Source organism: Bacillus sp. FSL R7-0685, from assembly GCF_038002425.1.
GTDB classification, from domain to species: Bacteria; Bacillota; Bacilli; order Bacillales; family Bacillaceae; genus Bacillus; species Bacillus subtilis.
In genome coordinates this window covers 1,208,657-1,320,874 of sequence record NZ_JBBOCN010000001.1, presented here as the reverse complement: position 1 = coordinate 1,320,874, position 112,218 = coordinate 1,208,657, and the positions used below count along the sequence as shown (strand labels likewise).

Sequence of the window (112,218 nt, the reverse complement as noted above, 5' to 3'; positions counted from 1 at the left end):
TAGCATCCAGCACATTTTGATTGATGCGGATGATAATGTCATTTCCTTTTGTTCCGCCATATACTGCAGTTGCTTTGACGCCTTCAGCAATATCAGCAGACGCTCGGACACCTTCGGTTAGACGGTACATCAATACCGTTTTCGCATTTTTCTTCGCTTCACGCAGCAGCAATAAAGACGGGTCATCAATGCTGAGGCCCACTTTTTTGTTTAGGTCTTCAACGCTGGAAATGGAGACGAACGTTTTCGCTTCGCCCCAGCTTGATGCGACCGGAAGTGCGACTGTTCCCCGTTCACTGAGTGATACCCGCTCCTGTGCCGTCGTTTTAAAGTTAAAATAAATGCCTGCACGTTCTTTTTCTTTGCCTGTTGTAAATGTTCCGCCATTCATGATGACATAACCTCCTTGGTTAGAAATGTTTGAATCAATTGGTTGGCTTCTGATTTCGTCATACGTGGTTGATCCACGCCAAATAAAGCCCCCTGAAGAATATCCGGCTTAACGCCGAACAGTTCCTTCGCGTGCTTAATCAAATCCGCTGTATCAAATAGAGCTTCCCGGCTCTTTGTATGTACAGCCTTCTTCTGTTGTTTGTCCTTTGACACCGTTTATTTCACCCCGCTGTTCATGTCGATATCCTGTAAGACAGGCTGTTCTGTTTTGTGATAATAATATCGGCTGCTCCACCTGATCACCATGGCCGCCTCGCCCCTGTCCCCTACCCTTGTCTCGATTTGGGAGATGCGAACCATATCCCCCGTCTTCTCGCCGGATTCACTCAGCAGCGGAATCATATTTCTCGCTTCTCTGATGGCATCCGCGAGCCTGTCCGCTTCATCCAGCGCCTGAACGGAGTCCAGATGAAACAGTTTTACATTGAGACTGTAGTTTTTTTTAAATGTGGAGACCGTATCTGTTTCCTCGAAAACAGATGGTGGCGGGACATATAACGACGGCACCTGAAAGTGATCAGGAAGCTCGCGTTCATAAATGGGAACAGACCACCGGCTGTACAAAAACGCCATGATCGATCCTGTTTCACTGTTCATCCTGCTCCTCCTTTACAGCTTCTTCAGCCACTGGCGCAGTTTGCTTTCCAGCGATTTTTCAAACAGCTGTTCATATAAAAGCAGTGCATGATCCCAGTAACCCGTGCCCGGTATCCATTTTCTCTTGAGCGCCATTCCCGTTGAAGCCGCTGGATCATAAATAAACCGTGAGCCTTGAAAACGCCCCGGCACCCATCTCACATCTTGTTTTGACGTCCAATGGCCGTCATTAAGAAATGAGGCGTAATCAAGCTGTGTCCCCACCTCAAGCGAAAGCCCGCCGCTTTGCACAATCCAGAGATTGTCCTCTGCGCCTTTCTCAAAGGAACTGAGCAGTTTTTCTGTATCAATCGTTTGTGTGCTGATGAGTTCAGATTGGACGATCTTCAGAAAATCTTGCCCGCACTCCTCAAGCCACCGGGACGCCTGTCTGGAAAAACCGCCTGAAGCCGCTTCTTTTAATGCCGTGTTCAGCTGTTTCAATCCCGCTATTTTCATAGGCTTTCATCCCTGACTGCGACGACCTCCCAATGATGATGCCTGATCCTTTTCGGCAGCTTTAATATATATTTATGATTCTCCCAAATGATTTTATCGTTCACGCGGATGTCCGCTGACAACGGAAAATGGACGAGAAAGCTATGATATACAGTTTGATCCGGCTCCTCCTGAATCAGCTGCTGCGTTTTTTCGGTAAAATAACAAGGGACATCTTGTTCATCGGGTGTATCCGGATATGAAATCACCGGCTGCAGCCTGTCTGCCGGAATCCCAAATCGGCCTGCAGACGGCGCTTGCGCTGCTTCATGATAAATGTCGCAACGGTGAATGAGCATCTGCCTGTAGCTCATAAAGATCTCACCTTCAGTCTGGAGGATTCAGGGACGTAGCCCGGCGTGATAAACTCCTCGAGCAAATGATATACCTCTGGCCGCTGAATGCCGCCTTCTCCGGAAACCGTGTAGGAATAATCCCCCATTTTCTCAGACTGATAGCTTGATGAGGCAGATTCATCGCTGTTGACAAGCGCAAAATACTGGGCAAGCTTTACTAAAGCCAACTTCACCTTGCCGGGCAGCGGATCATACAAGCTGTCTTCAAAGCGGTGGCCCGTGATGAGAGCCGCTTCCGCTTCCGCCTCGATGATATCCTGCGCCAGCAGCTCTTCCGGCCTGTTTTTCACCCGATCATAGACCGAATAGGAGGCTACGTCAGTCGGTTCAATGAGCATGAGCTGACCACCTCGTTTCTATTATTCTTTTACGTTAATTAATTTCGCGCAGGCATCCTCTTCCTCGAACTTGCTGTCCAGCTTGGCCGTTAAGACAATAATGAATTTACGGGAGCGGATGTCTTTGTCGACTTCAATTCGGATATTGCGGGAGAAGCCGAGAATGATATTTTTCGGATGTGTGAGAATGATATCAGAAGCGTCATATTGCGCGTCTCCCTCACCGACTGTGTACGGCTGAATATTGGATACTCCTTTGACCGGTACGCCGAATGCTGTTGACAAGCCGCCCTGAACAGCCTGGTCCCCAAGGTTTGTCTGGCGGTCTGCCACGCGGTCCTTCCATTCAACTTCTAAGCCGTGAGACGTATAGAATCTGAATTCCTGAGGGATGCGCAAATATTTCGGCGGAACTGCCTTTAAGCCTTTCTTGAATGTCGCTCTGGACAATTCTTCACCGTTCATGTCAACGATATGGGAAACCGCCTGTTTACGGATGCCGTCCAGCTGTGCCAGATACGGATCAGCTGATGCTGTATCACCGTTAACGATCAGCTCTTCAATATCAACTGCTGCGCGCTCTGCTAAAATTTGCATGATTGTCTGCTGCAGGCCGTCTTTTTCAATATTGTTTTCAAGTGTGTCATACGTAATGTTGATTTCCGCAATGACTTCCTTCGTGTTCAGCTGGACAGTGCTTGTCGTTGGAACTGTCAGCTCGTCGTTTGACAGTGCTTTTCCTTCTTGCGCAGCCCGCAGAATACGCTGGCCGAAGCCGATTTTCTCAAATTTTTGCGAGTCATTTTCCATTTGAATCACGCGGGATTCACTGAAAATGGTCGGCGTGTTTTGCACCATGCGGATAAAAGCCGATGCTTGCGCAGGGTTCATAAGCCCGCCGCTTTTTAAAGCAGAAAGCGACATTTCCGCTTTCCGAATGATCTCTTGATTTCTCAATTGATTTCCTCCTCCTTGACTGGTTTTACAGCAGTCCGCTCCAGATTGATTTTTTGACTTGCTCTGTATTGCCGCCCGTATCGTCCGCTGTCTGCTTAGACGCGCCCCGCGCTTTTTCCAAAGCCTCGATGCGTTCGATCAGCGGGGCAAGCATGTCTTCAACGAGCTTTTTCAGACGCTCGTCATCACCCGTCTGCTCCGGCTTTTCCTCCGTGTCTGTGTTTTTTTCAATCCGCTCAAGCCGTTTGAGCAGAGGGTAAAGCGCATGCTCGAATGATTCTCTCATGTCTTCTTTTCTCATTTCTTCAGTCTCCTTCACTGTTTTGTCAGCAAGCATTTGCTTGAATACACTAAAGAACCCTGCTTTTTCGACCGGTTCTTCTTCATACACATCTGCAGTGCCCGCCATGCTGTAGCCGGTGATGATTCCAGCCTTGATCTGTTCCCACACCTCGTCAGACGCTCTTGTCACGAGCACCCATGAGCCCTTTGTAATCCGCTTTGACCCGATCATAAAATCATCGGGCGCCACATAGGACTCGACCACGACGCCGGTTCCGCCCTCAAAGCTGTGATTGATATCAATCTCCCGTGCCTCCGCGAGAAAACCGTGCGCCGCTTTTTCAATTTCCTCGGCGGTCATAAAATCGCCGTGTGCATCAGGAACATCAGGCTCATACACGATTCCGTACACGAGCTTTTGTTCATCCTGCTCACTTTTTGTAAACAGCCGAACCTTTTTTTCAAATGACGGAGGTTTGGCTGACTTCGTAAAGAAAAATTCTGTCTGGTTAGCCGCCTTGTCCACATAACTGACAAAGCTGATTTTGGCATTTCTTAATTCTCGCGCCACCTGCTTGATTCACCTCCCTTCAGGACGTTTTGATATCTTCGATGCTTTCTTTCAACTCCTGCATGAGCGCAGTCAGGTTTGTCTTTTCCGCATCCTGTCCTGCAGGCCGTTTATAAATGTCCTCAGGCCACTCCTCAAGTGTTTTGCCAAGCACCCGTCCGGCAAGGTCGCGTAAATCATTCGGCGAGACCGCTCCTGCTGTAATAAAAGGACCGAGCACCTTCGCAATCTCAAGCGGATCACGAAAGTCCGGTCCTTTTAATGTCAGCCTGACGTCATGGATATTCAGCTCCGGCAAAAGCAGCGTGTTCAGTTTATTCACGAGCGTTTTTCGCTCCGGCTGAAAAACCTGCTCCTCCGTAATTTTTCTAGCAGTATCAGCTGTCGCCCGGTTGTATTCCTGGGCCTCGCCTGTATACAGCGGCGGGAGACGGAACGCGGAACGCAGCTTATTTCTGCTTTTTTCATCGTATTCAAGAAACAAGGCGTCGTTTTGGAGAATTTCCGCCAAGGATTTGATTTCCACGGAAACCGGCGTAATATCCTCGCCTCCGTGGAGATCCTTTTCTTTTGCGATTCCTTCCGCTTCGATCAGGAGAAATTTATGGGCGTTTTCCACGCCTTCAAGATCATTCATGTATTCCTGCAGCTCCCGGTAAGAAGCTTCAGACAGCATCCCGTTTTCCACTGTAATCGCAGCGGGGACGTGACGCCCCTGCTTAAAATACATAAAATTGAGCTCTTCTGCTTTTCGGGCCCCGTATAAATTGACAATATTGCCGATCCAGCGGGGTACACCGTATACGCCGCTTCCGATTTTGAGGTGAATGGCTTCATTTGCTTGATACTTCTCTGCCAATGTGTTTACATATTCACCTGTGCGCATATCCATTTTTCGCGGATCGCCGTATTCTTTAAAAAATACTTTCTTTCCATTGATCATCTGCACATATTTTCGGAAGCGTTTTTGCCTTTTGATCCTTTTCATTTTCCCGTTTTCTTCATATACAAATGAAACCTCTACAGGCTCGCCTGCTCCGCATACACGCATATATTTCACATCTAAATATTCGATGCCGGCAGGTTTTCCCGCCCCGTCGCGAAGCACTTCCATAAATCCGTTGCCTGTTTTTTCTCTGTCTTCGATGGCATAGCCTAAAATCATTTCAGCTGATTCATCAAAGTGAAGACATTTATAAAAGGCTTCGAGTCTGGCCCAGTCTTTTTCCGCTCTTTTCTTTTTTGCCTGATCGACATCACTTGCGTTGACATCAAATGTGTACTCAACATCGAATCCAAAGCCTGTAATATTCACTCTGTACGCATCAATGCATTGCTGAAGAATAGTCGAGTATTCGGCAATGGTTTTGAGCTCGATGATATTGTAGGGCGGAGCGATAATGTCCTCTCCGTACAGCTCAGAAAAGTCATCTTCATAGATTTGCTTTGTCTGAGGAGCCGCGGCATTGGCTTTAAATACAGTTGCTCTGACTGTTTGATTGTGCATGATTTATGACCTCCTCCTTTCTCGGTTCGGCCGGATTCGTTTGTGTGCTGTCTCTTTCATATCAGCAACCTCATAATCATCTAGCGCATACCAAATGGCAGAAAGCGTATGCGGGTCAATCGTGAATTCATCCTCAATCAGAGCTCCGTTTTTATCTTTGGCATACGTAAGTGTCTTGAGCTCATAGATGACATTTTCACAGCGGTCCGAACAGAAGATTTTTTTGAACCGTTTTACCTTTTTGGTATATTGAAGCCTGGAGCCGGGAAACTTTCTGGCTCCAACCATCCGAAAGCCCTGCTGGCGGAAATATTGGATGCTTTTCGGCTCAGCCGAGTCGGCTTTGATCAATTCCTGTGTCTCAATAAACTCACGCAGCTCCTCAGCCGTCCTATCATCTGTCATTTTATTTTGATAATACTCCCAATAAATGTAGAGGTATTTTTTTTCAGGATCTACAGCAAGCCGGACGACGGCATTATAGGATTCCTCGAATCCAAAATCCATACCTGTACGAAAGATTGGCTTGCTGATGGCTGCGATACATTTTTTTACTTGATCATGCGGGAGTACCTCGAACTGCGGCAGCACCCTGATCCCGTTGACGCCGAATCTTCCTTTGCGGGCAATCCGGTACAGGTCGGGATCATATTCTTTGAGCCCGTCAAGCTGTTTCACATAGCTTTCTGGGAGAAAAAGATTGTCGTTAGCGGTGGAATGATGGTAATACGTATCTCCCTTCACAATTGTCCGCTTTTCGTAAAGTTCGCTGTCATCCAGCACAAACCGTTTATTGCGTTCGTCCCGAAAAAAATGCCTGTACGTCCAATTGGAGGTGCCGACGGGATTGGTGGTACAGATCATATGAAGCTTCAGCTCAGGATGGCGAAGACGTCCGATTAATTCCTTGAACCCCTCATACTTCACCTCTGAGCACTCTTCAATCCATATTAATGAAATATTATGAACCGATTTTAATTTTGCCGGATTGTCCATTCCTTTGAACATGATCCGGCTGCCATTGTGAAATCGCAGCTGCAGCGGGGAAGAAAGAGATGCCACAGCCTTTGTGAGACCGAGCTCTTCGATCACCTCTTGAAACAAGGCGAAGGTCGAATCCCGATGGGTATCGAACACCTCCCGGATCACAAGGGCCGTCCGTTTTTCCTTCAGCAGCTTTAGCACGATTTTCAATGCGGTATGATAGCTTTTGGATGAGCCGTAGCCGCCGACGAGAAATTGGTACGTCTGCTCCCAATTGAACACGTAATCTTCGAAATGAGGGTTGATTTCTTTTACAATCATGACTTGCCCTCTTTTCGTTTGATCATAATTTCAATCGGCTCTTGGCTGTCATCTGTTTTCTCCGCTTTTTGTTTGGCAAGCTTCAACTTCTCATTTTCAATTTTTTGTTTAAATTGATCTGGAAACAAATCAAAATATAAGGATAGCTTCTCAAGCGCCTTCATTTTATCTGCAAGCTTGATGGCAATGCCTTCTTTCCCAAGCTTTGCTTCCGTTACAATGGTGCCATCAACGAGCCCGGAGTCTTTGACATCGACAAAGCTGATTTCCTTCATAATCGGATTATCATCTTCATCAAACAGCGGACCCGATTTCCCGACAGCCTGGACCTCTTTTTTTCCGAAGGTCACATAGTCCGTAATATCCGCAAACGCGATCTTGATATAAACCTGCAGCACATCCATCGCTTCAATAAACATCTCATTGACCATTTCTTTTTTAATGCGTCTAATTTCAGCAGCGACCTTTTCGTTTTTTAAGAGCCGGCTGCCCGTCACATGAGCGCTGTCCGGAGAATAGCCCGCTTTGATTGCTGACTGTGTGGCATTGAAGCTTTTGACGTAATACAGGCAAAACAGCCGCTGGCGTTCATTTAATTCATCGTTGTTTATAGGGCGCTGTTTTTGTTCGTTTTTGGACGCAGAAAACAGCGCCTCTTTCCATTTGTCTTGTTTTTTCCAGATGCCGATTGTTTTCGGGGAAACACCGATTGTGTCCGCAATCGCCCGATTTGTGATCTTTCCTTGATGTTGTTGATAGATTGCTAATGCTTGTTCGCGCTGTTGTGTTTTCATGCTACGGCATCACCGCCACCTCCAGCATGGTTGTTTATTCATAAAAGCGGCTGATCATGCCAGCCGCTTATGTGTCATGCTCTATTCACTTATAGGTGGCAAACGTATGACAAGCTTTCAGGCAAGTGATCGATTCATGTCTTCCTGCTGTCTTTGCATCTTTAAACTCGCCCGTTTAATCGTCGTTTGCACTGTCGATTTTTTCACGCCGAGAAGATCGGCGATCCGTTCATAAGAAAAACATTCTACCTTATGCAGCAAAAACATTTCCTTTTCTCTGTCCGTTAACAGGGCTAATGCTTCTCGAATTCTATCTCTGTCTTCTTCTGATACCTGTCCGTCCGGCTCAAACATCATAGCGCTGGAAAATGATTCGATGATTCTCGGGTCCTTGATCATCAGCCGCTGGTAAGCATCACGCCGGTCAATCGCCCGTCTGATGCCGGGCTGCCTTCCTTTTTCAAGCCATTCTGTTACATATTCAAGATCAGTAATCATATTTCTAATGATTTTTTTATCCTTCAGCTCTTCAGCTGAGAGCACGGATTCATCTGCCTCAGCGAGCGGTTTATATTGGTTTCTTGTTTGTTTGAGCGTTCGTTTATATTCAAATAGTAAGTCTTGCATTCTATGATCCTCCTCATTTTTGGCAAATAAAAAACGGACACCAATCAACGCACAAATGCTGTGCAGTTGATCAGTGTCCGCAGGCTTTCCGTCTTGGACGTATTCTGTTTTCGCTTTAATTTAATTTGTAGCCGATTTCAAATTCCACTCGGGCAAGGTCGCCCTTTCTTGTTTCGACGAGCGTTTTTCCATGCTCGGGCGCTTCTGTGATCCATGCTTCTTGCTTGATGCCATCCACAATAATGACACGGATTTTCCCGTCCTCCAGCTGGCTCTTAAGCGTGACGGAATCGATATGCAGCAGTTTTTTAGGATGAATCATGTTTTATTTCCTCCCCTTTTCGGTGCAGCGCTTGCTTCAGCTTTTTCTAATAGCTGAATGATACGCTCCTTTGAATGAACAGAATTCCCCTTCAGAAAATCAAGCGCTGCTTTAGACGCTTCCAGCAATTCAGGCGCAGCGGCCATCAAAGCGGCATTGCTTTTTTGCGAATAAGAGCTAAGGTCAAATACAGCGGCAATCAGCCGTCCGTTTGAATATGGGAATCTTTCTTTTTCTTCTTCACTGTAAGCTGAATAAATATAGATCGGTTTCGTATCCCCGCACGGGACAGCACGCCACGGCGCAGGGCTTTTCTCTGTCTGTTTTGTTTTTTCCAACACTTTCACTTCCCGTCGTCCTTATACCATTGTTCAATGTTTTTTTCTGTTCGCTTTGCCCGAAACAGCAAAGTGATTAGAGCAGTCAGCTGTTTAATCATAGATATTCAGCCTCGCTTTTCCCGCTGTCAGCATTTGCTCCAGCTTTTGAATGACAGGCGTTAAGTCAGTGCCGGACCGGCAGTTCGGACATGGATGAAAAACGACTCCAATACCGGTATGTTCCACAATGACTTTCTTTGTTTGACAAAGCTTGCACATTATCTGACGCCCTCCAATCTATGGTTAAGCTCGTAGGCTGCTCCTTTGATAATCACTAGATAGTCACTGCACATCTCATAGATTCTCGTGCCGAGCGCTTCATCAACCCGTACAAGTGCTTCAATTGTCAGCTCGCTAGAAAGCAAAATCGGTTTATGATTTAAGTAGCGATAATTGAGTACCGAATACATTTGCTCTAATTGCCAATCTGTAGCGCGGGGTTTGCCGTTAACCGGTTTAAACAGATCATCAATGAACAGCACATCCGCCTGCTTCATCCGGTTCAGCTTCGCTTCTAATAGGGCAAAATCATTTTTCAGATCAGTAAAGCCTTCCACGAACGGAAAATAAATGACAGGCACATAGCATGTTCTCATTAATTCGTTGGCAGCGGCAGTCAAAAGGTGTGTTTTCCCTGATCCAGGCTGTCCTAAAAGGGCAATGCTGTTTTTTCGGCAATCCTTGATTTGTTCATAATCGGCAACATACTCTTTTGTACACTCAAATGCGTCTTTTATAGCCTGCGGCTTTCCCTCCGTGCGGAATTCCTTGAAGCCGAGCTGTCTGAAAGCGTGGGTAATCTCACTTGCACCCAGCAGCCGCTTCACTTTTCGTTCTGCCATGCAGCTGCACATCGTCCAGACTTCCAGGCCATTCTGTCTGACGAGATAACCTCCCTGATCCTTGCAGCGCAGGCAATCATACCTGCTTGCGTCTGATTCGGCCGGTTTGTCCGCCAGTAATGGACGTCTCCCTCTTCTCAGCTCGTCCAAAATCTGTTCGATTGTTCGTTTTGTCATGTTTTTTCATCCTCTCATGCTGAATTGCGGCATTCTTTTTGGCTTGCTGCGCGAAAAATCGATCTTCAATGAATTTCGAGCAGTAGCGAAAAGCCTTGATTGTTTCAGAAGCGGCGGTCCGCCGGTTTTCAAAAGCCTGAAAGCATTCTTCAAGCCATTTGATTGTTTGCGTGACAGGAACGCCGATGGCAACAATGCGGGCGATGGCTTGATAATCTCTTGAGGAAGGATACACGGTGCGTCCTTCTTGAGCCGACCGTAATTGTGTAAACCGCTTCGCAATGTGATCCACTGCATCATCAGCAGCAGTATATTTGTTTGTTTTATCTATATCTGTACGGTCGTTTGTGTCCGGTGTCTGCGGCGAAAATGGCCGTTCTTTTAGACTCCCGTGTACAGTATTGTCCGATCTGAAGCTGAATTTTTTGGAATGCTTGACCGAAATCATCAGTCCGTATGGCGCACGGACGGCCTTTATGTAATCATGGTTTTCGAGAAGCTCCAGCCATCTTCTGACGGTTTTTTCACTTACGCCGAAGACTGCCGCCATTTCTCTCGCTTTTAACGGCTTATGGCCGAGTACGATGCCCCAGCTTACGCCGTCTTTTTCGATTTCTCTTGTTGTTGAGCTGATAAACCAGAGAAACAGCCATAACGCCGGGCCAATTTTGTCATAATGTTCTGAATTCAATAACCCTGAATACGTCGGAAAAGGATAGCTTTTATCGTTTTTCATTGTACGCCGCTTCTCCTTTTAACATCATGTATGCTTGAAACTGTTCCTGCGTTTCAAAGTGAAACACCGGAAGGCCGCATGCGGTAAACGAAATGGTGCCGCCGGATTGTCCGAGATGGCGCTGATCTATGGGATTTTCACTAAAAACAATTTGGATTGGATACATGTGATCACTCTCCTGATTTGTTTTTGATACATTTCGTATCAACTGTTACCAAGTATAAACGATACGAACTGTATCATCAAGTAATTTTTGATACTTTTTTTATCATAACTTTATTTTGATACATATTGTATCTATAATCATAAGTAACGTAGGGAGTTTAAAAAAGAGAGGTCATAGTATGATAGGCGGCAGATTGAAGAGTCTCAGAGGGAAAAGGACACAGGAAGAAATCGCATCACACATCGGTGTGTCACGGGCACGATATTCCCACTATGAAAATGGGCGAAGCGAACCTGATTACGACACACTCCAAAAGCTGGCTGATTACTTTCAAGTAACGACTGATTACTTATTAACGGGAAAAGACAAAAAATCCGATGACGATATGTTCTCAGATCCCGACCTGCAGCTTGCATACCGCGATATGCAGGATTTTTCCCCAGAAAGCAAACAGCAGGCCATCGAATTTATCAACTATTTAAAAGAAAAAGAGAAAAACCGCAAACCGAAAAATAAATAAATCGTTCTCTGTTCTCTAAAACATATAAAAAGTAGACCGATATAAAGAAAAAAGTGTTTATTTTTAAAAGAAAAGGGAAAGATTTCTACACTACTTTCCAGTCCTATACGGGCTTTTCTTTCTCGCTAAAAACAGAACAAACGTTCGAAAGGGAGTATTCAATTGGGCGATTACTTATCACATCTGGAGGAATACGTTAAAAATTTATACGGCCGGCTGGGCATCACATCCCCTCATCACATTGACATGCTGAAAATCGCAAAGGATCTGGATATTTGGGTGCATTTTGAGGATATGGGGAGCATGATGGTGAAATACGACGGCATGTACAGTATCGTATTGAACCAAAAAAAGTCACGGGAAGAGCAATGGGAGGATTTTGGCCATGAACTGTGCCATGTGTTAAAGCATGCAGGCAATCATTTTCAGATGAACAAGCTCTTCAGAGAGCTTCAAGAATTCCAGGCAAATCAATTTATGTACCACTTCTGTGTGCCAACCTTTATGCTGTTGCAGATGGAACTGCCGCAATGGAGAAGCCAGGCACTCGCCACAATTGCGGCGGTATTCCGGGTAACAAAGGAATTTGCTGATAAAAGGCTTGACATGTTTGAACGGCGTAAAACAGGTATTCAATTTCAGAAGCGGCTCGCTTATTTATTATCTCACAAGCGGCCACATGCGTACGAGGAAGGCGATCAGCAGCACTTGCAGGTCGCTGAGGAAAAAGCGTTATATCATATTGGCAAAAACATCTGATCAAATACGGGCTAAGGATATATTCCTCAGCCCAGAAGAGAACCTAACATTTCGACATTGGGGGAACTGTATTATGCAGCCACATGGGCGCCGGTTTAAGATGAGGCGCAGATGCGAACGCAATCGGAGCCGGGATATACCTGAATTCACCCCGGCCGTCAAAGGCTTCCCCATGTGCCCATCTTCCTTGTGAGCTTTCATCCCCCCTGGAAAAGTTAAACAGGTCATAGGAGACTTCCTGCTTTTCGAGCTCACGCGGAAACGTCGTCGGGACGACAATATCCCGTTCTCTCTCCTCCAGCTCTTTAATGGCCGCGTACCACATATTTTGATGATAGGTATCCCTTGCAATCAAAAATGACAACATATCTCTTACCCCTGGATCATCGGTCATGGCATAAAGCCGTGTCACCTGAAGGCGTCCTTGGGCCTCCGCATTTAAGTTAGCGCGAAAATCGGCCAGCAGGTTTCCGCTTGAGATAATGTATTTTGCATTCCACGGATAGCCCTCACTATCTGATGCCATCGCCCCCAATCCGGACACAATCGCGTGCTGAGGATTCATCCCTGACATGACTGCTGCAATAGCGGGATTGCTTTTATAAGCATCCTCCTGTACATCCGCGGGTGCATTGTCCAGAAGTCTGGAAATCATCGTTGCCAGCATTTCTACGTGCCCAATCTCTTCGGTCCCCACATCATATAACAAATCTTTATACTTAGCATCCGCCCTGCAGTTAAACCCTTGAAACAAATACTGCATCATGACGCTAATTTCACCGAATTGGCCGCCGAGCACCTCTTGAAGTTTTTTCGCATAAACCGGATCGGGATGAGCTGGCTTTGCTTGATATTGAAGCTCTTTTATATGATAAAACATGAATCATTCCTCCCCACACTTTCGCACAACCCCAGCGTATGAAGGAATAGGCCAACCGTGCAGGTCCCGTCTAGTTTTATTTATAAAAGCCAAGCTTGACGGCTTCCACATATCGATCAAACAAATCGTTTTGTATGTAGCTTTTATCACGGCACCCAAAATTGCGGAATAGCGCATTTCGCTGTGCCGTGCTTACCTCCAATTGCAGTCCCATTTCTCTTTTCGTCCGATTGACAATATTGTTTGGGTGTACACCTGCCAGGCGGTCTTTCTCATTAGTGAGCTCGGCGCTAAAACCCGCTTCATTCAGACGCTCACAAATGAGCTTGGCTTTTTTACGATCCGCCCCCCCGACCAATGTATGCGGGATTTTCGGATCATAATACCCGTGAAACGCTAATGCGTAATGGTGGTCATTCACTTTTTCTAAAGCCAGCGGCTCATCAAAACGAATGCTGGTGAGATGCAAGGAACGGTTGTTTCGCTGCTTTAGACCCTCAAACAAATAGATGGAACATCGATCCGAAAATGCCCGCACCAGTTCACTGACGCCAGGCTCAATTCTGCCGCCGTGAGGACCGAGGACGATAAGCTCACTTCCGTTTTTCTCCTCATAAATAATCCGGTACTCCGACTCAGAAGCAGAAAGGGCCGCAAAGCTGTCATACATATCTTCCATTTTGAACGCCCCCTTTACCAGTCAGCACCAGTTTACTCTACTCATCTATGAATGAAAACCTTTTTTATAGTATGATTTGATAGAATACGCAGAGGAGGTATATGATGGGGTTTATTGATGGATTACTCGGCAATGCGTCAACACTGTCAACGGCTGCTGTGAAAGAAGAGCTTGCCCATATTTTGCTGGAGGGTGAGAATGTTGAAGCCGCGTTTAAGCTGGTTCGCGATTTGATTGTCTTTACTGACAAGCGGCTTATCCTTGTAGATAAACAGGGAATCACAGGCAAGAAAACGGAATTTCAATCGATTCCGTACAAAAGCATTTCCAGATTCAGCGTGGAAACGGCCGGCCGCTTTGACCTCGATTCAGAACTGAAAATTTGGATTTCCGGCGCAGAACTTCCTGCCGTCTCAAAGCAGTTTAAAAAAGATGAGAGCATTTATGATATTCAAAAGGTGCTTGCCGCAGTTTGTATGTAAGATAAAAAGACGGAAGCTTCACAGCTTCCGTCTTTTTATTTACAGCTTTTCCTCCATTTTCGCTTTCGTTTTCGGACCGTAAATCCCATCAGCCGTTAAACCGCTGACAGACTGAAAACGTTTCACTGCATTTGCTGTTTTCGGGCCATAAACGCCGTCAACGCCGTGATTTTTCGCTCCTTTATCAGGATAAAAATAAAGAGCGGCTAAAGCGGTCTGCACCTGCTTTACTTTTGTCCCTTTCGTCAGCGGGCTTGTCACTTTGATCACGCCGGATGGGAGCGGATATGAGGATGCGGCATGGCTTTTAGAAGCAGATGCCGTCTGAGGCAGTTTGATCACTTGTCCGACTTTAATGTAATTCGGGTCAGTGATATGATTGATGCTTTGCAGCGTTTTCACACTGACTCCGTGTGATGCGGCAATCCCTGACAATGTGTCGCCTTTTTTCACATGATATTCAGACGCTGAAGAAGAGACTGCAGCTTTTTTAGCTGATACGCCCCCGTTTAATTCCTTTTCAATTGCCGCCTTCACTTGATCCCAGCGCCCCTCTGATAAAATGCGGTGCGGGCAATACTTTCCGTTCCAGTCCTGGTGCTTTCTCACCCGATCGATGCCCCAGCCGCGCTCCTTCAAAAGCTGTGCTACAAATGAAATCGCCAAGGCTTCAGCTGCCTCATACTTCGGGCCTCCCGATTTGCTGTAGCAAATCTCAACACCGATTGATTTGCGGTTTCCCGGACCGTTTGTGCCGTCACCTGTGTGCCAGGCGTTTCGGTTAAGCGGCAGACCTTGAATCACCTCTTGATCATCGACCGCAAAATGAAAGCTTGTCGAGCTTGTGTTCCCGATCATATAGCTGATTTCATTGGCCGCTGATGCATCGTTTGCCGTGTTGTGAATGGTAATGTATTCAGCGGACATTGCATTAGGACACTTCAACGCGTATTTCGCCTCAGAAACCAAATTTTTCTTTACTGGAATGCTCACCTATCATCTCTCCTTTTCTTTTTTCATAAATAGGTGGCATTCGTAGGACGAAAAGCTCATATCATCTATCACCGTAATATGGATAAATGTGTTAAACTGAAGTTCACGGAGGGTCTGAATATGTATACATATTTAATGCTGACAATGAGAACGGAGAAATTTAATCAGGAGCATGTGGCTGGGCACTATGAATTTCTGGATCGTTTACAAGCAGAAAAACGTTTAAAAATGTTTGGGCCATTCAGCGACGCCACAGGCGGAGCGTATGTCATCGAAGCAGATTCACTGGAAGAGGCAGCGGAAATCGGCCATGCGGATCCGCTGGTGGCAAGTGGATCTTCTGAGCTGACGATAAAAGAATGGAAGCTGAAGAAATAAAAAAGACCCCTAAGGGTCTTTTTTATGCATCATGTTTGATTGCGTGCCGCAATATGAAATGTTTTCCCTTCTGTGTTTGCTGTTTCACCTGCATGAACCATCACCTGAGTAAAGCTGAACCCGATCGCAACGAGCAACAAACCTGACATCCATTTAGATTTCATATAAACAATCTCCTCTCTGGATTTGTTTTTGTGCGTGCACCATTTTCTCATAAAATGAAAGTGCTTTTTCGGGCTGTCCGTTTTCTATATAGAATTGGGCAGCATCATGCGCCAGCTCTTCAATATAAGGATACAGCATATGTTCTTCAAGAAATTGAAAGGTGTGTGAGACCGATTCTGTGTCAATGTTTTTTCCGTATAACGCATGTAAAAATTGAAAAAGCTCCACAAATAATTCATCACTGTATTGACGGGCGATTTCCAATCCTTCACGATACTTTTTTTGCGCTTCGGCGTCATTTTTTTGTTTATACAGAACTTGTGTTAAAGAGTAGATAGAATGCGGAAGATTATCGAACTTTTCCGACTTGCAAATAGAAACAGATTTCTCAAAGTATTCGGCTGCCTTTTGCAGTTCACCCATTTTCTCATAGCAGTTTCCGAGATTATATAGGGCAGAACTGATCAAGCGGGGATTGCCTTCTTTCTTTGCAAGATCTAAAGCCAGTTCTAAGTGGGGCAATGCTCTTTCTGGATACTGCATATCATCATAATTACCTGCAATAACGAATTCACATTGGATTCTGCGGACGGTGTACGTTTCATACATTTGGTATGTTTCTAATGCCTGAACGGCGTAGCTCATCGAAACATAGGTTTGTTTTAAATTGTAAAAAATCTCAGCCATTTTAAAAGCAAACTCTGCTTTCTCAATATCATCCGAGACGAGGGCAAGATTCTTTTCTGCCCGTTTATAATACATCATGGCACTGACAAACATCTTCTGCTTAAATTCATACATTCCTCGAAAAAAGTTAAAGTAATATTCGAGAAGCCCTGTCAGCTTGTACTGATTCCCTTCGATGTCTTCTAACAATTCTGAAAACTCTAGCTGCGACGTGTCCTCTTCAAAAGGCTTAATGTAATCCAGCATGACACGGTGCCTGAACTCCATTAAAGAATAATACAGCAGCAAATCTTGGTCTTCTTCCATATCCTCAATTTCTCTTTCTACTTCGAGCTTGACCCGTTCGGCTTCAGCGACGTGGAACTGCCGGATATGAGTATACCATTCATTAATTTTAAGCCCGACATAAGAGGACGGAATCGTCTGCTTCATCCTCAATTAATCCCCCCTTTTTGAATTACCCGAGATATGTCATATTTTATCATATTTGCAAGAAAAAGAAGAACGCAAAATAACCGCAATTGTCGAATTTCGGCTAACCGCAACAAAAAAGCACGGGTTTTTCAAACACCCGTGCTTTCTTTTAGTGAAAACCGACTTTGTTTCTTTCCATCCAGCTTCCCCGCTGGCTTTTTCTTTGCTCTCCTGTCATGTCTTTCACCATGGTTTCAATATGGTGATTCCCTTCTTGGTGCCATTGAAGGGCTGAAGATACATATAATTCTCCCAGCTGTGCAAAGGAAAAGCCTTCTGTAAGTTTTGCGGCGTTTTTTATTTCTCCTTCACTCAAAAAGATGCCAAAGCCTCTCATTTTCATATATTCCAGCCGCAGCTCTTCATCCGGAAGCCCGATTTCATAGGCACGGTCAAATCGCCCTGCACGATTCATCAAACCTGGATCGATCTCTTCGGGATAGTTTGTCGTACCGATGAGAAATAGCCCCTCTTTTGATGTCGCGCCGTCCAGCGTATTGAGAAAAAAGGACCGCACATCTTCCGGCATCGAATCTATATCCTCGATGACCAGAACTGCAGGAGCGAGGCGTCTCGCTGCCTGAAAGACTTCTTCTATTGTCTCGCTCGACGTAAATTCAGTAATTTGCCAATAAGCAACAGGTGCATCGATACTGCCTGCGATCGACTTCACTAACGTCGTCTTTCCGTTTCCAGGAGGTCCATATAACAGAATGCCGCGCTTATAAGGGATGTCATATGTTTGATAAAACGATTTATCACTATGAAAAAACTGATCAATTGATCTGTATATCTCTTTTTTCAATAGCGGATTCATGATGACATGACTCCGCTGAACCTCTCTGACAATAGCTTCCTGCTCTCTTGAAGTCCCTCCATCTCCATCCGTAAACACGGTCACTTTCCGCTTGCTTTTTTCCCAAAGACGCGGTCTGACTCCCTCCAGAAATGCACGCATCTTTTCATCGTTAACCGCAAACAGACAATCAAAACTCATAATGCTCCCATCTTGAAAATATGGAATTCTGGCAAAAGCAACTCCCTTTTCGGGATACGCGTATACACTGTTTCTTATAGACTTATGGACGGTATAATCCGGTTCTTTCTCATCTTCATCGTAAGCAAAGGTTTTCTTTTCAAGCTTTTCAAATATATATGCCACATGCTCAGGCTCCAATGAACCGCTGCGGACATCTTCTACAAGAAGCTCCCAGTATTCCGTATTTGGATCATCACTGGCATAGAGTTCATAGAATACACCGTATTGATCATAAAGCATTTCTTCAATCCGTGTGATAAGGTAACCGAAAGTGCCGTAGCCCGCCGCAGCTCTTTCATTCTCTTTTTCTTCGTACTGATAAATGAAAGGTATGTTAGTCATGTTTATACTCCATTTCATGTTTTGTGAACGTTATATATACGATTGACATAGCATTTTGTTTCATCCCACAGCATATTACTTGTGAATTCATAACCGTTGATATAGGATTTCATTGCACCATTTATTTTTACATATGGAGGAGATCATAATGAGCCAATCCAATCAAATTGTCAGCCATTTTTTATCCCATCGAAACGTGACCAATGAGCTTGCCGAAAAAATCAGCAAAGACCACTACAGCTACAAACCGGCAGAAACATCAATGTCAGCAGAAGAGCTGGTCAAACACATTCTTACGTCTTTCCACTTGTTCGCAAATGTCATTAAGGAAGGCAATGCCTCACCATTTCAAAACAAGCAGGAAGAAACAGAAACAGACCTCAATGTTCTGGCAAAAACATATACAGAAAAAACGGCCGCTATCCTTGAACAGCTGACTGAAGAGCAGCTGGACAGAGAAATTGATCTGACATCCGCTTTCGGCAGAAAAGTCACAGGCCGCGCGCTGCTTCAGCTTGCAATGGAGCATGAAATTCACCATAAAGGCAACCTGTTCGTGTATGTGCGGGAAATGGGCCACACTGAGCTTCCTTTCTATCAGCAGCGCATGTAGCGTAAACAAGAAAAAAGATACCTGTTAAGAGGTATCTTTTTTTTTGTGCCTTTAGTACTTCTCGATTTCGTCCAGACACTCATTATAGGGCAAATGAATAGAGATATTGAGCATACCAAAATTTCAAGCAGCTAACGTGCAAAAATTCAAAAAATTTAATTGATTAACGCGTCCTAATCATATATAATCTGATAAAAATAGTCGGGTTTTCAGGAGGCCTTTATCATGAGTGTAAGCATCATATTGATGGGTTTGTTTGTCGGAGCCTTAGTCGGATTGACGGGAGTGGGTGGAGCGGCCTTATTAACTCCCCTTTTAATTGTGCTTGGAATTAATCCTTCCATCGCGGTCGGTACAGATCTTGTATATAACTCGATCACAAAGCTGTTTGGCGTTGCCTCCCATTGGCGGCAGAAAACGATTAACTTTAAATTGGTAAAATACTTAGCCATCGGCAGTATTCCGAGTGCTTCGCTAGCCATTGGCATATTGCATTTGTTCCCCGCCTTTCACCAGCATCAGGAAGAAATTATTAAGCATGCTCTAGGATATGTGTTAACGCTGGTTGCCATTTCAATCATCGTTCGTTTGTTTTTGGATAGAAAACTTCGCCCCAACCGCTGGCAGCTGATGCCGCTTGAAAATAAGAGGGCGCTGACAATTCTTATTGGTGTGGTGTTTGGGTTTATCGTCGGATTAACATCAATCGGTTCCGGCTCATTATTTGCAATCGCCATGATTTACTTATTTAACATGAAAGCGTCACAGATTGTCGGAACCGATATCGCGCATGCATTTCTTCTTGTTACGGCAGCAGGCATTTTGAACGCAAGCTTCGGAAGCGTGGATTACATGCTGGCAGCTAATCTGCTCATTGGTTCAATTCCCGGCGTACTGATCGGGAGCCATCTTTCGCCTCGATTCTCCCCGCGTCCACTGCAATTTATTATGGCGTCCATTATTTTAGTCAGCGGTTTAAAATTGATTTAATGAAGAAGGCTATCCGCTTGAAGGATAGCCTTTTCTTATTATAACGTCACACCCGATTTAAAAATGGCGAGTTCTTTGAAATCATTTTTTTCATGGTTCACAAGCTGGCCGCTTGCCACCTCAATCATATAGTGGATAAACTCACGCAGCACATATTCCTCATGAACATCATCCTCTGCTAAAAGGCCTGCGTTAAAATCAATCCAATGCGGCTTCGCCTCATACAGCTCGGTGTTTGTCGCTACTTTCACCGTCGGGACAAAGGTGCCAAACGGCGTGCCTCTTCCCGTTGTAAAGAGGACAATTTGGCAGCCGGCAGCCGCCAATGCGGAGGAGGCGATCAAATCATTGCCCGGTGCGCTCAAAAGAGTCAGCCCTTTTGTCTTGAGTACTTCACCGTATTTCAAGACATCCGTGACAGGAGAAATCCCCGCTTTTTGCGTACAGCCCAGCGATTTATCCTCAAGTGTAGAAATGCCGCCCGCTTTGTTGCCCGGTGAAGGATTTTCGTACACCGGCTGATCATGTTTAATAAAGTATTGTTTGAAATCATTGATTAAATCGACTATCTTATGAAACACTTCTTCATTGGCAGCCCGCTGCATCAGGATGGTTTCTGCGCCGAACATTTCCGGTACTTCCGTCAGCACAGTACTCCCTCCCTGTGCAATGAGATAATCTGAAAAACGTCCAAGCAGCGGGTTTGCGGTTATGCCGGAAAAACCGTCCGAACCTCCGCATTTCAGCCCGATCTTCAGTTCAGACAGCGGAATGTCTTCTCTCTTATCTCCTTTGGCCGCTTCATGAATTTCCTTCAGCAAAGCAACGCCTGCCTCCATTTCGTCGGTCACCGACTGGGATTCCAGAAACTTCACCCGCTTCAAGTTCACATCTTGCAGTGCTTCCTTCATTCTTGCCAGCTCATTGTTTTCACAGCCAAGCCCTAACACCAAGACGCCGCCGGCATTTGGATGGCGAATGGCATTCAGCAGGATCTGCTTCGTATTTTCATGATCGTCGCCAAGCTGCGAGCATCCGTATTGATGCTTTAACACCAGTACGTTATCAAATGGAGCAATATCCCCTGTTTCTCTGACAAAACGCTGCAGCATTTTTTCTGCTATTCCATTGACACAGCCGACAGTTGGGACAATCCACAATTCATTCCGTACACCCGCATCTCCGTTTTCTCTTCTAAAACCTTTAAACGTCCGGTTCTCATTAGAATACGGATTTTCATCAAATCTCGGTGTATAGCTGTATAATTGGATATCAGACAGGTTTGTTTTCGTATTATGGACATGAATATGCTCTCCGATCGAGATATCTTGTGATGCATGACCGATTGGAAACCCGTACTTGACGATGCTGTCGTTTTCTTTGATAGACTGCAATGCAATCTTATGGCCTCTTTTTATATCATCCTTTACTTCAATCGACACGCCGTCCGCATGCAGCCTCTCTCCCTTTTGGATATCCCGCAGAGCAAGAAGGACATTATCTTGCTTATGAATCTTTATAAACGACTTCAACGTACCTCTCCCCCTTGTATGCAGTATTGTTCAAGAGCCCGCTGCATGCCCAGCTCATGAATAAGATTCAAGTAAACAGCGACTCTATCAGTCAGCTTCGGTATCTCATTGAGATCTGCCCCCCACAGCCGCTGTTCGCCTAACACTCTTGATGCAATCCGAAGCATGTCGCCATCCTCCTGACACCAAACCTCTTTGAAAAATTGAAAAACTGCCGGATCATCCTGCAATGTCTCGTTATCATGATAAAAATACAGAAGAGCGCTGAAAGAAAACACCAAGCGTTCAGGAAGCTGTCCCTTTTGTTCAGCATATTCCTTAAGAGTCGGCAGGTTTCTCGTTTTGAATTTGGAAACGGAATTCAATGCAATGCTTTCCAGGTAATGCTTAATATACGGGTTTTTAAAACGGTTCAGCACATCGTCAGCATACTGAGAAAGACCTTCCATTTTTAAAACAGGAAGAATTTCGTCGTCAATCAGCTCTCTTATAAATCGCCCAACTTCCGGATGCTCGACAGCATCTTTAACAGTTTTTAAGCCGTATAATAAAGCCACTGGCGTCATTGCTGTATGAGCGCCATTTAAAATTCTTACTTTTTTAGTCCGGTATGGGGTGAGGTCGCTGACGATCTTTGTATGGAGCCCTGCAGCCGCAAAGGGAAGTTCTTTTCCAATCCAATCAGGCCCCTCGATAACCCATAAATAATATTGCTCTCCCACAACTATCAAATCATCCTGATAGCCAAGATCTGCCGTGATCTCCTCGATGCTGTCGACGGGAAAACCCGGAACAATCCGGTCTACTAAACTATTACAAAACGTATTGGCCTCATGAATCCACTGTGTAAATCCTTCCTCAAGCTTCCACAGACCTGCATAATGAAGAACCGTTTCCTTCAGCTTTTCACCGTTCTTCTCGATCAGTTCACATGGGAGTAGGACACACCCTTTTGTCTGATCTCCTTTAAAAGCCTGATAGCGGAAGTAGAGAAATGCAGTTAATTTCCCAGGGAATGTTCTTTGCGGCCTATCCTCTAAACGATCTTTTTCATCACATACAATCCCGGCCTCAGTGGTGTTGGAGATGATAAACCGAAGCCTTTCGCTTGATGCCAATTCTTTGTATGCTTCATAATCAGAAAACAGGTCAATTCCCCGGCTGATTGAGTTGATAATCATATGCTCGTTTACCGCTTCTCCATCTTTCATTCCTTGTAAAAAAAGCGTATATAATCCATCTTGCTCATTTAATCGTTTGATTTTTTCTGAACCCCTTGGCTGAACAACCGCCACACTCCCATTAAAATCAGTGTGTTGATTCAATTGATCAATCTGCCAATCGATAAATCCCCGAAGAAAGTTTCCTTCTCCGAATTGGAGAATTTTTTCTGGATACTGAGTATAGTGATCGTACACATTTTTATTCAGCTTCTGCACCCTTATTGCCTCCCTCTTTTTATGCACACGTTAACATTTTTCTGTGTAAAGAATGCCCGCTGAAAAACGGGACATCACGTCGTCAATCGTCTGACTGAATCACGCACCATAAATTCTGTGTTTTCCAAGATTTTTTCTGCTTTTGTTTCGGGCTTGCTGATCAGAGACAAGAGTTTTTGCGCGCCAAGCACGCTGATTTTCTCCACTGGGCGCTTTACTGTTGAAAGCCTTGGCGTGATGTACTGTGAAAAACCAATATCATCAAACCCGATCACCGAAATATCATCAGGGACGCGCAGGCCCTTTGCGAATATCGCATTCATCGCTCCGATTGCCATGTCATCATTCGAACAAAAAACAGCGGTTGGAGGATTCGGCAGTGCCAGCAGCCGCTCCATCGCTTGAAAGCCGCTTTCCATATCGTACTGTCCTTTGACACTGTATTCATGCTTGATCGGAATATGATGTTGAATCAGTGCAGATAAGTAGCCTTCCTTTCGCTGCTGGGAGGATTTAAAGCCTTCGATCCCCTCGATGATGGCGATGTCTTGATGTCCGGACTGAATGAAGTATTCTACAGCTTCTTGAGAGCCTTCCTTGTCATTAGACAAAATATTCGTGATGGTGCGATCATCAATATCACGATTCAGCACGACAAGCGGAATGTTTTTTTCGCGAATATGGTAAATAAAAGAATTATCAATGTCACTTTGGCTCATTAAAATGATGCCGTCATATCTCATCGGTGTAACGGAGTCATAGTTTTTCAGATCATCAATGCCGCGCACATACAGATTGTAATCCTCACTTATGGCTTGATTGACGCCTTTGATTGTGTCTGCAAAGAAGCTGTGTGAGGTTCCGTTTGTAATGCTTGTAAAGAAAAGCCCGATCGTATGCGACTTTTGCATCGCCAAACTTTTCGCATTTACATTTGGTGTATAGTTGAGCTGCTCTGCTAGCTCTAATATTTTTTTCTTCGTATGTTCTTTGATGTAAGGGCTGTTGTTGAGTGCTCTGGAAACGGTTGTGTGGGATACGTTTGCGAGTTTTGCGATATCTTTTATGGTTACCATCTAATTCCCTTCCTTATCATACCGGCTGCGATTATTTACTGTATATTGTATCATCAAATATACCGCCTCTCCCACTATATTTCCAGATTAATAAGACACAGGATTCTTAGCTTCTGTTCCCGCTGGCTTGCCGATGATTGGACGGACAAAACGAATCACAGCAAGTGAAGCGAAGACAGCCAGCCCACCGGCAAGCAAAAATGCTCCAGAAAACGTGCCTGTTTGGTCAACAATAAATCCGGTTAAAGCCGGGCCGATAATTCCTGCCGTGTTGGCGAGGAAATGCATGAAGCCGCCAACAGAACCGACATTGTTTTGATCAACCACATCTTGAATGACAGCCCAATAGATAGCACCGGTCAAATAAAGAAAGAACACTGACAGAGCGACAAGAGTGACAGCCCCCGCAGTCGTTGCCACAAGCCCGGCAAAACCAATCAGGACAGCTGATGAAAACAAACACGTGACAAGCACAACCTTGCGCGAGAACAGCACACCTTTTCGGGCCGTTTTTTTGTACACATAGTCAGAAACAAATCCCCCTGCAGCCAGCCCGATAAAGCCTAAAATCCACGGTATGACCGTGATGACACTCATCGATTCAACACTTAATCCCCGCTCGTCGACAAGATAGCTCGGAAACCACGTCAAAAAGAAGAAGAGGATGTAGTTGTAAGCGAAAAAAGCGAACGCCGTGAACAGGACCGTTTTTTGCTTTAGGTAAAAGGTGAGCGGAATTTTTTCTCCGGGAGACGTTTCTGCTTTTATTGCCGGTGCTTCCTTCATCGTCTCTTGCGGCTTTTCTTTGACAAACTTGAACCAGAGCACTGCCCATATCAATCCAATAATCATAATGAGAACGAAGGATACCTTCCAGCTGAACGCCACTGCGATCATGCCGACTATCGGGCCGGAAATGGCTCCCCCGAGCGGCGTGCCGCTGTTGGTTACACCGATAACAGACGCCCGCTGGGTCGGCGGGAACCAGTTGTTCACCATCTTGTTGATGGTCGCCGAAAGCGGGCCTTCTCCCATTCCGAAGAGAATGCGTATAATCAGCAGGCTGACAAAGCCAAAAGCGAGGGCGACTGCTCCGCTAAACAGCGACCAAACAACCATCGCGACAAACAAGGTCAGCTTTGCCCCATAGCGGTCGGATGCCACGCCCCCAAGAAAGTTAAAAATCGCATAACCAATCGAAAAACTGCTGAAAATCAAGCCCATTTGCGTGGCAGACAATGTGAGATCATCCTGAATAAAAGGAGCTGCAATGGAAAGCGCCGAGCGATCCAGGTAATTAATCACCCCTGCCAGGAACAAAAAAAGGATAACGGGAAGCTTATCTTTTGAAAACATCTCAACCTCACCCCTATGTTGGTTCAGTTTCTGTTGCATCGCTTTCGTTACACACCTGAATAAGCCATAAATCCTCCATCGACAGGAACGGTGATCCCAGTGACAAAACCGGAATAGGATTCATCCGCCAGCCAAAGAAGCGTACCGAGCAAATCCTCGGGTTTTCCGAAGCGCTTCATCGGTGTTCCCGCAATAATTTTGTGAGATCGGCTGGTGAATGTTCCGTCTTGGTTGATCAGCAGATCATGATTTTGTTTTGTCAGAAAGAAGCCTGGGGCAATCGCATTGACCCGCAGCCCGGTTTCGGCAAAATGAACAGCCATCCACATCGTAAAATTATTGATCGATGCTTTGGCGGCACTGTATGCCGGAACCTTCGTCATAGGTGAATAAGCACTCATCGAAGAAAGATTGATAATCGCCGGTGAATCGGCTTTCAGCAGCTCTTTTCCAAACACTTGCGAGGCCAGAAACGCACCGGTGAAATTGGTGGAGAATACAGTTAGAAAGCCCCTCTCATCCATATCAAAAAAGGATTGGCCTTCTCCCGCTTCTTCATATGTCTCCACATCGGTTATCGCGGCAGGATGATTGCCGCCAGCCCCGTTAATTAACAGATCAACAGCGCCAAATTGGCCAAGGATGTCTTCCTTTGCCCGCTCCAGTGACATCCTGTCCAGCACATCCGCAGCAACAGCGCACGCTGTGCCGCCAGCCGCCGTTATCTCCTTCACGACCGCTTGGCCTTTTTCAGCCGTCCGATTCAATATCGCCACCTTCATGCCATGACGGGCTAGCTCCCGTGCCATCGCAGAGCAAAGCACGCCGCTGCCGCCAGTGATGACAGCCGTTTTACCAGCCAGGTTCTCATGCAGCGGGATCATACGTCCACCTCTTTTTTTGCCATTGCTTCATAGGCGTCCCACAGCCCGTTCAAATACATGATGCCAAGTGCCCGATCGTATAAGCCATATCCCGGGCGGCATTGCTCGCCCCAAAGATGGCGCCCATGATCCGGTCTGACATATCCTTCGTAATCCTGCTTATGCAGTTCTTCCATCACGCCTTGAATGTTGATTGAACCATCCTTTGTTAAATGAGATGTTTCAATAAAATCGCCATTCTCATAAATTTTCACATTGCGAATATGTGAAAATGGAGCGATGCCGGCATACGTTTTAGCGATCTCCACCATGTCGTTAGCGGGATTGGCTCCCATTGAACCTGTACAAAGGGTGATACAATTAGACGGTGAATCTGATATCGCCCGCAGTTTCTTATAGCTTGCCTCTCCTGTGATAATGCGCGGCAGTCCGAAAATCGGCCACGGCGGGTCATCCGGATGAATGGCCATTTGAACACCATAGGCCTCAGCAACAGGAAGAATTTCCTGCAAAAAGAATGATAAATTGTCCCATAGCTTTTCTTCATCGACCGTTCTGTAGGCAGCAAAAAGCTCTTTGATCCGAGCCAATTTTTCGGGCTCCCACCCCGGCAGTGTCATGTCAGATGCTTCCTCCACCGTCCGAATCAGCTCTTGAGGATCAAGGCTTTCCACCTTGGCCTTTTCAAAAAACAGAGCGGTCGATCCATCTTCTAGCGGCCGGAACATGTCCGTGCGTGTCCAGTCAAAAACCGGCATAAAATTATAGCAAATCACTTTCACGCCAAATCCGGCAAGGTTGCGGATCGTTTGCTTGTAGTTTTCAATATACCGGCTGCGTTCTTCGTTCCCAAGTTTAATCGCTTCGTGAACATTCACGCTTTCTACAACTTCAGCATGAAAACCATAGGATTGAATATATTCGGTCTCGGCTCTGATTTCTTCTTTTTCCCACACGTCGCCGACAGGCTTTTGATGGAGAGCCCAAACGATGCCTTTGACTCCGGGAATTTGCTTCACGTGTTCAAGTGTGACTGTATCGTTGCCTCGTCCATACCATCGGAATGTCATATTCATGCTCGCACCTCCGGATTCAGTCATTTAATCAAACGTGATGACGGCTTTCCGCACCTGATCTGGATGCTCCTTAATAAACTGAAATGCATGATGAACGTCATCAACTGAAAATGTATGGGTCACCAGTCCGTTATGCACTAACCGGCCTCCATTCAAAAGCTCTACCACTTTTGGAAACTGATTGGTCTGCAATCGCGATCCGGTTATCGTGACTTCTTTTTTTGTAATTGGCAGCTGTGAAATCTGAGCCGCTCTTTCATCAAATCCAAGCACAACCACATGTCCCGCCGGTGACACAGCCTCAATTGAAAGTGCAAAAGTCTCCGGCAGGCAAACAGCATCAATGACCACGTTTGCTCCTTCATTCCCAGTCCATTCAAGGACCCGCTCGGCAACATGTTCTGCTTGGACATTTACAACAGCATCGGCGCCGTTTTCTTTCGCAAATAACAGCCGCTCGTTGTTCAAGTCAGTCATCATGACAGCAGCGCCCGCCAGCTTTGCCATTTTTAACACACAGATCCCGATGGGCCCCGCTCCCTGGATCAGGACGGTATCACCTTTTTCCACCTGGCCTCTCCACACTGCCTGGGCGCCTATCGTATAAGGCTCGGCCATGACTGCTTCCTCCCAAGGCAAGTCCTTTGAGACCGAGTGAAGCTGCCTTTCCGGAAGCACAATATATTCCCGCATGCCTCCGTCCTCATGTACGCCAAATACAGAAAGCTTGGCGCAAACATTCGGCCGCCCTTTGCGGCAGGCATAGCACGATCCGCAATAAGAAATCGGCTCAATCACGACATGATCACCGGGTTTTAGGCTCTGTACATTCGCACCAACTGCCTCCACTTGTCCCGTTACCTCGTGTCCGATAACTCTCGGGAGGGTAGCAAGCGGATTCGTTCCATGATAAATGTGCATGTCTGAACCGCAAATGCCGACTCGCTTGACTTTCACGAGCACTTCATCATCCTTTGAAAGAACTGGCTTCTTCACCTCCGCTGTCACCAGATCATACGCTTTTCGCACTTGAACCGCTTTCATTTTACTCACCTGCTTTTTAAGAATTCATACACGCTCCGGGCGATAGAAATTCCGTTTTTCTTATTTCTTTCTTCATGCAGCTGCTCGATCTCGCCGGGCACATACACTCTTTCGAATCCAACAGCCGGCGGTGATTGCTGCAGTTCATCAATCATGGCATCCATCTGCTCTAAAAACGTATCCCAGTCAGTAAAAAAGGCTGGATTGATCGCGCAAACGTAATGCCCCAGCTTTCTTTTTTGATCAAGGCCGCTGTACATTTTGGCAATATGAGGGCCAAAAGCCGCGCCCGCCAGCAATCCTGAAAACACATCCACCACAATCGATAGTCCATAGCCTTTCGGGCCCCCGAATGTTGAAAGTGAGACGACCTTGTCAGGATCAGTTACTGCTTCTCCGTTTTCATCGACTCCCCATCCTTCAGGAATTTCTTTGCCCTCTTCACGGGCCTGCAGAATCTTCCCAAAAGCCACTTTGGATGTCGCCATATCTAGGATAAACGGTTTTTTATGCTTAGCCGGAACACCGTAAGCAATCGGATTTGTTCCTAAAAAAGGAGTCCTCCCCCCAAACGGGACAACGATACTGTCTGTATGCGTCATTGCTATTCCGATCAGCTTTTCGTCAGCCGCTTTTTGCACAAAATAGCTTAGCGCTCCGCAATGGCTGCTGTTTACGGCCGTGACCATGCCGACTCCTTTTTTCTTCGCCATGTCAATTGCATGGTCCATCGCCATGTCGCAATTCACATGACCGAAACCATCGTCTCCGTCAAGCACCCCGGTCACAGGCCCCGTTTCTTTAAAAACAGGCTGTGCCCCAGGATTGATCCCTCCCGCTAAAAGCCTGTTCACATAGTGTTCTGTGCGCAGCACGCCATGCGAATGTACATTGCGCAAATCAGCGTGTACGAGAACATCTGCTACTTTTTCAGCATCTCGTTCATTCAAACCGGCACTGGCCAGCTTTTGCCGAACGAGTTCCTTTGCTTCTTTAGCTGCAATTGTTATCGTTTTCAAGCAAGTGCCTCCTTCCTTTTCAGTTTTTTGGGCACTCTCCTAGCGAACCCCCTACAAACACATTTTATTTACAAATTATTTTAAATATTCTCTATATTATATTGTCAGATCTTTTGCTGAAGATCCTGAACGATCTGAGCATGCTGCTGGTCTGTGAGTTTATAAAGAAAGCCGATAATGATCATCGCTAATGCCAAAGCAATGGCCGGATACAGAAGCAGAAGCGCTTTGATGCCAATCAGCGCCTGTGCTGTCTGGACTGCATTCGGGACATAGCCGATAATCCCCAAACCGATCCCCGAGAGAAAGCCAGACAAAGATTGAGCAAGCTTTCTTGAGAAATTGAAAAGTGAATATGTCGTTGCTTCCTTCCGTTCACCGGATTTCCATTCGCCATAGTCGATAATATCGGAGACAAGTGCCCACGTGATGCCATTTGGGATACTGATTCCGATAAAGGCGATACTGGCGAGAATTGTAAACACATAAACGTTAGATGGAAGCATAAAGTTGATCAGATCCGCGGCCACACTGATGCCGAAGCCGATCATTGCCGTTCGTTTCTTTCCAAACATCTTGACGAGCTTTGGTAGGAATACGACGCCCAAAAAGGAAGAACCAATAATGATGAAGTTCATATAAGCCATTAATTCAACATTGCCCAAGTTATATTGTGCGAAATAGACGAGCATGGCGGATTTAATGTTGTATGCGGAAATTGAAAAAATCGTCATCAGGACAAGGGTTAACAGCGGTTTATTTGTAATAAATGTTTTGACGACAGATGAGAGTGTTAATTTTTCTTTTGGTGCTTCCGATATGACAATGCGCTCTTTGCAGTTGCGATAGCAAATATAAAACCAAATCACACCGAGCGCGGCGAACAAGCCCATGACCACCGGGTAGCCGACCTTCGGATTATCAAACTTGACGAGCAGCGGCATCACGGCCACACTTGTGATAAACAAGGCGCCAAGTGATCCGATTTGGCGGAACGTCGAAATGGAGGTCCGGTCCTCAGAATTTTGAGTCATCGCTGCCCCTAATGAGCCGTACGGAATATTCACAAACGAATAGCCGATGCCCCAAATCATATAGGATGCATATGCATATATCAGTTTTCCGGTCGTTGATACATTGGGAGACAGAAAAATAAGAACAGTAAGCACCGCAAGCACGATGCTGCCGATTAATAGATAAGGCCTGAATTTCCCCCGTTTGCCGATGTTTTTGCGATAATCGATTGATGAGCCGACAATTGGATCTGTTATCGCTGCAAACAGCTTACTTACTAAAAAAATGCCGCCGGCCATCGCAGCGGGGATTCCCGCTACATCAGTGAAATACTTCAATAAATAAATCTGGCCGAGATCAAACATAAAACCGTTGCCAAAATCACCAAAGCCATAGGACATTTTCTCTTTCAATGAAAGCCTTTTTTCCGTTTCGACCGACACAACCTTATTTGCCAGTTCAGTTCGCATGTTCCACCTCTGTGTCTTAAGAATTTTCGGATAGTGATCCGCTCAGCGATACTGAGCGGACACTTTGTTACACGTTTGCTTTCTCTTCTTGAAATTGAAAGTAGTGTTTCGCATTGTCATAGCAAATCCCCTGAACGATGCTTCCCAGAAGCTCCATATCGCGCGGCACTTCGCCGTTTTCCACCCATTCTCCAATCAAATTGCAGACGATCCGCCTGAAATATTCGTGGCGCGTATACGAAAGAAAGCTTCTGGAATCGGTGAGCATGCCGATAAAACGGCTGAAAAGGCCAACATTTGATAACGCTTTCATTTGGTCGAGCATTCCGTCTTTAGTATCGTTAAACCACCAGGCTGTGCCGAATTGTATTTTTCCCGGGGTAATACCGTCCTGAAAACTGTTGATCATGCTGGCGATGACATAGTTATCATTTGGATTCAGTGAATATAAAATCGTTTTCGGCAGCTGGTTCTTCATCTCAACTGAGTTCAGCAGCTTGTATAAAGGCTTAGCAATTTCTTCATCGTTCATTGAATCATACCCTGTATCAGGTCCGAGCCTTTTCATCATTTTTGTATTCGTGTTTCTTAAAGCGTTGATATGAAACTGCATCGCCCAATCGAGCTCCGCATACAAACCGCAAAGAAACTGAAGCGTATATGTCTTAAATTTCTTCTCATCTTCATAAGAAACCTCTGTTCCTTGTAATCTGTCAGAAAAAATCCGTCCAGCTTCTTCTTTTGTTGTTTCGGCAAATACCATTGAATCTATCGCGTGATCAGAAACTCTGCCGCCGGCTGAGTGGAAGAATCGCACTCGTTTTTCCAACGCCTTTAAAAACGCATCATAGGTTGCAATGGATATGGCGGCGGCATCTTCAAGCGCCTGCACCCACTCAGGAAAGCCTTCACGATTGATCTCAAGCCCTTTATCCGGCCGAAATCCAGGCAGCACGCTGACAGGAAAGTCTTTGTCTTCTCTTAATAATAGATGGTATTCAAGAGAATCAACAGGGTCATCTGTGGTGCACACAACCTTTACATTTGATTTCACGATTAAATCCCTTGCCCCGAAGCCTTCCCCTTTGAGCAGTTCATTTGTCCGTTTCCATATAGCCGGCCCGGACTTCTCGTTTAAAATCTCGTAAATGCCAAAAAAACGCTGCAATTCTAAGTGAGTCCAGTTGTAGAGCGGGTTGCCAATCGCCATCGGCACGGTTTTCGCCCAAGCCATAAATTTCTCCTCATCAGGCGCATCTCCGGTAATGTATGTCTCCTCAATTCCATTGGCTCTCATGATGCGCCATTTATAATGGTCACCATACAGCCAGGCTTCCGTGATGTTTTGAAATGTCTTATTTTCATAGATTTCTTTCGGACTTAAGTGGCAGTGGTAATCAATAATTGGCATGTCTTTCGCATAATTGTGATAGAGGCTGACAGCGGTTTCATTTTTCAATAAAAAGTTTTCGCCCATGAAGGGATCCATGTCCTCACCGTCTTTCATTCTATTTCAAAATGTTAACGTTAACATTTTGATTTGTTTTTATTTTACCTTTATATTCCTCTGGGTTCAATCTCTTTTTTGAAAATAAAATGTTAACGTTGGCATATAAACAAAAAGGACATTGCCAGAAAGCACTCGGTAAGGAACGCTTTTGGCAATGTCAGATTCATTAAAAGGATTAGTAAGCCAGGCTGAAAAGTCCTTTAATGTGTGTTAAGTAGCGTACGTTACTTGCTTCTTTCATCAAGGAAGCAGGAAGACCTTTAAGCGGTGTAGAATTAGCACCAATGATGGCAACCGCGTCTTTGCGTCCAAGGCTTGCAAGTGTACCAGAGTTTACTGGCTTGAATGTTTCAAGCGTTTTGCCTTCTAGGTAAGCGAATAGGTTGTAACCGATCAGCTCACCCATTTGCCATGCGATTTGTGCAGTTGGCGGGTATGGACGGCCGTCTGGACCGAAGTAAACTGCGCTGTCTCCAGCAACGAATACATCTTCATGAGATGTAGATTGCAGGAAGTCATTTACAGTCGCGCGTCCGCGGTTCACTTCTAGGCCTGATTCACCGACTAATGGGTTACCTTGTACGCCGCCAGTCCAAACAAATGTGTTGGCAACAACTTTAGATCCGTCTTTCAGATCGATTACGTTTCCTTCTACATTTGTAACAGGAAGACCTGTTAAGAACTCAACGCCGCGTTTTTCAAGGCTTGCAGTCGCACGCTCGATAAGATCATCCGGAAGAACAGGAAGGATCTTCGGACCTGCTTCAACAAGTTTCAATTTGATTTCTTTATGGTCTACGCCGTATTTTTTCGCAAGGTTCGGCATGATGTCAGCAAGCTCACCAACAAGCTCAACACCTGTTAAGCCGCCTCCGCCGATAAGGATTGTTGCATCTGCTTCGTTTTTCGTTTTAGAGTACTCGCGCACACGATCTTCAACATGTTGGAAGACTTTGTTCGCATCGGCAGCAGATTTCAATACCATGCTGTTTTCTTCAAGACCTGGGATGCCGAAGTAAGCCGTTACAGAACCAAGACCTACAACAAGCGCATCGTAAGTTAATGTAGAACCGTCAGCAAGCGCAACTTCTTTTTTATCAACAGAGAAAGAGCTTACTTCCGCAATTTTAAGATCAATGTCTTTGCCTTTGAAAAGTTTTTCTAATGGCATTGCAACCGCTTTTTCAGACACGTTGCCTGCAGCAAGGCGGTGTAATTCCGTAATGATTTGGTGAGTTGGGTATTTGTTTACCACTGTCACGCGTGCTTGTTCTTTTGTGTAATGTTTGCGAACTGTTAGAGCAGAAAGAACTCCGCCATAACCAGCGCCTAGAATGACAATATGTTTTGACATCGTATATCCTCCGTCCTTTATATCAATTTGAATCTGAGATTATTTTTGGTTTTCGCGTTCGTTCATGACTTCAAGGTAGCTGTTAGCAAAACGGAACAGCTTTTGAGCTTGAGGATCTTTCAGCATGCGAAGAAGGCCGAAAAGTCCAATTGTTTCGTTGCTTGCTTCCGCGCGGTCTTTTGCTTCGATCGCAGTCGCAGCTACTTCTTTCGCTGTTTCTTTTACAGGCTCGAGAATTTCAGTGATCGCACCGACTGTGTCGCTCTTTAACACTTCGTCAGTCGCTACAGACTGAGCGAAATCATAAGACTTCGTTAAAATATTCACTAACTCAGTCAGCTTCGGAAGCTGGTCAACTAAAACAGTCAATGATTCTTGAACTTCTGGCTTTAATAGCTGATCAATAAGATCTTGCTGGCTTTGGCTGACAGACGCATTTGTTTGATCGATTGTTTCTGGCATATCCAATTCTCCTTTACTATAAGCAGTTTGCTGATTTTTTTGGAAAGGGTAGTGCCTCTCCCTGTCTCACGCTTTTAAGGCATAAGAATAAGGATTGTGAATTCGTGCACAATCATTTACAAAAATAAATGTTTACTACCCAGTTTTTCATCTTGCCATATTCAGTATTATTTTTATCTAAAAATAAACAATTGAATAAGTCAAAATCCTTTACTCTCTCTGAAAATAGCAAACACAAAAAACTCCAATTCGATTACCTTCTATATGATAACACTTTTTGAACAAAATTTGAACGTGAATTGCTTCGATTATGAAATTAATTTATATGGAGCTCATGTCATAACGTTTCTGCGGCACTAGTTATTGACAATCCAACAATTTCTCCCCTTCACTTTACCCATATTTCCAATAGAGGCTCTCTTTTTCCTGTGATCGGATCATTCGCCGGCAACGCCGCCTGCTTAATCTGTTTGACCGCTTCCTCCCGCTCATTGGGCTTCCCCGTCTTCATATCATACTGAACGCCTCCGGGATAGGCGCCAAGGACAGTAAAATCGGGGCTTGAGCTGAGCTTTTTATGTCCGACTCCGGCTGGAATCACGACTGCGTCGCCTGATTTGAAAGGGATGGCAGCCCCTTTTTCTCCCCCAAACTGAATCACAGCCTCTCCCCTAAGGGCAATCAGGACTTCATGCGTATTGCTGTGATAATGATGGTATGGAAAAACACTCCCCGACCAGCTGTTTGACCAGCCATGCCGGATGACGATCCGCTCTGCCAGTCCGGTGTCCTTAAGCGCGTTTTGATACACCACGAGCGGAAAATCAGGGTGATTCGGAATCCTGCCGTCATCCGGAAAGAAGTATGTCTGTGTCTCTTTTTCCATCAATTTCACCTCCCTTTTTTGTCTTCCACACATAGCAGTTCGCCAAACATGATGTTTTTCTCATGATTCCATTGATCTGCATGATACCGAATAGTATAGTATAAAAAAATAATGCCAGAATGAGGGATATCATGAAAGCTATCGTTATCGGAATATTGGCTTCACTCTTTTTCGCCGTTACCTTTATATTAAACAGAGCGATGGAGTTATCAGGAGGCAGCTGGCTTTGGAGCTCTTCGCTGCGCTTTATTTTTATGGTGCCGTTTTTATGTTTGATTGTCATCATGAGAGGGACATTCACGCCTCTTTTACTAGAGATGAGGAAAAAGCCGTTTTATTGGATCAAATGGAGCTTCGTCGGTTTCGTGCTTTTTTACGCGCCGATTACATTTGCGGCTGCATACGGTCCGGGGTGGCTCATAGCCGGAACCTGGCAAATTACAATTGTAGCCGGGGTGCTCTTATCTCCTTTGTTTTATGTCAAACAAGATATGCCGGGCGGTCCGCAGCTCGTTCGCCAAAAGATTCCCCTGGTTTCACTTGGCACTTCTGTGATCATCCTGATTGGAGCGGCTCTGATTCAGCTTCAGCATGCAGAATCGCTTTCTGGGAGGATGCTGCTTTTCAGTGTGCTGCCGGTTGTCATTGCGGCTTTTGCCTATCCGTTAGGAAACAGGAGAATGCTCGAAGAATACGGAGGCCGGCTTGATACATTTCAGCGCGTGCTTGGAATGACATTGGCAAGCCTTCCATTCTGGCTTATATTAGCAGCTTACGGCTGGTGGTCAGATGGCCTTCCAACAGCAAGTCAAACCGTTCAATCCTTTATCGTTGCCATCAGCTCAGGCATCATTGCGACGGTTTTATTTTTCTGGGCCACTGATATGGTAAGAGACAATCCGCAAAAACTCGCAGCTGTTGAAGCCACTCAATCCGGTGAAGTGATTTTCGCGCTGCTTGGTGAAATTGTTCTGCTGTCAGGCGTTTTCCCATCTCTATTATCATTTGCCGGTTTGTTCATTATAATAGCGGGGATGATGTTACATACCTTCGCTTCACAGCCGAGAAAACCGAAAAAGAAAGCACAGTCAAATCTGACTGCGTAGCATCTGCAGGAGAATGGGTGAAAGCCTGTTCTCCTTTATTTGTGCTACCAAAAGGAATCTGTTTCACGTTATAGTTAAATATAATGTCAGCCTACTTATATTGAAAGGTGATTATTGTAATGGAAGCAAACGATCAAACACAAAACATACCAGCCATCTCCTTCAGATCAGTCCGAAAAAGCTATAAACAAGATGGACAAACCTATGATGTGCTGCAGGATGTCACCGGAGACATTCAACAGGGTGCAATCGTAGCCGTTTTAGGTCCTTCCGGCTCAGGCAAAAGCACCCTCCTTTCTATGTGTAATTTAATGAGAACGCCTGACAGCGGCGAAGTCAACATATATGGAAAGGAAGTCAGAGAATGGAATGTCAATGAGCTGAGGCGAACGGCAGCCCTCGCGTTTCAATCGGCTCCCGTGCTCGACGGGACAGTGCGTGACAATTTAAGTCTTGTACAAAGGCTGCATCAATCCCAGCTGTACTCTCCTGAAAAGCTGGCTTCTCTTGCAGGGCTGCCGCCAGAGCTGTTAGACAGAAGCGCCAGAGACTTATCGGGCGGGCAGCGGCAAAGACTGTCACTGGCCAGAACGCTCTCAAATCCTTCCTCCATTCTATTGTTGGACGAAATCACGTCGGCCTTGGACCCGGTTTCTGCTCTTGAGATTGAAGAACTGATCAAACGTCAGCATCAAGAGAAAAAATGGACAGTCATGTGGGTCACTCATAATATGGAGCAGGCAAAACGAGTAGCCGATACCATTTGGTTTATGGCAGATGGCCGGCTGCTTGAAATCGCCGAAACCGAAACATTTTTCTCCGCTCCGCAGCATGAAGCAGCGAAAGAATTTTTGAAGGGAGGCACTCGGTAATGGATTACCTTTCTCTCTCTTTAACGATGATCTTTGTTTTGATCGCCTTGTTTTTATCAAAATCCTTTAAAGCCGGTGTAGAAAAAGACATGATCATCGCCACCATCCGGGCCGCGGTGCAGCTGCTTATCATCGGTTATGTTTTGTCGCTGATTTTTCGCGGAGACCACCCTGTTTTTATCCTGCTGATGGTGCTGTTAATGCTCGCGGTGGCGGCGCAAAATGTCATCAAGCGAAAGAAAAATACAATCGGTTCGTTTTGGAGGGTGTTTGCCGCGTTAGCAATCGTAGAAATGGTGACGCAGGGAATTCTGCTGTCTCTTCATATCATTCCGCTTACGGCACGATATGTCATTCCGATCAGCGGGATGGTCATCGGAAATTCGATGGTGCTCTCAAGTTTGTTTCTAAACCGGCTCAACTCAGAAGTCGGCGTTCGCAAAGAAGAAATTCAATTAATATTGTCACTTGGCGGCACACCGAAGCAATCCATACAGCGCATTCTTACTTCAGCGATGAAAATGAGTATGATCCCGACGCTCGAAAGCCAGAAAACACTGGGTCTTGTTCAGCTTCCCGGCATGATGACAGGCCAGATTCTAGCCGGCGCGGACCCGATTCAGGCAGTACGCTTTCAACTCTTAATCGTGTTTACAACGATGGCCTCAGCCGCGCTGACTTGTGTAATCTTAAGCGTGCTGACATACCCATCATTATTCACCGTTCATCAGCAGCTGAAGCAGAATGAATGACAGACAAAAGCCGCTTTCCGAGGGAAAAGCGGCTTTTTGTACTTGTTATTCCTTTTCTTCATAATACTTGGCCAGCTCAACAATCATCGCACCCATCCGCTCAATCTCTGGCGCAAGCAGTCTCGTAATGCCCTCTTCCCGCAGTGCTTCAGCAGTCACTTTTCCGACAGCAGCTGCGATGGCGCGTTCTTCGAATACCTTCTTCACTTCATTGATATAACCTCGCCCCTTGGCAAAATCAAACAGGGAACGAACCTGAATGGCCGTTGTAAAACAAACGGCATCGACCTCATCGTTCATCAGCTCTCGGCATAACCGCTCCACCGTTTCCTCCTCCGGCGGGATGTGCTGATAAGGCAGAATCGGCAGGACAGACGCGCCTTTTTCTTCAAGAAATGCCATGAGAGCCGGCGCTTTTTCGCCATGAAGCTGCACCATGACTGTTTTTCCTGAAAAGTCGTGAGGCTCCAAGGAACGGATTAAGCCTCTTGTTGTCCCGTCTTCATCCGAAGCTTCCGGTGTGATTCCAAGCTTTTTCAGCGCAGACAGCGTTTTGTATCCCCGGCATGCCGCTTTCGCTTGGCGAATGGCCTGCAGAAACTCATCTTTCAGTCCAATTTTCTCTGCCATATCGACAAGAGTCTCCAACCCGATGCCTGTCGTGAAAATGACCCAGTCAGCTTTTTCTTCCGCAAACGTCCGCAAATCCGGCTCCACCTGCTTCTCTGCTAAGTAAACTGTACCTTGGAGAGGCCGGATGACAGGTATTCCGCCCTGTTTTTCAATGATTGTACTAATTTCTTCCGTTTTTCGTGAGCCACCGATTGCCACGCGTTTTCCAAGTAACCCTTTTCCCATACCCGTTTCCTCTCCTCTTTGCATAGGCTTTTTATGTATATAAGCTTAATAAAGCTATTTTGGCGCAAACCAAGGGAGAAATCAAGATAAACCCAACCTCCTAAAATCCATTGAATACGCCGGAAGCTTGCTGTAAGATAAACAGCAGACACGTCTTGTAACGGAGGATCGACATGGAAACCAAAAAAGAAGAATATGAAACAAAAGGCTACGATACATCGATTGTTTACGAATTCAATGAATATCCGGATGCCCGCAGCGGGCGCTGCGACAACTGTGATTACACACTGTTCAAAAGCTCTGTAAAAGGCGGAAAATTTCTTAGAGAATGCCGGAGATGCGGGATGAAAAAAAATATTTAAACAGAAAACCGAAATCAAATTGATTTCGGTTTTTATGTTTTTACTGCGGGACAGCGGATTTTTTCATAAACGCTTCAATCTCAGCTGCCGCACGCTCCGCTCCGCCAGCTTCTTTTACATCCTTTTGCATATTCTTGACGCGGCTGAGCAGCTCTTGATCACTGGATACAGCCTGAACCGCTTCCTGCAGGCTGGAAACAGTCACTTCCTCTTTCGGCAAATAAACGCCAAGGCCTAATTCATCAACCCGATTTGCAGTGAGCTCCTGCTCATACATTTGCGGAATGACGACAAGCGGCACACCTGCGTTCATCGCTTCCATCGTACTGTTCATCCCGCCATGAGAGATGAACAAATCAGCTTTCTCTAACACCTCAAGCTGCGGCACACTTTGGCGAATGGTAAAGTTAGCAGGAATATCCTCCAAGCTTTCTGGATCAATCGTTTTCCCAACCGACATGATCACTTGCCATGAAGAATCCCGAAATGCCTTGATGCACATCTTGTAAAATTCCGGCCATGCGTTAAACGCCGTACCCAAAGAAATCAGCATAAGCGGGCGATCATCCTTGTCAATCAACAGGCTTTCTTTTTCCTTCCGTTCTCCGAGAGAGGGGCCGACAAAACAGAAACGGTCATCGAACGTCTCATGCTGAATCTGAAAAGACTTCGGCATAAAGACAATATTTAATGCTTCCGGCACAGCTAACTGTTCAAATGAAACAGCCGGCAACTTCTCTTGCTCCAAGTAGGCTTTAAATTCAGCCTCTGCTTCTCTTATTTTTTTCAGCATGTCTTCATTTCCTAACTGAAAGGATTCATTTTGGGCATATGACGAACAGAGCTTAATGACCGGAACATTAAGCTTTTCAGCAAACAATTTACCAGCCAGCGCAACAAAGTCATAGATGATCAGATCAGGCTGATCATCCTTATATAACTCCTCAAGCTGCGGCAGAATGCTGAGTGATTCTTTCAAAAGGCTGAGGGGCGCGTCATTCTTTTCCATCATCTCCCTGATTTGCTTAGGATCAATATTCAAGGATGTATGATAGATCAATGCTTCTCCACCGGCTTGCTGAACAGCGGGCGCAAACTCCTCAGTCGTCGCGTACGTGACACGGTGCCCTTTCTCACAAAGCTTCTCTACTAAAGCAAGCGTAGGATTGACATGTCCGTACGCCGGGATATTGATCATCGAAATATGGTACTTTTTCATGAATCTCCAGTCTCCTTATCTATTACATTTTCACACGGAAGCTCTTTAATCCGTATATCACACTGTTTTCAATCGGAGTGATACTGACGCACTCCATATGAGGAAAAGCAGAAATCAAAGACGTTAACGCGATATTTGCTTCAAGACGGGCAAGCGGGGCCCCAAGGCAAAAATGGATGCCGTGGCCAAACGCAATATGCGGATTGGGATGGCGGCGGATATCAAACATGTGCGGTCTGTCAAACTTTGCTTCATCACGATTTGCCGATGCCACAAACGCCAAAACCATATCACCTTCTTTAATCAGGTGCCCCCCGATCTCCGTATCCCGCTTGGCAATGCGCCTCAAAACCGGGGCCGGCGCTCTGAAACGCAAGGCTTCCTCCACTGCCTGAGGCATCAGTTCAGGATGGCTGCGCAGTTCCTCGTAAACGCCTGGCGTTTCTAATATGCTGTACATCGCATTTGAAATCAGGTTTGTAGTGGTTTCATTTCCGGCCACCAGCAGCAGCGTGCAAAACGGAATCAGCTCTTCACCGGACAGCTTCTCGCCTGTTTCTTCCGCTTCCACTAAAATAGAAATAATATCCTGTGCCGATTTGTTTCGCTTTTCTTCTATGATGCCGGCAAAAAACGCAGCCAGTTCTTCCTCACACTTATCTCGTTCTTCCAAAAAGGCTTTTTCAGCTTCTTCACTTTTATCCTTCGGTGTACTGACCAGAAGATCAGACCATGCTTTAAACTGATCCATATGCGCTGAAGGCACTCCAAGCAGCTCAGATATCACAATAACCGGAAGCGGGTATGAAAAATCGTGAACAAGGTCAAACTCACTGCGCCCCTGAAATTTTTGAATCAGTTCATCTGTGATTTCTTGAATTCTCGATTCCCATTGCTTCATCACGCGCGGAGTGAAGGCTTTATTCACGACTGAACGGATTTTTGTATGCTTCGGCGGGTCCATGTTAATGATGGAATTTCCAATAGAGCTTGTCTGCTGCGGCATGTAACTGGAAAACAGCTCTTTATCCCCAACAACTTTTTTGACATCATCATAAAGAAAAACGCTCCACACTTGGTTTTCTTCATCGAAGGAAACAGGCGCATCCTTTCTCATCGATTCGTACCATGGAAACGGATGATACGCATCCTGTTTGTTTTTCCCATTGAGCAGCGCTCGCTGCAAGGCTTGCCGGCGGTTTAACACATTCATGTACGGTCACTCCCCTTGAAAGAATTCAGCAATTAATGTTCCACTTCACCTCCCGCTTTCGAAAAAGAGAGGGACTACCACAAATAATTAAATTGATAACAGCAGGCAGGCGATCACGATGTTCGATGCAGGCATCATATATTCCCCCTCGAATTTCGTTCATCTTACCATAATCTTTCAATTTTTTTCTATTCTGCACTGCTGTTTTGGCTCACAACGTGACCTTAGGCATAAGCACGCAAATCCAATATGGATTCAATTGCACCGCTCCGCTCAAAAAACGTCTCTGTTTTCAACCAAATGCACTAACTCCAAAAATGACTTTCCCATTATGTAAAATAAGCTGATTCTATGATTAAATAGAAGGTAAAAGGTGAAGGAGAGAACAACGTGGCAGCACAGACTGATTACAAAAAACAAGTTGTCGGCATCCTACTTTCACTTGCATTCGTACTGTTTGTGTTCTCTTTTTCTGAGAGACATGAAAAACCGCTTGTTGAGGGAAAAAAACAGGAAAACTGGCATACTGTCGTCGACAAAGCCTCCGTCAAAATTTATGGCAGCCGATTAGTTGAAGAAAACAAATTAAAGCAAAAACTCGGCCATAAACAAGCCGATTCTATTTTGACCCTTCTGAAACTCGCCAACGAAAAACACATTACATTATAAAAAAGAAAGAGCCCACAGGCTCTTTCTTTTTTAGTCAAATATCGTTTTCTTGTCCGGATGGCGCAAAAAGTCAAACAGCATGCTAAGCTGTGAGGGTGTGTTTCGTTTAGGAGAAAGCGGCGGGAGTCTGTCTTCCGGAAAAAAAGCGGCATGATTCGTCTCGATCCCTGTTTCCCCCTGCCCGTCCGTCATGCTGCATGCGATGAAGATTTTATAATAGTGATAAGGCTGAGGGGGATGAGAGTGTTTATGGCTGTCTAGCACGGCCAGCAATCGAGACGGCTCTGTATCGTACCCCGACTCTTCTTTGATTTCCTTGACAACGTTTTCAGCCGGCGATAAACCAATCTCGCAAAATCCGCCCGGCAGCGACCACAGCTCATCATGCTTCTCCCGGACAAGCAAAATCTGATTCTCTCTGAATACAGCGCCGCGAACATCCGCTTTCGGTGTTGGATAGCCCTTCTCGCCTTGCCATAAATCAGTGATAACTTCAATGTCCTTCTCCGAGTAATCCGCCATCATTTCCGCGCTAAGCTTCATTAGCTCTTCGTACCTCTCCCTGTCGTACACATCCTTGGAAAAAGCAAGCCCCGCTTGGGCGATCGCCCGAATCCGCTGTGCCCGTTCCAGCCATTTGGTTTGCACTTTTATCACTCATCCTTTCAAGTCAAGTTTCGCTATAAAAAATGCACGTTTTCCACAGATGAAAAACGTGCAACTGTAAATTAGCTTCTAATCTAACTTCACCAAGTAATCAATATCGTCCTTTACTCTCTCTTCTGTATTACTGCTATTTGTATCAGCTAAAAACGGATTATATACCAGTGTGTAATGTTTCTGTTCTCCTTTAGGGATGACATAACTGAGTACACCTGTAACCTTTTTCCCCGATACTAGTGTTCCTCCCATAAGGATTCTGCCCTTCTCTTCTATAGAAAAAACAGGCCGCACTGATTGATCATTCTTATCTCTTAAATCAAACCCGATAAAATTGTAGCTTATTGAATCTTCCCCTATATTTTCCATCGTAACTTCTATAATAAGCCGTTCCTCATCATCTTTTATTGTTTTTGTCTCCTCATTTACAGCTCCGCCAACATTCATATATTCACCTTTTTGCACTCTATCAACTTTATTCACTGTAAAATTCGTATGTCCTGCTTTAAATGTTTCTCCTATTTTATGTATTTGATCATCTTTTTTGGTCTTCGGCTCACCGCCTTTTTTCAATTCCTTATCAAGTTCCTTTTCAAGCTCTTCTTGCGATTTTTTCTCTTTCGGTTTTTCCTTCTCTGACGCATCGCTCGATTGGCTGCACGCAGAAAGCGCTAACCCGATCGTCAAGACAAATAATAGTAATAAGACTTTTTTCATGATTGTTCCCCCATCTAAAGTAATCGATTTCTATTATAATCAGATTTTTCCTTTTCTTAACAGGTAAGAAAGTAACGATTATTTCTATCTCATTCATCACAATCTTACTTCTTCCTAGTATTTGAATATTTTTTACTAGTCCATTAGACCTTTTCATCAAAAAACCCGAGCTGGCTGAAGCCGCTCAGGTGGGAGGTCAATCTCGCTTATTCATTCCTCTTTTCTCTCGAGGTTCCTGATGATGTTTTTGGTGTTCCGGAGGCTGCGTCGTGCGTTCCAGCTCCTTTGTATCTTGTCCCATTCCTTTTAAAAAGGAAAAGAGCAGTGTAATTGATTTGTTGATTTCCGGGTCTTTTAGCGAGCGGATAATATCAAAATAACCTGTCTTTTCTTCACTGTTTTTCTGCTCTACAGCGCTTGCCACACCCGCATTCACTTTCAAAATGAGAGGCTCCAGCTGCTTCACGTCCAGCATGCCGAGTGTTCCAAACAGAAGAAGCAGATTTTTCAGCGTATTGGCTGTTTCCTCTGTATCTGCCTTTTTCACCAGGATATCAAGAACTTTATCCCCTTGGCCAAAAAGGCCGCGGAGCAACGGCAGGACCCCGCGCTCGTTCATATGGCCCAGCATATGCAATGTTTCGAGAATCGCTTCTTTGTGATCAACTAGAGCATCTTCAATTTCCCGCAAATCACGCTTTCGCTGATCCTCCTCGGTTACCTCGATTTTCTGGATTTGTTTAATCGCTTTAGCCATTATGGCCCATCCCCCTTTTCACGGCGTCGCCAGGGAAAATATAATCCTTCCGCGCCCATTTCTTTTGAACCTGCACACCGATTTGCGGCTGCGGATTGCCGTTGCGGTGGTTGATCTTAGGCAGCGGGCTGATTCCGTCGTGCTTCAAAATTTCCATCTTGGCCGATGTTTCTTTGTAAGCAGGCGTATCGGTATCCTTATCGGCATGGCTGCCTGTTAACAGGTTGATCGCCGCTTCCCCTGAATCGTTCATTGGCAGATATACTTCCTTCCCTTTGACTCGATCAGTAATCAGGCACTTCACTTTGACATTTCCGAAAGGCGATGTGAGTCTGACGAGGGTTCCGTCCTGAATCCCTCGTTCTGCCGCAAGCTCAGGAGAAATTTCTAAGAACACTTCCGGTGTTTTCTCCGAAATCCCTTTTGATTTGTAAGTCAGGTTCCCTTCGTGGAAGTGCTCCAAGAGCCGCCCATTGTTGACATGGATATCATATTCCTCACCGAATTCCTTAGGCTCTGTCCACTGGACAGGGTAGAGAATGGCCTTGCCGTCTGGGAAAGGGAAGCGCTCTGTAAAGAGTAAAGGCGAATCCTTTCCATCAGCGTTTACAGGCCATTGCAGGGAATTATAGCCCTCAAGACGTTCATAGGTGACACCGGCATAAATCGGCGACAGCTTGGCTGCTTCCTCCATAATGTCTGCAGGATGCTCATAGAGCCAGCCGGCGCCAAGCTTATTGGCAACCTCCATAATAATCTGCCAATCCGGCTTTGATTCACCCAGCGGTTCAAATACCTGATACAAACGCTGAATCCGGCGTTCTGTGTTTGTAAACGTTCCTTCTTTTTCAAGGCTCGGGCTCGCAGGAAGAACCACATCAGCAAACTCCGCTGTACGTGAAAGGAAAATGTCCTGCACCACAAAGAAATCAAGCTTTTCATATGCAGCGTGTACATGATTGATATTGGAGTCGACAAGGCCCATTTCTTCACCTTTTACATACATCGCTTTCAACTGTCCGGAATGGATTTTTTCAATCATTTCGTGGTTGGTCATACCCGGCTCCTTCGGCAGCGGTACGCCCCATGCCCGCTCGTATTTTTGGCGGACTTGTTCGTCCGTCACTTTTTCATAGCCCGGTAGTCTGTCAGGCATACTCCCAAAGTCACTTGCTCCCTGCACGTTGTTATGGCCGCGCAATGGGTAAGAACCTGCTCCCGGTTTTCCGTAGTTCCCTGTCACAAGCAGCAGATTAGAGATCGCCGTGCTCGTGTCGCTTCCTCCAATATGCTGTGTCACGCCCATCGCCCACAATGCGCACACACTGTCAGCTTGCCCGATCATCTCTGCCATTTGGATAAGGGTTTCTTGATCAATCCCGGTTTTCTCCTCAGCATATTCAAGTGTGTACGGCGCGAGGCTTTTTACATATTCATGCCGTCCGTTCACTCTTTCTCTCAAAAATCGTTCATCGGCCTTGCCGTTTTCTATTAAATATTTGGCGATCGCATTCAGCCAGACGATATCCGATCCGGCACGCGGCTGGACAAATAAATCGGAGCGTTCTGCCATTTCGTGTTTTCTGATATCCGCGACGATCACTTTCTGCCCTCTTAGCTTATGAGCCCGTTTAATGCGAGTGGATAAGACTGGATGCGACTCAGACGTGTTCGAACCGATAATCAAAACAAGGTCCGCTTGCGCGATATCTGTAATTGATCCTGAATCACCGCCATAGCCGACTGTCCGGAACAGGCCGGCAGTCGCAGGAGATTGGCAATAGCGGGAGCAGTTGTCCACATTATTTGTGCCAATGACCCCTCTGGCCAGCTTTTGCATAAGATAGGATTCTTCATTTGTACATTTAGAAGATGTAATAAAAGCGAGAGAATCCGGACCAAACGCCTCTTTTAATTCCGTGAACTTGCTGGCGACCAGCGATAACGCCTCCTCCCACTCTGCTTCACGGAAATGGTCACCTTCACGGATCAGCGGCTTTGTCAGGCGTTCTTCGCTGTTAACGAAATCCCAGCCGAACTTGCCTTTCACACAAGTAGAAATGCCGTTGGCTGGCGCTTCCTCCTGCGGCTCTACTTTCAGAATGTCTCTGCCCTTTGTCCAGACATCAAAGCTGCAGCCGACGCCGCAATACGTGCAGACGGTTTTCGTTTTTTTGATTCGTTCATCGCGCATGGCCGATTCCATATCAGAAATCGCGAGAATCGAGCCGTAGCCTGTCTCTACGCCTTTCGTGATCTCAATCATCGGTCGCAGCGTTTCGTTATTGATGCCTGTTAAATATCCGGCTTCCCCTTCCATTCCTTTTTCCATCATCGCGTTGCACGGACAGACCGTTGAACAATGGCCGCATGACACACATGACGACTCATTGATCGGCACGTCGTTATCCCAAATGACGCGCGGGCGTTTCCGCTCCCAGTCAATGGTCAGCGTTTCAGTTACCTGAACGTCCTGGCATGCCTCAACACAGCGTCCGCACAAAATACATTGATCTGGATCATAACGATAAAACGGATGGGATTCATCCTTATGGTATGGCTTGTGATCAAACGGAATGCTTTGGTGATTGATTTTCATTTCCTTCACCGTATTATGTATTTCGCATCCCCCATTGTTGTAATCGCAAACTGTACAATAAAGCTCATGATTATATAAAATCTTGTCCATCCCGATGACCTGCGCTTTTTTCACGTCAGGTGAGAGCGTATCAATGATATCCCCATCCTTTAATTCAGCGGAGCACGACCTCTTCAGCTCACCATTGATGCTGACGATGCACGTATCACATGTCTCAATCGGCCCTAAGCTTGGATGATAGCAAACTTGCGGCACTTCAATCGAGCTGTTATTCAAAAGCTGCAGCACCGTCTGTTCCTCGGACGCTTCCATTTCAACGCCGTTTATTGTGATTTTTTTCTTGCCAGGCATCTCCATTCCCCTTTCTTGCTTTATATACCGAATTACCTATTTCAGTTCCCTTACAACAACTCAATAAAACATACAAAGCGCACTCACATGTTTTATTGCACTAACACCGGGAAACGGAATGGTAGATCAATTAGGAGGGATTAACATGAAAAAGACAATGTCTGCTATAACCGCGGCAGCAGCAGTAACAAGCTGTTTTACCGGCTTTGGGGCTGCGTCCTTTTCAGCACCGGCAAAGGCCGCAGCTCAAACAAACACACTCTCAGAAAACACGAATCAATCAGCCGCCGAGCTCGTCAAAAACCTCTATAACACCGCCTATAAAGGGGAAATGCCTCAGCAGGCGCAAGGCCTTACCATTAACAAAAGCACAAAAGGGGATGTCCACGCTGCGTTTGGGGAACCGGAAAGACCAGTCGGGGGAGACAATCGATTTGATTTATATCACTGGAATATGGGACAGCCGGGCTACGGATTTTCCTATCATAAAGACATGACAATTTCAGAAATCCGCTACTTTGGAACCGGTGTGGAACGTCAGCTGAATTTAGGCGGAGTTACGCCGGAAGTGCTGCAGAAGCAATTAGGACCAGCAAATCGGGTGTTAACCGTCCCGTTTACCGATGAAATCGATTATGTATATGATACAGGCCGCTATGAACTCCATTTTGTAATAGACACGGATCAGACAGCCGACCATGTAAACCTAAAAGCAAAATAAACACCCTACGCGGCTATTCAGCCGCTTTTTTAGTGGACAAATAAAAGCTATATTCCTTACAATACAGGGAGATGAAAAAGAGACGGGGTATCAATTCGCAATGAAGCGAAATCGTTGGATATATGCAGTTTTCACCGTACTGATCATTGGGCTGGGGCTTGGATCCAGAGCATTCTCCAGTGTTCTTCCTGATACTCTCAATACTTATCTGGGAGACTCGTTGTGGGCCGCCATGATCTTTACGGGATGCGGATTTCTATTTCGGAAGCTGAAGACAATGATAACGGGCATTATCAGTCTTTCTTTCTGTTTTGTCATTGAATTCAGCCAGCTCTATCATGCCGAATGGATCGACCAGATTAGGGATACTTCTCTTGGCGGGCTTGTACTGGGGTACGGTTTTTTATGGAGCGATATCGAAGCATATACAATCGGAATTGCCGCCTGTGCCGCCATAGAACTGCTGGTTTTGGGAATCAAAAAGCGCCGCTGTATGTGACGCTTTTTTCATGTAGAAAACAGCCCGCATTGAGAAAGAATGGTCTTCGCATCCAAACGTGTGGCCTCGCTTATCGTGATATGATGTTGATTCATAAATGACTGAACGGCATGATAGCCAACTGCATAACCCGCAAAAGCCGATAAATCTGCAGGCTTAAAGCCTTGGTCGTTAGCAAATGGATCACCAAAACATATAACGGCTGACTTCCGAAAATCCTTTCACATCCAGCACCTCATTAATCACATCAATGGAATATTGCAAGTCTTCATGATCAAAACGAGTTACCCAAGGGCCCAATCGTTCCGTACCAAACAGCTCTCTGGCGAATGATTCCGCCAATCCTTCAATCACAAGATAATCCCCGACACTTACAGAGCCATGATGAAAATCTATATACGAAAACCGCACATTATGATGAAACTCATGAGCAATAATGGAAGGAATCCTTGGCAGGTTATAACTGTTCGGATTAATCCATACATGAATAAAGCCCGGTATCCCGCCAAACCCGCAGTAGCCTTTTTGCAGCTGAAGCTTATTTGGATCAGCGATATAAAGGCCGAATTTGATCTCCTTTGCATTCACCCGCAGCTGTTCGCGCTCAGCAAAAAATATGCATTGCCGAAGTGCAGATTCAGCTGTCTCTGAAACATGTGATTCTTTCAGTATTTGTAGTGCTTTCTGGCCGCTTTCAGCATCACGGACATCCAAATAGCCCAGCATTTTCGCAGCCATGATCACATCATAGCCGTTTGGCTCCTTCGCTTTCAGCGGAACTTGGATGGCGGTCCACATCTTTTCAAACGGCCTCATCATCGTATACCGAAATACATCTTCTCTTTTCTGTTCTTCCATTGAAAACAGCTTTTCGTATTGCTCAAAGGTCTTTTCCATTACTAGATTCATCCTGATTCCCTCCTTGTCAAAAACATACGATATGCCGCAGCGTAAGGGTCAACAAGAGAAATTAAGCCATTTTTCACTGTAAAATCATACAAACCCGCCGATAGGTAAGGCATAGGAGGTGGAACCATGGATATTCCTGCTTTATCGGTTGCGATGCATCAAGCATCCCTTGCCCAGAATGTAAATATTGCTTTAACGAAAAAAATGCTGGACACCGCCCAGCAAAATGCCGATCAAACCTTAAAGATGATTCAACATCCAACTCTCGGACAAACCATTGATGTAAAAGCATAACCTCATACCAGAGGCGGCCAAGAACTCCATCCTCCCGGCCGCCTTTATTGTTCACAAAAAAGCATGCATGTTTTGATTGTTCCTCCATATGATTTATTGTTTGCCATATTAAGGAGGTCATAAATTGAAAAGACTGTTTATGAAGGCTTCATTGGTGTTATTCGCAGTAGTATTTGTTTTTGCCGTCAAAGGTGCACCCGCCAAGGCGGAAACCCATGCCTACGATGGAAAAAGCCCTTATTACAATGATTGTGCGTCCAGCGGCTCTACAAAAAAATCCTCAAACTTAGTGAATGCCAGCAATCAAGTCATCGGAGTAGTCGAGCTTAAATTCAGCAGTACATGTAAAACGGCTTGGGCAAAAATCACGATGAATAATACATTGACGTCTGGCTATGAAGCAAATGCGGAGATTACCCGGAACACAGACGGAAAAAGATATAATTGTGATTCTGCAGGCGGCAATGGAAAAGCGGTGGCCGGCCAAAAGTCTTGCTATACACCGATGGTATATGATTTAGATCCAAGGACTTCTTACGCTTTCGGCAAGTATTCAGGACCAAACTTAAATGTTTGGGCCACCACAGGCTCTTATTAAATAGAAAAAAGGCTGTCCGTACGGACAGCCTTTTCTAATTTATTTCGCTTCTCTTTGTTTTTTAACCTCTTCAAGCTGAGAAACTGTCACCAATTGATAGCCTTGATCGGTGAGCTTTTTTATAATTTCATCGGCCGCATCAGCAGAGGTGCGGTAAATATCGTGAATCAAAATGGTTCTTCCATCTCCCGCCTGATTCATGACACGGTCAACAATTGTTTTTTTGTTACGGTCTTTCCAATCTTCCGGGTCAACATCCCATAACGCAACATCCATTTTCATTTGACTCCGCAGTTCATCATTAATGCCGCCGTATGGGGGTCTTACAAGCGTCGGACGATATCCGCTTATTTTTTCAATGATGTCTTGCGTATCATTGATCTGCTTTAACGCTTCTTTCACTGAAAGCCTTGTGAGAAGCGGATGGCTCCATGAATGGTTCCCAACCTCATTTCCTTCTTTCAGCATTCTTATTAGCGTTTCCGGATAATATTGAACTCTGCTCCCCAAAACAAAAAACGTGGCATGACCCTTATATTTCTTCAAGGAGTCTAGAATCTGATTTGTTGTCGCAGGATTCGGGCCGTCGTCGAAAGTAAGCGCAATGACTTTTTGATTTGGATCAACTGTTTCCTCTTTGGGTAAAGAAATCACTTCATGCTTCGGCTTTTGTTCTTTGATTTTATTTTTATTTTTTGCTTTATCAATATATTGTTCTTTCAGAATGTCTTTCAAAAGACTTTTCTTAATGGCAATCGATTGCTCTCCAAGATAGCCTGCTGCAACCTGATATGTGTCAAAGTAAAGTTCGATATAATCCTCCTTGATGGCAAAGCGGCTGAAATTTTCTTTTTTCGGAGCCGTCCCTTCCTTTAACAGTGCATCGTCCGCGGCAATGTCCTTATTCTTTTTCAGCTCGTGATAAGCGATTAACGAAAGCTTATGTAAGTAGTCAGCGTCCTCTTTGAAAATATCATCAATGGAAAGAAACGCTTGTTTACTAAAATCATAGTTAAACGTTTTTTTCACGGTTTGCCCGTGTGCCCCGCCGATGTATTTATATTCATTAAATACAATCGCCACTGTCTGTTTGGCATAATGGACAATTTTATAATCAACATTTAATTCGTTGCGTTTTGTCGTATGCTCTTGGTCAACGTCCTTTGTTTCCTTTTGAAATTGACGAACCTCTTTTTCTGCGAATCTTTTTAATGCCGAATCCATTTTTTCATTTTTGAAAACAGGATAGTTTACCGCGTAATTAAAAGTTTTCCCGTCATTCACAAGCGTTGCGATCTCAACATTCCCATATTGAGAATCAGTTCTTACTTTATTCATGACCGTTTCTTTTTTCAATGAATGATTATGGAAAAAGCCGATAAGGCCCACCACACATACAACTGCTATTAATACATGAAACCATTTGATTCTTTTTGCCAACAACAAAAACTCCTTCTTTCGTAGCCATTTCGATTTACTCTTCATCAGTTGGAACTGTATCTATTTAGAAATGTTTTTGTAACATTGTAGTAACATTTATTTCACATTTGTAATACTATGAGATTTAGAAGTTCATGTCAATCCTTTTTAAGGAATTTCATCATAAAAAAAACCGAATTTCATGAATGTACATACACCCAACTTAAGCATCAGGAATATGGTAAAAGGAATAAAAAAAGCTAGGGAGGTTTTCCTCTTGGATTACCCTTTGAATGAACAGTCATTTGAACAAATTACCCCTTATGATGAAAGACAGCCTTATTATTATCCGCGTCCGAGACCGCCATTTTATCCGCCTTATTATTATCCAAGACCGTATTATCCGTTCTACCCGTTTTATCCGCGCCCGCCTTATTACTACCCGCGCCCGCGACCGCCTTACTACCCTTGGTACGGTTACGGCGGAGGTTATGGCGGAGGATATGGGGGAGGTTACGGTTACTAGTCGCCACATATCAAAATGGGGGCAGTCCAGCTCCCCATTTTTTTGTTTTAAAAATGACAATATCATGACAAATATGGGAAATAATTGTGATTCTGTCCCCCTCTTGTTACGATAACAAAAGCATGCAGTTTTGGGGGAGGCGTCTATTTTTGGAGAATACAAGAGATTCTGCAGCCATATCTGAAACAAAATACATAAAAGCTTCGAACCGGGTAACCATTTACGATTTTATCAAACTTGCAAAGCCGGGCATTATCATATCAAACTCGATAGCAGCCTTCGGCGGGTTTTGGATCGCGTTTGCAAGCGCAGAAAAAACGTTAACCGGCTTGGCTTTTTTGATGACAATGGTAACAGCAATGTTGGGAACCGCGTTTGTGATGGCTTCCGGCACTGTCTATAACAACTATTTTGATCGGCATATGGACGCAAAAATGGCACGCACTCGCAGCAGGGCCTCGGTCACAGGGAAAATGCCGCCAGCCATGATCTTAACATATGGCTCTGTTTTAGGAATCGCAGGTCTTGCCATGCTTTATTCCCTCAATCCATTAACGGCCTTTCTCGGACTGGCCGCCTTTATTTTTTATGCGATCATCTATACGGTATGGGTGAAACGAACGTCTGTGTGGAGCACATTTGTCGGGAGCTTCCCAGGAGCTGCGCCGCCATTGATGGGGTATTGTGCCGTAACCGGTGACTTCAGTATGACAGCAGTGCTGTTGTACACGATTATGTTTCTGTGGCAGCCGCCGCATTTTTGGGCGATTGGGATAAGACGCAAAGAGGAATATCGCGCTGCTGGCGTTCCGCTCTTGCCAGTAGTCAAAGGCAATCATGTAACAAAAATAAAAATGATGCAATATATTGCCGTCCTGGTGCCGGTCACGCTATTATTTCCTTTCTCTCTCGGCACCGGCCATATAAGCCCATTTTATTTCTTAGCCGCCTTGGTTCTCGGAGGCATATGGATCAAAAAAAGCATCAAAGGATTCAAAACAGACGATGACGTGAAGTGGGCAAAGGATATGTTTGTCTACTCGCTTATTTATTTTTGCTTGCTGTTCTTCATCATGATGATCGATTCATTTATGATGTTTCTGATCAGATGATGCAAAAAGAGCCACACATTAATGTGACTCTTTTTTGTTTGGAAAAACAGCATCTAATAGAAATGTCATGGCAAAAAACACAACCATGCAAATCAAAAATCGTATAATCTCACTCAAAATCCAGCTATCAGCTATGCGCATACCATCGGTTTCTCGGAGTGTTGCGCATATTGAAAAAATCATGAGTATGTTTTTTAGGGTTTCTTTGTTCATAAAATACCATCGCTTTCTCGATAGGATGACTTAAAGGCAATGAAATAAGTCATCAAGATATAAAATGTGTCGCATCGTTGCATGTTTTGATTGAAAGAAATCATTGTTTTTTTGCCAGCCAATTGTAAAGCTCAGGCAAACAGATGAAAACCGTTTCTGTGAAAAAGCAGATCTAATCGAATGCTTCTATACTCTCTCCACAAATAAAAAATGCTAAGAAATACATTTGTTTCTCTAATCTATAAACCCGCACTCTTTTTCCATCATCAGGTATTATAAGCCAAAAACAAACAAAAAAATAGACTTGCGTTTGAGTTGTATGGAAGTGAAATTGCAAGAATAACCCATACGGTGGTAATATATTGTTTGATTTTCCCATATTCATAGATTTGGAGGTCATACAAAAGTGAAGGGAATATTTTTAGTTGTTCAGCTTGGATTTTCTATTATGGTATTTCTGTTTTTAGCTGCTGTTAATTGGTATCAAGGAAGCGAGCTTGTTTCAGATCGATTTGATTGGAACTATACTGCTAAACTCTCAAAACTGCTTAATGGAATTGATGCCGTCAGCAGCCCCAAACAAATTTCACAGCTTGATTTTTTCATCTACTCCGCTAAACACTACCCTGTTATGAGTGCGTTAATGATCATCTCCTTCTTATATGTTCTGGCCGCTCTTTTTTTACTTATATACTCAGTCAAATGCAATAAGCAAGAGATTCATTTGGACTGCTGACCCGGTAAAATTCGTTTTTATAGCCCCTTAACTCTTCAAGATGTTCCTGTGTTTAGTGAGGCAGACCTTAACCTAGGTTTTCGGAACTTCTCGCTCCATTTTACGTATACCTTAATAGGAGGGATCAAACGATGAAAGAATATGAATTCGTAAGAGTTGAGCTGAGCACGATGAGAAGAAGGCCTAAAGAAGACTACCAGCAAATCATCCATGATTATGCGAAAAAAGGCTGGAGATTCGTTCAGATTTTTGCTCCCAGTATAGATGGGTATGGGGCAGCTGCTTATTTTGAAATCATATTTGAAAGGGATGCGGAAAAAGCTTAATCGATATGACTAAGCTTTTTCGTTCCCCTATATCTGCATCTATACAATTTCTGCAAATGCGGCATCACATGATCTGGCTAAATCTTGTGGCGCCAACTTTAGCTGCATACCGATTTTCCCTGCACTGACAATAATAAAATCAAGCGTTTCTGCAGATGCATCAATATAGGTCGGGAACAATTTTTTCATGCCAATTGGCGAGCAGCCGCCGCGAAGATAGCCAGTTACCGCTAATAGCTCCTTCATTGCAATCATTTCTATTTTCTTTTCCCCTGTCACCTTTGCTGCCTTTTTTACATCTAACGCTTCTGCAACGGGTACAACAAAGACATAATAATGATTTGTTCCTGCTGCTGCAACCAACGTTTTATATACATATTTCAAAGGATAACCGATTTTTTCCGCCACAGAGATGCCATCTACCGGCTGGCCGTCTGTTTTATACCCTAATACCTCATAAGAGATGTTCTGCTGTTCTATCAGACGAACCGCATTTGTTTTTGCTATTTTTTTCGCCATTGTTTTCACCCGCTATCAAAATGATGTATGTCTAACTTCTTGCAGTAATATGTAAATTCTATCATCCTAACCTGCATTTTCAAGGTTACTAGCATTGAATCAACGAAAGGACAAATTGATTTCCTTGGACGCCTATAGCCCATTATTAGTCTACATGGAACAAAACAGGAATGAACAAATAACTCCCACATACAATTTGTATGAATGGAAAATAAAGGAGTGGTTGCTTTGTATCATTACTTTTATGGCCCTGCGTTAATTCCTTACTTTTCACATACTCATAACCCTCAAAGAAGTCCAGATTTTTCAGAAAGACAGCGAAGAAGAGAAATCACATTGACTGTAGATGGCTTTGTCCCCCCATCTTCCACCGAAGATCTTGGAGACGGCTTTTATTCTTACGCATGGACGAACCAACAGGTCATCAATCCAGGTGAATACTTAGTTTGTCATCTTGAAGGAAGAGATATCAACGTGATAAATGGTGGGTTCACTCCGCGCGATACTGCTCCATTGTATGCGGTAGCAAGCTTTCCAAGACGAAGAAACCAATGGGTCATTATCATTCATAATCCCGTTCAAACCCAAAGAGCCATATCACTTTATTTGATTGCGAAAAGGTAGCACAACATGTTATCAGAAACCCTGCATTCAGGAACAGAAAAACGGGTAGGGACACATTAACATCGGTATTTTCCTACCCGTTTTTGGTCTGGGCAAACTCTCACCTGTCACTCTTTCAATCCCCCTCAATTTTTTCATCTTTCTCTACTACCAAGGTATCAGAGAAAATTGTTATATGTTATCATTATTCCCAGTAAAAAGAAAAGAGGATTAGATATATGGTTCTCCTTGAAACGAATCGATTACGATTACAAACGATTGATATTCCCCTTCTTGACGCCGCGTCTAAACAAGATCATCAGGCTATCAAAGACTTAGGTTATGGAACAAATGGTGAATGGCCAAATTCTGATTTTTTTGAAGCGATACCTTATTTCCGCGAGATTTTAGTCAAAAACAATGGAACAAAAGGATTTGATTCATGGATTATTGTAAAGAAGGACAGTCATGAAATTGTTGGAGGAACTGGATTTTTAGGTGACCCAGACGAAAATGGCATGATTGAAATCGGTTTTGCAACAAATAAAAGTCATCGCCGCAAAGGTTATTGTGTGGAAGCCGCCCAAAAACTAATAAACTGGGCATTAAGCCAAGAAACAGTAAACCGGATCACCGCAAGATGCGAACATGATAATCTAGGCTCACAAAAAACCTTGGAGAAGTTAGGGTTTATATTGGATCATAAATCAGCGGATTATAAACATTGGATATATGTTACAAAGTAGAGTCCTTAATTACAAAAGCAGGCACTGCGCCTGCTTTTGTTTGGATTATTTACCTCTGTGCTTCTTTTTCGCTTTTTGCTTTTTGAGCATATACCTTTGCTCTTTTACATGTTCTCGTTGTTCTTTCATTATTTGTTTTTTCTTTTGCTTTCTTGCTTCAAGCTCTAGCTTTATCGCCTCTTGAGCTTTAGAAGTTACTCCGGCGTTTTTCAACTCTTTTGAAACCTGGCGCTGCAATCTTTTTGGATTGATCTTTTTTTGACGTCTGCCTTGTAAACGAACTCCTTCCTGCTCAGCTTGGGCCAACATATTCAGGAGTTGGTTATGAACAAACTCTAATACTTCAGAATCCCTCGGCTCTTTGCCAAAAAGATGACGAAAGGCTCTTAGCTTTCCATTGTCCACAACTTCAACAACGCCTATCCAAAACTGACCATCGTAGTAAATCGTTAATTTCATAACGATTCCCTCCTCATAAAAGATATTAAAGAATGATGGACATCCCGAGGAGGGGAAGGTTACTGACATTCTCAATCATGCATCCGGACTACCAACCGAATCGTGTTTTTTCATTCTTTACCATATACAGAAAAGAGTGTAACATTTCTTCTCCAACTATTAAACTCTTATTTTATTTAGATCATTGCTGCAGAATAGGCGTCTTCACTCGCAAATTTATTTCTCAAGCCCTGCCATGTTACAGATGGGAGACGATACATTCTGCATATCCTTCGAGTTTAAATTCTCCAAGACCGTAAGGCAGCAACATATGATCTCCTTTTTTGAAAGGATAGACATACTCACCAGAGATCATACGGCCCTCCCCTTCAATCACACTGATAAGAAGGAATGGTTTTTGCTGCTTTAAGCTTGCTGATCCTGATAAGTTCCATTTCCCCACCGAAAAGTAAGCGCATTCAACCAATGTCGTTGTAAGCAAATCCCCAATTTGTTCATGGTGAACTGTATGCCGTTCTGGAATAGACGGGACCTCTATCACTTCGATGCTCTTTTTCAGATGAAGCTCGCGCAGCTTGCCTTCTGCATCTTTTCGGTCATAATCATATAATCTGTAGGTTGTGTCTGAGTTCTGCTGCGTCTCCAAAGCAAGAATTCCTTTTCCAATCGCATGAACAGTACCGCTTGGCACATAGAAAAAATCCCCCGGCTTTACCTTTACACGGCGCAAGAGCTCATCCCATTCTCCACGCTCTATCATGGTAGTTAGTTCTTCCTTTGTTGTTGCATTGTGGCCATAAATAATCTCGGCATCTTTTTGGCAATCAATAATGTACCAGCATTCTGTTTTTCCAAGCTCACCGTTTTCATGTATGTTGGCATATTCATCATTCGGATGCACCTGAACAGATAAGTCCTGGTCAGCATCTAATATTTTTGTAAGCAGAGGGAAACGGTCCCCTTCAAGCTGTCCGAATAAATGTCTGTGATGTTCCCATAATTCGCTGAGCGTGAACCCCTTATACATTCCGTTTTGAACAACGCTTTGACCATTTTGATGCGCGGCAAAAGCCCAGCACTCCCCTGTTCGTTGTGACGGAATGGTATAGCCAAAATCAGCTAAAGCGGTCCCGCCCCAAATTCTTTCTTTGAAAACAGGCTTGAAAAATAACGGTTCAGTCGTCATGAAAATCCCCCGCTTTATTCGATTTCTTCTAGCAGCTTGTAGGCTTCTTCTGTTGTTTGCACAGAGAGCAGCCGCTCCCTATAATTGTCATCCATTAGCTTACGAGATAGCATCTGCAGTATTTTGAGATGCTGGTTTCCCCCGCTCTCTTTCGGTACAGCAATCATAAAGATTAATTTAGCTTCTGATCCATCCAGGCTATTCCAATCAACGCCTGATCGTTTGATCCCAAAGGCAACACTCGGCTCCCTGACCGCCTCAGACTTTCCGTGCGGAATCGCGATATTCATGCCAATCGCCGTTGTTCCCTGTTGTTCACGATTCAAAATGGCTTGTTTAAACCCGCTCTCTGAAAGCAGCGCACCTCTTCGTGACAATTTCTGAATCAATTCATCTATGATGTCATCCCTCGTTTCCCCCGATAAATTTGGTTCAATTAATTCCGGGCTGATAATGTCTGTCAGTTTTTTAAATTCCGACATCTCAGCTTTTTGGCTTTGAATTGGCTGCTTTATTTCATTTGATGCCGCAGCTTCACTTGGCGCGGAGGGCGGTGCAGTTTCACTGAGCACAGGAGACGCCGTAATATCCTTTTTTAGTACATTGACGAACAGAGCAGTGACAAGAGATCCTGCAATCACAGCAATAAAAAACATCAAGACATGATCAACTGCGCCAAGCACTGCAACGATAGGTCCGCCGTGCGCCACTCTGTCTCCCACATTGCCAATCATCGCTATCACAGAACCTGTCATTGAGCCTGCCATAATACTTGGAATGACGCGCAGAGGGTCCTGCGCCGCAAATGGAATCGCTCCTTCAGTAATGCCGAAGAGTCCCATCGTAAATGCCGCTTTCCCCATTTCTCTTTGAGATGCCTCGAATTTTCTTTTTCCTAAAAACGTCGCAATGCCAAGGCCAATCGGGGGGATACAAATGGCGACAGCAATTGGTCCCATAATTTCATAATTTCCTTCTCCAATCATTGCCGATCCAAACAGAAACGCCACCTTATTTACGGGACCGCCCATATCAAATGAGATCATCGCCCCTAAAATCAATGCCAGAAGGATCGAGCTCGACCCTTTCATCCCCGCCAGCCAAACTGTTAAAGAGGCGAAAATTTGAGCTACAGGCGCGCCGATCAAAAACACAAACGCTAAACCTACAATCAGTGATGCAAACACTGGAATAATAATAATTGGCATAATCGGCTGGATGGCTTTTGGAACTTTTAATTTCTTTATCCAAAGTGCAGCATATCCGGCCAAAAACCCGGCAATAATCCCCCCGAGGAATCCGGCGCCGCTTGCGCTGTCATAAAAACTGCCAGTCGCCGCAATATAACCGCCGATCATCCCTGGCACAAGCCCCGGTTTATCAGCGATGCTATAGGCGATATAGCCGGCTAAAATCGGAATCATAAATGAAAATGAAGCACTGCCGATCTGTTCAATCGTTTTCCAGAAGGAATCATCCGGAATAACTAAGCCTTTAGGTGTTTTCTCCCCTCCAAGCGTTAATGCAACCGCTATCAATAATCCGCCGACAACAATGAAAGGAACCATAAATGAAACGCCGTTCATTAAATGACGGTAAATTGGATTTTGTTTCTTCTCCTGATGATTGACGGATTCCGATTTTAAAGCGGAACGATAGACCGGTATATCCCCGTTAAGAGCTTTTTGAATCAATTCTTCCGGTTTGCGGATGCCGTCCTGTACCCCCACAGACAGCAGTTTTTTGCCTATAAACCGGTCTTTGTTTACCGAGCGGTCTGCAGCAATAATGATTGCGTCCGCTTCGCGAATTTCCTCTTCGGTTAGCTTATTTTCGACACCAATTCCCCCCTGGGTCTCAACTTTGATGCTAACGCCCAGTCTGTCAGCAGCTTTTTGCAGATTTTCCGCTGCCATATACGTATGGGCGATTCCATTCGGACAAGATGTAATCGCTAACAGTTTCATAGGAAACCTCCTTTAAAGTGTGAATAATAAGATCTTGTCTCAACTGTATACCGAAATCAGCTCATTAAAATCGTTTTTTTTACCATAGGTTCCGGTAATAAAGGCATTTTTCCCTATAACAAAAAAAGCAAGGAATAATCCCTGCTTTAATAATCCAAATGAGATAAAAATGTCATGACATTGGCTTCTTTCGTCAGCTTCTGGACGAAGGCCGGCTGCTCGCTAAGATATGAAAGCTCGCTAAACAGCTGCTTTGTCATGGTTTGATCCTCGTGTTTGACAGCCAGCATAAAAACGAGCGAAACTTTTTCATTTCCCCATTCAAGCGGCTCCTTTAATGTGGCAATCGCGATTGCTGATTGTTTAATAAATTTAGCGTTTGCATGAGGAATGGCAATGCCTGACCCAATATTTGTCGCCGACATTTTTTCCCTCATCACCGCATGAACCGCATAGTCCTTATCAACATAGTCTTTCTCAAACAAAGCTGTCGCCAGCTGTTCGATTAACTTGTAGCGATGCTCCGCCTCCTGCTGCAAAAAAACCAAAAAAGGAGTCGTATTGTTCAGCATCTGAAACGTTTTTTGTTTTTGGCGGTGTGATTCGCCCAGCTGACGTATAAACGCACTTAATTTCTTCTCTTCGCCAGGCTCTAAAAGCGGGGACACAACAATATGGGGAACCGTTATATTCTCCAGCGCAATGGTGGATATGACAACATCAATATCCTTATGCTTTTTGATATAATCCTTTAAATCGGCCTTTGCAATACAGGCCATTACAGCGATTTGATGACATTTCCGTTCAATTTTTGTCCGCAGCAATTGTGACATCCCAATCCCCATGTGGCAGACGATAATCGCCTTTTTATGTGTCTCGCTGCTGCACTGCATCCGTTCGATCGCTGCCTGAAAATGCAATGTCAAATATGCTGCCTCTTCCTCAGGAATATGAAGATCAAAAGTTTGATTGATATCTTCCAAAACATCAATGATGAGGTGGAACAAATAAGGGTACATCTTTTTGATGTCATTGAGCATAGGATTTGCTACAGAAAGATCGTAGCTCAGCCGTTGCAGCACAGTATTGAGATGAATGTTCAAACCATTGATCAAATCCTGATCCTTATGAAAATCCATCATTTTCAGCTCTGAAACACGATTGATTAAATGCCCTACAACCTTAGGAAGCACAGCATTTTCAAAGTTCTCTTCTGTCTGCAATGGATAACGAACTTTACCGCCCAATATATGTAATGTTAAGTACACGGCTTCTTCTTCAGGGAAGCGGATTGCAAAAACCGGTTCAAGCCGCTGTAAACAAGCAAATGTCCATTGATATTCTTTCTTCTTTTTTACTGCCGCCATTTCTTTTGGGGACAATGAAATCGGCTGCTTCATTTTGATGCGGCGGACCATTAACAATGTATGCAGCAGCAAGCTTTCAAACGTTTCGTCTGTGAAATAGAGGGAATGCTTTTTTTGCAATGATTTGATTTCTTTCGTCACAAAGTCTACTTCATAATGTAAAAACTTACTTTTAATAAATTGGCTGGTAAACGCTGTATTGTGGATCAAATCAGATATTCTTGCCAATGCCTTTCTTTTATTTCTTTCGTTCCCTTCAACCTTTAATCCAAGCCGCTGCCTAGAAACCAGTGTGAGATCAAAACGCTTCAGCCACTCTTCTACTGCGTATAAATCCTTTTTAATGGAAGATCGATTGACAAAATGCCGAGCGGCAATGTCTTTTGCGGAAACAGGCTTTGGATTCATTAATAAGTCATAAGCAATGTGCAGCATTCTTTCTTCATCGCTCCGCTGCCTAGAAGAAAAATGTTCAGTATGTAATTGTTGGCTTAGCCAGGTCCTTTCCTGTTCTTCTATATGTAAATAAACGCCCAACCCTGGTTTTCGAATAAGCTGTGCATGAGAATGCTCATTGAGATAATCCTCGATCACTTTCAAATCATTCCGGATTGTTTTTTCAGAACACTGTACCCTATCTGCGAAATCTTGCACAACTAAATAGTCATCAGGTTCAGATAACAACAGATACAAAATCTCTTTTTGTCTTGTATTTATGTATTCCATCTGTTTTTCTATCCTTCCTGTCAGTGTCTACTTGAGCAAATTGATAGTATAAGTATACTATATAAGAAACCGTTTACATTATAAAATAAAATCATAGAGACAAAAGTTTCGTTTTTTACCGAAGCTTCCGGAAAAAAGGGATTTTTATACTCTTTGAGTTTGCTATGTAATGTATATTCAGCAGAAATTCATAAAAATACTCCAATTCTTCACCTATTTAGAACGAAGATTTTCTAATGTATGAGTACGAAAGTAAGAACATGATGAAGAAAAGTGATTTGGTATCTTCGGAGATAAAGTGCAGGTAACAAAATTCCCACATGCTCAACAAACTAATACCCATCAAATGTGTGCTATTAACATTTTAAGGATGGCCATTCTCTCTCAGCAATTTTCCATCATAAATACAAACTCTGTGCAGGGCACACAATATTCTTAGCTCAAATCAATTGATCGTTCACATATTATTAACATTTATTTACAAGGAAAATAATTACTTTTATTGAATTGTTATAGTGCAAGACAAAAAACTTTAAAGGAGTGTTTCAAAATGAATTTCAAAAAAACGGTTGTTTCTGCTTTATCGATTTCTGCGTTAGCTCTGTCGGTCAGCGGGGTAGCTTCAGCTCATGAAATAAACTCCACACCTACTGAAGTAAAGAACATTTCTATTTCACCTACACATGTTATCAAGATTCAAGACTATAATTTACCTCTAAAAGTTGGAGAAACCTATTCTGTTAAAAATAATTCAGCTACTCGTTATTGGACTGATAACCAAAAAGTTGCTGAAGTCGATCAAAATGGTTTAGTGACGGCTAAATCAAAAGGAAAAGCCACGATTACTTTGTTTAAAGGTACTGCAGTATTCGGAAAAGTATATGTAACGGTTTATTAATCTTTATCCGCCAGATTTTCTGGATGCAAAACATGCATGAATAAAATAAGGTCCCCCTCTAAAAAGAGAAGGGACCTTATTTTCGCTTCAAGTTTAGATTTAGTTTTGGGAATACATCATACATTGGTGTATATTGTGTTTCAGTAGCTTAGCCCCGAATAAATCCACCTTCTGAATGAATAATTTGTCCAGTTATCCATTCAGCCTCATCACTTGCAAGAAAAGCAATCATTCGTGCTGCATCATCTGGTGTGCCAATACGCCCCATTGGAAATTTAGGTGAAAGAAAATTTCTTATTTCATCTGTCATCCATGTAGAATCTGTTGGACCTGGGTTTACGGCGTTAACAGTGATGCCCAATGGTGCAAGTTCTTGTGATAACGACCTAGTAAATGCAGAAATAGCTCCTTTAGTTGCTGCATACGCTAACTCCCCAGGCAAAGGACCTAAATCCTGCCCTGATGTCATATTGATGATTCTTCCTGATATTAAATTAGACTTTTTAAACCGACGGGCGAATTCAACACAAAGAAGAAAATTTGATCTCATATTAACCGCATAATGATCATCAAGTGATTTAGCATCTAACGATACATAATTATCACTTGCGGAATGAGCTGCATTATTAATAAGTATGGAAGGATATCCCAATTTATCTGAAATTTTTTCATGTATTGTGAATGCAGCATGTGCATCTGATAAATCAATTTTCATTGCCTCACAGCGCACACCCATACGTAAAATTTCTTGTTGAAATTCTTCTATCCAAGCCACATCAGAGTTCCAGTGAGTAAAGAAGATATGTATACCCTGTGAGGCTAACTTACGACAAATAGCCGTACCAATATCCCCTTGACTGCTTGCTCCTGTAATTAGTGCAATTTTTTCTTGAGAATGACTCATTATTTTAACCTCCAATTTATACGGAGTATCTCCATTATGATGGTAACAAGCTATCCAAAGAATATAATCCATTAAATCAAACAGAGCTGACTTTGAATACATTTCAAAATCAGCTCAAAAAAACATTTTCGTCTCAAAAAATATTAAATAGAAAAAAATAAGAGTTGGACAATAATTTACTACTTAATCACAAGTGGCTGATTCTAAGTCATTGAATGTCTCTTTTTAAAGAGCCTTTCAATCATTCACATTGCTTTTCATTAACCATTCTACTTCCGTTAATTCTTGTTTTTGAACGTCTATTGTGTGTTTTTTCGTGAAATGGGTTTTCACAGCTTCTTCGTTTTCCCAAATCTCCCAAAGCATTATTTTACGTTCTGATGGCTCAAGCGGATAAGCATGGAATGTAATACAACCCTCTTCTTTGTTTGTTTCTTCCTCAAGTTTTTTGAATTCCTTCATTATTTCATTAAGGTCTTTATCACTGATGATTTTTAAACATGCCGTTATGTAATGCATCGAAATTTCCCCTCCCATCATTTTATGGCTTTTCATTATAACATTTTGTTGAAAAATAAAAACAACCCCCGACATTAAGGCAGCGATTTAAGGGGTAATAGTAGAGTAATGAATGCGATTGACGGTACTATATTTGGTGTTAAAGACTTAGTCGTGGGGGTATGGGAACCGACGAAGAACTGATTCAAAGACTAGCTAAAAGCAAAATGAGTAACAAGAAGATTTCCAGTTCATCATCATTTAAAAATAAAGCACTACAGAAAGAGCTGTTAATAGTACTCTTAATTTACAGTTAGATAGAAAAATGGTTAAATTGTGATAAGAACAAGCCTTTATACTCCTATAAAGGAAATGAAGATTTAAGAAGAGAAATAGCCAAGGGAGAAGATACAATTACTGTTTTAACAATTGCTAAAATTTATTGAAAAGGTATCTTTATATTAACTGGCTAGCCAACGAGATGATATCATGATAGATACAAACTTATCTGAACCTGTATTTCATTTTCTAGGAGGTATATTTCATCAAGATATAGAAACTCCAGAGTCAGCACTGGACGAATACTTAGAAGAGATTCCAAAAGAAGAGCAAAAAACTGATATAGTAGCATTAAAAGATTTTACAGTGATTATTTGGATGAAGACAAGAATGATTTTATAGATGAAGCTGCTGACGGAGTGGACATTCTTAGTTACGGAGTATCTCCATTAGTATGGCTCGAACAAGTTATTCAAATAATAGAAAAGAATATTGAAACCTTATAATCCATTAAACCTAGCATAAAAATAGGGCTGATTTTGAATTCACTTCTTAATCAGCAAAAAAATTTTCGTCCTCAATTCGTCCCTATGTAGACACAAAGCTAACAAATATAACTAAATAAAAAACCCTTGTTACGCAAGGGTTTAAGCTATGATTTCGACTGGTCTCAAACCAGGGGCCTCTCCCCCTGTCACAAGGTAGCGATTATATTCTAACATTAAGCTGGCTTGCACATGCCCGCTTAACCCCGAGTAACGCTGCTACCACTATACACTTATGGTCTGCTGGATAAGGGAAACATCATTTCATATACCATTAGACATATTACGGATTGCTCAATTTTTATATAACTGTTGGAAACGGTTTTTCCGTCTGCGATAATTAAATAAGAGGTGAAATCAATGAATGGTATAGAGTTTTTAGAGTCCGTGTCTCAACTGGGACAAATAATTTTATTATTCTCCGGCTATGCCCTTTACTGGAGATTAGGTAAAACAAAAAAAGAACGAAAACTTACAAAATACGAAACTTTTCTTAGATTCTTTGTAATGTTCGGGATATTTGCATGGGCACTTTCGTTTCTTGCTTTGCACTTGTGGTAACAATCTTCTGTCGATATTTGACTTATTATGTCTAATTTGTTTAATTCTAAATAAAACTCCCTTTTTCTTGAAAAAATGTATGTTACTATTGAATTGCTTTACCATTTCAAAAAAGGGGGAGTTCACACATGTTGAAAAGATTGTTTTTTCTGGCGTCGATTTTCTTTCTTGCTATTGCCACAATTGCACCAGCAGCTTCAGCAACACAATTGAATCCGGAGGACGGTTTAGATGGCTTAACTGAAGAACAAATTGAAAAATCTGTTGCAGAAGTTGAGTACATCTTTACTAAAATTTTAGTTTTTGACAAAGAGACGGGATATACAGTCAATGAGGACGAGCTTGAAAAAGCTCCTTATCCTCCAGCTCAAAAAGAGGGCATGATTGCTTTCGCTAATTATATGAATAAGGAATATAATTATACCGATGTCAAAATCAATAGTGTTCAAGGATGTTTAGAAGATGCACTTAACTTAAGTAAAGGTGCTTTAAATCAAGTTCAAAAAGCCATTCAAAACGGAGATTGGTTGACTGTTGTAGGATTTCTAGGAACTATAGGTTTAGCAGTTTCCCCACCAGCAGTATTTGCATTCTTCCTACTCTGTGGTGCTCCAGTGGCAAAAATTGCTCCACAAGAAAATTGATAAATGAATTTTAAACCCCTTCTACAACAGAAGGGGTTTAATTTTTTATAATTTCGCTTCAAGTTTCGCTTTAGTCTTAGGTCCATAAATACCGTTAGCTTTTAAGCATTCATCAGTTGGAACCGTTTAACCGCGTTTGCGATTTTTGATCCGTAGAATATGAGATTCAATTAAACACCACCATTGCATATATAAAAAAAGATAAAACGGTCGTAGAACATCTTTATACAGAAAGTGTAAATGACAAAAGTTCCATGGAAACAGAAAATTTTAAAAACCTTATGTTTGTTTGGAGAGAAAAGTTCGCCAACAACTCGCGAATTTGATAAACCTGCTTTATTAAAGCAAAGTAAAAAACCCTTGCTGCACAAGGGTTTAAGCTATAATTCCGACTGGGCTCGAACCAGCGATCGCTACCCTGTCAAGGACGAGACACGTATTCTGATTAATATTTATCAATCCTAAATAATTGCCTAAACCCTTGTCACATAAGGGTTCATAGTATTTAGTTTCCTGATTAATATTTGTTGTTACTAAGTGGTTTTTAAAGTTTTTGTGACTCCAATGTGACTCTAAGGTGTTCAAAATACACAGTGAGGCTATAGGTTGTAGATAGATTCACTGGATAATAACACCTTTTCTTTTTTTGTACGGTTTAATAATAAAAAGGGCACTTAAGCTAAATGCCAATCAGTTTTCGGTTCCATTTTTTGATAGATTTCGGTTTTTATTGAACCTTTTATTACAGACAAAACACTTATCCCAGAAATACAAGAGGTAAAAGAGGCCTGAAATGCTGTATATGCTTTTGCTACTACTGCTGCAACAGCTGCTCCTCCAGTTGAAATTGCTCCTGGCATCTCGGTTGCTAGTACTTTAAGAGCAACACCTGTAGCGATGTTCACACAATTTTGCAGTAATTTTCTTGCTTCTTGATCAATTGTGTCTGGATAGCGAACTCGTAAATACACTTTATAAGTACTTGTTCTTTTATAGATACATGGATAGCTAACATTTTTATTGCACATTCTAAATGGATTTGTTGTAGTTGGGCAAGGTACTCTCACACTTTTTGTGCATGTGCTCGCCTTTAACTCAGGAATATTCCCAGCGGAGAAAATTTCCTTTAAAATTTCTCCCCTATAGTCCCTATCATCTAGAAGCAAAAAATTTGTAAAAATAAAACCGTCTTCTTGTGGAGCTAAAATTAAGCTTTGATCACTATTGTAATAAACTGCATCTTGATAATGAATTCCTTGGAATGGCATAATAATTTTTACCCCCCTTGTTTAAGTAGAACATTCCTAAAAAGATTATTCAATTATTTTTCCAATAATTACCTAAAAACTCAAAAAAGAATCTTTAGTAATGCTTTCATTGGTTAATTTGACCTAGATACTGTTATACTTTTATTATTTGTCTTGACTTTTCTTTTGATTTTTTGCTTGATTGGTTGAGACTGTGGACAACGGCTGGGCAAGTTGTCTGCCTGAATTTGCTTGTAAAAAAATAAACAAACTCAGGCAGGCGACTGAAACTTGATTGTATATCCACTTGTGGTATCCGTGTGTTCACCCTATTTGCCGTTGGTTATTCCCCAAACAAGCCTACTGTGTCAAGTGTCCCTAACAGGTTCAACCAACCCAAAATTGGGTTCGTATACTTATGGCTTGTCCTGCATCGTCAGAAACGATACACCCATCCTTCGTCAGCACTTAATGGCAGCTTTCGCCTTTCAGATGCATGTGTAAATAGGGAAACACAGAAGGCATCCTATCCTCATTTATTGCGTCGGCTGAGTCACTACCCTGTCAAGTTTTACGTGTGTTAGCGCATTCCACGGCAGTCTGATCCTTAAAAAAGGCATCACTAAAGACAACACCTTAATTCAGGAGCATAGACTGACTTTATTTAATTGTAAGGAGTCGCATTGCACGCCCCCCTTGATTAAATTGTTGAGTTTAAATACAATGGAAAGGTATCAACCCTTTTACGATTAGGAGAGTGTGCCCGCACTCCCTAATCACCCAAACCAAGCTACAAACTGGATACATATAGCCGGTACAGCTACAAATAATACTCCAAAAGCCACTTTACAGAACCAATCGTTATGTATCTCAGTTTTATTCATCAGCGTCAGCTTCCTCTACGTCATACTCACCAATCCTACATAAATTATCGCTAACTCTAGGGATAACTATTTGTCCTCCGCCCATTTCAAACAACACATGTATATGATTAATTGCCATTTGCAACATTGACTCTAAATTGTCTCTTGCATCCTCTTTACTTTCACCATCTATATTGAAGGAAACAGGAATAGTGATTTCAGTATGTATGTTGAAGCGCTTTGTAGGCGCTCCATTATTACTTGTTTCAATGAAATTAACTTCTTCTGATTTGTTATTCAGGATGAAATGGTGAAAGTGATTAGCTATATCCTCAAAGCGTTCCTCGTTAGTGATTGTCCCTAAGCTCGTTACGTTAGTTCCTACAGTGTGTCGGTTAATTTGCATTGTCAGTATCCCCTTTAGTATGTTTTGTTTTTGTCTAACAACTGAAAGCCTTCTAATGTAATTAGCTCTCGATTATCAATAAGTGCATCCCATAAGGTTGTGTGAAGCAGTTTATCAACTACTGCATTAGTCAGAGTGACAAGACTTTTGTATTGAATATCTTCGGCCAAGAAATCTGAATGAAGCCTATCGTACAGCCCATCCCCTCTTTTTAAGACTTGATATAGATGAACTTGACCATCTTCACCAGCTATTGCGAACTGCTTATAAAAGAGTATTGCGGGTAAATTACCTAAGTCTTTTCTGTGGATGATTATGTGTTTCAATATTATCACCTATTGTTAATCTCTATTTGTTTAACTACTTGTGTTAATAATATATCATCATTTGTTTAACGTCAATCGTTAAATCGTCATTATTTTTTGCGTTGGTTTGTGGTATTATTATTTGGAGGTGAATACTTTTGATCAAATTTAAATTAGATAAACTATTAGAAAAACACGATAAATCAATGTATTGGCTTTCTAGAAAAACAGAAATAAGACCAAATACTATTAGTAAATGGGTTAATAATGAGCAACTGAGCGAAGAAGAAAAAGTAAAATCTATAAATGTTGAAGCGTTAGACAGAATTTGCAAAGTGTTAAATTGCAAACTGGAAGATGTTATTGAATTTGTCGAGGATGATCCTAAAGACTCTTAAGCAAAAGTATTGCTTTTATTTTTTAATTCGTTAAACAAAACCATTGAAATATTCGATTGTCGGAATTTCCGACAATCAAAAGTATTGCAATAGCTTTACACTGTACGGAGAGGTGAACGGGATGGAGAACAATATGCTTCAAGCAATATTGGATGAAATAAAGAAAATTGATAACAAAATTGATGGTGTGTCATCTGAATTAAAGTCATTTAAAAAAGAGATGAATGAATTTAGAGAAGAAACAAAGAAGGAATTCAATCAGATTAACGTTAAATTAGACAGACTTGAGGAAAACCAACCTCAAGATATTACAGCTCATCTTAAACAGCTGTAGAATGTAGATAAGAAGACTGGTGTGAAAAGGACGATTACAATGAAATTTCTAGGTTTAGGACTAATTCTAGCAATAATTGAAGGAGTTATTGGATACTTTTTCAGAGGAAGTGTATCTTATGAAACAGTATTTGGTACAGTATCAATCATTTTAATAGGTATATCCGTTCTAATTTCAGGTTTAGCAGTAAGTGGAGACCGTCAGCGAGCAAATCATCATTCTGAAACAAAAGAACACAGACAGTTTAGAATCAAAAATACTTTAAACCTCATGATCACAGCAATACCCTCTATTGTTGTTCTTATTTTCTTACTCAGCACAAAATAAAAAATCTTAATAAACGAGTGTTTGAACTTGATGAAAGATTGAACAACTGAGTAAAATTGTGAGAAGTATGTTCGAATAATCTACTCTGACCGAGCTCCCACATTTTTCATTTGGTATGTGCTATGCTTTTTACATACCAAATAAAGGGGGCTTTCAATTGACAACTTCTCATGAAATTTCTGTTTCTGTAGGGAATGAATTTAGGCGTTCCAAACACTTTAAATCACGTAGGGAAGCGTGTAAATTCCTTGAAAGTATTAGATTAAAGTTTGAAGATAAAGAGGTTATTTCCATGGGATGAGGAATTCCCACGATTCAATGTGTATCTAAAGTATTGTCATAGTCACCTGGGGAAAGTAAGAAAAGGGATAATGGCACCACTTGGTACGCCTCATAGCCATTTCCCTGCAGAATTAGAAAGTGAAATATTGACGTTTATGGAAGAAGAATACCTAAAACGATAAATGAAAAACCCCTTCACATTTTTGTGAGGGGGTTATTTCGTTCTTATTAATCTTCCCAGTCTTCATCTTCTTCCCAGTTCTCTTTTGCTTCTTCAAGCTCTTCCATAAAAAACTGCAAAAAATTATCTGCAACTGTGTCTCCATAACCAGCTTCGTTTGCCCAAACAATTACTGGACATTCGCCGTTTTCCATCTTATTTGTATCAAGACAATAAGAAAATTCATCTACATACTCTATTACGATAATACCGTCACTTAAATCATAATGAGTTCTATATTCCTCAGTAACTGTAACAACTCTTGCAGAAACTTTGCCATGACCAAGTATATTTACCCCGTAAATTCCACCTGAACCATACTTATTTAAAAACCACTTATAACTCTCGGGAAGTTTTACATTTAAACTGTTTTGTATCTCTTTTATTTTATCTTCACTTATTCCGCCTGTGAAATCATCATCTTCAGCGTTTTCTTTAATAAATTCTTCAATTTCATGATAAGTCATTGTTACATCTCTCCTTTCTCAAATTGGCTCGCTCTCCATTTCCAATATCTTCGTTGGAAGCTTTTATACTGATTTCGCAGCTCTTTGTCATTTCTAAAACTCTCTCCACCTTTTTTCAATCCATGAAGAACTTTTTTATTATTTTGATGCACTGAAGCCGGAATTTCCACCATCGTTCCTGGCTCTTCTTGAATTAAGTGATGCAAGTTGATCTTTGTGCCGTCATTAGCAAAAGGAGCGTCACCTTTTTTCATGAGTTGTAAATTTGTTTTTCCACTTTCAGTATCAACTTTGTTTATATCAATATCTTTCAATGTGTATACTCTACGACTCACATCTTTGGTTTTACCTGAAGCTTTTACCTTCCCTTTAACCTCAAAGGCACCATACTTTTCTTTATTTAACCAAGGGAGATTTATTTCCTTACCTGTAAATGGCTTTCTTGTTTCATCTAATTTCTTAGCAAGCTGAAGCAACCTGTCTTTTGCGCTCACATCATTGATGACATTATAAGGCATGCCGCCTGCTACAACAACATCATCTCGCATGACAAACGGTTTAATTACTGTTAGTGGATCAGGAGTTTCATCAAGTTTTTTAGACACTTTTTTGACTGCAGCTTTTCCGGCTGTTTTTACTCCTATTTTAGCAACTGAACCAGCACCTTTTAAGCCAAAGATGTTTACTGCTGCATATGTAAACCAATGAGCCTTTGATTCTGTGTCTCCGTTCTTTACGTCTCTTACATAGGAGGTTATAATCGCATCTTTAATTGAGTTAAATGTGGAATCATAGTGATAAACTGCAACTGCAGAATTAATAAGCATGTCGACAGGATGATTGTGTGCCATATAGTCTAATGTTTCAGCTGCCATATCATAAAGAGCAGTAACAGTACCTTTGGCTCCAGCCATTAGCTCACGTGTGTTTTCAATCTGTGTGAAATATCTTTGTTGTTCTGCTGTCAGATTTTCATACCCAATTGTTTTGGCCATTGAATAGAATTCATCGGCATCTGCATAATCATAATTCTTTAGTCTTTCTTTCAGTTTTTCAATCTCTCGTTCTTTTTCCTCCTTCTTCTTAATCGTCAAGTAAGCCTCAGTACGTTTTTCAATATCGCCTTTTTTCTTATGTATATCACTTTCTCTATACGCTTTAGCGTTATAGTGAATCGGAGTGGCGTTCTTCCCTTTGCCTGTTGATTCCTGCAGCTTTTTAAAATCTTGCTGAATGAATTGTTCGTTAGGCTCAGTTAGTGCATATTCAGTTGTTAAATCATCATCTACTTCTTCAATTTTATCAATTGTTTTTTCACGTTTCTTATCTGCACTGGCAAGTTCATGTTTAAAGTTTTCTGTTGAAAACAAATCAAGTGGTAGGATATCGTTAATATCGTTCAGAATGTCCTTCATTGCTTTCTTCTGTTCGGACATAATAGCCTTTGATTTCTTATATGCATTTGCAATTTCATGCTCTAAAAAAGATTCCTCGACGTATGCATCTAATAAGCTGGCTTCCTCTACAACTCCAGAGATACTTGTAAGGAAAGCAATCTTCATGTCAATTAAATCAATCCATTGGTCTGTAACACCGACATGATCATGATAAAACGCTTTAATGTTGTCTGCACCCTTACCTGAAAATTCGCTGTCATCTAGATCAGCTACTTCTTTAAACGCTTTTCTGAGCTTCACCATTTGTGACCTTAGTTCCTTGTACTCTTTTGCACGTTTATCCACTTCAGAAAGTAATGACTTTGCTTCAAATACCTTCATACCATTCTCCTTTTTTCTGACACTCAATACTCAAAATTTTACCATAGTTTAGGAGAAATGATAAAAAAACTGTACAAAAAAACTAAAGATAAGCATAGCTTCATTTGCTTACTTCAAAATAAGTTAACTAATTATGTATAGAGATTAAAAGAGGATGAGCCTTACTTATTAATCAGTGGGCTTACGTGAAAATACCCCTCTACATAATTGTGAGGGGTATAATTTGTTATCAAACAATTGTTTTATTTAATTGATACCCCCTATTAAGTTTCTTTAGTTGTCCAATACTAACTTCATATTTGCTCCCCGATACTCTACTAATTGTTTTCATTTCTTCCTTCGGCCCAAAATAAATAACTTTAAAATCATCATTCTCGTATTGAACCACAAAAAAATCGTCAAAGTTATCAAATGTATTTTTATTAATAGGAATATTACCACTTGATGATTGAGCTGTTGTTTTTACACTAATACGTCTGCCATCACTTACAACATCAAAACCATGTTGATTAGTTTTGCGAGCTAAAGAGCCATTGGTTTGAATTGCGCAAATGAATTCACCAATCCTACCAGTTAAATGTCTCAATTCTGTAGGCTTACAGTTCAATATATTCATTTCATATCTCAAGATTTGATTATATTCATTATAAAGGTTTACAAGTTGTTCTTTACTAATGATTTCAGCTTGATCATTTATTTGGTTAGTTATAGGTGCTTCTCGGAGTGATTTAACACCGTTTACCCATTCGCCTACAAGAACTTCCTTTTCTTCTCCTTTTGATTTTCGGAAAATAAGTCCCGTATATAGAGAGTCTTCACCTAAGTACTTGTACGAACTTCTATTCACATATTCAAAGAGGTGCTTATTAAAAGAAATCCCCTTATTATATCGGTTATAACAATAATCAGATAAAATAACGCTATCCGGATTAGTTCCATATTTCTCTTGAAGGGTTTTCTTTACTTCTTGAGGTGTAACTAACTCATTGACTTTATTATGTAAAACGGTTTTTATTTGTTCGTAAATTGTCATCATATTTCCCTCTAATCGTTAAGTTTTTTTCATTAAATGCAGGATTGAAAATATAAAGTGTTCTCTAATTATTATTATCGTATGTAATCGGAAAATGTTTGAATAGGGAGATTAAGAATTACAAATGTGAAAAAGAAAGAAGCTGTCAAATTATTGACAGCCTTGAATGAAACTATATGCGTTATCCTACTTTGATTCTTTAGCAGCATAACGTAATATCTCTTTAGCAGCATTTATTCGAACCATTGCATCATCAGACAGCAATTCCTTTTCCAATGTGCTTAGGGATTTATTTATCAAATCATCCAATTTAAAATTAAGCGCTGAGTTATCAGGTTCTAACCATTTATCCAATCCGGATTTCTCAAAAGGATATTTAAATTGAGTAATCGTTCCTCTATTCCTGAGCAATTCCTGAAGTTCTGGTACCAAGTCAGATTTGTTTAGGATTACAAGTAAATTCGCTTCTCTTTGATGACACATTCCATCGATATCATTGTCATATTCCTTTACATACTTATAATCTCCAACTTCAAATACAAATACTTGATCAAGATTATTAGAAATTAAAACCAAGTCTTCATTTTTTACAGTGTTTACAAATGCATTAACTGCACCCAAATAATTTGCTAGTTGTTGTCCTTCATATTCATATTTCTCAATCAGAAGGTCTCTTATCTCTTTTTTGCTCTTGTTGGTTAAATCACCTATACCTGGCCATCCAATAGCCACGAAGGAAAGGCCATTTTCATTCGAGTTAATAAATTCATTCAGTCTTTCAATTCCATGAGGTTTTGATTTCATTTGAAAAATATTCACATTATAATTGAACATACTTATGTCCCTCCTTAACCCTCACACATTCCTGAGGGATGATATGATTATAATATAGCACATCCCTACGCCCTGATCAACCCTAAAACACCCTTACGATCCATTAGGGTTTTTAGGGTTTGTGGATTCTTCAGAATATAAACAATAAAAATACCCCTTCACTTTACTGTGAGGGGGTTACTTAGCTCTTGTTTGTAAGCTTAATCCATTGATTTTTTTATGTTACAAATCAAAACCATCTATTTGTTTTGGTGATTATGATCTTTAATTGTTACCACCGTACAAATTGTGTTTAACAACCTTACTACATCTGTTTTTGACCATAAAGATGAATCGTCTCTCCCATGTAAAATCCAATTTCGATTTAATAAATCTAACCTGTCATCTTCAAATCCATGCCCAATAAATAAACGCTCTGATAAGTACTTTATAAGAGAATATGTTGCAACGTCCATAAAATCTGTTTTCTCTTTATCAAATTTAGAATTATTTTTCTTACGCAGTTTTGTTTCCCAATTAGTAATCAACCTTTTTCCAACGTCTGAACTTTGGGCAATATCACTAATTTCCCCTTCGATTATCAAGATCGCAGATGGGATACATAGTTTATACAAACCTTTCTCAAAAGCCATGTACATTTCTTTAAGTAGATCATGGTGAATTTCATTAACGTTTTCAAAAATAAATTGCTTTGCTGTCCCTAGAAAATCTTCCTTATATTTGTTGTCCTCACTATATAAAGACATAAAGTGTTCATCAATCTGATCCTTATTTAAATCTAGTAACTCTTTTGAAAACAATTCATCTGCAGGCAAATGATCCACATATGTCCAACCAAAATTTGCAGTGTGATTTAGAACAGGTTTTAAGTCTTCATGTATTATTGTTTCAGTATCAACAACTAACCTAGATTCACTTAGAATCTCTTTAAATTGCACTATTGGATTTATTATATTATCCACTGACTTTGGTATATCTGCAATCCTTTCACTAAAAGAAACTAAATCAAATATACTTTTCAAATAATCCACTACCTTTCTAAATAATCACAAACATCTATTCTTAGATTATGGTGCATTCCGAGGGAAAAATAAACAAAAAAGGCGTACTTCCCACTCAATAAATGAATGAGAAATACGCCCCTGTTATACCATATTAAAATTCAACCCTTTTCCTTTCAGACCATTTGTGATTTGCTTATAAACTAAGCTTGCTGTTTCTTTTGCATTGTTGGCTTCAGTGATTGTAAATTGGAGTTTTACATCATTATTAACCGTTGAGTTTTCAGTGTTATTGTTCACTATGGAATTTGGAACATTCGTCTTTACATTTGCATTTAGGTTTGGCAATCCAAGTTTCCCAGCTGCAAACGATACAGAACTGAGAATATCTTTGTACTTGCTTAGATCGGGTTTAACTTGCTTGTCAGCTTCTAAATCACTATTAGATAGCTTACGTACTTCTTTTACAGCTTGAAGCATGTTCTCAGTATCTGTCTTATTTAAGATCAGTTCTTTGTCATGCAGGAATGCAAGCTTACCACCACCTAAGCCTGTTCCAGTGTATCCGCCTGTATCAAATGACGATACTTTTTTACCGGTTGTGTTCCCCTTAACTACTGTGGAGAGGGCATTTGAAGCCTCTTTTAGCTTATCAATAAGGTTGTTTGAAATGCTCTTACCGATAGACTCCATATTGCTGTTAATAAACTTTGAAAACTCGTTCAATTGCTTGGTGATATCAGTTATCTTTCCATTCATGAGTTTGTCTTCAATCTTCTTAAAATGCTCTTTCGTCATTCGTTAAAATGTCGTACTTATCATTTATGGCGTCCTGATCTTTTTCAAGCTGATCTTGTAGAGCTTCTTTCCATTTTGTATTGCTGCGGTCTTTAATGAATTCATCTAATGCTTCCTGCTGTTCTTGAAGCTGTTTCTCCAGGTCTTTGACTTGAGCATTCGCTTCATCAGAATCATCCATTGAAAGCTTATTAATTTTATCTTTGGTTTCCTGGATGGCTTGATTCTTCTCTTTTAATTCCTTTTGATACTTAGCTTCAGCATCTTCTTTGTCGATCTCATCAATCTTATCTTGTGTCGCTTTCCAGTAATCAAACTACATTCGATAGATATGGCCATGCAACAATAAAATTAGCTGATAAGACAGCTGATTTTCCCAACAATTTTGATGCTATACAGGTTAATGAATTCGAAGCCAAAAATCAAGTTTGCCAACAACTCCGAATTTGATAAACCGCTTTATTAAAGCAAAGTAAAAAAACCCTTGCTACGCAAGGGTTTATGCTATGATTCCGACTGGGCTCGAACCAGCGACCTCTACCCTGTCAAGGTAGCCGCAAGTGATCCGATAAGTCAATCGGTAAGTCAAACGTTGGTATATCAGCGTTAAGTCAAACGGTTTTTATTTCGATATTACGAACTATAGCGTATAGCACCGCCACCGCGCAAGTCCACGTACCGTAACCCGCAATATTATTCAAACGCCTTTCTGAAACGTTCCATAAGCGATCCGCCACGGTTTAAGCGCGCCTTAACCGTCCAAGCCGCCTTCCTTAACCCAGCGTATAGGTAATCGTCGAAACGCTTAATTTCGTGCGATTTCGCTTTCATAATCGTTGCGTGCCACGCTTCAACGAAAGGCTCCGCGTGATCTTCGAGTCTGATCGTTCTATCTACGCTTGCCTTAGCGCGCAAAAGAATTCCGTAGTATTTATAAATCTTTTCGGCGTCAAAGTAGCGAGCCATTGCGTTATAGATTTCGTTAGGCAACGCGCCTTTTAACGCTTCAGCCGGTACCGTCGCCGTATCTAATACGTTATTTTGGTTTTTAGAACGCTTAATTAAATCCGATGGTTCGTTTTTCGTTTTCGGCGCTTCAGCCGTTGATTCCGTAGGCTTTTCGGCTTGTCCGCAATTGGACATTGTCGACTGGTCATCTGCGCCTCCAATCGGCAGGATCACGATGATATTCGCGCCTTTTCCTCCGTTAATCTTCCGCGTCGTAGCGACCTTCTTTACGATGCCGAGCCCCGCTAATTTATTCAGCGCTCGTCTCGCCGTCTTAACGGATTTCTCGATCAGGCCCGCCAACGTTTCCGCCTTGAGATGCGCTGCCCCGCTAAACTTAACCGCGTACCTTGCGATCATCTTAAGCGCCCGGCGATCCGTATCGTTAAGCTCGTATGTATTGCGTTTGATATGTTCGTAAACAGATTCGTTAAGTTGATCCGTCGAGTCGAACGTTTGGTGTTCCGCTAAGTAATGCATAACAATTCCGCCTTTACGTATATTTGTTAATACGTCTTTACGAATTAATCGTCAATAACAAATTACGCTTTTGCGAAAATGAAGTTTTGTACTATAATTAAATAAAACGAATAGAGGCGTAGTAGTGAGACGAGTAGTTCTTCGAATTGATATGCTGATGGATCGATATGGACTAAACCAAGGGGAATTCGCCGAAAAAGTCGGTATCAGACCTGCAGCGATTTCACAACTTTCTCGAAATCACGTGGTCCGTATTTCAATCGATCATTTAGAGCGAATTGTAAATACATTTGAGATCGATGATATTCGGGAAATTATCGAAATAGAGAATATTAGGTAATGCGACTAACACCTACCTATGAATTTAATATATAATGGAATTAATAAATTATTAAGGAGAGTTTTATGAACCACAATTTTATACTTATTGATTTCTTAGACGAAGTTAGATCCGGAATGGCTCTCGCAACTGAAAGACGCGCCAATATGGTCGCTACTGAAAGAGGGGCTGTATCATTTCTTACTCTTAATTTTCAAAATAATCATGCGCATATAATCTCGAAGATGAAAAAAAGACAGAGGCTTGCGGAGAATATTGAGGTATACAATTTTCACGAGCACTTCTACAACCTCCCTGGGCACCTTTCCGATAACGTTAGTTCTCCAGAGGTTGAGTTGTTCGAGGATGGCTTCTCCCACTATATAGACGACGATCGTCCTAATACAAACGGCTACAGATACTATGATAAAGAAGGCAACTACGTAAAGTACAAGCTGTTCGACGAAAAAATGAGACTTAAGTTCATTGATTACCGTGACCTTAATCTTCAACGTACTCATAGAGTTGAATATGATCTTAATGGCAGAAAAAGACGTGAGATTAGATATAATCTTCAGAACAACAAGCCCGCGTTTGAAAAATACTATAACATTAATGGAAATTGTTATTTATCTGTTTGGGTAAACTCTTCAGGGAAACGAACAAAGTGTGTTCTTCATGCTGGAATTAACAAGGCATTCAATCATATAACTGATGCACACGTCTATTGGGTTGAGTCTATCCTAAAGGATTACACGAATCCGTTTTTAATGCTGGATGAATTAGGTTTATTAGATGTTTTCCGCAAGGTAGGAAACGATTGTCACAAAATTGTAACACTACATAATACACATCTTGATAAACCGCACGTTAAAGGGTCTCCATACAGACGCGTGTACAAAGAGATATTTGACCACAAAGACGAATTCGATGCGATTGTTTTCTTAACTGAAGAGCAAAAAAGAGATGTTGAGGAAGATTACGGAACGGATGAGCGATTTGTTGTAATTCCTCATGCTGTTACTCTAGATAAAGGCGCGATATTAGATAAGTCTATTGAACGAAACCCTAAATCGGCCATAACACTAGCTCGCTTGGAGGACAGTAAAAATATTGCGGACGGAATTCGTGCTTTCCGTATTGTGGTCGACGAAATTAAAGACGCCGAGTATCATATCTTTGGTTATGGAAAAGAGAAGGAAAATTTACAAGCGTTGATAAAGGATCTGCATTTAGAAAATAACGTTCATATACATGGGTTTACTCATAACGTTAATAGAGAAATTCAAAAACACGGGCTGTCTATTATGACATCTCGATTCGAAGGATTCTGCTTAGTAATTATGGAAAGTCTAGCCAATCAAACGCCCGTAGTGAGTTACAGAACGAAGTACGGTCCGGAAACACTCATTAGAGATGGGAAAGATGGGTACTTAGTAGAATATAATAACTATGAAGAAGCTGCAGAAAAAGTGATCGAATTAATGAAAGACAGTAAGCTGCAGAAAAAGTTTGCCAAAAATTCGTTAGATGTATACAAACGATTTAGTTATGCTCGCTATAAGAAGAACTGGCTAGACTTATTTAAACAGCTTTCGAAATAAGAACGCATAAGGGAGTTTTCATCATAAAGATGAAATGGTGTATGTAGCCGCTGAGGAGATCGGCGAGAATGAAGTATATTAAAAGAAAAAAGCTCTACCCAATAGGGACTGACCCCCGTTTTTGAGACAGGGATCAAAACACCTTTTAAAGCCAATTGCCGATAGCTTATCGGTGATTGGTTGTTTAGTTTGGTTTGAATACGAATATTGTTATAATAATGAATGTACTCTATGACAGTGCGTTCTACGATGGCGGTCGTAGTTCGATCAATGCTGTTAAGATAGAACGTTTCAGACTTTACTGAGGAATGAAACGATTCGATGGAGGCATTATCAGCGAGCTTCTCTTTGCGGGACATGCTCATGGTAATGCCTTTTGTTTTAACAGCTTTTTGATACTCGTAAGATGTATACACAGAACCTTGGTCACTATATAACACGCAGTTCTCAGGCAGCGTTGGTAGCTGATCAAGTGTGTCTAATACAAAGTCTGTGTCCTGCTTATCCCCAATCGTAAAAGCAATCACTTCTCCATTGTATAAATTCACAATATACTGGAAAGGTACAATTGTTTCTGTTCATAAGGCAAATATGTGATGTCCGTTACTAGTTTTTCAAGAAGGCGATCAGACTTAAAATTCCGATCCAATATATTATCGACCACGGCATATGGCTGCCCATTCTTCTTACGCTTTTTCACCTTAACCCGGCACTGCCACTGATTTTTCTGCATAATACGTTGAACCGTTTTATGGTTAATACACATTCTCTTTTTTAGTATGGCTGTGATTTTTCGATATCCATATCGATACTTGGCTCTCGACACAACGTGCCGATTTGTTTTCCAAATAGCGCTTGGGATGATCTTCATTAGATTCTTCTTCTAACGATAATAAGACGCTCGAGCGATACCTACATGAATACAGATATCCTGCACGGTCATTGTGCTGTGCAACATTTCTACAATTTCGACTGATGTTTCGCTATCAACTTCCTTTCCAATTCGTTGTACTTTTTTAAAACTTCATTCTGTTGTCTCAGGTGACGAATCTCTGCCTGCAGTTTCTCTAATTCGGAAGAATACTCCGGACCTTTTCCATAAGTGTATTGCTTTCCAACAGGCTGTTCAAATCGATGTGTATCCCCAGTCTTATGCCATCTAACCCATGTCTGAATCTGTGTCTTATTCTTAATATTCAACTCCTGCATAATCTCTTTCATAGGTACACCTGCCAATCTCATTTCTACAGCCTTCTGTTTCACTTCTACCGGATAACTCACTCTTGTCCCCATAGAAAAAACACCTCCAAGTCTAATTTCGGATAACAATCATCCGTATTCAATTCTTGAAGGTGTTTTTATTTGTCTCATCTTATGGGGTCAGTCCCAATAAGGCTAGGGCTTTTATTTTTTCCGCATCCAATCTATCGCTATATTCTGCTTACACTTACGGCAAGTTACGTTATGTTTTCCATACATGACAAAGTTGTTCTTAAATTCACATTGCGGACATTCTAAGCGCTTACCACCAACGAAGGCTCCTAGAAGAAATACGCTAATGGCGCCGAGGCCAAGTCAAGGCAAGATGCCGATAATTGTGACGATCAAAATAACACTCAACAATAAAAGTGCAACCGAGCATCCCCATAATTGAACGTGGAACCCACCGTCCCGAACCACTTAATAAAATGCTATATTTTATATGGACCAATGGAACATGAATGGGTACCATGTACCTGACCCTGTATTAGGATTCCTGGTATTAATAATTTTGACTCTGCCATTTGGCTGAACTTGCCAGTTACACTGGTATCCTGAACTGGTAACCTGCACCATCTGTATGTTACGATCAGGAGCTAATTCCTTAGGAAACTCAAGGTATTCTGTATTAAGGTTGGATACATTTTTTAGTGCTCCATTTAGCTCTACCAGATTGCCGATTCTTCTTATTCTTGGCACAGTGTCAGCGCCATATGTCTTACACCCGTTTAACAGAGTTACGTTTAAGTAGCCAGTATCTACTTTATAGATTGGGATTTCTGTTTCTAACGCAACGCCTCTAGGGGAATTATGAACAAAAATAAAGCATTCTCCGTCAATGATCTGAGCTAAGGATAGTCTCCCTTTGTACTTGCATCCGCCCTCGTTTTCGTAGTCATAGTTAACTGCATCTGGTAGCCGTCCGGGGAATTTACTATTGACAGCTTTTGCAAGACTACTTTTAGTATAGATGAAGGAATTTACTAATTGTCCTGCTGTGTTGTATACAGTGATGGCAGGTTTTCCTTTTTGAGCACCTTGCGTTATGAAGATATAACCATTGTTCACAACAATACCCTGAGATTTTTCAGTTAATCTGCCATAGTTATCTGTCCTAATACTATTAACCAGTACAGGGTTTCCTGCTTTTACACTCTCCCAAGTGTAAATGTATATATTTTTAATAGTGTCAGTCCATACATCAGATGTGACAAAGTAATCCCCATCAACGTCAGATTTTGCTTTTCCTTTAATAGGAAAGGTGCTCCCTAAGACACCAGTTTCATAGTTGAATATAGCCGCAGATTCTTCATTTTTGGGTCGTACGATAAAACTTAGTTGATCGTTCTTATTATAGAAGTAAGGTAGAGATTCTGTAAAAGACCCACTATCAATTGGGATATTTTTACTACTCTTAAGTTTACCATTAAGGTCCCGTACATCAATACGAAGTACTGTTCCTGTGTTTTCTTGATTGGCTACATAAATCTCTTGTCTTTCTTCATTAATTGAAACACCTTGAATCCACGTCTTCATGTCTTTCTTATATCTGACTGGGAAAGAGCAAAGGATTTCTGCACTGTTTATATAAGCTAAGGGGTCCCTCATTATTTCCCTCCTTTTGTTTGTGTCTAGTATTTCAGTAGAAAGTGCGTCTGTTTGTGCTTGCGATTAGCTTTATCAGACCATTAATATCGTTCATGCGTTTTATTTGCTCAGTTGTCGCCATACCTTAACCCCCTATCCCCGGAAAAACTGCGATTACAAAGAATAAAACCATCGCCCCATTGAGCCAACCGTTTGTCTTGTCTCTTTTTGCAATAATTGCGTCATTGCCTATCATTTTCAGATCATCAGCCTGAGCAACGATCATAGGCACTTGCTCGATATTAACCTTTTGTTTGCTTTGCTCTTTCATAGTGTGAAGAGTTGTTTTGAAAAGCAGCTTTGTATTTTCATCAGCTTGCGGCAAGTATGTTTGGATGAATAACTCGTCATTTGCAACGTAGCCGCCCGTTTTTCTGATTGCGGGATGACTTCATGAGTGATCCACCTTTTGAATTGTTTAGTCTCTGGTTTGTTACTAGTTAAAATAAGTGAAAACAAACCAGCTTCATTGACAACTGTTGTTTTTTGATTACGGCCTAATGAATCGGTGAGGTAAACTTTACTTACCTCGTCTTCGTCGAGCCGGGACACTGCTACTTTGTGATTTGAATGACTTAGTACATTGCAGACATCCTTTGCGACAAACCAAGGTTGTCCATCCTTTCCAACTGTCCGAACCTACTGATCTTGATAATTGAATACTTTTTGTAATTCGTTCATTCATGAACCTCCTTAGAAAAAGTTGTCATTCACTAAACGAAAATTTTCGTTCAGTAGGTTCCTTGCTATTGCGCTTGTTTCATATTTGCTTGTTCCTGCGCTTCAATCCACGCATCTATGTTGTGCTTAGTGGGGAAAATACGTGTGCGCACTCAGAAGTGAGGAATTTCTTTTTCACGAACCATTGTGTAAATCGTGTCATGATGAACACCGAGGTATTCAGCAGCTTCCTGCACGGTCATTGTGTTGCGAGACATTTCTACACCTCCTACGCTACGGTTTTACTCTTTTCGTGTAACTTTTCATCAAAAAAAGTTCATTTACATCACCATCTAGGAGCTCAGAAATTTGTTGGGCTTTCTCAAGGCTGGGTTTTGTGCGACCCATTTCTATGTTGGCATAGCCGCTAGCATATCTATAACCAGGTTGTTTCGCCATGTAAGACTGAGTTTTTCCTTGAGCGAGTCTTGTATCTCGAAGTTTTCTAAGCATAATATCTTTCCACCACCTTACTCTATATGTGTAACATTTGTTGATCTCATCATAATATACACACGGTGGGTAAGTCAACATATTTTTATTCTTTTTGTGTAACTATTTATTTATCTTGTGTAAAACGTGTTAAAATTTACACACCAAATGAAAAAAGGTGTATAAATATGGATAATATAACAGGGAAAGTCTTAACCGAATTACGAGAAAAAAAGGGTTGGAGCAAATCTCTAGTTGCAAAGAAATTAGGTCTTAAAACCATGTCAACTTATGCAAACTGGGAATATGGTTTGCGAAAGCCTGATGGTGAAATGCTTGTGAAAATTGCCAATTTATATGGCGTAACTACTGATTATATTCTTACAGGCAAAAGACCTAACAGCTTTAATAGTGACTTATTCGAAGATCCTGATTTACAAATCGCCTTTAAAGATGCATCTGATTTTTCAGAAGAAGCACGAAGACAAGCTATCGATTTTATTAAGTATTTGAAAGAAAAAGAAAAAAGTCGCAAATCTCCGAATGGGGAGAATGATTGACATTCCTTTAAGCAAAAGTATTGCTATTTTTTATTATCAACTGAAGCAAAAAATAATTACATAACAAACACATTATTCTTTATTTATTATTATTGTTTTATTTTGTTTAGTTTAATTAGTTCTGAACACTTCGCCTCAAAATTTGAGGTAAACTATTCAGTTGAAATCATTTCAACCTCAAATCTTTGAGGTTATATTCTCTTTCAACCGCAAATTTTGAGGTAATCCATTAAGTAAATTCACCATCTTATCCCCGTTGATTTTAAGAATCTATTAACATTTTTGGCGAAATCCTCTTGAATTTTTGGCAGTTTTAGCCGATTATTAATAGGTATTCTAATTTATGAACTGGGGGAATTAGGTTGAAAAAGTGGTTCGTTTTATTCATGTCTTTAGGACTAGCGCTTGCGTTAGCAGCATGTAGCTCTACAGATGATGTCTCTACAGGGAGTAGTGATTCAAAAGACAAAAAAACTGAAGAGACTAAAGATGACGGCTCTAAAAAAGTCGATGCAAGCAAACAATCTGCTGAAGCTCTGGGAATGAAAGTTAACCTGGGCGATGTAAAGATCATGAAAGACAAGATAAACGTTGGTATAAACATTGAAAATACTACTGACAAGGTCCTGACTTTCTATCCAGACCAAGGAAATGCAGTAATTGGCAGCATGCAATTATCAGCAAACATGTTCTTGACTGATGGAGAAGTTGGCGGTGAAGTTCAAGGCGGCGTTAAACAAGAAGGAGTTCTTGAGTTTTCAGCTCCTGATGGAAAAGAAATTGATGTTAATAGCGTTAAAGAAATCAAATTAAACTTCGGTGATGTTACAACTGATGACTTCATGAATACTAAAGCAGTAACAATTAAAGTACCAGTTAAGTAAGGGGATTTTGAAATGAAAAGAACAACTGAATTTGTTTTAGGTCTAATTGGTGGAATTTTTGGATTTATAGGAGCCTTTTTGGCATTAATTGTTGGTGGTCTTGATGCCTCTTTTAACTCATCTGGCACAAGCGATATTATCGGTTTAGGTTGGGGCGCTATCTTCCTCTCCATTCTTGGTATTGTTGCTTCTGTAATTATTAGAAAGAAAGCAAAATTGGGTGGAATTTTACTTCTTATATCTGGTATCGGTGGCCTGATTTGTATTTCTTTATTCTACTTACTGCCTGCTGTTCTTCTCATTATCTCAGGCATAATGGGACTCGCAAGAAGAGACAAAACAACGACGACAGCAGCGTAACGAAGAGCCCTTCAAAGGGCTTTTCTTTCACACTAAAAACAGAACATACATTCCCACCAGGTGGTGCTATTATGACAATTCAGTTATCTCATCTAGAAGAAGAAGTAAAGAAGATTTATACAAAATTGAATATGTTTACTCCTGAAGAAGTTGACATGGAACGGATTGCGGCTGCTTTTCAGATTTGGATACACTACGAAAAAAAGGCAGCAGCATGTTTTGTATAAATGGTCTTTATAGCATGGTTTTGGATTCAAGGACTTCTCATCAACAACAATGGGAGGACTTTGTCCGTGAGCTCGGGCATGTGATTAAACACTGCGGGAACCAATTCAATATGAATCGTATGTTCCGCCAGCTTCAAGAGTATCAAGCCAATAGTTTCATGTATCACTTTTGTGTACCGACATTCATGCTCGAAAAGATTTCGTTGCCGCGCATGCAATCGGAGGCTATAAAGTTAATTGGAGATACCTTTAACGTCACATACCCTTTTACAGCTAAACGGCTTGAAATGTACAAAAGAAAACTGTTTTCTATTCTCTGGCATCAAAAGCTTTATCAAGCAAATTAATTTGAACAAGGAGGTAGCCACATGGTTAGTATTGAAAGGCGCAGTGAAAAATCTTTTAGATTAATAGTCGAAAATGGATATGATGACAACGGTAAAAGAGATAGAAAAAAGAAATCGACTCGTATCGAAGATCCAAAAATATTAAAGTCTAAACGGAAATTACAGGAGTATCTCGAAGATCAACTGGACCGTTTCAGAATTAAAGTAGAGGCCGGCGAGTATATTGCTCCTGAAAAATCTACTGTTGAATCATTTGCAGTGCAGAGAAATGGGTCGAAAAGAAACTCTTTAATAAAAATGGAAAGCCTTACTCTTTTACAATATCTGTTAAGTATTCAAATCACTTAAACAACCACATTCTCCCTGCATTATGTCATAAAAAAATAGACAAAATAAAAAGTCTTCATATTGTTGATTTTATTGATATTTATCTAAAGATGGAGCTAGAAAAGATGGAAAGCCTGGCGGATTAGGAGATCAAAGATATATTTAAAATTCTGCAAGCATTGTTTAAATCCGCAACAAAGGAATGGAAATTGATAAAAGATGATCCTATGGAGGGATTGAGTTCACCTGAAGCTGAGAATAAGGAAATGAACTTTCTTGAATCAGAAAAAGCAGCTGAATGTATTAAAGTGTTGTATGAAATAGATATTAAATGTCGTTTATATTATCTTGCAGCTCTGATCGGCGGGCTTCGTAGAAGAGAAGCTCTTGCTTGCGAATGGCATTTGGATATAGATTGGGACAAAGGTAGAATATACGTAAATAGATCAATTTCTAAAACAATTAATGAAGAACCCCATGTCAAAAGTCCAAAGTCAAAAAGTTCTCAACGATTCGTTAAAATGCCTGATTTTTATATGGATGAGTTGGCTAAATATTATCGCATATGAAAAAGAAAAATTGTTGCTTAGCGATGCCTGGGAAGGCGGAAAACATCAATTTGTATTTCACAGTGGTAAAGGAAAACCTTACTACTATACAACCCCTACCGCAAAATGGACTAAAATTAAAAAAGAAGTACGGCCTAAAAGATGCTCGTCTTCATGACTTGCGGTGGCTCTCCTTATGGAAGCTGGCGAAAGTCTCAGTGCTATCCAAAGAAGAGCTGGACATGCCAGTACTCGAACAACTAGTGATATTTATGGCCACGTTACCGAGAAACTCGAAAATAGCACAGTAAAACACTTTAACCAGTTCGATCCTAGAAACCTAGCACAAAAACAGAGTTGATTTTGAAATTCTTCTTCAAAATCAGCTCAAAAAAATAATTTCGTCCCCAATTCGTCCCCAACTCGATGAATGATGACAAATCAATAAATAAGCAAAATAAAAAACCCTTGCTGCGCAAGGGTTTAAGCTATGATTCCGACTGGGCTCGAACCAGCGACCTCTACCCTGTCAAGGTAGCGCTCTCCCAGCTGAGCTACGGAATCATGATATGTATGTGTTGCTGGGTATGTTATTGTCTTTCTGACAAGTTCTATTATATAACCTTCCCTTCTATTCGTCAACTGCTTTTTTAGAAAAACTTTTTTTGGACTTGCTGTTCCGTTCCCCGGCTATTATAATATGTCTTAATTTTCTAACAATAGAGGTGATGGGGTTTTGCATTCTTTGATCTCTTCCGATGATGTTTGGGTATTATGGGGGTTTATTGCGGTGTGGGCGGCAGTGAGTATCGGGCTGGAGCAGCGCTTTAAGTGGGCTTCTGCTGTGTCGGGCGCTATTATTGCCCTTGCAGGTGCTATGGTGTTTACAAATGTAGGAGTGCTTCCTGTTGAGTCGCCTGTGTATTACACTGTGTGGTCTTATGTGGTACCACTGGCGATACCACTTTTATTGTTTCAGATCAATGTTAGGCAAATTTTTAAGGAAAGCAGGCGTTTGCTGTTTATTTTTCTGATTAGCTCCGTTGGAACAGTGCTTGGCAGTATCCTGGCTTTTTTTCTACTCAAACAGCATATTCCCTATCTCGATAAAATCGGCGGGATGATCAGCGCCTCTTATATCGGCGGCGGGGTCAACTTTGCGGCGATGGCGGCAAAATTTGAGACGCCTGGTGAATATGTGTCGGCTACCGTTGTGGCTGATAATTTTATGATGGCGCTTTTGTTTTTTATTTTAATCAGCATTCCTGCACTCAAATGGTTTCAGCGGCATTATGCCATGCCGTTTGAAGAGAAGGTAAAAGCCGATGGAAACAGCGGAAACAGTGCTGAAAGCTATTGGAAACGGAAGGATATTTCCTTAAAGGATATCGCATTTAATGCCGGTGCCGCTTTCGCACTTGTTGCGGTTAGTATGAAGGTTTCCGGTTATTTTAAAAGCATTTTTTCTCATCCCCTGCTGACCGGTACGCTTGGCGATCAGTACCTGGTGCTTACGTCTTTAACTGTTCTTATCATTTTTCTTTTCCCGCGTTTTTTTGAAAGGCTCAATGGATCTCAGGAACTTGGAACCTTTTTGATTTATTTGTTTTTTGTGGTGATCGGCATTCCTGCAGATCTCCGCTTAATCGTCACGAATGCGCCTCTTATTCTATTATTCGTGTTTATCATTGCGATCAGCAATTTAGCAGTTTCCTTAGCTGCCGGAAAATTGTTCCGCGTGCGGCTTGAAGAAATTCTGCTCGCCGTCAACGCTACTGTCGGGGGACCGACGACTGCGGCTGCGATGGCAATTGCCAAGGGATGGCGGGAGCTTGTCGCCCCGATCATGCTTGTCGGTACGCTCGGCTACTTAATCGGCAACTATGTTGGCACTTTTATGGGAAATTGGTTTTCTTCCTTCTTATAAAAAGGATATTTGCATTTCCCTGAGAATAATGTAAGAGGAATGCTGACACGAGAACGGAGAGATCACTGTATGTTAAAAGGAAAAACCATTTATGTTAGACCTTTAGAAGTAACGGATGCCGAAGAAAATCTGCGGCTGCAAAGTGAAAATCGAGATTTCTTCGAACAGTTTTCTATGATACGCGCAGACGATTATTATACGATTGAGGGGCAAAGAAAACGAATAACCGAGTATCAGCAAAGACTTGAGAAAGATGAAGAATATCATTTTGGCATCTTTACAGCGTCAGACGATAGATTAATCGGGACGGTTTCGCTCTTTCAAATCATCCGCGGAGCGCTGCAAACTGCGTTCATTGGGTATTTTTTAGACAAAGCCCATAATGGAAAGGGCATTATGACAGAGGCAGTCAGATTGGTTGTTGGTTATGCGTTCCACGAATTGAAACTGCATCGGATTGAAGCCGGTGTGATGCCCCGTAATCTCGGGTCCATGCGTGTATTAGAAAAAGCAGGATTTCACAAAGAAGGCATCGCCCGAAAAAATGTAAAAATTAATGGCGTTTGGGAGGATCATCAAGTCCTCGCGATTCTGAATCCTGATGATGAACAATAATAAAAGAAGCCGGACCATCCCCGGCTTCTTTTTTAACGAACCGCAACTGGAGCAATTTCTTTCAGCGCTTGTTCGAAATCGTGTTCTAAATCGTCTGCATGTTCGACGCCCACACTCAGACGGAGCAGGCCATCAGTGATACCGCGTTTTTCACGCTCTTCCTTAGGCATTGCCGCGTGAGACATCGTTGCCGGATAGGACAAAATCGATTCCACGGCGCCAAGGCTGACAGCGAAGACCGGCAGTGACACATTCTCGACTAACTTCTTAACGGCCTCTTTGCTTTCAAGCTCAAAAGATAGCACGGCGCCCGCTCCCTTCGACTGACTTTTATGGGTTTCAGCGCCGGGATGATCAGCCAGTCCCGGATAATACACGCGCTTCACCGCCGGATGCTTCTGGAAAAATTCCGCAAGCCGCTGGGCTGTTTGACTCGCTTTCTCTAAACGGACCTGCAATGTTTTTAATCCGCGCAGGACAAGCCAGCAATCCTGTACGCCAAGGACGGCGCCGAACGCGTTTTGCAGCTTATACAGCTGCTTCCCAAGCTCTTCATCTTTGACAGCAGCCAAACCTGAGAGCACATCGCTGTGTCCGCTTAAGAATTTTGTCGCGCTGTGAAGTACAATATCCACGCCGAGGTCAAGCGGTCGCTGCAGTGCCGGTGTCATGAATGTATTGTCCAGAAAGGTCAGACAGCCGTTTTCTTTTGCAAGCTGAACAACCGCTTTAATATCCGTAATCCCAAGTGTCGGATTTGACGGTGTCTCCATATAAATGACCTTTGTGTTCGGCTTGATGCTCCGCGCCACTTCATTACGATCCGTCATGTCGACAAACGTATGCTCAATGCCAAACCGGGTCAGCACCTCTGTCACCATACGGAAGGTTCCGCCGTATACATCTTCTGTCACAAGAACGTGATCACCCTGTGACAGCAGTAAAAATGCTGTTGAGATGGCAGCCATGCCTGAACTGAAAGCAAATCCTCTTGTTCCGCCTTCCAATGCGGCAATTGTTTCTTCGAGAGCTGTTCTTGTCGGCGTGCCAGAGCGGCTGTAATCATATGCCCCGAACTCTTCAAATGAAGATTGGTGAAAAGTCGAGGCGTGCTGAATCGGTACACTGACCGCCCCGGTTCCGCCGTCTGTTTTAAATGGATTGTGCACGAGCTGGGTTTCCAGCGTCCAATTGTGTTTACTCAAATGAAACAGCTCCCTCTTTGACCTGACATAATGCCTGTTTTAGATCCTCTTTTAAATCTTCCGCATGTTCAATACCGACAGAAAAGCGCAGCAACCGATTGCACACCCCGTTTGCGATGCGGATCTCTTCAGGAATATCCATGTGCGTCTGGGTCGCAGGGTATGTAATAAAGCTTTCCACCCCGCCGAGGCTTTCTGCAAAACAAATGGTCTTCAGTGCTTTTAAAAACGGATTGACCCATTCTTCTTTTTGCAGACGGAAGGACAGCATGCCGCCTTTTCCGGGATACAGCACATCCGAAATTTCTTCCTGCTCTTCTAAAAAAGCCGCAAGCTCCTGCGCGTTTGCCTGATGCTGACGCATTCTGAGGCTCAGCGTCTTCATTCCTCTCATCAGAAGCCACGAATCAAATGGCGGCAGGACGGCGCCGATCGCATTTTGATGCTGAAACATTTCCTCTCCGAGCTGCTCATCCTTCACCACGACAAGTCCAGCAAGCAGATCGTTATGCCCGCCTAAATACTTGGTTGCGCTGTGAATGACAATGTCAGCTCCCAGCTCTAGCGGCCTCTGCAAGACCGGTGTATAAAATGTATTATCTACGATCAGCAGAAGACCGTGCTCCTTTGTCATCCGGGCAATATGTTCAATGTCCGCCTCCTGCATGAGGGGGTTTGTCGGCGTTTCCACAAACACCGCTTTTGTATTCGGCGTAATCTTAGAGCGTAAACAGTCCTCATCGCTGAAATCATCATAATGAAAAGTCAATCCGTATTTTTTCCATTCATTTTCAAATAAACGGTACGTGCCGCCATATAGATCCGATGAAACGATCAGTTCATCTCCGCTTTTAAACAGCGCCATAATCGTTTGGATAGCAGCCATTCCCGAACTAAAAGCAAGCCCTCTCGCGCCGTTTTCTAAGTTAGCGATGGCGTCCTCAACAAGCTGGCGTGTCGGATTTTTTGTGCGGACATAATCAAATCCGGTAGATTCTCCGATCCCTCTGTGGCGGTATGCTGTTGATAAATAGATAGGAGCACTCACTGTTCCCGTGACTTCATCGCTACGGTTCCCAATTTGAGCTAATTTCGTTTCAACGTGCTGTGACATATAGCTGACACCTTCCCTTTTCAAAATAAAAACCCCTTCTTCATAAGAAGAAGGGGTTTAACGCTTCTTCTTATCTTCCAAGCATAAAAAACGCTTGCTGGATTTAGCACCTTGGCGCTTTGCACATGCAAAACAAGCCGGTTGCTGAGGTTTCTAAGGGCCAGTCCCTCCACCTCTCACGATAAGAAATATCGATTTAAATTTTCTGATTGTTTTATATTAGCGCAATTCACAGTTTATTTCAACACTTTTTTCTTCGTGAACCGAACCGTTTAAAGAGAGAAATTTCTAATAATTCATGGTACAATAATTGAAAATGCAAGAAAGTATAGTGATGTCCTGGAGGAATGTTTTTATGGCACCGAAAAACGGCACAGTGCAAGAAAAGAAATTCTTTTCAAAAGAGCTTAACGAAGAAATGACCTTGCTTGTTTACCTGCCGTCCAACTACTCCCCGCTTTATAAATACCATGTCATTATCGCGCAGGACGGCCACGATTATTTCAGGCTGGGGAGAATCGGCAGACAGGTTGAGGAATTGCTGTCAAAACACGAAATAGACCGGAGCATTATTATCGGTGTTCCCTATAAGAATGTAAAAGAGCGCAGAAACACCTATCATCCGGAGGGTTCAAAATTTTCGGCTTATAAACGGTTCATCGCCCATGAGCTCGTTCCTTTTGCAGATGATGAGTATCCAACCTATCAGATCGGTTACGGCCGAACGCTGATCGGTGATTCGCTCGGAGCAACCGTGTCACTTATGACAGCGCTTGATTATCCGAATATGTTTGGCAACATCATCATGCAGTCTCCCTATGTTGACAAACATGTACTAGAAGCCGTGAAACAGTCAGGCGATATCAAACACCTCTCTATTTATCACCAAATCGGAACAAAAGAAACTGACGTCCACACGACAGACGGGAACATTCTGGACTTTACAGAACCGAACCAGGAGCTGAAGCAGCTGCTGGAGAAGAAACTTTCCGATTATGATTTTGAGCCATTTGACGGAGACCACAAATGGACATACTGGCAGCCGCTCATCACCCCGGCGCTGAAAAAAATGCTTTAACACTCTATCATACTTTATTTCCAGGAGGGACATAATATGAAATATGGAATCGTTTTATTTCCATCAAAAAAGCTCCAAGACCTTGCAAACTCTTACAGAAAGCGCTATGACCCAAGCTACTCTCTAATCCCGCCTCATTTGACGCTGAGAGCATCCTTTGAATGCGCGGAGGAGAAAGCGGATCAGCTCGTATCACATTTAAGAAACATCGCAAAAGAGTCCCACCCACTCGTTCTCAAAATGACAAAATACAGCTCATTTGCGCCTGTCAATAATGTCATTTACATCAAAGCAGAACCGACGGAAGAGTTAAAAACACTCAATGAAAAGCTATACACCGGTGTGTTGGCAGGAGAACAGGAATATAATTTCGTTCCGCATGTGACGGTCGGCCAAAATCTTTCCGACGATGAGCATTCAGATGTGCTGGGACAATTAAAAATGCAGGAAGTGTCGCATGAAGAAATCGTTGACCGTTTCCACTTGCTTTACCAGCTGGAAAACGGATCGTGGACAGTATATGAAACCTTCTTGCTAGGCAGAGGAGAATAATGTTTGAAAGCAGTTATCGCAAAAAATGAAGACCAACTGAAAGATGCATTCTATGTAAGAGAAGAAGTCTTTGTCAAAGAACAAAACGTGCCTGCTGAAGAAGAAATTGACGAACTTGAAAATGAGTCAGAGCATATCGTCGTGTATGACGGTGAAAAGCCTGTCGGTGCCGGAAGATGGCGTATGAAGGACGGCTACGGCAAGTTAGAGCGGATTTGCGTACTGAAAAGCCACCGCTCAGCCGGTGTCGGCGGCATCATTATGAAAGCGCTCGAAAAAGCCGCGGCAGACGGAGGCGCTTCCGGTTTCATTTTAAACGCGCAAACACAGGCTGTGCCGTTTTACAAGAAACACGGGTATCGCGTGCTTTCTGAAAAAGAATTCCTCGATGCCGGCATCCCCCACTTACAAATGATGAAGGACTGAACGCATCCGGATCTTTTTGAGATCCGGATTTTTTCCGCATATAAAAAACCGTTCTCTCGTATGAACGGTTTTTTATACATATCGATTAATATATGTGCCCATTCCTTTTTCTCGCAATCTCTTATAAAGAGAGCGCTTACGTTTCATCTCGTTTACCTTTCTTTCAGCGGCCGTTTGATTCTCCTGCTGCTTTTCCAGTTCTTTGTATACCCGCTGAAACGGGACATAGCTGATTTTTTCGGTTCCGGCATAATCCTGCTTATGTCCAGCCGTTCTATTAGCATATTGAGCGTATTGCTGGTTCTGAATTTGACCTGCATATATCATACAATACCCACCCCTCTGCTGTCTCTTTTCCCTTAAACTTACTTTTTGAAACACATTTCTTTTGATATGATAGTCATTGTCTGTAATGAACACCTTTTGATTGGGAGGACCCCTTTTTGAAATGCGCCCGACTGAATGATAGAATCATACATTTACATACATATTCGAGAGAACATTATCAATTCCTCTTTGAAGAGGGAATAAAAGGACATTTATTTTGTTCTCATTGCGGAAAGCCCGTTTTGTTACGGCTTAACATCGCCGATCCGCCAGAGTTTATCCATCGCCAGCCAGGCGATTTTCCGGCATGTGAGGAGGCGTGCGAACCGAAGCCCTCTAAAGAGGGGAAAAAAGAAGATGATCAGGAATCTGGTGTCATTCGTTTACCCAAGGGAAAAGCGATCGCCGCTGACCCGTCCCCAGCTGTTACAGAATGGCACCGTCCTAGAAGCATTAAACCAGGAACACCATTTGTGCCAAAAACAATAGAACCCGATACGAGCCTTTTTCCGTCTGTCGGTTTAAACACGGATCAGCTGAAAGCTGTCACGGAAACAGAGGGCCCGCTGCTCGTGCTTGCAGGTGCGGGGAGCGGAAAAACACGGGTGCTGACAGCCCGTGCCGCCCACATGATCGAACACTTAGGCATACCGCCTGAAAATATGCTGCTTGTCACCTTTACAACAAAAGCTGTCGCTGAAATGAAAGAGCGTATGGCGAACCAGTACGGATTACAGCCGGCAAAAGTCAGAAGACTTGTGACAGGAACATTCCACAGTCTGTTTTATAAGATCTTGTATCACTCTAATTCTGCTAAATGGAACGGTGAGCATCTGCTGAAAATGGAGTGGCAGCGGGAACAATATATCAAAAAAGCACTCTATGAAGAAGGCATCGATGAGAAAGAATTCCCAGTTGACCAAGCTCTGCAGCAGATCGGTTTTTGGAAAAACACTTATGTCCCAAATGAACGCATCCCTCTAAAAGATGAGTGGGAAAAACAAGTTTATCGTTTATATGAACATTATGAACGCCAGAAAAAAGAACACAGCCAATTTGATTTTGATGACATGGCTTCAGCCTGCTATGAATTGTTTATCGAGCGGCCTGACCTTCTGGAACAATATCAATCTCGGTTTACGTATATCTTAATTGATGAGTTTCAGGACATTAATCCGGTTCAATACAAAATCATGCAAATGCTCGCCAGCCCGGAGCAAAACCTGTGCTGTGTCGGAGACGATGACCAGTCCATCTACGCGTTTCGCGGAAGCAATCCGTCTTTCATTCTTGATTTTCAAAAGGATTATCCGGGAGCGAAGACGATCTATTTAACTGCGAACTACAGGTCTACGCACCCGATCGTCTCTAGTGCTGATATCGTTGTGAAAAAGAACAAAAACAGATATGCCAAAACGCTTGAAGCGGCCCGCGATGACATTCAGGTCCCTGTGCTGTTTTATCCTTATGATGAAGAGGAAGAAGCCACAATGGTCGTTTCCGATATCAAAGAAAAAATTCAAAATGGAGCCAGTCCAGAAGACTTTGCGGTTCTTTACCGCACAAACAGCGGAGGCCGTGCTATATATGAAAGGCTTCATCAATCGTCAATTCCGTATACAGCTGACCGCGGCGTCCAATCGTTTTACAGCAGACGGATCGTCCGCCAGATTCTCGCCTACTTGTACGCCAGCCAAAATGAGGATGACACCGAGGCGATTAAACATTTGCTTCCCGCCTTGTTTTTAAAACAGTCCGCTTTGAATACGCTGAAGGCGCTCTCGATTACAGAGGACTGTACCATGATCAAAGCGCTGGCCAAATTGCCTGATCTGAAGCCATTCCAGCTGGACAAAATCAAGAAAATCGTACCGTTTTTTGCAAGCCTCCGCACAATGAAACCCGTAGAAGCCATCACCTTTGCAGAAGGAAAAATGGGCTTCTCCGAATATTTAAAAAAGCGGGGCAATGAGGGCAACAAGCTGGAAAAAGGCTCTGATGACCTGCGTGACATCAAGGTTGTCGCCAAGAAGTTCAAAACGATTCCTGACTTTCTTGCCCACGTAGACCATATGAGGGCCGCTGAGAAAAACAGAACGGATGAACATGGCGTTCAGCTGATGACCATTCACCGGTCAAAAGGACTTGAATTCAAAACAGTCTACGTGTTAGGCACTGTAGACGGCTCGATTCCGCACGATTTCTCATTAGAAACGGCAAGAAAAGGAGACGAGGCCGCTCTTGAGGAGGAAAGACGCCTTTTATATGTAGCCATGACCCGGGCGAAACAGCATTTATATTTGTCTTGCCCCGCTAACAGGCGCGGCAAAACAGCCAACCGCTCAAGATTTTTGTATCCCCTGGTACAGAAAGCAAGACAGCCCTTGCATCATTAACAGCCCGGCAGATTACTGCCGGGTTTTTACTGTAAAAAAAGGCCCGCTGCAGTGAGTCAGCCAGGCCATCCACTTATTTATTATCCATCATTTTAGAAATCGTGCCAAAATCAAGCTTTTCTTTTCCGCTTGTAATAGATTCCACAATTTTATCTTCTAATTCTTTTGGCACGCGTCTGTTTGCCATCTGCGCTACGCGGTTAATCACACTGCGCACTGTATTTTCATCTTTAAAATTAGCGTTTTGGAGTGATCCGGCAAGATTCATTACATCCTGCATCTTCACACCTGTTTTCTTTTCGATGTTCTTAAAAAATTGATTATCCATAATGCGCCTCCTTTTGGCGGAGTAATACGGTATTGTATGAATGCACATAATACAATGTGCTTTTCCAACATTTTTAAAAATAAACACAAGGCAAGGAAGCACGGGTTATAACCCGTACTTCCTCAATACATCTTAAAAGAAAGATGCACCTACGATGATGAGGAGAATGAATAATACGACCAACAAAACAAATGTTGAACCATAGCCGCCGCCGTAACCGCCAGCATAACCGCCATAACAGCCGCCGTAGCCGCCGCCGAATCCGTATCCAAAGCCCATAGATAAGCACCTCCTTTACTCTCTATACACTATGTGAGCTGCTTGGATCGGCTTGGATATTCGCATAGGGCGTTTGCGGATTTATGATTGATCATATTGAGCTTGATGTTTCTTAAGTAAGGCCTCCGTTTTTTCAGCCAGCTCTTCAATCTCATCTTCAAATTCCAGACCGGCTTTATCAAATGCATCCAAGTCTTTTCTGATACGGCCCATCGTGTCTTCATACTCTTTTTGCTTTTGTTCGTGTGGTTCATATCTTCCTTCTATCCATTTTTCAAACTCATTCACTTTTATCCCCCCGCTTATGATATATGCTGAGCGAGGCCGCCCCGTTAAAAAAACAAAAAACCGGAGTTCTCCGGTTTCTTTGCCAGGCTATTGAGGCTTTTTCTTTTTATTTCCGCACCCGCAGCCTTTCTTTTTTATCTTTTTTGATTGATACGATGAATCTGTATATGGAGATTTTTGGGAAGGTTTATGATGTTGGCTCATTTTTGTCCCCTTCCTTTCCTTATGTCATATATGCTACTTTATGCTGATGCTAGTGAAAAGTTGCTGGTGGTAACGCCTCATTCTTGCAGCCATTTTGATACGAGCGTTTCTATGATGCCGGCAAGGCCGGCGATCGCCAAAAGTAAAATCAGCCACTGCGCCGCTTGCGGGATCAACGCCTGGCATAAAATCAAAAAGCCGGCGCACCACACGCCTGTGCACCAATAGCAGCTCAGCAATTCACCAATAAACGCCCTGACACCGGTTCCCTTAATCACGATATAGGTTTCAATGTTCCCGTCCGCATCCTTTTCTTCCTTCTCTTCATGAAACAGACTGCGAAGCGGCGCCATAATCGTGTCAAACACCAGCAGGCGGGCGAGCCGAAAGACCGCAAGCGATAGAAGAACAATTGTCAGCCCATTTATAACCACTCGTTCACTCCTTTGCCAATCATGATCCCTTCACATATATGCGAAAACCCTATTCTTCATGAATTGTATCTTGTCCGGCAGAAAATTGGTTATTTTTATTATTCCGCTCGGCACCCCATTTGCATTATATAGAGTATGGATAAGAAAGGAGTGAAGGTTATGTCATTTGAAACAAAAATTGAATCCCTGCATCCTGACATATTTGAGCAATTATCAAGCGAATTCGAGCAGCAGATCGAAGTGATTGATTGCGAAAATATCACAATAGATACGTCACATATAACAGCTGCCCTTTCTATACAAGCCTTGGTTACAACATTGATTATCCTGTTGACACAGCTCGTTATTGCCGACGAGGACTTGGCCGACACAGTAGCAAGCGAAATACTCATTCTTGATAACTCTCAAATCAAAAAAAGAACCATCATTAAAATTATCAACAGCCGAAACATCAAGATTACTTTGTCTGCAGACGAAATAATAACCTTTGTACAAATCTTGCTTCAGGTGTTAAACAGTATGCTCCTTGAATTCGACATCCTTTAACCCTTTCTTTTCACAAACTAAAAGTTGAGGTGAGAACAAATGTCAGATAACGATAAAATCAAAGAAGAGCTTGAAAAGCTCCCAGAAGTTGATCCAATGATGAAAATGCTGGTCCAAAACATATTTGTAAAACACGGCATCACAAAAGACAAAATGAAAAAAGTATCAGATGAAGAAAAAGAAATGCTTTTGAATATGGTAAAAGACCTGCAAGCGAAATCAGCGGAGCTAGCTGAAAAACACAAGAAGAAAAAAGAAGAAGAAGCCGTACAAGAGCAAAAGAGCGATAAACCGCTTAGCCGCAGAGAGCAGCTCATTGAACAGCTCAGACAAAGACGGCAAAACAATAACAATTCAAATTAATCATAAAAAATAGGGCACATCATCAAGATAAATGCCTCAGTCAAAGTAAGAGGCTCGCTCATTTAATAACAGTAAAAGAAAAGGAGGAATAGATATGGAAAGCAGACCATACTCTTGGGTTGCACTTGATCCTGACTGTGACCATCCGTTAGAGCACAAAGAGAAAGAAAAAGAAGAAAGAAAATGCAATTGCGATATTTGCTGCAATAACAATGGGTTTGGCAATGACAACAACGCCTTTATCGACCAAGATCTAGCTCAGGCAAATCTCAACAAACAAGTCTCAGATGAGACAATTATTATTAGAGACTCTTGTGACATCAACGTTTCATCTACAGACGTTCAAGCCGTAACATCTATTGTAACAGCGCTTAATGCAGCTGTCTTGACAGTAGCTCTCACCTCCATTGCAGATGGCGTTATTGCTGAATTAGTCGCACAAGATTTATTGCAGCTTACAGCTAACAAGCAAGTAAACCGCCAGAAACTTCTTATCGAATGCTCCCGCGGCGTAAACGTCACAACAGTAGATGCCGATATCGCAACCCTTGTCTCTACAGCTACAAACGTTCTGATCGCTGTCCTAGTCATCACTCTTGTCCTCTAGAACCTAAAAGCAGAGCTAAAAACGCTCTGCTTTTTCTTATTTTCCAAGCATATGATGAATATATAGACGTTCACCCACACCAAGTGGGGCACGGGTACATATGTTGTTAAGGACTAAAGTCAAATACCCTATAAAGAAGGAGCTGAAATCAATGAGCTGCGGAAAAACCCATGGCCGGCATGAGAACTGTGTATGCGATGCAGTGGAAAAGATTTTAGCAGAGCAGGAGGCAGTTGAGGAACAGTGTCCGACTGGCTGCTATACAAACCTTTTGAATCCGACAATTGCAGGTAAAGACACAATTCCGTTTCTCTTGTTTGATAAAAAAGGCGGATTGTTCTCCACATTCGGAAACGTGGGGGGATTTGTGGATGATATGCAATGCTTTGAATCCATTTTCTTCCGCGTTGAAAAATTATGTGATTGCTGCGCAACACTGTCTATTTTACGCCCTGTCGATGTCAAAGGCGATACCTTAAGTGTTTGCCACCCTTGCGACCCGGATTTCTTCGGGCTAGAAAAAACAGATTTCTGCATTGAAGTGGATCTCGGATGCTTCTGCGCGATTCAGTGCCTGTCACCAGAGCTAGTTGACAGAACATCGCCTCACAAAGATAAAAAGCATCATCACAATGGATAAACACTTGTAAAGAGGAATCCCCTTCCAAACTCTATTACAGGTGCAAATCATTCAGCTGCTTCCAGCGTGAGGCAGCTGACTCTCCATCATTTCGCCAGTCTCAAATTTATAAGGCAGGAGGGATAATATGAGCCAGAAAACATCAAGCTGCGTGCGTGAAGCTGTAGAAAATATTGAAGATCTGCAAAACGCTGTTGAAGAAGACTGCCCGACCGGCTGCCACTCTAAGCTTTTATCTGTAAGCCATTCGTTAGGCGACACAGTGCCTTTTGCAATATTTACATCAAAATCAACGCCATTAGTCGCCTTCGGAAATGTCGGCGAACTCGATAACGGCCCTTGCTTTAATACAGTATTTTTCAGGGTCGAAAGAGTGCATGGAAGCTGCGCAACACTGTCATTATTAATCGCATTTGACGAACACAAACACATTTTGGACTTCACCGATAAAGATACGGTGTGTGAAGTGTTCCGACTCGAAAAAACGAACTACTGTATTGAAGTTGACTTAGACTGCTTCTGCGCAATCAACTGCTTAAATCCTCGATTAATCAATCGTACACATCATCAGCATTAATCATAAGCTGGAAAAGCTTGCAAGCCTGCAGGCTTTTCTCTATGTAAAAAAGCTGCCCGGCAACATCAGCCGGGCAGCTTTTTTCTTTTTCGTTAAAAACCGAGCGGGTGCAAAGAGGTAATATCATCGATTGCCAGTTCGGTTGGGGCTCCGTTTCCGGTTGTTCGAAGCAGGACGGAATCATTTCTTCTTCCGACAATCACGCCCCTGTACGTTCTTCCATTGGCTTCAATCAAACAAAGCGCTCTCGGCATGTTATGAGGCAGCTTTGTTAAAAAATCAATTTTTTCGTGGATCGTCATCTTGCTCATCGGTTTTTTCACTTTTCGTGCCGGCGGTGCTTTTTCCTCCGCTTTATCAGCACTATGGACAGCTTCCGGTTCTTTCTCAGGCTTCCGGGTCTCAAGTGCAGGCTCTTCCTTTTTTTCTGCTTTCGCGGGCTCGTGTTCGACGGTTTCTTCTACGGCCTGCGGCTCTGCTTTCTGTTCCTCCTGGCTTTTTATGTTCTCTGGTTCTCTCACCTCTTGAGTTTGCTGACTCACTGGTTCGGCTGCAGGCTTTTGGTCTTCTTGCAGGACATCCTGTGCCACAGCTTCCTCCTGCTGCTTCTCATGGTAAGCCGGCTTTTCCTCAGCTTTTGGCGGAGCGGGTTTGTCGGCCTTTCTTTTGATGACAATCTCCTGCATGGATGACCTTGTAGTTTCTGCATAATCCGGCTGAACAATATACATGAGCGGTTTTTTATCCGCGTTTCTTTTCTTATTAGACATCTTCATCCCTCCGATTGTGTCATATTCTATCTATATGACAGAAAGCTGAAAATCAGAAGAAATAAAAAAGCAATCCCTATTCGGGATTGCTTGAAATAGATCCTGCTTAGCGGGCAGTGATATGGAAACCTGAATCAACGTGAAGATTTTCACCTGTAATCCCGCGGGACATATCGCTGAACAAGAACGCAGCTGTATCGCCCACTTCTTCAGGTGTTGTCGTGCGGCGAAGCGGTGCACGCTCTTCGATGTCTTTTAAGATAGAGTTGAAATCGCTGATGCCTTTAGCAGATAATGTTCTGATCGGGCCGGCAGAAATGCTGTTGACGCGGATATTTTCTTTTCCTAAGTCAGCAGCTAAATATTTCACACTTGCATCAAGAGAAGCTTTTGCTACACCCATGACGTTGTAGTTTGGCATCACAAGCTCTCCGCCAAGGTACGTCAAAGTGACAATGCTTCCGCCTTCAGTCATCATCGGACGTGCCGCTTTGACAACAGCAGTCAGAGAATATGAGCTGATGTTATGAGCCAAAAGGAAGCCGTCACGATTTGTGTTTAAGTATTCGCCGACAAGTTCTTCTTTGTTGGCAAACGCGATACAATGCGCGATACCGTGGATTACACCGACCTGCTCCTTAATGCTTGCGAAGCAAGTTTCGATTTCTGCGTCGTTTGTAACATCGCAAGGAAGGATGATGGAGTCGTTGCGGTCTAATGTTCCGGCAAGCTCGTGAACGGATTTCTCCAGGCGTTCACCAGCGTATGTGAAAATCAAACGTGCACCCGCTTCATGTAAAGAACGCGCAATGCCCCAGGCGATGCTGCGTTTGTTGGCTACCCCCATCACAACAATGTTGCGGCCTTCAAGTGAAAAATTCATATGTATAAAGCCTCCTATATTTAATAAAGACATAGTATTAGTACCTGATCTTAATTCCTATCATATCATAACCTTGTCCAGATGAAAAGCGCATACCGTAGGAAACGCAAAAGAGATCACCATCAGATGGTGATCTCATCGGCTTGTATTTAAGCTGTTTCGTTTAAAAGCGAAATGGTTTGTCGGCCCGTGTCCTGATCCGATGCCGAGCGTATTTTCCACCGCTTCGCGGACAAAGTTGGCCGCAATCTCAAATGCCTGATGGATGCTGTCTCCTTTAGCCGTTTGGGCCGTTAAAGCCGCAGCAAAGGTGCAGCCTGTGCCATGCGTATGCTTCGTATTGATATAAGGATGGGTGATTTGCATAAACATGCTGCCATCAAAAAGAAGGTCAGTAATGTGATTGTCCTCAGGCTGGTGCCCGCCTTTGATAATGACATGCTGCGCACCCATCTTGACGAGCTGCTCTGCTGCTTTTTTCCGGTCATCCAGCGAGCTGATTGTCATTCCTGTCAGCGTTTCTGCTTCCGGGACATTCGGCGTAATCGCGTAGCTTCTTGGAATGAGCAACTCCTTTAAGGTGGCAACTGACTCATCACGCAGCAAGGATGCCCCGCCCTTTGCGATCATAACCGGATCAACAATTACACGATTGAATCCGTACTCGTCAATTTTTCTTGCCACTTCTTCAATCATGTCGGCATTCCAGAGCATTCCCGTTTTGACTGCATCCGGTCTCAAATCCTCAGCAACAGCGTCAATTTGCTGTCTCAACGCCTCTACAGTCAGCGGATGCACCCCATGAACGCCAAGCGTATTTTGAGCGGTTACCGCTGTAATCGCAGACATTCCGAATACATCAAGCTCTTGAAAGGTTTTAATATCAGCTTGTATCCCTGCGCCGCCGCCTGAATCTGATCCGGCGATTGTCAATGCTTTATATATACTCATTACACTACACTCCTTTTATTACCCAATCCATTTATGATAAATGGATTTTGCCCGGGCAATATCATTTGTTCCATGGATCAAAGCTCTGCCGTCCCGGAACAGCACCATTTTCATATCATCCGAGCGGCAGGAAATTAAATACGGGTTCGCAGCTACTTCAAGCCCGGCCTGCCTCAGCTGAGCGGCAAGCGCTTCAAGATCCGCTTCTTTCGTAATAGATGATCTGATCTGCACCGTGTTCCTGCCGCACAATACAGCCGCTTTTGTTTGATTTTCATATGACAAAAACGGAAAATCCTTTGTGCCGCAGCTTGGGCATGCGTCATGTTTGAGACTGGCTGCTCTCACTTCTGACCGCTCATTTTTCCACAAATCAAAAGAGCGCAGCACCGGCTCGCACTCCTCTCCCGTCAGCAGCTTCAGTGCATCTGTTACCTGAAAGACTGCTACCTGCAAAACAGCCGGACTGATGATGCCGGCTGTGTCACATGTTGCTCCGCCAATCGGAAGTGTATCGAGCAAGCAATGCAGGCAAGGAGTAGAACCCGGCACCACGGTAAAGGTGAGGCCGTAGCTCCCTACACAGGCACCGTAAAGAAAAGGAATCCCTTCCTTTACCGCAGCATCATTTACGATCAGGCGGGTTTCAAAATTATCAGCCGCATCCACTATAATTGATGCATCCCTAATCAGCTCGAAGATATTTTCTGCTGTCACATCCATGACAAGGCCGGTCACATCAACATCGCTGTTAATCGAACGGAGACGGCGCTCCGCAGCAGCTGCTTTCGGCATTTCTTTTTTGACATCAACTTCTGTATAAAGCTGCTGGCGCTGGAGGTTGCTCCATTCAACATAATCTCTGTCGGCAATTTTCACAGAGCCGACTCCCGCTCTCACCAGCATTTCTGCACTGGCTGTTCCGAGCGCGCCGGCGCCGATAATCACGGCGCGCGCTTCTTTCAATTTTTTCTGGCCGAATGGGCCGATCGGAGCAAACAGCTCCTGCCTTGAATACCTGCCCGTCATACAGGAAGACCTTCTCCCGGACTGCTTGCCGTTCCGTATTGCTTAAGCGGGATGCGGCCCGCCTCATAAGAAAGGCGCCCTGCTTCCACTGCGAGCTTCATGGCACGAGCCATTTTCACAGGATCGTCAGCGCCCGATACAGCCGTATTGAGCAGTACGCCATCCGCTCCAAGCTCCATTGCGTATGCCGCATCTTTAGGCGAGCCGATTCCCGCATCCACGATGACCGGCACTTTCGCCTGTTCAATAATAAATGACAGATTCAAAGGATTTAAGATTCCTTGTCCTGATCCAATCGGAGATGCACCCGGCATGATGGCATGAACGCCGAGCTCTTCCAGCTTTCTCGCCAGCACAACGTCATCCGACGTGTACGGGAGCACAATAAAGCCTTCTTCAAGAAGCTGTTCAGACGCTTTTAATGTCTCAACAGGGTCAGGCAGCAAGGAACGGCTGCATCCGATGACTTCAACTTTAATCATGTCACAAAGGCCTGACGCTTTCGCCAGCCTTGCAATCCGAACTGCTTCTTCAGCAGTGCTGGCACCCGCTGTATTCGGCAAAAGCGTATATTTGGATAAATCAAGCTGTTCCAGAAAATTCGGCTGAGATGCTTCAAAAATGTTCATTCTCCGCACAGCAAATGTTAAAATATCAGACTCAGAAACAGCTACTGCTTCCTTTTGAATGTCAAACGATGGGTATTTCCCCGTGCCCAGCAGCAATCTTGATTGAAATGATTTTCCGCCAATTGTTAACATGCTCATCCGCCTCCTACAAAATGGACAATTTCAATGACATCACGATCACAAAGCTCAACCTCGTGATAGCGTTCTTTCCCGATTATTTCTTTATTTCTTTCCACGATAACGATTTTATTTTCAAGCTGATACGACGCCAGCAGGTCTTGAATTGTACCTGCGTCTTTTTCCCACTTCACGTCTTTACCGTTCAGCTGTAGCATCATATCTGAACCGCCTCCTTGCGATCAATTCGGAATGCGTGCAGCCAGTCTTGGTTGACCTCTTTATTCATGATGAGATCACTGATCAAAGCGCCCGTTGCGGGAGCAAGCAGGATCCCGTTTCTGAAATGGCCCGCCGCAAATAAAATACGGCTGTCCTCAGGATGTCTGCCGATGTACGGTTTTCCATCCTTTGTTCCCGGCCGGAGTCCCGCCCAAAAACGATCCACCTTCATATTCTGTATAGCCGGCAGCATCGTTTTTGCTTTTTTCATAACGGATTCCAATCCGCCAAGATCCGGTGTTTCACTCCAGTCCCCCGGCTTCATTGTCGCGCCGACAACCAGTTTGCCGCTTTTTCTCGGTACGATATAGCAGTGATCATGGTAAAGCGTTTTTGTCAGCGGGATATCATCATTCCAAACGGACAGGCACTCCCCTTTTACAGGGAGAAAAGCATTGTTCAGTCCAAGCTGTTTAAAAAACATTCCGCTCCACACCCCGCTGGCAACGACAACATGATTAGCCCATACGTCTCCGCTAGGGGTCTTGATGGACAGGGCTTCACCGTCACGTTCGACATGCAGGACGGGCGTATGCTCAAAAATCTCCGCCCCAAGCATTTTTGCTGCTTTCACATACGCCTTGCAAACAAAATAAGGCTCCACATGCACATCATCCTGAATAAAAGATGCACCAAAGATGTCACCAGACGCATACGGCTCTTTTTCTAACACCTCTTCTTTTGAATACCAGCTGACAGAGTCCAAATCGTCCATCTGTCTCAGCTGCAGCACATCTTCTTCAGAAAATGCAAGCTTAAACATACCGCCGTTATGCTGCCTGATATCCACACCGGATAATGCATAAAGCTCTTCTCCAAGTCCTTTGTACAGACGCTGGCTGTGCATAGCGAAATCAAAAAACGCGTCACGTTCCTCGCATTCGGCATGGGCGCCCAGCATTCCAGCAGCGGCACTTGTCGTTCTGCCGCCCATTGTTCCGCTTTCAAACAATGCGGCGCTTTTGTTTTCCTTTGCCAAATGATAAGCAATTGCGGAACCGATAATTCCGCCTCCAATCACCACTGCTTCATAATGCCTTTTCATAGCGCATCTCCTTTAGCTTGCGGGAATATCGTCTGGCTGCTTCCAAGGGCTCAGCGGAAGAGAAAATTCCTGACATAACAGCGATGCCGTCTGCCCCTGCTTGTTTTACGTCTCTTAACCTGTCCGGCGTCATCCCCCCGATGGCTATAACCGGGATGGAAATCCGCTGTTTGATAGTTGACAGCAAAGATACTCCTCTGCCTTCAAGACCCTTTTTGCAATCCGTTTCAAACACATGCCCGAACAGCACGTAGTCCGCGTCTTCCTTATCTGCTTGAACCGCTTCCTCCAGTGAATGCACCGACCTCCCGATATGAAGGTGTGGAAATCTGGCTCTGACCTGCTTCGGTGAAAAGCTGCCGCTTGGCAGCTGCACGCGGTGAATAGTAGAGAAAAGTGCAATATCCACGCGCCCGTTCATCACCAATTTTCGTTTATCTATACCGCCTTCAAAAATAAGCTCGAGCAGTTTCAAAATATCCGCCGCCGATTTTGAGCGTTCCCGAATGTGAATAAAATCAACTTCATTCTGAATCGTAATGATGATTCTCGCTAGCTCTTCTACCGGCTTGCTGTCATCCGTTATGGCGTGAAGCTCCACATTCCTCCACCTCTTTTATGGCGCTGTCAGACCAGCCTTCTTTTCGATAGGCCATTCCCCAAAATTGATATTCGTAGTAGCTGGAGATGACAAAATTCTCTTTCATCTTGGCACGCACTTCCTCCGTGCTGTTTTCCGCCAGCTCATCAAAGCGGTTGATTTGCTCCTCGACCTGTTGTCTAAACCAATCACCGCCATATGTGCCAATCCACTTCTGATAAATTGGATGCCCCGGATCACAATGCAGCAATTTTTCACCAACCTCGTAATAGAGCCAATAGCATGGCAGCAAGGCCGCTAAGATTTCTGCGAAATTCCCGCTCAAAACCGAACGGTACATATGGGATGTATAAGAATACGCAGTAGGAGACGGCTTAAACGCCTTACGCTCTTCCTCGCTGATTTCCAACAGCTCGGCAAACTCCCGATGAAGCGCCATTTCCGCCTCATATGTACCTTGGGCATGGCTTGCCATCCGCCCCGTTGTATAAAGATCCTTCGCATAAGCGGCGCCAAATGCCTGCACCTTTGCAAAATGCGTTAAATAATAGGAATCCTGAAGCACGTAGTATTTAAAACGGTCAATCGGAAGCGTTCCGTCACCGATTCCTTGAACGAACGGATGGACAAAGCTCCCCTCCCACCATTCTGCGGCTGCACTGCGGCATTCTTCTGAAAACTTCACAAATCATTCCCCCTCTGAAAATAAAAAAACCACTTTCCCGCAAGGAAAAGTGGTTTGGAATTGGCATAGTAAAATAACACAAATACCGCTCCACTTCCCTACGCAGGTCTGAACCTGTTCAAGTTATGAGGGTCTAAAAGTCACACTTTTATCTCAGCCCTTATGAAGGACACCCCTAGTGGTTAAACGAATACATATTGAATTGTTCTGCACCTCTATATTAACACGAATCCTTATTTGGTCAAGATTTATCCTTCCAATGTTTTCTTAAGATCCGTTACGTACCCCCGAGATCCGGTGACAATTAAACGGTCTCCAAGTTTCAGCCTTGTATCCCCATGAGGAACGATGCTGTCCACACCTCTGAAGATCCTGACAAAGATGACGTCACCTGTTAAAGGGAATTCCCGTAAAATGACACCATCATATTTACTGTTCTCCATATTAATTTGATACAGCGAAGACTCTTGGTTCGTGAGCAGCTTCATGACGCCAGGCGCTTCTATCAGTGCGCGAAGCAGCGTTTTTGTCGACAGCAGAATAGAAAAGATGCTGATTCCCTGCTCCTTCAAAGCTGCTTCATGCTCCGGTGATCCTACGCTTGCAATGACTCTTTCTGTGCCTTTTTCTTTTGCAAGTAATGCAATGTCTGCATTCATATCTTCATTCCCGGTCGCCACAACGAGAATATCCGTTTCAAAAATGCCGAGTGATTCAAGCGTCTCGTGTTCATAGTCAGAAATTGTTTCAACAGCAAACACTGATTCTGACAGCTTTTCCTCTGCATTCTCTTGGTAGACGTGTACAACACGCACGTCATACTCTTCCTCTGGCAATTCGAGTGTGACAGGCAAAGTCATTTGATTGGCGCCGATGAACGTAATCGTCTTTTTCTCCTCCGGCTGCTCTTCCCGTTTGTATAACTTTTTAAAACAGATCGGCGTAAAAATACTTGCGATGACGGCTACTAAAATTAGCGCTCCCGACATATTTGCGCTGATCACGTGAAGCTGCTGGCCGATTGTTGCAGCGGCAATCACGAGCGAAAGCGTTGATGTCAGCAAGAAACCAGACGCGAAAATGGTTCGGTTATCATACCACTTCTTTAAGTACATGACAGGAATGATTTTGCTGACTAACAGCGCCAGCAGCAGGAGCGGAATCATGATTAAAATTGTTTTATCCTGAAAAAGAGTCCAAATATCAAGCTTCACACCGACCATCACAAAGAAAATCGGTATTAAGAACCCATAACCAAATGAATCCAGCTGCTGAACAAGTTCTTTGTTTGGCGAAAGCAGGGAAACAAGAACCCCCGCTAAGAAAGCGCCGAGAATATTTTCCGCCCCAAGTGATTCAGACAGGGCAACGAGTACAATAATTAACGTAAAAATGGCACGCGTCCCGATCTGGATCGTCCCTTTTGACATGGACTGAACAAAAGAGCGATGTTTAAAGACCCGGCCGAAAAAGTAAAGCACCACTCCGGCCGCAAACAGAATCATCAGGAGCCACATGTTACCGCTGTCCTCTCCGTATAAGGAAGAAAAAACAGCAAGAAGAATCATCGTGGCCAAATCAGCAATAACAGCAACAAGCAAAATAATCTGCCCGATATTCGAATTCATGATCCGTTCTTCTTTTAATGTTGGAACGACAACGCCTAATGAAATCGTTGAAATAATCAGGGTCATCAAAAATGCATTTTGGATAAATCCGGCCAAGACGAACCCATAGGACAAGAGCAATGATAAAATAAAAATACCGACGAAAATAACAGATGCCGCAGCAAACGTATTCGGCGCTTCCTTGCCATTCGGCAGGAACTGCTTTTTCTTTCCTTTCTCAAACGACGAAAAATCAATTTCAAGCCCGCTTAAAAACATTAAAAAGATAAATCCGAGCATAGAGAGTGTCTGGAGCCAGGTGTCACCCTCCACAACTAAATTAAGGCCGCTTTTCCCAATAATCAGCCCCATAATGATTTCAGCAACAACAACCGGGATGCTGAGTTTAAACCGATGCAAAAGGATGGGTGTCAAAAATGCAACGATAAGTACAACAACTAAAGATGCGACAGATGTATGCGCCATAATCAGAACCTCCTTTTTAAGTCAGGGTTATGCTAGTTCTCACTCAGAGAACAAAACCTCATTTTTAAAAAACATAACGCGATTTTAACAAGGGTGATGATGAAAAATAAAGTGATAAGGTCTTAATCCTGTTTAGAAAATGATTCTTCTATAATTTGCACATAAAAGCTTGTGATGACTCACAACACTTTGCTTCATAATAAATAAAACAATCGGTAAGGAGGATACCGCATGGCTTACGATATCATCAGCGATATTCATGGCTGCTATGACGAAATGACTGCATTAATCCAAAAGCTTGGCTATACAATCAAAAATGGAGTACCTGTCCATGAAGAAGGCAGGGTGCTTGTTTTTGCCGGAGATTTAACTGACAGAGGGCCTAAATCTATAGAAGTCATCCGATTTGTAGCCGGCGCTTACGAAAAAGGCGCTGTGCGTTATGTCCCGGGAAACCATTGCAATAAATTATATCGTTACTTAAAAGGAAATCCGGTAAAAGTGATGCATGGTCTCGAAACAACAGCGGCAGAGCTTGAGGAACTTTCCAAAGATGAGAAAAAATCAGTCAGCGAACAGTTTATGAAGCTGTACGAAACAGCGCCGCTTTACGACATCTTACATAATGGAGAATTAGTTGTCGCCCATGCTGGCATAAGAGCTGACGATATCGGCAAATATACCCGCAGAGTGAAGGACTTTGTGCTTTACGGTGACGTGACGGGTGAAACATATCCGGACGGCAGACCCATCAGGCGTGATTGGGCGGCAGCCTATAACGGAAAGGCTTGGGTGGTATACGGTCATACACCTGTGAAAGAGCCTCGGAAGGTCAATCGCACCATCAACATTGATACAGGCTGCGTGTTCGGAAATCAACTGACAGGCTTTCGCTTTCCAGAAATAGAAACCGTCTCTGTTCCAAGCTCCCTGCCTTACGACGAATCAAGATTTCGCCCCATATAAAAAAGGAGAGAATCAATGATTCTCTCCTTTTATCAGTTTTCTCATGTCCTGAGGCAGTGGAGCATGAAACCTCATGTTCTCCTGTGTCAGCGGATGGATAAACGAAAGATGCTCGCTGTGCAGAGCCTGCCGGCCAATTTCCTGTCTCGTTCCGCCGTACAGTGTATCGCCGCACAACGGGTGCCCGAGATAGCTCATATGAACACGAATTTGATGGGTTCGTCCAGTCTCAAGCTGCAATGCCACCGAGGTCATGTCATCATTTGCACATGTGACGTAAAAATGAGTAACAGCCTTCTGGCCGTCCGGTGTTACCGTCCGTTCTATAATACTGTCAGGATGTCTGCCAATCGAAGCATCGACTGTTCCCTCCATCTGTGCCATCCGCCCGTGAACCACTGCCGCATACCGGCGTTTCACAAGGCCGTTTTTTTGCGCAGACGATAAAATGGAGTGGGCAAATCGATGCTTGGCAACAAGCATGACACCTGATGTATCCCGGTCTAGCCGGGTGACAAGATGTACTGTCGCCCTCACTCCGGTTGTTTGATAATGATCAATAATTCCATTGGCAATGCTGCCGGAGGGGTGCTCTCTCGAAGGGATTGATGACACATACGGCTGCTTGTTTATCACAAGCACATGTTCATCCTCATAAAGGATATCGAGCGGAACAGGCTCTGCCAGCAGCGTCTCGCTCACCTGTTCCTCAGGAAACTTCACGATAAGAAGATCTCCCTCTTTCAAAACGTATTTGACCGTCACATGCTCTCCGTTAATCTGCA

General features: G+C 42.9%; 126 protein-coding genes, 1 tRNA gene, 11 pseudogenes and 2 riboswitches (2 of these 140 only partly in view). Of the genes and pseudogenes, 48 read left to right on the top strand and 90 right to left on the bottom strand.

Annotation, left to right across the window (positions count from 1 at the left end):
• The 18 genes from MKY50_RS07015 to MKY50_RS06930 all read right to left on the bottom strand — a co-directional run.
• Positions 1-391, bottom strand: partial view of a phage tail sheath family protein gene (locus tag MKY50_RS07015; protein WP_003245369.1) — the beginning only. The gene continues 1,010 nt to the left of window position 1, outside the view; 391 of the gene's 1,401 nt are visible here — the first part of the coding sequence; it begins with the start codon at positions 389-391; the stop codon falls past the left edge of the window.
• Positions 388-606 carry a hypothetical protein gene (locus MKY50_RS07010; protein WP_003232679.1) on the bottom strand — a complete coding sequence of 73 codons (219 nt, stop codon included), beginning with the start codon at positions 604-606 and terminating at the stop codon, positions 388-390. The genes MKY50_RS07015 and MKY50_RS07010 overlap by 4 nt, the downstream gene beginning before the upstream one ends.
• A gap of 3 nt (positions 607-609) precedes the next feature.
• Entirely contained in the window at positions 610-1,050 is a 441-nt protein-coding gene (locus tag MKY50_RS07005; protein WP_341116377.1) for a phage portal protein, read from the bottom strand.
• 12 nt (positions 1,051-1,062) lie between these two features.
• Positions 1,063-1,548 carry an HK97 gp10 family phage protein gene (locus MKY50_RS07000; RefSeq protein WP_251232885.1) on the bottom strand — a complete coding sequence of 162 codons (486 nt, stop codon included), beginning with the start codon at positions 1,546-1,548 and terminating at the stop codon, positions 1,063-1,065.
• Positions 1,545-1,901: a YqbH/XkdH family protein gene (locus MKY50_RS06995; protein WP_009967053.1), complete on the bottom strand. Its 357-nt coding sequence runs from the start codon at positions 1,899-1,901 to the stop codon at positions 1,545-1,547. The genes MKY50_RS07000 and MKY50_RS06995 overlap by 4 nt, the downstream gene beginning before the upstream one ends.
• Positions 1,898-2,281: a protein YqbG gene (gene yqbG / locus MKY50_RS06990; RefSeq protein ID WP_040083372.1), complete on the bottom strand. Its 384-nt coding sequence runs from the start codon at positions 2,279-2,281 to the stop codon at positions 1,898-1,900. Before yqbG ends, MKY50_RS06995 begins: the two co-directional genes overlap by 4 nt.
• Before the next feature lie 21 nt (positions 2,282-2,302).
• On the bottom strand, positions 2,303-3,238 hold the full coding sequence (locus MKY50_RS06985) for a phage major capsid protein (protein WP_003232690.1): 936 nt from the start codon (positions 3,236-3,238) through the stop codon (positions 2,303-2,305).
• A 25-nt stretch (positions 3,239-3,263) separates the two neighbouring features.
• Complete coding sequence (locus tag MKY50_RS06980; protein ID WP_015252281.1) at positions 3,264-4,091, bottom strand: XkdF-like putative serine protease domain-containing protein; 828 nt, start codon at positions 4,089-4,091, stop codon at positions 3,264-3,266.
• 19 nt (positions 4,092-4,110) lie between these two features.
• The gene (locus MKY50_RS06975; protein ID WP_003232695.1) at positions 4,111-5,598 is read right to left on the bottom strand and encodes a phage portal protein; all 1,488 of its coding nucleotides are present in this window, start codon (positions 5,596-5,598) and stop codon (positions 4,111-4,113) included.
• 3 nt (positions 5,599-5,601) lie between these two features.
• Positions 5,602-6,903, bottom strand: a complete 1,302-nt coding sequence (locus MKY50_RS06970) for a PBSX family phage terminase large subunit (RefSeq protein WP_041850936.1) — start codon at positions 6,901-6,903, stop codon at positions 5,602-5,604.
• Positions 6,900-7,697, bottom strand: a complete 798-nt coding sequence (gene xtmA, locus MKY50_RS06965) for a phage terminase small subunit (RefSeq protein WP_015252283.1) — start codon at positions 7,695-7,697, stop codon at positions 6,900-6,902. Before xtmA ends, MKY50_RS06970 begins: the two co-directional genes overlap by 4 nt.
• Before the next feature lie 117 nt (positions 7,698-7,814).
• On the bottom strand, positions 7,815-8,324 hold the full coding sequence (locus MKY50_RS06960) for a sigma-70 family RNA polymerase sigma factor (RefSeq protein ID WP_116315575.1): 510 nt from the start codon (positions 8,322-8,324) through the stop codon (positions 7,815-7,817).
• 115 nt (positions 8,325-8,439) lie between these two features.
• Positions 8,440-8,646 (bottom strand): phage-like element PBSX protein XtrA, encoded by a 207-nt coding sequence (gene xtrA, locus MKY50_RS06955; RefSeq protein ID WP_003244900.1) that lies wholly within the window; start codon positions 8,644-8,646, stop codon positions 8,440-8,442.
• The gene (xkdD, locus tag MKY50_RS06950) at positions 8,643-8,993 is read right to left on the bottom strand and encodes a phage-like element PBSX protein XkdD (protein WP_038828721.1); all 351 of its coding nucleotides are present in this window, start codon (positions 8,991-8,993) and stop codon (positions 8,643-8,645) included. Before xkdD ends, xtrA begins: the two co-directional genes overlap by 4 nt.
• A gap of 84 nt (positions 8,994-9,077) precedes the next feature.
• On the bottom strand, positions 9,078-9,245 hold the full coding sequence (locus MKY50_RS06945; RefSeq protein WP_003245588.1) for a hypothetical protein: 168 nt from the start codon (positions 9,243-9,245) through the stop codon (positions 9,078-9,080).
• A complete protein-coding gene (locus MKY50_RS06940; protein WP_015252287.1) occupies positions 9,245-10,045 on the bottom strand; it encodes an ATP-binding protein in 801 nt (266 codons plus the stop codon). The genes MKY50_RS06945 and MKY50_RS06940 overlap by 1 nt, the downstream gene beginning before the upstream one ends.
• Entirely contained in the window at positions 9,945-10,781 is an 837-nt protein-coding gene (locus tag MKY50_RS06935) for an Rrf2 family transcriptional regulator (RefSeq protein ID WP_161477046.1), read from the bottom strand. Before MKY50_RS06935 ends, MKY50_RS06940 begins: the two co-directional genes overlap by 101 nt.
• Entirely contained in the window at positions 10,768-10,947 is a 180-nt protein-coding gene (locus tag MKY50_RS06930; protein WP_003232712.1) for a hypothetical protein, read from the bottom strand. The genes MKY50_RS06935 and MKY50_RS06930 overlap by 14 nt, the downstream gene beginning before the upstream one ends.
• 178 nt (positions 10,948-11,125) lie before the next feature.
• On the opposite strand from MKY50_RS06930, the gene xre reads away from it, so the two are divergent.
• The gene (xre, locus tag MKY50_RS06925; RefSeq protein ID WP_003232719.1) at positions 11,126-11,467 is read left to right on the top strand and encodes an HTH-type transcriptional regulator Xre; all 342 of its coding nucleotides are present in this window, start codon (positions 11,126-11,128) and stop codon (positions 11,465-11,467) included.
• Positions 11,468-11,629: 162 nt separating this feature from the next.
• Positions 11,630-12,226, top strand: coding sequence for an ImmA/IrrE family metallo-endopeptidase (locus MKY50_RS06920; RefSeq protein ID WP_212059165.1), 597 nt, complete (start codon positions 11,630-11,632; stop codon positions 12,224-12,226).
• A gap of 43 nt (positions 12,227-12,269) precedes the next feature.
• Here MKY50_RS06920 and MKY50_RS06915 read toward each other — a convergent pair whose 3' ends face one another.
• Together MKY50_RS06915 and MKY50_RS06910 are read right to left on the bottom strand one after the other, a co-directional pair.
• Complete coding sequence (locus MKY50_RS06915) at positions 12,270-13,106, bottom strand: manganese catalase family protein (protein WP_003245071.1); 837 nt, start codon at positions 13,104-13,106, stop codon at positions 12,270-12,272.
• A 76-nt stretch (positions 13,107-13,182) separates the two neighbouring features.
• A complete protein-coding gene (locus MKY50_RS06910) occupies positions 13,183-13,785 on the bottom strand; it encodes a poly-gamma-glutamate hydrolase family protein (RefSeq protein WP_015252289.1) in 603 nt (200 codons plus the stop codon).
• Positions 13,786-13,889: 104 nt separating this feature from the next.
• Between MKY50_RS06910 and MKY50_RS06905 the strand changes: the two genes are divergently transcribed.
• A complete protein-coding gene (locus MKY50_RS06905; RefSeq protein WP_014476529.1) occupies positions 13,890-14,267 on the top strand; it encodes a PH domain-containing protein in 378 nt (125 codons plus the stop codon).
• 39 nt (positions 14,268-14,306) lie between these two features.
• Here the strand turns inward: MKY50_RS06905 and MKY50_RS06900 are convergent, their stop codons facing one another.
• A complete protein-coding gene (locus tag MKY50_RS06900; RefSeq protein WP_128747067.1) occupies positions 14,307-15,260 on the bottom strand; it encodes an N-acetylmuramoyl-L-alanine amidase in 954 nt (317 codons plus the stop codon).
• Positions 15,261-15,380: 120 nt separating this feature from the next.
• Here MKY50_RS06900 and MKY50_RS06895 point away from each other — a divergent pair, with 120 nt between their 5' ends.
• Entirely contained in the window at positions 15,381-15,638 is a 258-nt protein-coding gene (locus tag MKY50_RS06895; RefSeq protein ID WP_003232731.1) for a YciI family protein, read from the top strand.
• 29 nt (positions 15,639-15,667) lie between these two features.
• Here MKY50_RS06895 and phrA read toward each other — a convergent pair whose 3' ends face one another.
• The 3 genes from phrA to yjoB all read right to left on the bottom strand — a co-directional run bounded on the left by phrA (position 15,668) and on the right by yjoB (position 18,345).
• A complete protein-coding gene (phrA, locus tag MKY50_RS06890; RefSeq protein ID WP_106073840.1) occupies positions 15,668-15,802 on the bottom strand; it encodes a phosphatase RapA inhibitor PhrA in 135 nt (44 codons plus the stop codon).
• Positions 15,792-16,928, bottom strand: a complete 1,137-nt coding sequence (gene rapA, locus MKY50_RS06885; protein WP_213414428.1) for a response regulator aspartate phosphatase — start codon at positions 16,926-16,928, stop codon at positions 15,792-15,794. The genes phrA and rapA overlap by 11 nt, the downstream gene beginning before the upstream one ends.
• A 145-nt stretch (positions 16,929-17,073) precedes the next feature.
• Entirely contained in the window at positions 17,074-18,345 is a 1,272-nt protein-coding gene (yjoB, locus tag MKY50_RS06880; protein ID WP_088325665.1) for an ATPase YjoB, read from the bottom strand.
• Between the two features lie 148 nt (positions 18,346-18,493).
• On the opposite strand from yjoB, the gene MKY50_RS06875 reads away from it, so the two are divergent.
• Both MKY50_RS06875 and MKY50_RS06870 read left to right on the top strand, forming a co-directional pair.
• Positions 18,494-18,958, top strand: coding sequence for a DinB family protein (locus MKY50_RS06875; RefSeq protein ID WP_014479541.1), 465 nt, complete (start codon positions 18,494-18,496; stop codon positions 18,956-18,958).
• Positions 18,959-19,183: 225 nt separating this feature from the next.
• Entirely contained in the window at positions 19,184-19,948 is a 765-nt protein-coding gene (locus MKY50_RS06870) for a sulfite exporter TauE/SafE family protein (RefSeq protein WP_014476525.1), read from the top strand.
• A gap of 38 nt (positions 19,949-19,986) precedes the next feature.
• On the opposite strand, the gene MKY50_RS06865 is transcribed toward MKY50_RS06870, so the two are convergent.
• From MKY50_RS06865 to MKY50_RS06805, 13 genes are all read right to left on the bottom strand, one after another.
• Positions 19,987-21,480, bottom strand: coding sequence for a UxaA family hydrolase (locus tag MKY50_RS06865; RefSeq protein ID WP_076457810.1), 1,494 nt, complete (start codon positions 21,478-21,480; stop codon positions 19,987-19,989).
• Positions 21,477-22,919, bottom strand: a complete 1,443-nt coding sequence (locus tag MKY50_RS06860; protein ID WP_338382049.1) for a tagaturonate reductase — start codon at positions 22,917-22,919, stop codon at positions 21,477-21,479. The genes MKY50_RS06865 and MKY50_RS06860 overlap by 4 nt, the downstream gene beginning before the upstream one ends.
• 74 nt (positions 22,920-22,993) lie before the next feature.
• A complete protein-coding gene (locus MKY50_RS06855) occupies positions 22,994-23,995 on the bottom strand; it encodes a LacI family DNA-binding transcriptional regulator (protein ID WP_015383414.1) in 1,002 nt (333 codons plus the stop codon).
• 87 nt (positions 23,996-24,082) lie between these two features.
• Positions 24,083-25,351 carry an MFS transporter gene (locus MKY50_RS06850; RefSeq protein WP_076457812.1) on the bottom strand — a complete coding sequence of 423 codons (1,269 nt, stop codon included), beginning with the start codon at positions 25,349-25,351 and terminating at the stop codon, positions 24,083-24,085.
• Between the two features lie 47 nt (positions 25,352-25,398).
• A complete protein-coding gene (locus tag MKY50_RS06845) occupies positions 25,399-26,235 on the bottom strand; it encodes an SDR family oxidoreductase (protein ID WP_038828735.1) in 837 nt (278 codons plus the stop codon).
• On the bottom strand, positions 26,232-27,311 hold the full coding sequence (gene uxuA / locus MKY50_RS06840; protein ID WP_032725498.1) for a mannonate dehydratase: 1,080 nt from the start codon (positions 27,309-27,311) through the stop codon (positions 26,232-26,234). Before uxuA ends, MKY50_RS06845 begins: the two co-directional genes overlap by 4 nt.
• A gap of 24 nt (positions 27,312-27,335) precedes the next feature.
• Positions 27,336-28,355, bottom strand: a complete 1,020-nt coding sequence (locus tag MKY50_RS06835) for a zinc-binding alcohol dehydrogenase family protein (RefSeq protein ID WP_341116361.1) — start codon at positions 28,353-28,355, stop codon at positions 27,336-27,338.
• A gap of 5 nt (positions 28,356-28,360) precedes the next feature.
• Positions 28,361-29,374 (bottom strand): ureidoglycolate dehydrogenase, encoded by a 1,014-nt coding sequence (gene allD, locus MKY50_RS06830; RefSeq protein ID WP_021479490.1) that lies wholly within the window; start codon positions 29,372-29,374, stop codon positions 28,361-28,363.
• Positions 29,375-29,478: 104 nt separating this feature from the next.
• The gene (locus MKY50_RS06825; RefSeq protein WP_103803754.1) at positions 29,479-30,858 is read right to left on the bottom strand and encodes an MFS transporter; all 1,380 of its coding nucleotides are present in this window, start codon (positions 30,856-30,858) and stop codon (positions 29,479-29,481) included.
• A gap of 67 nt (positions 30,859-30,925) precedes the next feature.
• Positions 30,926-32,347 carry a glucuronate isomerase gene (gene uxaC, locus MKY50_RS06820; RefSeq protein ID WP_088325650.1) on the bottom strand — a complete coding sequence of 474 codons (1,422 nt, stop codon included), beginning with the start codon at positions 32,345-32,347 and terminating at the stop codon, positions 30,926-30,928.
• 196 nt (positions 32,348-32,543) lie between these two features.
• Complete coding sequence (locus MKY50_RS06815; RefSeq protein ID WP_003232765.1) at positions 32,544-33,722, bottom strand: NAD(P)/FAD-dependent oxidoreductase; 1,179 nt, start codon at positions 33,720-33,722, stop codon at positions 32,544-32,546.
• A gap of 39 nt (positions 33,723-33,761) precedes the next feature.
• A complete protein-coding gene (locus MKY50_RS06810; RefSeq protein ID WP_003220510.1) occupies positions 33,762-34,184 on the bottom strand; it encodes a DUF1641 domain-containing protein in 423 nt (140 codons plus the stop codon).
• A gap of 388 nt (positions 34,185-34,572) precedes the next feature.
• Positions 34,573-35,070 carry a cupin domain-containing protein gene (locus tag MKY50_RS06805; RefSeq protein ID WP_029317652.1) on the bottom strand — a complete coding sequence of 166 codons (498 nt, stop codon included), beginning with the start codon at positions 35,068-35,070 and terminating at the stop codon, positions 34,573-34,575.
• Between the two features lie 131 nt (positions 35,071-35,201).
• Here MKY50_RS06805 and MKY50_RS06800 point away from each other — a divergent pair, with 131 nt between their 5' ends.
• From MKY50_RS06800 to MKY50_RS06790, 3 genes are all read left to right on the top strand, one after another.
• Positions 35,202-36,176: a DMT family transporter gene (locus MKY50_RS06800; RefSeq protein WP_256683366.1), complete on the top strand. Its 975-nt coding sequence runs from the start codon at positions 35,202-35,204 to the stop codon at positions 36,174-36,176.
• A 119-nt stretch (positions 36,177-36,295) separates the two neighbouring features.
• Positions 36,296-37,048, top strand: coding sequence for an ABC transporter ATP-binding protein (locus MKY50_RS06795; RefSeq protein WP_048655273.1), 753 nt, complete (start codon positions 36,296-36,298; stop codon positions 37,046-37,048).
• Positions 37,048-37,800: an ABC transporter permease gene (locus MKY50_RS06790; RefSeq protein WP_095010690.1), complete on the top strand. Its 753-nt coding sequence runs from the start codon at positions 37,048-37,050 to the stop codon at positions 37,798-37,800. The genes MKY50_RS06795 and MKY50_RS06790 overlap by 1 nt, the downstream gene beginning before the upstream one ends.
• A gap of 45 nt (positions 37,801-37,845) precedes the next feature.
• On the opposite strand, the gene MKY50_RS06785 is transcribed toward MKY50_RS06790, so the two are convergent.
• On the bottom strand, positions 37,846-38,658 hold the full coding sequence (locus tag MKY50_RS06785) for a uroporphyrinogen-III synthase (protein WP_003245334.1): 813 nt from the start codon (positions 38,656-38,658) through the stop codon (positions 37,846-37,848).
• 173 nt (positions 38,659-38,831) lie between these two features.
• On the opposite strand from MKY50_RS06785, the gene MKY50_RS06780 reads away from it, so the two are divergent.
• Positions 38,832-39,020 (top strand): hypothetical protein, encoded by a 189-nt coding sequence (locus MKY50_RS06780; RefSeq protein WP_003232781.1) that lies wholly within the window; start codon positions 38,832-38,834, stop codon positions 39,018-39,020.
• 40 nt (positions 39,021-39,060) lie between these two features.
• Here the strand turns inward: MKY50_RS06780 and MKY50_RS06775 are convergent, their stop codons facing one another.
• Positions 39,061-40,239: a glycosyltransferase gene (locus MKY50_RS06775; RefSeq protein WP_003232783.1), complete on the bottom strand. Its 1,179-nt coding sequence runs from the start codon at positions 40,237-40,239 to the stop codon at positions 39,061-39,063.
• Positions 40,240-40,261: 22 nt separating this feature from the next.
• Complete coding sequence (gene yjiB, locus MKY50_RS06770; protein ID WP_341116359.1) at positions 40,262-41,452, bottom strand: monooxygenase YjiB; 1,191 nt, start codon at positions 41,450-41,452, stop codon at positions 40,262-40,264.
• Between the two features lie 390 nt (positions 41,453-41,842).
• Here yjiB and MKY50_RS06765 point away from each other — a divergent pair, with 390 nt between their 5' ends.
• On the top strand, positions 41,843-42,121 hold the full coding sequence (locus MKY50_RS06765) for a hypothetical protein (RefSeq protein ID WP_003232791.1): 279 nt from the start codon (positions 41,843-41,845) through the stop codon (positions 42,119-42,121).
• 30 nt (positions 42,122-42,151) lie between these two features.
• Here the strand turns inward: MKY50_RS06765 and MKY50_RS06760 are convergent, their stop codons facing one another.
• The 4 genes from MKY50_RS06760 to fdhF all read right to left on the bottom strand — a co-directional run bounded on the left by MKY50_RS06760 (position 42,152) and on the right by fdhF (position 47,205).
• On the bottom strand, positions 42,152-42,778 hold the full coding sequence (locus MKY50_RS06760) for an NUDIX hydrolase (RefSeq protein WP_010886490.1): 627 nt from the start codon (positions 42,776-42,778) through the stop codon (positions 42,152-42,154).
• Between the two features lie 78 nt (positions 42,779-42,856).
• The gene (locus MKY50_RS06755) at positions 42,857-43,498 is read right to left on the bottom strand and encodes a DUF4352 domain-containing protein (RefSeq protein WP_003244850.1); all 642 of its coding nucleotides are present in this window, start codon (positions 43,496-43,498) and stop codon (positions 42,857-42,859) included.
• A gap of 196 nt (positions 43,499-43,694) precedes the next feature.
• On the bottom strand, positions 43,695-44,255 hold the full coding sequence (locus MKY50_RS06750; protein WP_015715709.1) for a DUF1641 domain-containing protein: 561 nt from the start codon (positions 44,253-44,255) through the stop codon (positions 43,695-43,697).
• Positions 44,248-47,205 carry a formate dehydrogenase subunit alpha gene (gene fdhF, locus MKY50_RS06745; protein WP_167408066.1) on the bottom strand — a complete coding sequence of 986 codons (2,958 nt, stop codon included), beginning with the start codon at positions 47,203-47,205 and terminating at the stop codon, positions 44,248-44,250. Before fdhF ends, MKY50_RS06750 begins: the two co-directional genes overlap by 8 nt.
• A 145-nt stretch (positions 47,206-47,350) precedes the next feature.
• Between fdhF and MKY50_RS06740 the strand changes: the two genes are divergently transcribed.
• Positions 47,351-47,926 (top strand): YjgB family protein, encoded by a 576-nt coding sequence (locus MKY50_RS06740; protein ID WP_167408065.1) that lies wholly within the window; start codon positions 47,351-47,353, stop codon positions 47,924-47,926.
• 100 nt (positions 47,927-48,026) lie between these two features.
• Entirely contained in the window at positions 48,027-48,425 is a 399-nt protein-coding gene (locus MKY50_RS06735) for a ribosomal maturation YjgA family protein (protein ID WP_017697549.1), read from the top strand.
• Positions 48,426-48,433: 8 nt separating this feature from the next.
• On the opposite strand, the pseudogene MKY50_RS06730 reads toward MKY50_RS06735, so the two are convergent.
• Positions 48,434-49,334: pseudogene (locus MKY50_RS06730) on the bottom strand (DUF2268 domain-containing protein).
• A gap of 126 nt (positions 49,335-49,460) precedes the next feature.
• Here MKY50_RS06730 and MKY50_RS06725 point away from each other — a divergent pair.
• On the top strand, positions 49,461-49,628 hold the full coding sequence (locus MKY50_RS06725; RefSeq protein WP_014476499.1) for a YjfB family protein: 168 nt from the start codon (positions 49,461-49,463) through the stop codon (positions 49,626-49,628).
• Between the two features lie 124 nt (positions 49,629-49,752).
• Entirely contained in the window at positions 49,753-50,226 is a 474-nt protein-coding gene (locus MKY50_RS06720; protein WP_003244679.1) for a YjfA family protein, read from the top strand.
• Between the two features lie 39 nt (positions 50,227-50,265).
• On the opposite strand, the gene pdaC is transcribed toward MKY50_RS06720, so the two are convergent.
• A complete protein-coding gene (pdaC, locus tag MKY50_RS06715; RefSeq protein ID WP_003245023.1) occupies positions 50,266-51,669 on the bottom strand; it encodes a peptidoglycan-N-acetylmuramic acid deacetylase PdaC in 1,404 nt (467 codons plus the stop codon).
• A 253-nt stretch (positions 51,670-51,922) separates the two neighbouring features.
• Here pdaC and cotT point away from each other — a divergent pair, with 253 nt between their 5' ends.
• The 4 genes from cotT (at position 51,923) to MKY50_RS06695 (ending at position 54,558) form a co-directional block, all read left to right on the top strand.
• Complete coding sequence (gene cotT, locus MKY50_RS06710) at positions 51,923-52,171, top strand: spore coat protein CotT (RefSeq protein ID WP_003245601.1); 249 nt, start codon at positions 51,923-51,925, stop codon at positions 52,169-52,171.
• A 122-nt stretch (positions 52,172-52,293) separates the two neighbouring features.
• Positions 52,294-53,283 (top strand): heme o synthase, encoded by a 990-nt coding sequence (gene cyoE / locus MKY50_RS06705; RefSeq protein WP_010886488.1) that lies wholly within the window; start codon positions 52,294-52,296, stop codon positions 53,281-53,283.
• A 619-nt stretch (positions 53,284-53,902) separates the two neighbouring features.
• The gene (locus MKY50_RS06700; protein WP_003232822.1) at positions 53,903-54,232 is read left to right on the top strand and encodes a YjdJ family protein; all 330 of its coding nucleotides are present in this window, start codon (positions 53,903-53,905) and stop codon (positions 54,230-54,232) included.
• A 131-nt stretch (positions 54,233-54,363) separates the two neighbouring features.
• Entirely contained in the window at positions 54,364-54,558 is a 195-nt protein-coding gene (locus tag MKY50_RS06695) for a DUF4177 domain-containing protein (protein ID WP_119899266.1), read from the top strand.
• 39 nt (positions 54,559-54,597) lie between these two features.
• On the opposite strand, the gene ybaK is transcribed toward MKY50_RS06695, so the two are convergent.
• Entirely contained in the window at positions 54,598-55,077 is a 480-nt protein-coding gene (gene ybaK, locus MKY50_RS06690) for a Cys-tRNA(Pro) deacylase (protein WP_341116356.1), read from the bottom strand.
• Positions 55,078-55,305: 228 nt separating this feature from the next.
• On the opposite strand from ybaK, the gene MKY50_RS06685 reads away from it, so the two are divergent.
• Both MKY50_RS06685 and MKY50_RS06680 read left to right on the top strand, forming a co-directional pair.
• Positions 55,306-55,701: a hypothetical protein gene (locus tag MKY50_RS06685; RefSeq protein WP_009967031.1), complete on the top strand. Its 396-nt coding sequence runs from the start codon at positions 55,306-55,308 to the stop codon at positions 55,699-55,701.
• A 218-nt stretch (positions 55,702-55,919) separates the two neighbouring features.
• A complete protein-coding gene (locus tag MKY50_RS06680) occupies positions 55,920-56,426 on the top strand; it encodes a GNAT family N-acetyltransferase (protein WP_106073829.1) in 507 nt (168 codons plus the stop codon).
• 45 nt (positions 56,427-56,471) lie between these two features.
• On the opposite strand, the gene MKY50_RS06675 is transcribed toward MKY50_RS06680, so the two are convergent.
• From MKY50_RS06675 to manR, 4 genes are all read right to left on the bottom strand, one after another.
• Positions 56,472-56,954, bottom strand: coding sequence for a YjdF family protein (locus tag MKY50_RS06675; RefSeq protein WP_212059233.1), 483 nt, complete (start codon positions 56,952-56,954; stop codon positions 56,472-56,474).
• Positions 56,955-57,123: 169 nt separating this feature from the next.
• Positions 57,124-58,071 (bottom strand): mannose-6-phosphate isomerase, class I, encoded by a 948-nt coding sequence (gene manA, locus MKY50_RS06670; protein WP_341116355.1) that lies wholly within the window; start codon positions 58,069-58,071, stop codon positions 57,124-57,126.
• A gap of 14 nt (positions 58,072-58,085) precedes the next feature.
• Positions 58,086-60,038: a PTS mannose transporter subunit IIABC gene (gene manP, locus MKY50_RS06665; protein WP_341116354.1), complete on the bottom strand. Its 1,953-nt coding sequence runs from the start codon at positions 60,036-60,038 to the stop codon at positions 58,086-58,088.
• Positions 60,039-60,184: 146 nt separating this feature from the next.
• Complete coding sequence (manR, locus tag MKY50_RS06660) at positions 60,185-62,131, bottom strand: mannose transport/utilization transcriptional regulator ManR (protein ID WP_341116353.1); 1,947 nt, start codon at positions 62,129-62,131, stop codon at positions 60,185-60,187.
• Positions 62,132-62,681: 550 nt separating this feature from the next.
• Between manR and MKY50_RS06655 the strand changes: the two genes are divergently transcribed.
• On the top strand, positions 62,682-63,029 hold the full coding sequence (locus MKY50_RS06655) for an Ig-like domain-containing protein (protein ID WP_003232839.1): 348 nt from the start codon (positions 62,682-62,684) through the stop codon (positions 63,027-63,029).
• Positions 63,030-63,177: 148 nt separating this feature from the next.
• On the opposite strand, the gene MKY50_RS06650 is transcribed toward MKY50_RS06655, so the two are convergent.
• Complete coding sequence (locus MKY50_RS06650; RefSeq protein WP_213385214.1) at positions 63,178-63,933, bottom strand: SDR family oxidoreductase; 756 nt, start codon at positions 63,931-63,933, stop codon at positions 63,178-63,180.
• 237 nt (positions 63,934-64,170) lie between these two features.
• A complete protein-coding gene (locus MKY50_RS06645) occupies positions 64,171-64,488 on the bottom strand; it encodes a putative quinol monooxygenase (RefSeq protein ID WP_072692634.1) in 318 nt (105 codons plus the stop codon).
• 432 nt (positions 64,489-64,920) lie between these two features.
• Between MKY50_RS06645 and MKY50_RS06640 the strand changes: the two are divergent.
• The 3 genes and pseudogenes from MKY50_RS06640 to MKY50_RS06630 all read left to right on the top strand — a co-directional run bounded on the left by MKY50_RS06640 (position 64,921) and on the right by MKY50_RS06630 (position 66,460).
• Positions 64,921-65,216 (top strand): annotated as a pseudogene (locus tag MKY50_RS06640) (contact-dependent growth inhibition system immunity protein).
• Positions 65,217-65,615: 399 nt separating this feature from the next.
• Positions 65,616-65,816, top strand: a complete 201-nt coding sequence (locus tag MKY50_RS06635) for a hypothetical protein (protein ID WP_015715692.1) — start codon at positions 65,616-65,618, stop codon at positions 65,814-65,816.
• A 128-nt stretch (positions 65,817-65,944) separates the two neighbouring features.
• Positions 65,945-66,460 carry a hypothetical protein gene (locus tag MKY50_RS06630; protein ID WP_014476481.1) on the top strand — a complete coding sequence of 172 codons (516 nt, stop codon included), beginning with the start codon at positions 65,945-65,947 and terminating at the stop codon, positions 66,458-66,460.
• Positions 66,461-66,505: 45 nt separating this feature from the next.
• Here the strand turns inward: MKY50_RS06630 and MKY50_RS21735 are convergent.
• Positions 66,506-66,615: pseudogene (locus tag MKY50_RS21735) on the bottom strand (peptidoglycan-binding domain-containing protein); the annotation flags it as partial.
• Between the two features lie 85 nt (positions 66,616-66,700).
• On the opposite strand from MKY50_RS21735, the gene MKY50_RS06625 reads away from it, so the two are divergent.
• Positions 66,701-66,925 carry a hypothetical protein gene (locus tag MKY50_RS06625; RefSeq protein WP_131121726.1) on the top strand — a complete coding sequence of 75 codons (225 nt, stop codon included), beginning with the start codon at positions 66,701-66,703 and terminating at the stop codon, positions 66,923-66,925.
• 209 nt (positions 66,926-67,134) lie between these two features.
• Here MKY50_RS06625 and MKY50_RS06620 read toward each other — a convergent pair whose 3' ends face one another.
• From MKY50_RS06620 to MKY50_RS06610, 3 genes are all read right to left on the bottom strand, one after another.
• Positions 67,135-67,728, bottom strand: a complete 594-nt coding sequence (locus MKY50_RS06620) for a hypothetical protein (RefSeq protein ID WP_014479501.1) — start codon at positions 67,726-67,728, stop codon at positions 67,135-67,137.
• A gap of 855 nt (positions 67,729-68,583) precedes the next feature.
• On the bottom strand, positions 68,584-68,976 hold the full coding sequence (locus tag MKY50_RS06615) for a hypothetical protein (RefSeq protein WP_041516382.1): 393 nt from the start codon (positions 68,974-68,976) through the stop codon (positions 68,584-68,586).
• A 14-nt stretch (positions 68,977-68,990) separates the two neighbouring features.
• The gene (locus tag MKY50_RS06610) at positions 68,991-69,311 is read right to left on the bottom strand and encodes a hypothetical protein (RefSeq protein WP_225910704.1); all 321 of its coding nucleotides are present in this window, start codon (positions 69,309-69,311) and stop codon (positions 68,991-68,993) included.
• Between the two features lie 128 nt (positions 69,312-69,439).
• Between MKY50_RS06610 and MKY50_RS06605 the strand changes: the two genes are divergently transcribed.
• The 3 genes and pseudogenes from MKY50_RS06605 (at position 69,440) to MKY50_RS06595 (ending at position 70,340) form a co-directional block, all read left to right on the top strand.
• Complete coding sequence (locus MKY50_RS06605) at positions 69,440-69,679, top strand: helix-turn-helix domain-containing protein (protein WP_033881587.1); 240 nt, start codon at positions 69,440-69,442, stop codon at positions 69,677-69,679.
• 121 nt (positions 69,680-69,800) lie between these two features.
• Positions 69,801-70,010 (top strand): annotated as a pseudogene (locus tag MKY50_RS06600) (hypothetical protein); the annotation flags it as partial.
• Between the two features lie 42 nt (positions 70,011-70,052).
• Positions 70,053-70,340 carry a DUF5316 family protein gene (locus MKY50_RS06595; RefSeq protein ID WP_033881589.1) on the top strand — a complete coding sequence of 96 codons (288 nt, stop codon included), beginning with the start codon at positions 70,053-70,055 and terminating at the stop codon, positions 70,338-70,340.
• 510 nt (positions 70,341-70,850) lie between these two features.
• Here MKY50_RS06595 and MKY50_RS06590 read toward each other — a convergent pair.
• The 7 genes and pseudogenes from MKY50_RS06590 to MKY50_RS06560 form a co-directional block, all read right to left on the bottom strand.
• Positions 70,851-71,309 (bottom strand): SMI1/KNR4 family protein, encoded by a 459-nt coding sequence (locus MKY50_RS06590; protein ID WP_014479498.1) that lies wholly within the window; start codon positions 71,307-71,309, stop codon positions 70,851-70,853.
• Positions 71,310-71,311: 2 nt separating this feature from the next.
• Positions 71,312-73,087, bottom strand: a complete 1,776-nt coding sequence (locus MKY50_RS06585; RefSeq protein WP_341116350.1) for a T7SS effector LXG polymorphic toxin — start codon at positions 73,085-73,087, stop codon at positions 71,312-71,314.
• A gap of 229 nt (positions 73,088-73,316) precedes the next feature.
• Positions 73,317-74,120 (bottom strand): DUF7225 domain-containing protein, encoded by an 804-nt coding sequence (locus MKY50_RS06580; protein WP_341116349.1) that lies wholly within the window; start codon positions 74,118-74,120, stop codon positions 73,317-73,319.
• Positions 74,121-74,306: 186 nt separating this feature from the next.
• Positions 74,307-74,954, bottom strand: a complete 648-nt coding sequence (locus MKY50_RS06575) for a hypothetical protein (RefSeq protein ID WP_341116348.1) — start codon at positions 74,952-74,954, stop codon at positions 74,307-74,309.
• Between the two features lie 239 nt (positions 74,955-75,193).
• The gene (locus MKY50_RS06570) at positions 75,194-75,985 is read right to left on the bottom strand and encodes a hypothetical protein (RefSeq protein WP_341116347.1); all 792 of its coding nucleotides are present in this window, start codon (positions 75,983-75,985) and stop codon (positions 75,194-75,196) included.
• A 114-nt stretch (positions 75,986-76,099) separates the two neighbouring features.
• Positions 76,100-77,057, bottom strand: a pseudogene (locus MKY50_RS06565) (coiled-coil domain-containing protein); the annotation flags it as partial.
• 389 nt (positions 77,058-77,446) lie between these two features.
• Complete coding sequence (locus tag MKY50_RS06560; RefSeq protein ID WP_341116345.1) at positions 77,447-78,241, bottom strand: helix-turn-helix domain-containing protein; 795 nt, start codon at positions 78,239-78,241, stop codon at positions 77,447-77,449.
• A 124-nt stretch (positions 78,242-78,365) separates the two neighbouring features.
• Between MKY50_RS06560 and MKY50_RS06555 the strand changes: the two genes are divergently transcribed.
• Positions 78,366-78,581, top strand: a complete 216-nt coding sequence (locus tag MKY50_RS06555; protein WP_014479487.1) for a helix-turn-helix domain-containing protein — start codon at positions 78,366-78,368, stop codon at positions 78,579-78,581.
• Positions 78,582-78,646: 65 nt separating this feature from the next.
• A complete protein-coding gene (locus tag MKY50_RS06550) occupies positions 78,647-80,164 on the top strand; it encodes a glycosyltransferase (protein WP_076457844.1) in 1,518 nt (505 codons plus the stop codon).
• 146 nt (positions 80,165-80,310) lie between these two features.
• Here MKY50_RS06550 and MKY50_RS06545 read toward each other — a convergent pair.
• The 7 genes and pseudogenes from MKY50_RS06545 to MKY50_RS06515 all read right to left on the bottom strand — a co-directional run.
• Positions 80,311-81,457 (bottom strand): annotated as a pseudogene (locus MKY50_RS06545) (IS3 family transposase); the annotation flags it as partial.
• A gap of 405 nt (positions 81,458-81,862) precedes the next feature.
• On the bottom strand, positions 81,863-83,032 hold the full coding sequence (locus tag MKY50_RS06540; protein WP_251232859.1) for a hypothetical protein: 1,170 nt from the start codon (positions 83,030-83,032) through the stop codon (positions 81,863-81,865).
• 34 nt (positions 83,033-83,066) lie between these two features.
• Positions 83,067-83,153, bottom strand: a pseudogene (locus MKY50_RS06535) (hypothetical protein); the annotation flags it as partial.
• Between the two features lie 3 nt (positions 83,154-83,156).
• Positions 83,157-83,342: a hypothetical protein gene (locus MKY50_RS06530; RefSeq protein WP_250629147.1), complete on the bottom strand. Its 186-nt coding sequence runs from the start codon at positions 83,340-83,342 to the stop codon at positions 83,157-83,159.
• Positions 83,339-83,650: pseudogene (locus MKY50_RS06525) on the bottom strand (BRO-N domain-containing protein); the annotation flags it as partial. The gene MKY50_RS06530 and the pseudogene MKY50_RS06525, both read right to left, overlap by 4 nt.
• Positions 83,651-83,817: 167 nt before the next feature.
• Positions 83,818-84,009 (bottom strand): annotated as a pseudogene (locus MKY50_RS06520) (helix-turn-helix domain-containing protein).
• Between the two features lie 16 nt (positions 84,010-84,025).
• Positions 84,026-84,190: a helix-turn-helix domain-containing protein gene (locus MKY50_RS06515; RefSeq protein WP_250635263.1), complete on the bottom strand. Its 165-nt coding sequence runs from the start codon at positions 84,188-84,190 to the stop codon at positions 84,026-84,028.
• Positions 84,191-84,411: 221 nt separating this feature from the next.
• Here MKY50_RS06515 and MKY50_RS06510 point away from each other — a divergent pair, with 221 nt between their 5' ends.
• The 5 genes and pseudogenes from MKY50_RS06510 to MKY50_RS21730 all read left to right on the top strand — a co-directional run bounded on the left by MKY50_RS06510 (position 84,412) and on the right by MKY50_RS21730 (position 87,837).
• Positions 84,412-84,783, top strand: a complete 372-nt coding sequence (locus MKY50_RS06510) for a helix-turn-helix domain-containing protein (RefSeq protein WP_076457849.1) — start codon at positions 84,412-84,414, stop codon at positions 84,781-84,783.
• Positions 84,784-85,145: 362 nt separating this feature from the next.
• Positions 85,146-85,667, top strand: a complete 522-nt coding sequence (locus MKY50_RS06505) for a hypothetical protein (protein ID WP_069150193.1) — start codon at positions 85,146-85,148, stop codon at positions 85,665-85,667.
• Positions 85,668-85,679: 12 nt separating this feature from the next.
• Positions 85,680-86,027, top strand: a complete 348-nt coding sequence (locus MKY50_RS06500; RefSeq protein WP_010329852.1) for a DUF4064 domain-containing protein — start codon at positions 85,680-85,682, stop codon at positions 86,025-86,027.
• Positions 86,028-86,098: 71 nt separating this feature from the next.
• Positions 86,099-86,601: pseudogene (locus MKY50_RS06495) on the top strand (ImmA/IrrE family metallo-endopeptidase).
• A 21-nt stretch (positions 86,602-86,622) separates the two neighbouring features.
• Positions 86,623-87,837, top strand: a pseudogene (locus MKY50_RS21730) (tyrosine-type recombinase/integrase).
• A gap of 130 nt (positions 87,838-87,967) precedes the next feature.
• Here the strand turns inward: MKY50_RS21730 and MKY50_RS06470 are convergent.
• Positions 87,968-88,040, bottom strand: a tRNA-Val gene (locus MKY50_RS06470).
• 172 nt (positions 88,041-88,212) lie between these two features.
• Between MKY50_RS06470 and MKY50_RS06465 the strand changes: the two genes are divergently transcribed.
• Entirely contained in the window at positions 88,213-89,403 is a 1,191-nt protein-coding gene (locus MKY50_RS06465) for a DUF819 family protein (protein ID WP_341116338.1), read from the top strand.
• Between the two features lie 69 nt (positions 89,404-89,472).
• Positions 89,473-90,018, top strand: a complete 546-nt coding sequence (locus tag MKY50_RS06460; protein WP_069322528.1) for a GNAT family N-acetyltransferase — start codon at positions 89,473-89,475, stop codon at positions 90,016-90,018.
• Positions 90,019-90,050: 32 nt separating this feature from the next.
• Here MKY50_RS06460 and metC read toward each other — a convergent pair whose 3' ends face one another.
• Both metC and metI read right to left on the bottom strand, forming a co-directional pair.
• Complete coding sequence (metC, locus tag MKY50_RS06455; protein ID WP_069322527.1) at positions 90,051-91,223, bottom strand: cystathionine beta-lyase; 1,173 nt, start codon at positions 91,221-91,223, stop codon at positions 90,051-90,053.
• Positions 91,216-92,337 (bottom strand): cystathionine gamma-synthase/O-acetylhomoserine thiolyase, encoded by a 1,122-nt coding sequence (gene metI, locus MKY50_RS06450; protein WP_015715681.1) that lies wholly within the window; start codon positions 92,335-92,337, stop codon positions 91,216-91,218. Before metI ends, metC begins: the two co-directional genes overlap by 8 nt.
• A 67-nt stretch (positions 92,338-92,404) precedes the next feature.
• Positions 92,405-92,525, bottom strand: a riboswitch (SAM riboswitch).
• A gap of 167 nt (positions 92,526-92,692) precedes the next feature.
• Between metI and MKY50_RS06445 the strand changes: the two genes are divergently transcribed.
• The 3 genes from MKY50_RS06445 to MKY50_RS06435 are packed head-to-tail and all read left to right on the top strand — an operon-like array spanning position 92,693 to position 94,393.
• The gene (locus tag MKY50_RS06445) at positions 92,693-93,415 is read left to right on the top strand and encodes an esterase family protein (RefSeq protein ID WP_029317626.1); all 723 of its coding nucleotides are present in this window, start codon (positions 92,693-92,695) and stop codon (positions 93,413-93,415) included.
• Positions 93,416-93,451: 36 nt separating this feature from the next.
• The gene (locus MKY50_RS06440; protein ID WP_003232861.1) at positions 93,452-93,967 is read left to right on the top strand and encodes a YjcG family protein; all 516 of its coding nucleotides are present in this window, start codon (positions 93,452-93,454) and stop codon (positions 93,965-93,967) included.
• A 3-nt stretch (positions 93,968-93,970) separates the two neighbouring features.
• Positions 93,971-94,393: a GNAT family N-acetyltransferase gene (locus tag MKY50_RS06435; RefSeq protein ID WP_015252333.1), complete on the top strand. Its 423-nt coding sequence runs from the start codon at positions 93,971-93,973 to the stop codon at positions 94,391-94,393.
• A 72-nt stretch (positions 94,394-94,465) separates the two neighbouring features.
• Here the strand turns inward: MKY50_RS06435 and MKY50_RS06430 are convergent, their stop codons facing one another.
• On the bottom strand, positions 94,466-94,720 hold the full coding sequence (locus MKY50_RS06430; protein WP_042977867.1) for a hypothetical protein: 255 nt from the start codon (positions 94,718-94,720) through the stop codon (positions 94,466-94,468).
• Positions 94,721-94,836: 116 nt separating this feature from the next.
• On the opposite strand from MKY50_RS06430, the gene MKY50_RS06425 reads away from it, so the two are divergent.
• Complete coding sequence (locus tag MKY50_RS06425) at positions 94,837-97,116, top strand: ATP-dependent helicase (RefSeq protein ID WP_341116337.1); 2,280 nt, start codon at positions 94,837-94,839, stop codon at positions 97,114-97,116.
• A 73-nt stretch (positions 97,117-97,189) separates the two neighbouring features.
• Here the strand turns inward: MKY50_RS06425 and spoVIF are convergent, their stop codons facing one another.
• The 4 genes from spoVIF to yjcA all read right to left on the bottom strand — a co-directional run bounded on the left by spoVIF (position 97,190) and on the right by yjcA (position 98,649).
• Positions 97,190-97,444, bottom strand: coding sequence for a sporulation-specific transcription regulator SopVIF (gene spoVIF / locus MKY50_RS06420; protein ID WP_003232870.1), 255 nt, complete (start codon positions 97,442-97,444; stop codon positions 97,190-97,192).
• Between the two features lie 132 nt (positions 97,445-97,576).
• A complete protein-coding gene (gene yjcZ / locus MKY50_RS06415) occupies positions 97,577-97,723 on the bottom strand; it encodes a sporulation protein YjcZ (RefSeq protein ID WP_015252337.1) in 147 nt (48 codons plus the stop codon).
• An 81-nt stretch (positions 97,724-97,804) separates the two neighbouring features.
• Positions 97,805-98,011, bottom strand: coding sequence for a hypothetical protein (locus MKY50_RS06410; RefSeq protein ID WP_017695696.1), 207 nt, complete (start codon positions 98,009-98,011; stop codon positions 97,805-97,807).
• Between the two features lie 281 nt (positions 98,012-98,292).
• Positions 98,293-98,649, bottom strand: a complete 357-nt coding sequence (gene yjcA / locus MKY50_RS06405) for a sporulation protein YjcA (RefSeq protein ID WP_014476457.1) — start codon at positions 98,647-98,649, stop codon at positions 98,293-98,295.
• Positions 98,650-98,808: 159 nt separating this feature from the next.
• On the opposite strand from yjcA, the gene MKY50_RS06400 reads away from it, so the two are divergent.
• The 5 genes from MKY50_RS06400 (at position 98,809) to cotZ (ending at position 101,382) form a co-directional block, all read left to right on the top strand.
• Positions 98,809-99,195, top strand: coding sequence for a spore coat protein (locus MKY50_RS06400; RefSeq protein ID WP_029726269.1), 387 nt, complete (start codon positions 98,809-98,811; stop codon positions 99,193-99,195).
• A 39-nt stretch (positions 99,196-99,234) separates the two neighbouring features.
• Positions 99,235-99,558, top strand: coding sequence for a hypothetical protein (locus MKY50_RS06395; RefSeq protein WP_015252340.1), 324 nt, complete (start codon positions 99,235-99,237; stop codon positions 99,556-99,558).
• Between the two features lie 94 nt (positions 99,559-99,652).
• Entirely contained in the window at positions 99,653-100,165 is a 513-nt protein-coding gene (gene cotX / locus MKY50_RS06390; RefSeq protein WP_015252341.1) for a spore coat protein CotX, read from the top strand.
• A gap of 151 nt (positions 100,166-100,316) precedes the next feature.
• A complete protein-coding gene (cotY, locus tag MKY50_RS06385) occupies positions 100,317-100,805 on the top strand; it encodes a spore coat protein CotY (RefSeq protein ID WP_014479465.1) in 489 nt (162 codons plus the stop codon).
• A 127-nt stretch (positions 100,806-100,932) separates the two neighbouring features.
• On the top strand, positions 100,933-101,382 hold the full coding sequence (cotZ, locus tag MKY50_RS06380; protein ID WP_014479464.1) for a spore coat protein CotZ: 450 nt from the start codon (positions 100,933-100,935) through the stop codon (positions 101,380-101,382).
• Between the two features lie 92 nt (positions 101,383-101,474).
• Here cotZ and cotO read toward each other — a convergent pair whose 3' ends face one another.
• From cotO to MKY50_RS06330, 10 genes are all read right to left on the bottom strand, one after another.
• A complete protein-coding gene (cotO, locus tag MKY50_RS06375) occupies positions 101,475-102,158 on the bottom strand; it encodes a spore coat protein CotO (RefSeq protein WP_341116335.1) in 684 nt (227 codons plus the stop codon).
• Between the two features lie 100 nt (positions 102,159-102,258).
• The gene (gene fabI, locus MKY50_RS06370; protein ID WP_003232896.1) at positions 102,259-103,035 is read right to left on the bottom strand and encodes an enoyl-ACP reductase FabI; all 777 of its coding nucleotides are present in this window, start codon (positions 103,033-103,035) and stop codon (positions 102,259-102,261) included.
• 135 nt (positions 103,036-103,170) lie between these two features.
• Entirely contained in the window at positions 103,171-103,986 is an 816-nt protein-coding gene (thiD, locus tag MKY50_RS06365) for a bifunctional hydroxymethylpyrimidine kinase/phosphomethylpyrimidine kinase (RefSeq protein ID WP_003232898.1), read from the bottom strand.
• 18 nt (positions 103,987-104,004) lie between these two features.
• A complete protein-coding gene (gene thiF, locus MKY50_RS06360; RefSeq protein ID WP_341116332.1) occupies positions 104,005-105,015 on the bottom strand; it encodes a thiazole biosynthesis adenylyltransferase ThiF in 1,011 nt (336 codons plus the stop codon).
• A complete protein-coding gene (gene thiG / locus MKY50_RS06355) occupies positions 105,012-105,782 on the bottom strand; it encodes a thiazole synthase (protein ID WP_010886483.1) in 771 nt (256 codons plus the stop codon). The genes thiF and thiG overlap by 4 nt, the downstream gene beginning before the upstream one ends.
• Complete coding sequence (gene thiS / locus MKY50_RS06350) at positions 105,779-105,979, bottom strand: sulfur carrier protein ThiS (RefSeq protein WP_015252345.1); 201 nt, start codon at positions 105,977-105,979, stop codon at positions 105,779-105,781. Before thiS ends, thiG begins: the two co-directional genes overlap by 4 nt.
• Positions 105,979-107,088: a glycine oxidase ThiO gene (gene thiO, locus MKY50_RS06345; protein ID WP_174223339.1), complete on the bottom strand. Its 1,110-nt coding sequence runs from the start codon at positions 107,086-107,088 to the stop codon at positions 105,979-105,981. Before thiO ends, thiS begins: the two co-directional genes overlap by 1 nt.
• Complete coding sequence (gene tenI, locus MKY50_RS06340; RefSeq protein WP_085186271.1) at positions 107,072-107,689, bottom strand: thiazole tautomerase TenI; 618 nt, start codon at positions 107,687-107,689, stop codon at positions 107,072-107,074. Before tenI ends, thiO begins: the two co-directional genes overlap by 17 nt.
• Positions 107,664-108,374: a thiaminase II gene (gene tenA / locus MKY50_RS06335; protein WP_085186273.1), complete on the bottom strand. Its 711-nt coding sequence runs from the start codon at positions 108,372-108,374 to the stop codon at positions 107,664-107,666. The genes tenI and tenA overlap by 26 nt, the downstream gene beginning before the upstream one ends.
• Before the next feature lie 78 nt (positions 108,375-108,452).
• Positions 108,453-108,561, bottom strand: a riboswitch (TPP riboswitch).
• A gap of 61 nt (positions 108,562-108,622) precedes the next feature.
• The gene (locus tag MKY50_RS06330) at positions 108,623-110,467 is read right to left on the bottom strand and encodes a monovalent cation:proton antiporter family protein (RefSeq protein WP_015715673.1); all 1,845 of its coding nucleotides are present in this window, start codon (positions 110,465-110,467) and stop codon (positions 108,623-108,625) included.
• A 231-nt stretch (positions 110,468-110,698) separates the two neighbouring features.
• Between MKY50_RS06330 and prpE the strand changes: the two genes are divergently transcribed.
• Positions 110,699-111,433 carry a bis(5'-nucleosyl)-tetraphosphatase PrpE gene (gene prpE, locus MKY50_RS06325; RefSeq protein WP_003244765.1) on the top strand — a complete coding sequence of 245 codons (735 nt, stop codon included), beginning with the start codon at positions 110,699-110,701 and terminating at the stop codon, positions 111,431-111,433.
• A 12-nt stretch (positions 111,434-111,445) separates the two neighbouring features.
• Here the strand turns inward: prpE and MKY50_RS06320 are convergent, their stop codons facing one another.
• A protein-coding gene (locus MKY50_RS06320) for an RluA family pseudouridine synthase (RefSeq protein ID WP_167408056.1) crosses the window boundary here: on the bottom strand, positions 111,446-112,218 show its 3' portion. 127 nt of this gene lie beyond the right edge of the window; 773 of the gene's 900 nt are visible here — the last part of the coding sequence; its start codon lies beyond the right edge, outside the window — the gene reads right to left on this strand; its stop codon occupies positions 111,446-111,448.

Coding starts and splice junctions, on each gene's coding strand:
- MKY50_RS07005 (WP_341116377.1), bottom strand. CDS start 1,050: ATGAACAGTGAAACAGGATCGATCATGGCGTTTTTGTACAGCCGGTGG.
- MKY50_RS07000 (WP_251232885.1), bottom strand. CDS start 1,548: ATGAAAATAGCGGGATTGAAACAGCTGAACACGGCATTAAAAGAAGCG.
- MKY50_RS06995 (WP_009967053.1), bottom strand. CDS start 1,901: ATGAGCTACAGGCAGATGCTCATTCACCGTTGCGACATTTATCATGAA.
- yqbG (WP_040083372.1), bottom strand. CDS start 2,281: ATGCTCATTGAACCGACTGACGTAGCCTCCTATTCGGTCTATGATCGG.
- MKY50_RS06975 (WP_003232695.1), bottom strand. CDS start 5,598: ATGCACAATCAAACAGTCAGAGCAACTGTATTTAAAGCCAATGCCGCG.
- MKY50_RS06970 (WP_041850936.1), bottom strand. CDS start 6,903: ATGATTGTAAAAGAAATCAACCCTCATTTCGAAGATTACGTGTTCAAT.
- xtmA (WP_015252283.1), bottom strand. CDS start 7,697: ATGAAAACACAACAGCGCGAACAAGCATTAGCAATCTATCAACAACAT.
- MKY50_RS06960 (WP_116315575.1), bottom strand. CDS start 8,324: ATGCAAGACTTACTATTTGAATATAAACGAACGCTCAAACAAACAAGA.
- xtrA (WP_003244900.1), bottom strand. CDS start 8,646: ATGATTCATCCTAAAAAACTGCTGCATATCGATTCCGTCACGCTTAAG.
- MKY50_RS06945 (WP_003245588.1), bottom strand. CDS start 9,245: ATGTGCAAGCTTTGTCAAACAAAGAAAGTCATTGTGGAACATACCGGT.
- MKY50_RS06940 (WP_015252287.1), bottom strand. CDS start 10,045: ATGACAAAACGAACAATCGAACAGATTTTGGACGAGCTGAGAAGAGGG.
- MKY50_RS06935 (WP_161477046.1), bottom strand. CDS start 10,781: ATGAAAAACGATAAAAGCTATCCTTTTCCGACGTATTCAGGGTTATTG.
- MKY50_RS06930 (WP_003232712.1), bottom strand. CDS start 10,947: ATGTATCCAATCCAAATTGTTTTTAGTGAAAATCCCATAGATCAGCGC.
- xre (WP_003232719.1), top strand. CDS start 11,126: ATGATAGGCGGCAGATTGAAGAGTCTCAGAGGGAAAAGGACACAGGAA.
- MKY50_RS06915 (WP_003245071.1), bottom strand. CDS start 13,106: ATGTTTTATCATATAAAAGAGCTTCAATATCAAGCAAAGCCAGCTCAT.
- MKY50_RS06910 (WP_015252289.1), bottom strand. CDS start 13,785: ATGGAAGATATGTATGACAGCTTTGCGGCCCTTTCTGCTTCTGAGTCG.
- MKY50_RS06905 (WP_014476529.1), top strand. CDS start 13,890: ATGGGGTTTATTGATGGATTACTCGGCAATGCGTCAACACTGTCAACG.
- MKY50_RS06895 (WP_003232731.1), top strand. CDS start 15,381: ATGTATACATATTTAATGCTGACAATGAGAACGGAGAAATTTAATCAG.
- phrA (WP_106073840.1), bottom strand. CDS start 15,802: ATGAAATCTAAATGGATGTCAGGTTTGTTGCTCGTTGCGATCGGGTTC.
- yjoB (WP_088325665.1), bottom strand. CDS start 18,345: ATGACTAACATACCTTTCATTTATCAGTACGAAGAAAAAGAGAATGAA.
- MKY50_RS06875 (WP_014479541.1), top strand. CDS start 18,494: ATGAGCCAATCCAATCAAATTGTCAGCCATTTTTTATCCCATCGAAAC.
- MKY50_RS06870 (WP_014476525.1), top strand. CDS start 19,184: ATGAGTGTAAGCATCATATTGATGGGTTTGTTTGTCGGAGCCTTAGTC.
- MKY50_RS06855 (WP_015383414.1), bottom strand. CDS start 23,995: ATGGTAACCATAAAAGATATCGCAAAACTCGCAAACGTATCCCACACA.
- MKY50_RS06850 (WP_076457812.1), bottom strand. CDS start 25,351: ATGTTTTCAAAAGATAAGCTTCCCGTTATCCTTTTTTTGTTCCTGGCA.
- MKY50_RS06845 (WP_038828735.1), bottom strand. CDS start 26,235: ATGATCCCGCTGCATGAGAACCTGGCTGGTAAAACGGCTGTCATCACT.
- uxuA (WP_032725498.1), bottom strand. CDS start 27,311: ATGAATATGACATTCCGATGGTATGGACGAGGCAACGATACAGTCACA.
- MKY50_RS06835 (WP_341116361.1), bottom strand. CDS start 28,355: ATGAAAGCGGTTCAAGTGCGAAAAGCGTATGATCTGGTGACAGCGGAG.
- MKY50_RS06825 (WP_103803754.1), bottom strand. CDS start 30,858: ATGCGAACTGAACTGGCAAATAAGGTTGTGTCGGTCGAAACGGAAAAA.
- uxaC (WP_088325650.1), bottom strand. CDS start 32,347: ATGGATCCCTTCATGGGCGAAAACTTTTTATTGAAAAATGAAACCGCT.
- MKY50_RS06815 (WP_003232765.1), bottom strand. CDS start 33,722: ATGTCAAAACATATTGTCATTCTAGGCGCTGGTTATGGCGGAGTTCTT.
- MKY50_RS06810 (WP_003220510.1), bottom strand. CDS start 34,184: ATGCCAGAAACAATCGATCAAACAAATGCGTCTGTCAGCCAAAGCCAG.
- MKY50_RS06805 (WP_029317652.1), bottom strand. CDS start 35,070: ATGGAAAAAGAGACACAGACATACTTCTTTCCGGATGACGGCAGGATT.
- MKY50_RS06800 (WP_256683366.1), top strand. CDS start 35,202: ATGAAAGCTATCGTTATCGGAATATTGGCTTCACTCTTTTTCGCCGTT.
- MKY50_RS06795 (WP_048655273.1), top strand. CDS start 36,296: ATGGAAGCAAACGATCAAACACAAAACATACCAGCCATCTCCTTCAGA.
- MKY50_RS06790 (WP_095010690.1), top strand. CDS start 37,048: ATGGATTACCTTTCTCTCTCTTTAACGATGATCTTTGTTTTGATCGCC.
- MKY50_RS06785 (WP_003245334.1), bottom strand. CDS start 38,658: ATGGGAAAAGGGTTACTTGGAAAACGCGTGGCAATCGGTGGCTCACGA.
- MKY50_RS06780 (WP_003232781.1), top strand. CDS start 38,832: ATGGAAACCAAAAAAGAAGAATATGAAACAAAAGGCTACGATACATCG.
- MKY50_RS06775 (WP_003232783.1), bottom strand. CDS start 40,239: ATGAAAAAGTACCATATTTCGATGATCAATATCCCGGCGTACGGACAT.
- yjiB (WP_341116359.1), bottom strand. CDS start 41,452: ATGAATGTGTTAAACCGCCGGCAAGCCTTGCAGCGAGCGCTGCTCAAT.
- MKY50_RS06755 (WP_003244850.1), bottom strand. CDS start 43,498: ATGAAAAAAGTCTTATTACTATTATTTGTCTTGACGATCGGGTTAGCG.
- MKY50_RS06750 (WP_015715709.1), bottom strand. CDS start 44,255: ATGGCTAAAGCGATTAAACAAATCCAGAAAATCGAGGTAACCGAGGAG.
- fdhF (WP_167408066.1), bottom strand. CDS start 47,205: ATGCCTGGCAAGAAAAAAATCACAATAAACGGCGTTGAAATGGAAGCG.
- MKY50_RS06740 (WP_167408065.1), top strand. CDS start 47,351: ATGAAAAAGACAATGTCTGCTATAACCGCGGCAGCAGCAGTAACAAGC.
- MKY50_RS06735 (WP_017697549.1), top strand. CDS start 48,027: ATGAAGCGAAATCGTTGGATATATGCAGTTTTCACCGTACTGATCATT.
- MKY50_RS06725 (WP_014476499.1), top strand. CDS start 49,461: ATGGATATTCCTGCTTTATCGGTTGCGATGCATCAAGCATCCCTTGCC.
- cyoE (WP_010886488.1), top strand. CDS start 52,294: ATGCAGTTTTGGGGGAGGCGTCTATTTTTGGAGAATACAAGAGATTCT.
- MKY50_RS06695 (WP_119899266.1), top strand. CDS start 54,364: ATGAAAGAATATGAATTCGTAAGAGTTGAGCTGAGCACGATGAGAAGA.
- ybaK (WP_341116356.1), bottom strand. CDS start 55,077: ATGGCGAAAAAAATAGCAAAAACAAATGCGGTTCGTCTGATAGAACAG.
- MKY50_RS06680 (WP_106073829.1), top strand. CDS start 55,920: ATGGTTCTCCTTGAAACGAATCGATTACGATTACAAACGATTGATATT.
- MKY50_RS06675 (WP_212059233.1), bottom strand. CDS start 56,954: ATGTCAGTAACCTTCCCCTCCTCGGGATGTCCATCATTCTTTAATATC.
- manA (WP_341116355.1), bottom strand. CDS start 58,071: ATGACGACTGAACCGTTATTTTTCAAGCCTGTTTTCAAAGAAAGAATT.
- manP (WP_341116354.1), bottom strand. CDS start 60,038: ATGAAACTGTTAGCGATTACATCTTGTCCGAATGGAATCGCCCATACG.
- manR (WP_341116353.1), bottom strand. CDS start 62,131: ATGGAATACATAAATACAAGACAAAAAGAGATTTTGTATCTGTTGTTA.
- MKY50_RS06655 (WP_003232839.1), top strand. CDS start 62,682: ATGAATTTCAAAAAAACGGTTGTTTCTGCTTTATCGATTTCTGCGTTA.
- MKY50_RS06650 (WP_213385214.1), bottom strand. CDS start 63,933: ATGAGTCATTCTCAAGAAAAAATTGCACTAATTACAGGAGCAAGCAGT.
- MKY50_RS06645 (WP_072692634.1), bottom strand. CDS start 64,488: ATGAAAAGCCATAAAATGATGGGAGGGGAAATTTCGATGCATTACATA.
- MKY50_RS06635 (WP_015715692.1), top strand. CDS start 65,616: ATGAATGGTATAGAGTTTTTAGAGTCCGTGTCTCAACTGGGACAAATA.
- MKY50_RS06630 (WP_014476481.1), top strand. CDS start 65,945: ATGTTGAAAAGATTGTTTTTTCTGGCGTCGATTTTCTTTCTTGCTATT.
- MKY50_RS06625 (WP_131121726.1), top strand. CDS start 66,701: ATGACAAAAGTTCCATGGAAACAGAAAATTTTAAAAACCTTATGTTTG.
- MKY50_RS06620 (WP_014479501.1), bottom strand. CDS start 67,728: ATGCCATTCCAAGGAATTCATTATCAAGATGCAGTTTATTACAATAGT.
- MKY50_RS06615 (WP_041516382.1), bottom strand. CDS start 68,976: ATGCAAATTAACCGACACACTGTAGGAACTAACGTAACGAGCTTAGGG.
- MKY50_RS06595 (WP_033881589.1), top strand. CDS start 70,053: ATGAAATTTCTAGGTTTAGGACTAATTCTAGCAATAATTGAAGGAGTT.
- MKY50_RS06590 (WP_014479498.1), bottom strand. CDS start 71,309: ATGACTTATCATGAAATTGAAGAATTTATTAAAGAAAACGCTGAAGAT.
- MKY50_RS06585 (WP_341116350.1), bottom strand. CDS start 73,087: ATGAAGGTATTTGAAGCAAAGTCATTACTTTCTGAAGTGGATAAACGT.
- MKY50_RS06580 (WP_341116349.1), bottom strand. CDS start 74,120: ATGACAATTTACGAACAAATAAAAACCGTTTTACATAATAAAGTCAAT.
- MKY50_RS06575 (WP_341116348.1), bottom strand. CDS start 74,954: ATGTTCAATTATAATGTGAATATTTTTCAAATGAAATCAAAACCTCAT.
- MKY50_RS06560 (WP_341116345.1), bottom strand. CDS start 78,241: ATGCATTACTTAGCGGAACACCAAACGTTCGACTCGACGGATCAACTT.
- MKY50_RS06550 (WP_076457844.1), top strand. CDS start 78,647: ATGAACCACAATTTTATACTTATTGATTTCTTAGACGAAGTTAGATCC.
- MKY50_RS06540 (WP_251232859.1), bottom strand. CDS start 83,032: ATGAGGGACCCCTTAGCTTATATAAACAGTGCAGAAATCCTTTGCTCT.
- MKY50_RS06530 (WP_250629147.1), bottom strand. CDS start 83,342: ATGAAAGAGCAAAGCAAACAAAAGGTTAATATCGAGCAAGTGCCTATG.
- MKY50_RS06515 (WP_250635263.1), bottom strand. CDS start 84,190: ATGGCGAAACAACCTGGTTATAGATATGCTAGCGGCTATGCCAACATA.
- MKY50_RS06510 (WP_076457849.1), top strand. CDS start 84,412: ATGGATAATATAACAGGGAAAGTCTTAACCGAATTACGAGAAAAAAAG.
- MKY50_RS06500 (WP_010329852.1), top strand. CDS start 85,680: ATGAAAAGAACAACTGAATTTGTTTTAGGTCTAATTGGTGGAATTTTT.
- MKY50_RS06460 (WP_069322528.1), top strand. CDS start 89,473: ATGTTAAAAGGAAAAACCATTTATGTTAGACCTTTAGAAGTAACGGAT.
- metI (WP_015715681.1), bottom strand. CDS start 92,337: ATGTCACAGCACGTTGAAACGAAATTAGCTCAAATTGGGAACCGTAGC.
- MKY50_RS06445 (WP_029317626.1), top strand. CDS start 92,693: ATGGCACCGAAAAACGGCACAGTGCAAGAAAAGAAATTCTTTTCAAAA.
- MKY50_RS06440 (WP_003232861.1), top strand. CDS start 93,452: ATGAAATATGGAATCGTTTTATTTCCATCAAAAAAGCTCCAAGACCTT.
- MKY50_RS06430 (WP_042977867.1), bottom strand. CDS start 94,720: ATGATATATGCAGGTCAAATTCAGAACCAGCAATACGCTCAATATGCT.
- spoVIF (WP_003232870.1), bottom strand. CDS start 97,444: ATGGATAATCAATTTTTTAAGAACATCGAAAAGAAAACAGGTGTGAAG.
- yjcZ (WP_015252337.1), bottom strand. CDS start 97,723: ATGGGCTTTGGATACGGATTCGGCGGCGGCTACGGCGGCTGTTATGGC.
- MKY50_RS06400 (WP_029726269.1), top strand. CDS start 98,809: ATGTCATTTGAAACAAAAATTGAATCCCTGCATCCTGACATATTTGAG.
- MKY50_RS06395 (WP_015252340.1), top strand. CDS start 99,235: ATGTCAGATAACGATAAAATCAAAGAAGAGCTTGAAAAGCTCCCAGAA.
- cotX (WP_015252341.1), top strand. CDS start 99,653: ATGGAAAGCAGACCATACTCTTGGGTTGCACTTGATCCTGACTGTGAC.
- cotY (WP_014479465.1), top strand. CDS start 100,317: ATGAGCTGCGGAAAAACCCATGGCCGGCATGAGAACTGTGTATGCGAT.
- cotZ (WP_014479464.1), top strand. CDS start 100,933: ATGAGCCAGAAAACATCAAGCTGCGTGCGTGAAGCTGTAGAAAATATT.
- cotO (WP_341116335.1), bottom strand. CDS start 102,158: ATGAAGATGTCTAATAAGAAAAGAAACGCGGATAAAAAACCGCTCATG.
- fabI (WP_003232896.1), bottom strand. CDS start 103,035: ATGAATTTTTCACTTGAAGGCCGCAACATTGTTGTGATGGGGGTAGCC.
- thiD (WP_003232898.1), bottom strand. CDS start 103,986: ATGAGTATATATAAAGCATTGACAATCGCCGGATCAGATTCAGGCGGC.
- thiF (WP_341116332.1), bottom strand. CDS start 105,015: ATGACGGGCAGGTATTCAAGGCAGGAGCTGTTTGCTCCGATCGGCCCA.
- thiG (WP_010886483.1), bottom strand. CDS start 105,782: ATGAGCATGTTAACAATTGGCGGAAAATCATTTCAATCAAGATTGCTG.
- thiS (WP_015252345.1), bottom strand. CDS start 105,979: ATGCTACAGCTGAACGGTAAAGACGTGAAGTGGGAAAAAGACGCAGGT.
- thiO (WP_174223339.1), bottom strand. CDS start 107,088: ATGAAAAGGCATTATGAAGCAGTGGTGATTGGAGGCGGAATTATCGGT.
- MKY50_RS06330 (WP_015715673.1), bottom strand. CDS start 110,467: ATGGCGCATACATCTGTCGCATCTTTAGTTGTTGTACTTATCGTTGCA.
- prpE (WP_003244765.1), top strand. CDS start 110,699: ATGGCTTACGATATCATCAGCGATATTCATGGCTGCTATGACGAAATG.